Source organism: Kitasatospora sp. NE20-6, assembly GCF_045862635.1.
Window position 1 is genome coordinate 1 of sequence record NZ_BPRL01000033.1, and the last position, 97,312, is coordinate 97,312.

The following is a 97,312-nucleotide window of genomic DNA, read 5'->3' on the forward strand; positions in this document are numbered from 1 at the left end:
ACACGACGCTTGCGGGGGGTGGGGCGGGGCGGGGGGGGTGGGGGGGTGGCGGGGGGGGGGGGGGCGGGGGGGGCCCCCCCCCGACCGTCGGTGAGGGCGCGGAGCTACTGGCCGAGGACCTGGGCGCCGTCCCGGGCCGCGACCGCGAGGGCCTCGTCGAGCGCCCCGGTGTGGCGTCCGCCGGCGCTGGCGACGGGGCCCTTGCCGCCGGCTCCGCCGCCGACGGTGCGGGCGGCCGGGAGGAGGAGTTGGCTGGCCTGGGTGCCGGTGGCGTGGAGGGTGCGGGTGATGGCGGCGGCGAGGAGGGCCTTGCTGTCGTGTTCGGTGCCGAGGACGACGACGGCGCGGTCGGTGCCCAGGAGGTCGGCGGTGTGGGTGGCCAGGGTGCGGAGTTCCTCGGGGCCGAGGCCGGTCACCTTCTCGGTGATGATCCGGCCACCGGTGACGGTGCGGGCGGACGCGGCGAGTTGCTGGGCGCGGGTGCGGAGTTCGGTGTCGCGGAGGCGGCCGAGTTCCTGCTGGGCGGTGGCGAGGGCGTCGAGGCGCTTGCGCAGGGCGTCGGGGGCGTCCTTGGGGCGGGTGCCCAGGAGGGTTGCGAGTTCGTCGAGGAGGCGGCGTTCGGTGTCGTAGTAGGTGAGGGCGTCGCGGCCGGTGAGGGCTTCGATGCGGCGGAGGTTGGAGCCGATGGAGGCTTCGCCGAGGATGCGGACGGGGCCGGCGTTGGAGCCGTGGCCGACGTGGGTGCCGCCGCACAGTTCGCGGGAGAAGTCGCCGATGTCGACGATGCGGACGTGGTCGCCGTACTTCTCGCCGAACAGGGCGGTCGCTCCGGCGGCTTCGGCTTCCGAGCGGGTGGCGTGCCAGACGCGGACGTCGGGGTCGTCGAGGAGGTGGTCGTTGACGAGGGCTTCGAGGGCGGCGAGCTGGGTGGGGTCGAGGGCGGAGAAGTGGGAGAAGTCGAAGCGGAGCCGTCCGGCGTCGACGAGGGAGCCGTGTTGGCGGGCGTGGTCGCCGAGGGTGCGGCGGAGCATGGCGTGCAGGACGTGGGTGGCGGAGTGGGAGCGCGCCACGGCGTCCCGGCGCGGGCCGTCGACGAGGGCCTCGGCGGTCTGGCCGCTGCGGAGTTCGCCGTCAAGGACGCGCACGGTGTGGACGTGGAAGCCCTCCAGGCCGAGCTTGGTGTCCAGGACCTGTAGGACAGTGCCGTCGGCGGTGCGGACGGTGCCGGTGTCGCCGACCTGGCCGCCGGACTCCGCGTAGAAGGGGCTGCGGTCGAGCACGACCTCGACCGTCCGGCCCTGCTCGGCGCCGGAGGCGAGGGTGCCGTCGGCGATCACGCCGAGGACGGTGGCCTCGGCGGTGAGGCGGTCGTAGCCGACGAAGTCGGTGCGGCCGTGGCGGGCGGACAGTTCGCGGTAGGTGTCCTGGTGGCGCAGGGCCTCGGCGGTCTTCGCCTTGCCGCCGGACTTGGCGCGCTGCTGCTGCTCGGTGAGCAGGGTGGCGAAGCGGTCCTCGTCGACGCTCAGGCCGGCGTCGCGGGCGGCCTCGACGGTCAGCTCGACGGGGAAGCCGTAGGTGTCGTGCAGTTCGAAGGCGGTCTCCCCGGTGAGGGAGGTGGAGCCCGCGGTGCGGGTGCGGGTGATGGCGGCGTCCAACAGCCGGGTGCCCTGGGTGAGGGTGCGGGTGAAGGACTCCTCCTCGGCGGCGACGACCTGTTCGATCAGCGCGGACTGGGCGCGCAGTTCGGGCCAGACGTCGCCGAGGTTGCCGATGACGCTCGCGGTGGTGGCGGGCAGGACCGGGCCGTCGATGCCGAGCAGTCGGGCGTGGCGGATGGCGCGGCGAATCAGGCGGCGCAGGACGTAGCCGCGGCCGTCGTTGGCGGGCAGCACGCCGTCGGCGATGAGGAAGGCGATCGAGCGGGCGTGTTCGGTGACGACCTGGAAGGAGGTCTTCTGCTCGCCGGTGCCGGGGTAGTCGCGGCCGGCGAGTTCCTGGACGGTGGTGAGGGTGGGCAGGAGCAGGTCGGTGGTGCAGACGTTCTCGACGCCCTGGAGGATCGCGGCGAGGCGGTCGAGGCCGAGGCCGGTGTCGATGCTCTGCTGGGCGAGTTCGCCGAGGATCGGGAAGTTACCCTTCTTGTCGCCTTCGCCGCGCTGGTACTGCATGAAGACGAGGTTCCAGATCTCCATGTAGCGCTCGCCGTCGACGGCGGGGCCGCCTTCGCGGCCGAAGGCCGGTCCGCGGTCGTAGTTGACCTCGGAGCAGGGCCCGCACGGTCCGGGGACGCCCATCGACCAGTAGTTGTCCTCCATGCCCAGGCGCTGGATGCGGTCGGCGGGCACGCCGATCCTGCGCCAGAGCTGTTCGGCCTCGTCGTCGTCCTCGTAGACGGTGATCCAGAGCCGGTCCTTCTCCAAGTTGTATTCCTGGGTGAGGAGTTCCCAGGCGAAGGCGATGGCGTCGGCCTTGAAGTAGTCGCCGAAGGAGAAGTTGCCCATCATCTCGAAGAACGTAGCGTGCCGGTTGGTGCGGCCGACGTTGTCGATGTCGGAGGTGCGGGCGCACTTCTGGATGGTGGTGGCGCGCGGGTACTCCGGGGTGACTTCGCCCAGGAAGTAGGGCTTGAACTGGTTCATGCCGGCGTTGGCCAGCAGCAGCGTCGGGTCGGAGGGGATGAGCGGGCTGGACGGGACCTGGCGGTGGCCGCGGGAGGTGAAGAAGTCCAGGAAGGTGGAGCGGATCTGCGTCGAGCGCATGGCGGTATGGCCCTCACGGGGAGTCGTGGGAGAGGTGGGGGGTGTTCACACGCCGAGCCGGGCCGAGAACGAGGACTGAGTGGTTCTCAGTTCTCCAGCTCGGCGCAGATAGCTCGCGCCCCCACGGTGTAGACCATGACTCCAGACCATCGCTCTGAGGTGGCGCAGCCGCGACCGGACGCAACGGTCCGCTGCGACTGCGCCACCAACAGTAGCGGGTCCGGCGTCAAAATCGCTTGGCGTAGTCGTTCGACTGCCGGTCGCCCGTCAGGAGGAGCAGCGCGGAGGCGAGTCCGCCGGGCTGGTGGATCACCACCTCGGCGCCCGCCCTGGCCAGGGCCTCGGGCTCGGTGTAGCCCCAGCCGACACCGACGGCCCGGACGCCCGCGGCCCGGGCGGCACGGACGTCGACCACCGTGTCACCCACGAACACGGCCCCTGGCGGGTCAGCGCCGAGCCGGTCGAGCGCGAGCAGCAACCCGTCGGGCGCGGGCTTGGGCAGGGCGTCCTCGAAGCAGACGACCGTGTCCAGCAGAGCCAGCACGTGGGGCAGCAGCAGCCAGTCGACCCGGCGGCGGCTGCGCAGGGTGACGAGCCCGGTGGCCACACCGGCTGCGCGCAGCTCGGCGAGTGTCCCGACACTGAACGGGAAGGGCTCGGCGCGCAGGCCCGCAGTGGCGGTCGCCGCGTCCCAGGCTTCCTCGTGGAGCGGCCCGTCGAGGCCGAGGGCCGCCAGCACCTGGTCGCGCGGGGCGAGGTGCGCACCGAGGGGCAGGTCGGCGATGGTGACCCGCCGTCCGAGCACCGTCATCGCGTACCCGGCCAGCGTGGCGAGGTGGGCGTCTCGGCTGTCCAGCAGCACGCCGTCGAGGTCGAAGAGGACGACGGGGCTCACGCGGCACCGCTGGAGTGCCGCACCGGCAACTCCGCCTCCGTGAGCAGCGGGTGGAGGGTGACCCGGTGTTCGGCCAGCACCGCCCGGCCGCCGAGCGGGCGCTCCAGCACGCACATCGCGTCGGTGACCGGCGATCCGGCCATCCGCAGCGTCCTTGCCATGGTGAGGAGTTGGCTGCCGGAGCGGACGACGTCGTCGACCAGGACGGTGCGCAGGCCGGTGATGTCGGCGCCCTCGATCTGCCGGTGCGAGCCGTAGAGCTTGGGCAGGCGGCGCACGAAGACGGCGGGCAGGCCGGTGGCGGCCGACAGGGCGACGACCAGCGGGATGCCACCCAGCTCGATGCCGGCCAGGGCCTGGGCGCCGGTGGGTACGAGGTGCGCCAGCGCCCTGGCGGTGTCGCGCAGCAGCGCCGGGTCGGAGGCGAGGCGGAACTCGTCGAAGTAGGTGCTCAGGTGGGTGCCGTCGGAGAGCTTGAAGGGGGCGCTCACGCAGGCGGTCTCGGCGAGCCGGGCGGCGAGGCCGGCCTCGGTGTGACGGGTGGTCATGCTCCTCCGATCGGGCTGGTGTCGAGCGTGCCGAGCAGGGCCCGGAAGTCCTCGGCCGTCTCGGCGGTGTGCAGGAAGCCGAGCGGCCGGGTGGGCGTCTCGAAGAGCCACTTCTCGCCGCGCAGGAAGGCGAGCAGGCGCAGGGCAGCCGCTCCGGCGAGGCAGACCGGCACCGGGCGGACGGTGGTGGCGTAGTAGAGCGCGGCGGTCAGCTCGTGCAGGGTGCCGACGCCGCCGCCCATCGCGACGACCAGGTCGGCGCTGTCCAGGTAGTGGTTGAGCCGGGCACCGAGGTCGGGCAGGTGGACGGACATGGTGGCGTGCGGGTTGAACGCGCCCCACTCGTCGTGCTTGCCGATCAGGGTGACCGCGGTGACGGCGGTTCCTCGGGACGCGGCCCCGCGGGCGGCGGCCTCCATCAGGCCGTTGTAGCCGCCGTGCAGCAGCTGGTACCCGGCGCCGCCGAGAGTCCGGCCGATCGCCTCGGCCAGGAGCTCCTCCTCGGCCGAGGCGGGGAGGACGCCGCCGAAGAACACGGCGGTCAGACCCTCGCGGGCCCGAACAGTGGCCGGGCCCGCGAGGTGGAGTGCGTTCACGCCAGCTCCTGGTAAGTGCGGTACGCGGCGACGGCGTCGTGCAGTCCGTCGAGGGCCTGCGGGCAGGCACGCTCCACCAGCCCCAGCACGCGCTCGACCGCCGAGTCGACGTCGGCCGCCAGCGGAATCGCCGGGCCGCTGATCGCCGCGTCCAAGTCACCCAGGCAGGCCCGGCCGATCGGGGTCGCGGCGATCTCCTCACGCAGCTGGTACCAGCCCCAGAACCTGGACGCCGGGGCGAGGGCGGCCTTGACCAGGTCCTTCGTCGCGGTGTGCAGCCGGTGCCACTCGGCGTACGCGACGAACCGCTGGCCGCGCTTGATCCGCTTGTGCAGGAGCACGGCCAGGACCAGGTGCTCGATCAGCAGCTCGCCGCAGGTGCGCGGCCGGGCGAGGAACGCGTGCACGTAGCTGTCGGCCACGGCAATGTCCTGCACGGGTGCCGGCTCGGGCTCGCGGTCGAGGATGACGGCCGTGCTGACCGTCTCCCGCAGGCGCGGGACACGGGAGGCGGGCACGAGGTACAGGTCGATCTGGTGGAGGCGGCCCTCGTCCGGGACGAGGAAGACCGTTCCCACCCCGCCGAGGTCGGCGACGATCGTGTCCCGCCAACCGGGCAGCAGGGCGCCCGCTTCGACGGACATCAGCACGTCCAGCGTCTCGGCGAAGGAAGGCAGTTGGCCGTCACGGACGCCGACCACGAAGTCGACGTCCGAGAGCCGGTCGGCGGTGCCCTGCGCCAGGGAGCCGCGCACCATCAGGTGGGTGACGGCCGGGGAGGCGGCCAGGGTGTCGGAGAGCTTCGACAGCAGCGGCAGTTGCGCGGGCCGGTTGGCCTGGGTGATCTCGGCCAGTTGCAGGGTGGGCATGTGCTTCTCCTTCCGGAGCTTCGGTGGCGTCGGCGGCGGGTCAGGCGGACAGGGCGAGGAGGCGGGACTTGGCGGCCGTCCAACGGGCCGCGGCCTCCAAGTCGCCGAGGGAGGTGTGCAGTTCGGCGATCAGGTCGTAGGCCGCGCCCTCGGGCAGCGCGTAGGCGTAGAAGAGCCGCAGCAGCATCCGCTCGGCCGCCTCGGTGTAGCCCAGCCGGGCCATGGTGCGGGCGGTCTCCAGACGCTCGGCCAGGGCCGTCCGACTGGCGGCGGGCAGCGCTTCGGCGACAGCCGGGTGGAGCGAGGGGCGTCGGGCCAGCCGCTGGTACGCCTCGTCCGCGTAGACGTCGGCGATCAGGTGGATCCGGTCCGGGCCGAGCAGGTTGCACACCCCGTGCGGGTAGGTCGGGGTGAGCCGCCAGATCCGGCCGCCGGCCATGTGCACCTTGGTGCCTCCGGTCACCAGGAAGGCGGAGCTGTTGGTGTGCAGCGGGATGTGCAGCCGGTGCCGCTCGACCTCATCGAGCTCGTCGTAGTCGCGGTGCTCCCAGAGGAAGGCGTTGCCCTCCAGCCGGGCGAGCCGCACCCACATGTAGTTCAGCCCGAGGTCGGCGAGGTACGCGGCGGTGGCGGGCATCCGCTCCAGCAGCTCGGTCGGTCGGGCTGCGCAGTCGCCGATCTTGACGTCGGCGGCGTCACCGGAGGCGTTCATCAGCGAGGTGGTCCACCAGCCCCCGGACTGGTAGGCGCCGTACTCCGCCTTCCAAGGGGCCTGGGCGGTCAGGGCTTCGTGGCGCATCCGCTCCCACTGGGCGGCGTCCACGGACGCCAGCTGGGCGATCTGCCCGGCCAGCGCGGTCAATGTGCTCTCCATCGGTCCCTCCCGTTTCCGGCCTTCCGATCGGCGGGCCGGTGCGCACGTGGTGCTGGATGGACGGCTCGGACGGCGCTGTCGCTCACGGCCGTCGGCCTCACGCTTCGCTTCCACTCGTTCACGGACGGCGAAGTGGCGTTCAGCATGGTCTGGCGGCTGCGGCACCGATACGACCTGACCGCCGTCATCGGGGCGTCGTCTTCCTCACCATCGGGGAGGCGCGTGCGACGCATGCGACATGACTGCCGTCATGGCCGCCGCCATCTGCACCGTGCGCCGTCCCAAGGGGGTGTCCTGACGGTCGGCCGTGGCTATGGTCGAAGCAGGCGAACGGGGACCGGAGGAATCCGCGGTGGCTGAAAATCCCACGCTGTTAAGGGTTTTGACGCTGGAACGGCACTGGCAGGTCTACGCGACCTTCCGCCGTCAGTTCGAGGCCGCCGCAGTCCGCCTGGCCGAGGCCGAAGCGGACCCCCGCCTGGTGGGGCTGTCGGTCTCCAAGCGGCAGTTCGAACGCTGGTACGGGGGCAGGGTGAAGACCCGCCCCTACCCGGACCAGTGCCGGGTCTTGGAAGCCATGTTCGACGTCGGGGTCGACCAACTGATCGCCCCGGCTCCCGTCGGCCCGCCGCCTCGCACGGCGTCCCCGCTCGTCGTTCCGCCCCCACGGGTGGTCCCTGCCCTCCTCCTCTCCGAGCGGGCGGCGACCCCGCCCGCTGGAGGACCGTTCAGCAGCGAGTCCCGCCTCGACGCGGGCACCACGGAATTGGAAAGGCAGGTCGCGATGGCGGCTCGTCGTGCGCTTCGCTTCAGCGCGATGGCGGAAGGAAGCAGTGTCGGCCCGGAGACCCTGGGCCAGATCCAGGACGAGGTACGGCGGCTCACCGTCGCGTACCCCAGGCTCGCGCTGCCGACCCTGCTCGGTGACCTGGTCGAGGTCCAGGACCTGACCTTCCGGCTCCTGGAGCACGGCCGGGTCAAGCCGCTGCAGGCCCGCGAGCTGTATCTGCTCGCCGGCATCACCTCCGGCATGCTCGCCAAGGCCAGCCACGACCTCGGCAACCCGAGCGCCGCCATGATGCAGGCCCGCACCGCCTTCGTCTGCGCCGACAACGCCGACCACCACGCCATGCGCGCCTGGGTCCGCTCGCTGCAGTCGTTGATCTCCTACTGGGCGGGTCGCCCGGCCGAAGCCGCCGACTACGCCGACCTCGGGCAGACCGCCACCGGCAACGTCCGCGGCACCACCGGGGTCTGGCTCGCCTGCCTCTCTGCTCGCGCCCACGCCCTCCTCGGCAACGGCGAGGCCACCCGCGCCGCCATCCAACGCGCCGAGGACGCCCGGGCCGCCGCCGAGCCCGACGACCTGGACGGCTTCGGCGGCATCATGACCTTCCCCGTCCCCCGGCAGCTCTACTACGTCGCCGAAGCCACCGTGCACCTCGGCGAGGACCCCGCGCTCGGTGAGAGCCGCGCCGAGGCGGCCGTCGCCGCCTACCGCACCGCCGCTGAGGACGAGTGGGCCTTCGGCGACGAGGCCGGCGCCCAGACCGACCTCGCGCTCGCCCGCATCGCCCGAGGCGAGATCGAAGGCGCCATCGAGGCCGTCCGCCCGGTGCTCGACCTCCCCATCGAGCAGCGGAACTTCGGCATCACCAGCAGCGCCCAGCGCGTCCACGCCGCACTGCCGTTCGATGCCCACCGGGGCGGGGGCGCTGCGGCCGGCCTGCGGGAAGAGATCGAGGCGTTCACCGCGACGCCGACATCGGTCCTCGTCCGGTGAGCCCGCGGATAGGCTCCGCGGTCATGACCTCAGTCCACGTGACCGGCCCCCGCCTGACGCTGCGCGAGATCGAATCCGGCGACACCGACGACCTCCTGGCCATCTACGGCGACCCCGAGGCCACCCGGCACCTCAGCTTCGAACCCCGCACCCGCGACCAGGTGCAGGCGATCGTCGACCGCTCGATCGACTCGGCGAAGGCCGAACCGCGCACCGAGTACGGCCTCGCCGTCACCCGACACGGCGACCACCGCCTGATCGGTTACGCCCGGCTGGCGACGGAGCCCCAGCAGGCCGCCACCATCGGCTTCGCCCTCCACCCGGCCGAGTGGGGCCAGGGCCACGGCACCGAGACCGTCCACCTGCTGTCCGCCCTCGGCTTCAACCTCCTCGGCCTGCACCGGATCTGGGCCGCACGCTCCCCCCTGAACGATGCGTCCGCCCGGACCCTCCTGCGGGCAGGTATGACCGAGGACGGCCGCATTCGCGACCACGTCTTCGTCAACGGAGCCTGGCGTGACTCGATCACCTACTCGATCCTGGAGCACGAGTGGGTACCGCTCGACGGGCTGGAGGCCGGCGAGATCGCCGAACCTGACACGACCACAGCCCAGTTCCCCGACCGCACGGTCGGCAGCGATGGTTCAGGGGAGGAGTGAGGCCGTGTTGGCCGAACTGTCGGCGCCGCGCCTGGTGGTGCCCGGCATCGCCGAGTTCGCGCGCGGCGGGCTGCCCGAGCCACCGTCGACCGACGACGGCAACCACTGGGTCGACGGCTTCTGCTGGCTCTACTGCGACCAGCAGTGGACCAGAGTCCTGTGGATCGGCCCGGCCAGCGTCGCCGGCGCCCAGGCGGCCATGTACGGCTGCGAACCGTGCATCCGGGAACTCCAAGAGCGGGTGTGGCGCTCGATCCTCCTCAACGACGAACCGGCCGGTCCCGCACCGGCCGTCGCTCAAGGCGGGAGACCAGCGGTCAGTGGCCGCCCCGGCCGCCACCGCCGTACCGGTTGGTCGTTCTCGGGCAGGTGACCGCGCCGCTGACCGGTCCGGAAACCAAGGCCGTCGGGGCCAGCGCTGGAGTGCGCTGGCCCCGACGGATGCTGGAGATCAGTTCCACGTTGTCCCGGCGAGCAGGCCGTCGAAGCCCAGTGCCGTCATGGCGTCGTCGTAGTTCTCCCACTCGTGTTCGGGTTCGGTGAAGTGCAGGTCGAAGTAGGCGTGGGTGAGGTCGGGTTCCCCCCACTCGTGGGCGCAGCGGCAGCGGACGAAGACCTGATGGAGGACGTTGAGCAGGAGCCAGTCGCGGCGGGCGTGGCAGTGGGCGCAGGTGATGGGGATGCCGCGGGCGTCGAGTTCGCCGGGGTGGGAGACGGCTCGGACGGCGGGGCGGTGGTCGGGGCTGGGGTTGGTCAAGTGGTGCCCTTCGGCCGGTGACGGGTTCAGCGACACCACACGACGTCACGGCGGCCGGTGGTGTTCCCGGCCGCCGCAGATGACATCAAACCGACATCACAGCAGGTGAGTTGGGTCGGCTTCGGGTGGGTCAGGCGGCCTGTTCCACCGCGCAGGACTCGGCTTCGCCCGCGATGAGGCGGGTGACGAGCGCGCGGTGGTCGGAGGCGAGGCCGTCGAGGACCTGGAGGGTGTGGAGGCTGTCGGGCTCGCGCGAGTTCCCGGAGGGCGTCCCATCGTTCGGCGATGGCGGTCAGGTGCTCCTGGTCGCGGCGGACGGCTGCCTGCCGCTGGCCGAGTTCGCGGGTGGCGGCGTCGAGGGCGAGTTCGCCTTCGGTGACCCGGGCGGCCAGGTCGGGTGCGTGGGTGCGGAGGTGGTCGAACGCGGCCTGGGCGGCGGCGGCCTGGGCCTTGTGCTCGCGCGCGATGCCGGCGGCAGCGTCGAGGGAGAGCTTGCCAGCGCGGACCTGTTCGGCGAGGTCGGGCGCGCTCTGGAGGACGGTGTTGGCGAGGGAGAGGCGGGAGCGGCTGACGTCGTGGAGCTTGGCGTGGGTGCGCAGGGAGTGTCCCGAGCGTGAAAGGACCATCGCCTGGATCATGGCGCGCTGACCCGCGCTGATGTGCCGGCGGCGGACGTTGGACAGCCAGATGTACTCGGCCTGGTCGGTGCCCTCGTAGGTGGTGAAGCGGGGTTCGACGCCGGCGCGTTCGCAGGCGGCGAGGCGGTTGCGGCCGTCGAGGAGGACACCGTCGGGGTCGCGGACGATCGGTTCGAGCAGTCCGTGGGCCTTGATGTCCTCGGCGAGGTCGTGCAGCTCGTCCTCGGCGAGCATCGGGAACATGTCGGCGAGCGGGTGGATCTTCAGGGGTGGCTCCTTGCGGGGTGGGCTCAGCGGGTCCGGCGCGGCGGGGTGCCGGCCGGTGCGGTGGGCGGTGCGGTCGGTTCGGTGGACGGGGTGGCTCGCAGGCCGAGGGCAGTGGCGGCGGGGGAGCGGCGGCGGGCTGCTTCGGCGGCGGGGTTGGGCGCCGGGTTGCGGCTGGTGTGCTGGATGCGGCCGAGGAGGACCTTGGCGGGCAGGCGAGCGGTGGTGAGTTCGCGGCGGGCGGCGGCCTCCTGGAGGAGCTGTCGGGGCTGGTGGCCGAGGGCCTGGGCGTCGGCGAGGACGGTGGCCAGGGCGGGCCAGTTCGGGTCGGTGAGGACGCGGGTCGCGTGGTCGGGAACGGCGGAGCGGACGTCTCCCGTGAGGGCGCTGGTGATCTCCGGTCCGGGGCGGCGGTGGGCGAGGGCGGCCAGTTGTTCGGCGGCGGCCTGGTCGTAGGCGCTCTGGAGGTGCTGGACGGTCTGCCAAGCAGCCTGTGCCTGCTGGGCGTGGCCGCGGGCCTGGTGCCAGCGGTCGGCGAGCACCGCCGCCCACACCAGGGCCGCGATCATGACGGCGAGGGCGTTACCGTCGGGCCCGTCGCCCGCGCGGAGGATGTCGCGGGCGGCTCGGCGCAGGTCGGCAGCGCCCTGGTGGTCGGCGCGGACCTGGGAGCGTTGGGCGCGGGCGAACGTCCGGGTGGCAGCTCGCAGTTCGGCCCGCAGCTCCTGCGGGGCGGTCTGGGTGGTGGCGTTGATGATGTCGCCCAGCGCGGTGATCTGCGCCTGCCCGAGCGCACCGTCCCCTTCGCCACCGGCGGTGCTTTCCTCGGCGAGGTGCTGGTGGACGCGGTCCAGGGCGTCGGTGGTGCGCTGCCAACTGCTGCTGGGCCGGTTGCGGCGGGCGGTAGGGTGCTCCTCCGGCGCGGAGGCGGCGAGGCGGGCACGGAGCTTGGGCAACGACAGGTCGGGGGCGATCTTCCCGCCCGGGACGTAGATCTGCTCGCCCTCGGCGTTGGTGTCGCCGGGGCGGCCGACCGCGTAGCCCTGGAGGTCGCCGGACGGCAGGCGGCGGATCTTGACCTCGACGCCGTCGGCCTCCAGGTAGGCGAAGAGTTCCTCCATGCTGGCGGCGTGGGGGATGGCGTCGCGGATGCGGTCCTGGAGCCAGTCGCGGCTGGTCTGCTGCCAGCCGAGGCGGTCGGCCTTGTGCATCTCGGCCTGGGTGGGGCGGCGCTCGCCGGTCCGGTCGCCGGGCTGGACCTGGTGGAGGCCGAGTTCCTGCTCGATCTTCCGGGCCTCGGCCTGGGCGCGTTTGGCGCTGCCGTGGAGCTTGGGGCGGCGGCCGTCCTCGCGGACGGTGGTGGCGAGGATGTGGATGTGGTCGTCGGCGTGCCGGACGGCGATCCAGCGGCAGCCGTGCGGGTCGCCGTCGGGGGCGATACCGGCGGCGTGGACGGTGCGGCGGGCGATCTCGCCCCATTCGGCGTCGGAGAGGTAGCGGTCGCCGGGGGCGGCGCGGACGGGGCAGTGCCAGACGTGGCCGGTGACCTTCTTGCCGAAGCCGCTGTTGCGCAGGTTCACCGGCTCGTCGAGGATCCGGGCGAGCTGGGTGAGGGTGGCACCCGGGTCCCGGCCGGGATCGCGCAGGCCGAGCGGGCTGAAGGATCCGACGATGTGCGGGTCGGTGTGCTCGTCGTGGCGGCCGGGCCCGTAGAGGTAGGCGAGCAGACCGCGGGTGTTGCTGCCGGGGGCCTTGATGGAGGGGATCACGCTGCTGTGCCTCCTTCGGGGACGGTGTGGTGGGCGGTGGGGATGAGCAGGGCTTCGGCGATGTCGAGGAGCAGGTGCTCCAGGCGGATCAGGCGCTCGCGGCTGTCGGGTTCTAGGCGGTCGTCGCGGTGGAGCACGTGGACCATCTGGTTGATGTTGTTGCCGATGGCGTTGACCTCCCGCAGGAGTTCGGCCCGGAACTCTTGCAGCGCGAGGCGGTCGGTGTGCAGGGGCAGGTCGATGGTGAAGTCACCCCGGATGAACGCGAGCGCGATGTCTCCGAGGTATCCGGAGATCGTGCCGCCGTAGCCGTGGCGGTGGGCGGCGTCGAGGAGCTCGGCGTACTCCTCTTCGGCGAAGCTGACCGGCCCGACCCGCCTCTCGCGACGACTTCCGGTGGGCTTCCGGATCTCGCGGGCGGGCATCGGCTGAGCGCCTTCGGGGGCGTTCAGTTTCGGGACGTCGAGGGCGGCGGTGTTCGTGTGCAGGAACGCGTCTCGCGTCGCGCGCACGCTCGCGTCGGCGGCGAGCGTCGGTGCGGTGCGCTGATCGGCGGGGGCGAGGACGTCGAGCTGCAGCGCGTTGAGCTTGTCCGGGTCCGGGCCGCCCTCGGCCTGGGCCTCCCAGCCTGGCGCGCCCTCGCGCCGGGCCTCCTCCGCCACCCCCGGGGCGGAGGCACCCAGTCCCGCGCGAAGTGTCGGAGACTGGGTACAACTGGCTCCGCCAGGAGCCGAGTTGCCGAACACGGGAAGCAGACGGCCGATCAGCCTACCGCCCTTGGAGCCCTCCTTGGGTATGGCGCGGGCCGTGATGTGGCGGTCGTTCGAGTTGGGCACGGGGGCCTCCGGATTTTCTGTCGGGACACGCGTGCGGCGGGCAGCGGTGCGTGCGGGATGCGGATGGTTGTCGGGCGGGGGATCCGGTTCGGCAGTGCCGGGTTATCCGGTGCGGAAGGCGGGGGCGGGACTTCCGGTACCCCGCACCGGCGACATGCGGGGCACCGGAAGTCACCGGCCGGGGAGGGGAGGAAGAGGGGTACCCGCCCGGCACCGTCCGACGGGCGGGCGGTAGGGACAGTCAGGCCGCCTGCGAGTCGGCCAGCTCGTCCTTGAGACGCTGAGTCAGCTGTGCGAGGCGCTCGTGGGAGATCGGGATGCCCTCCTCGCGCAGGATCTTCTTGACCAGGGCTTGGGTGATGCCGAGCTTCTCGACGGCCGGGCGGACGATCTCGACCAGCTCGTCCATCGAGGCGGCGGGCCTGCGGCCGGTGCGCTTGGTCCCGACCACTGGCGCTCGCCCGTCGGGCCGGAGGTCCTCGGGGTTGGCCGCCGACTCGTCGCGGGACGGGTCGTGCCGCTCCGGCGCGGTCGTCGGAGCGGGTTCGACGACCAGGGGCACCACGGTGGGTTCGGCACCCTCGGGTAGCGGCAGCTCGTCGAGGGGCGGGTCGTGCCGCTCCGGCGCGGTGGTCGGAGCGGGTTCGACGACCGGGGGCACCACGGTGGGTTCGGCGCCCTCGGGTAGCGGCAGCTCGTCGAGGGCGGGTACCGGCTTCGTGGTGGCCCCGGCCGTGATGGTGCCGTGGGTGAGGAGGGTGCCGCCGAGGAAGGCGAGGGCGGGCCATCCGGCGACCAGGATCCGCAGCCAGGCCGGGACGCGGTCGAGGTCTAGGAGCCCGGCTGTGGCGACGTTCGCGCCGAGGGAGGCGGTCAGGGCGATGGCGAACCAGGTCCAGGCGGTGCCGGCCGGGCGGTCGGTGGTGCGCAGGGTCCGCATCCGGTTCCAGGCGGCGACGAGCAGCAGGTCGACCGAGACGGGGTAGGCCCAGGCTTTCCAGCCGTGCTGTCCGGCGGCGTCGGCGATGTCGTGGAGGTGGGCGAAGGACAGGGCGCCCGCGATGGCGGCCTGGACGAGGACGGCGTCCGGGCGGAACGTGCGGCGTGGGCGGGTGACGGGCATGCGGAAGGTGGTCCTCGCAGGTGGGGTGGGTGGTGTGCGGAAGTGCCGTCTTTGCCGTCTTGCCGTCTCGGTGTCCCTCCCCGAGGCCGCTGGCGGGTGCGGCTTCGGGAAGAGTGTTCAGTTTCGGGACGGTCGCGTCATCCGTCTCGGGACGCGCATCCGTCCCGGTCTGACGGTCTTTGACCTGCGGTTTTACGGCAGGGACGGTTGGGACGGCACAAGACGGATGTGGTTGCCGTCCCGGGCGGGCCCGCCGCTCGCACCTGTGGCTGGGGCGTCGGCGGGCGGGGACGTCTGCCGTCCCGGCAGGGGCTTGATCCGTCTTGGCACGGAGAGCGGTGCCGTCTTGGCGTGGTGTTCCGTCTCGGTGGTAGGTGCGGTGACCTGCGCTGTTACGGCTGGGACGGCAGGGACAGCAACACGGGGGGTGGGTCAGCCTCTGCTGACCGTGCCGCTGGCCGTGCTCGTGGCGGTGCTGCTGCCGGTGGCGGGGTGCACGGTGGGGCAGTAGCGGCGCCAGGCGTCGAGGAACTTGTTGCGCAGGTAGCCCTTGCGCTGGGTTCCGTCGGGCATGCGGACGTTGCCGGAGGAGATGCCGAACTCGCGCAGCATCGCGCCCAGGCCCCGCGGGGTCAGTCCGCCCCGGCCGGTCTCGGCCCAGGGGGCTTCGGGGTCGCCGTTGAGGGTGAACAGCAGTTGGTCGGTGGCGATGCTCTCCGGCTCCCCGGCGGCGTGGAAGACGCGGCGGATGTCGGCGAGGATCCGCGCGCCGCCAGGGTTGTCCTCCTCGGTCTGCACCTCGGCGTCGACCATCCGCCGGCACGCTTGGCGGGCGAGACGCGGCCAGGAGCCTCCGGCGAGGTCGGCGACGATCACCAAGGGCTCCCAGGTGTCGGCCGCGCGGTCCTCGACCGGCATGCGCGGCTCCCAGTTCAGGGCGCGGTCGGCGAGCGGCGTGCTCCAGCGGGCGAGCCGGTCGCGGACGGCGTGGAGGGAGGGGCTGTCGCGCTTGGTGCGGTACGGCGCGACGGACTCGCCCTCGGCGCGGCGGCGCATCCGGACCACGATCGAGCGGTCCATGATCGTGTCGGGCAGGTCGCCGATCCCGGCGATGGCGGCCATGGCGAAGGTGTGGAACTTGCGCGGGGTGTGGTCGTTGCCGACCACCCGCAGCACGTAGCGGTCGCGCTGGTGCCCGGCGTTCAGCAGGCCGCGCATCTCCTCGTTCTTCTCCGCCATCTTCGGGCTGCCGAAGATGGTGTCCGCCTCGTCGACCAGCAGGGTCGGCGGCTCCTCGGTGATTGAGCGGAACACCGCCGCCGGGGTCGAGTTCACCGTCAGCACCGGCTGGTGGACGGTCTCGGTCAGCACGTCCAGCCGCCGCGACTTGCCGCAGCGCTTCGCCGGGCCGACCACCGCCAGGCGCGGGGCGTGCTGCCACGAGCCCTGCAGGTGGGTTGCCGCCACCCACAGCGTCACGGCGTCCAGGGCCTGCTCGGACGGCAGGATCACGAAGTTGGCGATCAGGCCCTTCAGCTGCCCGAGCACCTCGGGGCCCTCGCCGGCCTCGGCGTCCGGCATCGCGTCGACCCAGTCCACGGCGGCGGGCACGACGCTCTCCGCCTCGGCGGAGTCCCGTCCACAGCCTGTGGACGGAGTAGCGCGAGGGTAGTCGTGGTGGGCCCCGGGCCCGCCGGGCTTGGCGACCGGCGGCCAACCGGGCATGGAGGGGGCTGTGGGAGGGAGGTGGGAGGCAGTACTCTCGGTCATGGCGATTCCTCACTCGGCGGCTTCGGGGGGCAACCCGATCCGCCGTAGGTCGACTGTCCTGGGATGGGCGGTGGCGAGGTTTCCGATCAGCCCCCGGTGTTCGTAGCGCCGGGGGCTTCGCGTTTTCTGCAGGAGCGCGCGGGCCGCTCTCGGCCTGTTCAACCTCCCTTCGGTTGGGTTCTTCATGCTGACACCGACAGCATAGGCATGTCCGGACGCCCCCATTCAAGCGATTCAGGCATATTTTTCTCAACCTATTAGGGCATGCATGCTGGTTGGCGTCGAATGTGAAGATTTTGTGTTGACTCTATTCAATCGCTTGGAGGTTGGATGGATGATGCTGCTACGTTCTATAGGTCAGCTCGCGTCGTCGACCTCAAGCGAAGGGAGGTTGGTATGGTCAACCTCATGGTGCATCGCTTCACGCCCCTGGAGGGCGAGGCCCTGGTGGCCCACAACCTGAAGGTTCTGCGCAAGGCCGCCCGCCTCTCCCAGGAGGACGTGGCCGAGCGCATGACCCGGCTCGGCTTCAAGTTCCACCAGACCCAGATCGCCAAGATCGAGAACGGCACCCGCCCGCTCCGCTTCGACGAGGTGATCGGCCTGGCCAAGGCGCTCAGCGTCCCGGTGGGCAACTTCATGACCGAGGCCGTCGCCGGGCCCGACGAGCCGGACTACGAACTCCAGGAGGCCAGCTTCCGCGTCCAGGCCGCCGAGCAGGAGTGGAGAACCGCCCGCGACCTGGAGCAGGCAGCCAAGGCCCGGCTGGAAGAGGCCGAGCGCGAGTACGACGAGATCGCCGAGCGCCTCGCGGCCCAAGGTGTCGACGTCGGCTCCGCCAGAGCCGAGACCGAGTGGTACCCGGCTCCCAACTCGCCCTGGGATCCGCTCCGCAAGCCTCCCGGCGCCGACCAGTAGCCCTCGCAGCCAGCACCCCGTCGTGACGCGCCGGCCTCGCGGGCCCATCGTCGCCCGGAGGCGGCCGGAAACCTAAAAAGGCCAGGCGAGTCCGCCTGGCCAAGATCGTTTTAGGTTCCCGGCCGGGACCGCCGTAGTGTGCCGGTCCCGCCCACCGACCCCGTCCCTCCTCACCGCCCGTCCTCCGGCGCTACGAACGCCGAAGGACGCCGCGAAGCCCAACCCCGACCACCGCCCATCCCACCAGTCGCCACGACGGCGCGTTGCCCCGCGCCGTTGGGAGGAACCTCCATGCCCGAAACGCCCCTGTCCCTGGCGCGCCTCGCCGGCGCGCTCGACCTCACCGAGCAGCAGCTCGTCGGCCTCGTCCTGTCCTGCGCCACGGAAGCGCCCGACCCCACCCTCGTCGCGCTCACGGTCGAGGAAGCCGCTCGCCGACTCGGCGTCGGCCGGACGACGGTGTACGCCCTCGTCGCCTCCGGCGAGGTCCCGTCCGTCACCATCGGCCGTCTCCGCCGCGTGCCCGCCGAGGCGCTCAAGGAGTACATGGCCGCCCGCACCCGGGCCGCCGCTTCGCCCGTCACCCTCGCGGCCTGAGAGGGGGAACCGATGGCGAACACCCGCAAGCCCAACGGCGACTCCTCGATCTACGAGGGCAACGACGGCCGCTGGCACGGCCGCGTCACCGTCGGCGTCAAGGACGACGGCACGCCTGACCGCCGCCACGTCAGCGCCAAGACCCGCGCCGAGGTCACCACCAAGGTCCGGAAGCTGGAAAAGCTCCGCGACGACGGCACCGTGCCCAAGGCCGGCCAGAAGTGGACCGTCGGCAAGTGGCTGACTCACTGGATCAAGGAGATCGTCCCCGGCACCGTCAGCGAGAACACCTACAACGGCTACGAGGTCGCCGTCCGTGTCCACCTCGTCCCGGGCGTCGGCGCCCACCGCCTGGAGAAGCGCGAACCCGAGCACCTGGAGCGCTTCTACAAGCGGATGCAGGCCAACGGCAGCGCAGCCGGTACCGCGCACCAGGCCCACCGCACCGTCCGCGTCGCGCTCGCCGAAGCCGTTCGGCGCGGCCACCTGACCCGCAACGTCGCCACCGTCGCCAAGGCCCCGAAGCTCGAAGAGGAGGAGATCGAGCCCTACGAGGTCGAGGAGGTCCAGGCGCTCCTGGATACGGCCCGCCAGCGCCGGAACTCCGCCCGCTGGATCTTCGCCCTCGCGCTCGGCCTGCGCCAGGGCGAGGTGCTCGGACTCCAGTGGAAGGACGTCGACTTCGACCGCGGCATCGCCTGGGTCCGACGAGGCCGCCTCCGGCCCAAGTACGCGCACGGCTGCGGCGACCGCTGCGGGCGCAAGCCCGGCTTCTGCCCGAAGAAGGTGGCCGTCCGCCGCGAGACCAAGGACACCAAGTCCTGTGCCGGCCGCCGCCCGGTCCCGCTGCCCGAACCGCTCGCCGTCGTCCTCCGCCACCAACAGGAGGAGCAGGACCGCGAGCGCGCCCTCGCCCGCGACCTCTGGGCGGAGAAGGGCTACGTCTTCACCGACGAGACCGGCCAGCCCCTCAACCCCAGCACCGATTACCACCACTGGAAGCGCCTGCTGCGCGAGGCCGGCATCCGCGACGGCCGCCTCCACGACGCCCGCCACACCGCCTCGACCGTCCTCCTCCTGCTCGGCGTGCCCGAGCGGATCGTCATGGCGATCATGGGCTGGTCCTCGGCCTCGATGGCCAAGCGCTACCAGCACGTCACCGACCCGATGCTGCACGACGTCGGCCAGAAGATCGGTGGTCTGCTCTGGGGCGGAGCGGTCGGCGAACTCGACGAGGAGGTCATCGCTTAACGGCGGTGCCTCGTTCGGGATCGATCTCTGGGCAGCGCAGCCGCGTATGCGCTGGCTCGTGTGCCAACGGGTGCTGCTACGGCAGTGTCGACGGGATCTCCGCCGACGCTGCCGTAGCAGGCCGCCGAACTCTGGGGGGCGAAGGCAACCCAACGAGCGCAGCGAATCGGGCCCGAATCAACCTGATTCACATCTCGGCGGCGGCGTACTGCACTACCTTTCGGCCATGGAAACCTCGGACTGGATCTCCATCGGTGCCGCAGTAATCGCGGTTGCGACTGCTTACTTCGCAAACAGGCGCACCAAAGAGGCCAACGGCACGGCCGCCCAGGCCTTGGTCGTTGCGAGGGATGCCCGTGCAGACACGGCGAAGTCCCGCCTGACCGCGAACGCCCCAAAGGTCCGTGTTTCGCCTGGGCAGGTCGAGTGGCCGCCCCTTCGACGTGTAACGGTGACTGCTGACAGCCCCGGCCTGCCGTACCCCGGCGATACGACCTTCCACACCCCTCGCGACAACGACGAGCAAATCGGCCTGCGCTTCCAGGTGGAACTTCGTAACGAAGGTGCCACTGCTGAGGTCGGGATCAACGGTTCGGTCTCGCCGAACGACTCTCACTTCCTTGAAGTGCGCCAGAACGGTCGGATCACACTTCAGGCTGGCACGACAGAGGTAATCACGTTCGAGGAGTACCGACCGCTTACCGACTGGATCACCGTCTTCAAGCAGCGAGCCACTGGCCAACCCGGCACTGTCGACCTGATCGCATGGTTTGGGTGCGACGATGGCCACGACGAAGGAGTGATCGTCTCCACAGCCGTGCGAGTGACCTGTATCGGCCTGGCGCCTGTTCAGAACGTCGACAGCGCATGGAACATCCCTGGGCATGGCGCGGCGGTGGGCGTTCCGTGGCCTCCCACTCGTGTCTTTGTCGAGCCGTCGAAGACCACGTACTGGGCATCTAAGTTGCGCAACGAACCAGCTGACTTCGTTGCCCAGAGCTGATTGGTTGAGCGATCTGGGGCCACGCGCTGCTGCCGCGCGGCAACCCATTGGGGAACGCTGGCTACAGGCCCAACCGCTCAGTCAGCGAGCTGCAACCTGACGGTGCGGAAGAAGCGCGACAGGCACCAAAGGCAGCCGGGGCGGCCGCCAGCGTAGATGGGTAGGCGGCACTGATCGAACAACAGGCGTACGCCCTCCGCGTCATTGCGGGTAGCGCGGAGGGCGGGCGTTCAGCGAGGCCCAATCCGCGACTGAGACCAAAACTGAGACCAGGGAACGACGAAGGCCCCGACCGCTGAGCGGTCGGGGCCTTCGTTATGGCTGGTCAGCCACGGCGGAGGATACGAGATTCGAACTCGTGAGGGGTTGCCCCCAACACGCTTTCCAAGCGGGCGGATGTCGCCCGACCCGAAAACCCCCTGTGGGGCAAGCCCCGGTACGCTGGGGCGGTGCTGCTCCCCGCCGTCCCGCGCACCCGCCTGCGTTCCGTCGACCGGCAGGCTGTCGACACGCCGTTCGGCCCGCTGACCTTCACCACGACCATCGGGAACACCGGCCTTCCCCTGCTGTCCGATGAGCTGTTCGAACTCCCGGGCGGCCGTACGCTCGCCCGCTGGAGCCGTCCCGCGGCCCGCGTCGAACTGCTGCTGACCCCGTACGATCCCCGGCTCGACCCCGGGCACTGGGGGCCGTTGACCGCATGCCGCGCGGCGGTCTGGCGGATCGACGCCCTCGCGCCGCTCGGCCGTGTGCAGTTCTCCGCAGGGCTGCCGGAACGGCTTCCGGAGGGTGCGGACGGAGGGTATGACGGGGGACAGGCACTGGCCGCGATCACGGTGGAGGACGAGAGGACCCGCCTCACCGTCGGCGGCCATGACGAGGAAGCGATCTGCCGGGCGGCCGACACGGGCGAGGTGCCCCGGCGATGGGCGGCGCTGACCGACCAGGTGCACAACCACTCGTTCAGCGCGTGGGGCGTGGACTTCGGCCACAACGGCATGTCCTGGACGCTGCCCCCGCTGGAGACGGGCGACCACTGCGAACTCCCGGTGGTGGCCGCCTGGGCCCCGAGCACGGACGAGACCGCGAACACCTGGTACGCCGTCATGTCATCGCCGACGGTGCTGCTGCGGCAGGTCACTGCCGGGCCGGCAACGCGGGCCGACGCTCCGGAGGAGAGCTGATCACGGTCCGAGCCGGAGTCGGATCGACGCGACGGTCACGGTGCCGTGGAAGACGCGGGTGCTTCCTGTGTCGGGGCACGAACCCCGTCTCGGCCGGGTTGCGCTCGACGGCTGTTCCGACAGGTGCGAACCCTGCCGTTCCCGTGCCGGAGTGTCTGCCCTCGGCTGCCTGCCATCAACCCGGCCGTCGCCCTCGACCTGCTCACCGTCTGTGGCGCACCCTGGGGGCAACGCGAGACGTGACCCGGCAGCCGCCACGTGCCCCCGCTCCGGCGGGCGAGGCGGCCGCGAAGGGCCTGCGAAAGGCCCGCAGGGCGTCCCGGACCGGCCGGCGGACGGCGGTCAGCCCTCCATCGAGCGACGGGTCTGGGGGCCGTAGACCCCGGCCGGGTCGCCGGTCAGGCCGCGGTCGTGCTGGAACTGCGTGACGCCGCGGACGGTGGCCGCGTCGAAGACCGCGGTGCGCGAGACGTACGTGAAGCCCTGGCCGAAGAGCAGCTGCTGGAGGCGGGCCACTGCCGGCCCGCTGTCGCCCTGCCGCAGGACGCCGTCGGCCGGGGCCGTCGCCGTGGTGGTGGAGCTGGTCACCGGTGCCGTGCTCGCGGCCGCGTCCGTCGCGCCCGGGGTGCTTCCGGTCGGTGCCGGGCTCGCGGTCGTCGCGCCGGGGGAGACGGCGGCCGCGGGGGTGGCCGACGTCCGGGACGCGGTGGCCGGTGCGGTGCCCGCGGCTGCGGGGAGCGGCCCGTCGGTGGCCGCGGACGCCCCCGGTGCGGCCGGCTGCGTCTGCGGGCCGGGGCCGTCCTCGCCGGGGACGAGCAGCAGCGCCAGGCCGGCGCAGACGGCTGCGCCGGCGAGCAGGGCCGGCAGGAGGCGCCGACGGCCCGGGCGCTGCGCGCGGACCGGGTCCGCCGCGGGCGGGAGGTCGGTGAAGAGGTCGGCGGCGCCGGTCGGCGGGCCCGCCTCCGGCGACGGCTCGGCGGGGGCCTGCGGTGCGTAGGGCCGGACGAGATCGTCGTGCGGGTGCAATGGCGTTCCTCGTGGTGCGGGCGGGCTGGGGCACATCATGCCCTGCGCCGTTCCCGGGGCCGCGCCGGGGTGGGTGCCGTATGTGCCCGGCGCCCGCGGCCCGGCCCGGCGGACCGCCAACCCGCCGGAGAGCAGGCCGAGTCGGCGCCGACAGCGCGTCGGAGGCGCGTCGGAGGCGCGGGCCGTGCCCTGCGTCCGTTCGGTCGCTCTCTGTGCAAGGATGCATCCGCACCGTGACGATGCCGGTACGAACGGATTCCGCCGCGGTGCCTGTCCCCACCCCTGCGCGCCCCGCGCGCAGCCGAACGAAGGCTCTCACCATGGCTCAGAAGGCCGAGATCCACGTCAGCCGCAGTCTGACCGAAGGACTCACGGAGGCGTCCCCCTCCCAGCTCGCCGAACTCGCCGCAACCCTGCCCCAGCACGTCTGGTTCGCCTCCGCCGCGCCGGCCGCCGAGGACGGCGACGCCCCGGAGCCCACCTTCACGTGGCCCCTGCACGGCGCCTACTCCCACAAGGGCAAGGTCGCCACGGGCACGGCCCACGTCCACCTCGCACCCGGCCACCGGAACCTCGAACGGCCGCTGATCCTCGCCGACGGCTTCGACTACGGCCCGAGCAACCTGCCCGGGCTCTGGAAGCACTTCGACGCGGCGGAGGGCGGGCACTTCCTCACCCGGCTCGGCGAGGCGGGCATCGACGTCATCCTGCTCGGGTTCGAGGAGCGCCACACCTACATCCAGGCCAACGCCGGCGTCGCCACCGCCTGCATCCACCGCGCCATCGCCGAACAGGTCGGCAACGCCCCGCTCGCCGTCGGCGGCGTCAGCATGGGCGGCATGATCACCCGGTACGCGCTGGCCCGCATGGAGGCCGAGGAGGTGGACCACCGGACCGGCATCTACTTCTCGTGGGACACCCCCCACAACGGCGCCTGGATCCCGCTGATCCTCCAGCAGATGGCGTACTTCTTCGAGGACTTCACCCCGGCCGAGCCGGACCGCCCCAAGCAGGCCGAGCTCATCCGCAGCGAGGCCGCCCAGCAGCTCCTGTGGGCCTGGGTGGAGAACTCGAAGTACGAGGGGCCGGTGGCCACCGCCAGTCAGCTGCGCACCGACTTCCTGGCGGAACTTGCCGGGTACGGCTCGTTCCCGGCGCGGCCGCTCAAGCTGGGCGTCGCCAACGGCCACGGCGAGGGCGTGGGGCTGAAGCTGACGCCCGGCGAGATCGCCTTCGACTGGAAGGACCGGTACAACACCGCCAGCGCCACCGCCCGCGTCCAGCCCGACAAGGGGGTGAAGCAGCCCATCGGCGGCATGCACATCGCGCTGACGGTCCGCCGCAGCTCCACCACGGCGGTCCCGGCCCTGGACGGCGCTCCCGGCGGCACCCTGCCCTCCTTCGGGCTGGTGGCGAAGGCCCTCGGCATCGAGGTGGACGAGCGGTTCACCAACACCTGTTTCGTGCCCGGCGTCAGCGCCGTCGCCCTCGACTTCGACCCGGCCGTGTGGGACGTCGACCTGGAGACCGACCTGACCTCCGTCGACCCGGGCCGCGTCGCCCTGGACGACTTCCTCTGCGACACCGAGAACTCCCCGCACAGCGCGCCCCGGCGCGCGCTGACGGACTGGCTGTTCGACCACGTCACCCGCTGAACACGGGCCCGCGGCACCGCCGTTCCGGAGGCGGTGCCGCGGGCGACGTCGGCAGGGTCAGGCCCACTCGCGCCGCCCGAGGGCGTACGCCACGGCCCCGTACACCACGGCGGGTATGCCGTAGTCGGCGAGGGTGCGCGCGGTGGAGCCGTCGGGGGAGAAGAGGCCGCGGGACCAGCCCGAGAGCCAGTCGGCGGCGTCGTGGAACCAGTCCGCGATCGGGTTGCCGGGGTTCGCCCCCGACAGGTCCAGGACGATCCAGACGGCCAGAATCAGTGTGGCGACACCCGCGGCGATGCGCAGGACGTGAACGAGTGCTCTCATGGCCGTCGTCTTGCACGATCCGCCGCCGCCAAACGTGGCGGACGGCGCCCTGTTCGAGCGCCCCGCGGCCCGCAGACCGTCCGTCGGCGTCCACCCCCCATGGGGCGGGCGGCCCCTGCGCATCTGCAGCCTGACATCTCACCGCCTCGCGCCCGCCGGTACAGTTGCGCCCGGCCGCAACTGGCGAGGGTGGACAACCACCGGGGAGCGGCCCTGTTCCGATGCGAGCGTCGACCGCCTGGGCGCCTCCGTCAGCGATGTCGCGCTGAGGAGGACACACGGTGGAACTGCGTTACGGGATGAACCCGCACCAGGCAGCGGCGCCCACCGCGCCGGTGAACCCCGACAGGCGGCCGGTCCGGGTCCTGCACGGACAACCGTCGTTCATCAACATGCTCGACGCGCTCAACGGCTGGCAGCTCGTGCGCGAGGCGAGCCGGTCGCTGGGTCGGCCGGCAGCCGCTTCCTTCAAACACGTCTCGCCCGCCGGCGCGGCTGTGTCCGGACCCGTCGACGAGGTCACCGCGGAGCTCTACGGAGTCGATGGCGACAGCGTCGGCACCCTGACCAGCGCCTACCTGCGCGCCCGCGACGCTGACCCGAAGTCCTCCTACGGCGACTTCGCCGCACTGTCCCACCCGGTCGACACCGAGCTCGCCGAGCTGCTGACGAGCGTGGTCTGCGACGGCGTCATCGCCCCCGGCTACGCGCCGGGCACCGTCGAGAGACTCGGCAGGAAGAAGAACGGTCGCTTCCTGGTCATGGAGGCGGACGAGACGTTCGCACCCCCGACGTACGAGGCGCGGGACGTCTTCGGCCTGCGCCTGACCCAGGACCGCGATCAGCTGCCGCTCACCGCCGCCCTGCTCGACCGCGTCGTGGGCGGTGCCCTGCCGGCGACCGCCGTGGACGACCTCCTGCTGGGGATGGCGGTCCTGCGCTACACCCAGTCCAACTCGGTCTGCTACGTGCGGGGCGGGACGACCCTAGGAATCGGGGCGGGTCAGCAGTCCCGCGTCGACTGCACCCGCCTTGCCGGGGCCAAGGTCGACACCTGGTGGCTGCGGCGCCACCCGGCAGTCCGCGCTCTCACCTTCAGGCCGGGCATCCGCCGCCAGGACCGGATCAACTGGCAGATCCGCTTCATCGAGGGCGATCTCACGCCGGACGAGAGCCGGCGCCTGGCGCAGGTGCTGTCCGTACCTGCTGATCAGCTGGACCCCGATCAGCGTGCGCAGTGGAGGCGACGCCTGGCCAGCCTCGCCTTCGTCTCCGACGGAGCACTGCCGTTCCGTGACAACGTCGACCACGCCCACCGCCACGGCGTCGGCTACATCGCCGAGCCGGGCGGATCGATCAGGTCCGACGAGGTCGAGGACGCCTGCCGTGAGCACGGGATCACGCTCGCGCGCACCGGCCTCAGGCTCTTCCACCACTGACCGTGTCAGGGGTCACGCGGACCCGGTGTGCGGCGTCCGGGAGGGACCGGCCGCGTTCCCGTGCGGGATAGGGTGAGCCGGTTGTTCGGCCGGAGGGGGAGAGATGGTCCGGATCCGTCGTGCAGTCCTGGGAGTTGCGGTGGGCGGGCTGCTGACAGGGCTGACGGGTTGTACGGTCGCCGAGGGGGCGGTCAGCGGCGTCACGGTCACCGAGGACGGCCGCCCGATCGGCATGGTGATGGTCTGTCACCGCCGCATCGACGGGGCCACGCTGTACACCCACGATGACGCGAGCGGCACCAGCGGCCGCATCATGGGCCGCTGGAAGCACGACGGGCCGCTGACCGGGTACGCCCCGCTGCCGCTCGACGGCGGCGACGGCTGGACGCCCGAGCAGCCGCTGCAGCCCCTGGAAGCGGGCCGCACCTACACGCTCTACGGGTGGACCGAGGACAATTCCTCGTCGGCGAGCCACGTCTCGTTCACCCTCGCCGACCTGGCCGCCCTCACTCCCGGGCGGGTGCGGTACTTCGTGGGCGCCGAGTACGGCGGGGACGCCGACGGCTTGACGACGACCTCGCTGGAGGAGTTCCAGGCCCACGCCTGCGACAACGTCGGCTCCTGACCCCGGTGCGCACCCGGCGTACTCCCGTGCGCCTGCCGAAAGCCGGGCACCGCGACGGGAGGACGTGGCAGGGTGGGCGCGGCGGCAGGCGCCGTCGAGGCAGGCCGGGGGAGGGGACGCCGTGGTGCGAAGAGGCGAGCTGAGACGCAGGCCGGGCCCGCGGTCCGGCCACCGGGTGCCGTCCGGCATCCCGGAGGACGGGCCGGCCCGCGGGATCGGCGACCACCGCGTCCTCCTGTCACGCCCGCACATCGACAGCCGGCTGGTGGTGGCCTGCGAGACCTGCGGGGTGTCGATCCCGTACCGGGTGCTCGGCCGGACGGCGACCCGGGTGTGGCGCTGCGTCTGGCTCGCGCTGGCGCTCGCGGGCACGGTGGTGGCGGTGTACGGCCTCGGCCGGGCGTTCGTCGTCGGCGGCCAGGTGCTGGAGGAGGGCGCGCCCAACCCGCTGGACAGGCTGCTGCCGTCGGTCGTGGGCGCGGTGGTGGTCGGCGTGTTCGGGTGGGTGCGGTGGCGGCGCGAGGACGGTGTGCGGCAGCGCCGCCGTCCGAAGGGGCACCGCGGGCACCGGCTGAGGCGCATCTGACACGGCGCCGTCCCCCGCGGCGCCGTCCCCCCGCGGTGTCGTTCCCGCGATGTGGTCCCCCGCGGTGGGGTCCTCGGCGCGGCCGGTCGCACCGGGCGGCGCGGAGCCGTAGCCTCGGGGGCCTGGACCGTCCACCGCGGGAAGGCGGGTGTGGTGATGGCACCGGCGTCGCCGGCCGACGTGACCGGCACCCCTCCCGGCCGCGGGTAGGCGCCGCGGTGACCGCCGGGCAGCCCTCGGGGCACATCCGGTACGGCGTGTCCGCGGAGTTCTACGACCTGCTGCAGGCGGAGGACGACCGCCGGGCCGCCGAGCGCCGCTTCACCGCGGCGGCCCGCGCCGCGAGGACGGGGGTGCTCGACGCGGGTGCCGGCACGGGCATCGTGACCGAGACGCTGGTGAAGGCCGCCGCTGCTCCGGTGCACGCCGTCGAGCCGTCGCCCGCCATGCGGATCGCCCTGCTCGCCCGGCTGGCCCGCCTCGGCGCCGACGAGCGGGCCCGCGTCACGCTGTACCCGGAGACCGTGGGTGCCTGCGGCCTGCGGGAGGCCGTCGACCTCGCCGTTGCCTCGAACCTGGTGGCCACCCTGCCGCCCGCGGAACGCCGGGCGACCTGGCGGGCCCTGGCCGCCGCACTCGTGCCGGGCGGCCTGCTCCTCTTCGACCCGCCGCCCGTCGGCGTGCCGGACGGCGAGGAGAGCCGCGAACTCCCGCCCGCCAGGCTCGGCACCGACGTGTACGCCGCCCGGCTGACCCGCACCCCGGACCGCGGGACCGTCGCCGTCCGGTACGACTACCGGGTGGAGCGCGGCGGCGTGGTGGTGCGCGAGGAGCACGAGACCTTCCGGCTCTGGCCCGTGGAGCCCGCCGTCCTCGCCGAGGAGCTGGCCGAGGCCGGTCTCCGGCCCGCCGACACGCCACACCCCGACCTCACCGCCGCCCGGCGGCCGCCCCACGGGTGACCGGCGGGCCGGGGGCCTGTATCGGCGCGTCCACGCGCAGGCCGGAGGGGGTGCCGTGCGGACACGGCACCCCCTCCGGCTCTGTTCCCGCTCCGCCGTGCAGCCGTCGTGGACGGCGGTGGCTCAGCCGTGCCGCATGTCGTCCGGGTCGGCCGGGCGCGGCGCGGTCCGCGGGTCGTCCAGCGGCGCGGTGCCGTACCGTCCGCCGTCCTGCCGACCGGTGCCGTACTGCTCACCGCCGTACGGCTCGCTGCTGCCGTACGGGTCGGGCGGCGGGGCTCCCTCGCCGGTCATCCGGGACTGCGGGGTCTCCCGCGGCGGCGCGTCGGGGAGGCCGCCGGCCGCGGGGCTGTCGGCCGTCCGGTCGCCGGGGGCGATCCGGCCGCGCCAGCCTTTGCTCTCGGCGCCGCCGCGCTCCTCGATGAAGCCCTTGAAGCGCTTGAGGTCGCCCTTGATCTGCCGGTCGAGCACGCCGAGCACGTCGCCGGTGCGTTCGGCCATGCCGTGCGGTTCGAAGTCCATGGCGAGGCTGACCCGGGTGTGGCCGTCGTCCAGCCGCCGGAAGGTGACGACGCCCATCTGGCGGACGTCGCCGCCGACCGTGCGCCAGGAGATCCGCTCGTCGGGCAGCTGGTCGACGATCTCGGTGTCGAACTCGCGCCGGGCGCCGGCGACCTTGGTGCGCCAGTGGCAGTGCCGGTCGTCGGTCTGGCGGACCTCCTCCACGCCCTCCATGAAGCGCGGGAACTCCTCGAACTGGGTCCACTGGTCGTAGACGCTGTGCAGGGGCACGTCGACGTCGATGGATTCCTTCACCATGCTCATGGTGACCTCCTTCGCGTTCCGGGACCGGACGTTCCGGGCCGCCACGCGCCTGCCCGCCCCCACGGGCCTCAATCCCCGGGACCGCCCGGAGGACGCGCCGCCGCCCCCGGCGGGAGGGGGATCCTCCCGCCGGGGGCGGCGCAGGGTGGTGCGGGCCGGGCGTTACGCGGGCTGCTCGGCGGTGTGCAGGGCGCTCACCTCCGCGGCGGTCAGCGCCTTGTCGTACGCGTGGACCTGGTCGATCGAGCCGTTCCAGAAGTCCACGTTGCCACCGCTCCACTTGGCGCGGCCGAGGCTGAGCGGGCCGGTGGAGACGTCGGCGGACGTGGCGGGCACAGTGGCCGCGAGGGTGCCGTCGACGTACAGGGCGATGGTGCCGGCCGCCGCGTCGTGCACGCCGACCAGGTGGTACCAGTGACCGAGCTGCGGGGTGATCGGCAGCCGGGCCCGGACACCGCCGGGGACGCTGAAGGCGAACGCGCCCTGGCCGTACTGCAGGTAGAACGGGTTCTCGGTGCGGCGGCCGTCCTGGCTGACCACGGTGGCGTAGTTGCCGGGCAGGGCGTCCAGGGTGGCCCAGGCGGAGATCGAGTAGTTGCCGGTCGTGTCGACCACGGGGCCGGCGGTCTGGGCGTACTGCGACTGGCCGTTGAACTTCAGGGCGCTGCCGCTGACGCCGGGGGCCCAGGTGGTGCCGTCGGTCAGGGTCAGCGAGGCCTTGTTGGGGCCCTGGTCGGCGGCGGTGGTGCCGGTGCCCTCGTCGAGGGACCAGGAGCCGCCGCCCTTGAGCTCGGAGCGGGCGCCGGCCGCGGCACCGGCCGCGATGACCTTGAGGTTGATGGCGCGGACCTGGGCCGGGTCGACCTTGATCTGCCGGCGGTCGTACGTCCAGAGGCCGTTGAGCTCGTTCTCCAGGTCGGTGACCTGGGTGTAGACCGAGCCGGAGAGCTCAGCGCCGGCGGCGGCGAGGTAGAACGTCTCGGTGTTGTCGACGTACTTCTTGGTGAGGGCGGCCTTGTCGTTCACGCCGCTGTAGATGACGGTCGGGGCGCCGGGCCACATGTGGCCGGGGGCACGGAGGGTGAAGCCGCCGTGCTCGCCGTCCATGGCGGCGCGCTTGCTGTCCGGGAACGCCGGGTCGTTGTTGCCGTAGTCGTGGTGGTCGATGATGTCGCCCTTGCCGGAGTCACCCTTGGAGGCGCAGCAGTTGACGCCGCTGTGGGCGTTGACGATGCGGGACGGGTCGGCGGCCTTGACGGCGTCGGTGAGCTTGCCGGTCTCCTCGCGGTTCCACTCGCCCCAGCCCTCGTTGAAGACGATCCAGCCGATGAGGGAGGGGGAGTTGTGGAGGAGCTTCATCTCCGCCATGCCCTCGGCGACGAACTCCTGCTGGCCGGCGGTGGTGCGGAAGTCGCCGGAGACGAAGTCCTGCCAGACGAGCAGGCCCATCTTGTCGGCCTGGTAGTACCAGCGCGGCGACTCGACCTTGATGTGCTTGCGGACGGCGTTGAAGCCGAGGTCCTTCTGCGCCTTCAGGTCGAAGGTGATGGCCGCGTCGGTGGGCTGGGTGTAGAGGCCGTCCGGCCAGAAGCCCTGGTCGAGCTCGGCGAGGGAGAAGATCGGCTTGCCGTTGAGGACGATCTTCTGGTAGCCGCCGACGTCCTGGATGGCGATCTTCCGCATGCCGAAGTAGCTCTTGACCGTGTCGGTCTGCTGGCCGCTGGTCAGCGTGACCTTGAGGTCGTAGAGGTACGGGTCGTCGGGCGTCCACAGGTGCTGGTTGCTCACCGGCAGGTGCAGCAGGGTGTTGGCGGGGCCGCTGATCGAGCCGACCACGTTGCCCGCGGTGTCCTTGGCGACGGCCTTGACGAGCGTGCCGGCCGGGGCACCGGGGGAGTTGACGGTGACGGAGAGCGTGCCGGAGTCGATGTCGGGCGTGGTGGTGACGGTGTCGATGGAGGTGGCCGCGACGGGCTCCATCCAGACGGTCTGCCAGATGCCGGACGACTGGGTGTAGACGATGCCGCCGGGGTTGGCCGACTGCTTGCCGAGCGGCTGGTCCGCGCCGGCGGTGTCGGTGACCGCGACGACGATCTCCTGCGGGCCGGTGCCCTTGAGGGCGTCGGTGATGTCGGCGGAGAAGCCGGTGTAGCCGCCGGTGTGCTCGGCGACCTTCGTGCCGTTGACCCAGACCGTGGCCTTGTTGTCGACGGCGCCGAAGTTGAGCTTGAGGTGCTGGCCGGAGCCGATCTTCCATCCCTTGGGGACGGTGACCGTCTTCCGGTAGAACATGTGGTCCTCGTGCCGCTCCAGGCCGGAGAGCATCGACTCGACCGGGTACGGCACGATGATCTTCTCGCCGAGGTCCTTGCCGAAGACGGGCTGCTCGCCCGCGGCGGCACCGGCGAACTGCCAGGGGCCGTTGAGGTTCAGCCAGTCGTCGCGGACCTGCTGCGGCCGGGGGTACTCGGGCAGCGGGTGGTTCTTGTCGACCTTGTCGGTCCACGGGGTGGTGAGGCGGTGGGCGGAGGCGTTGGCCGCCGTCCGGATGATCTGCGGCACGCTCTCGCCGCCGGAGGTGAGGCCGCCCGCGCCGTCGTACGAGACGCGGACCTGCTGGCCCTTCTGGATGGGCTCGGAGAGCTTGACGATCAGGGAGTTCTTGTCTCCGGCGGCGTTCGCGACCGACTTGACCGGCATCGGGGTGGTGTCGGCCTCGATGCGCAGGTGGTCGGCGATGCCCTTGGCGTTGCCGACCTTGCCCTCGAAGGTGGCCTGCACCTTGAGTCCGTCCTCGGCGACGGCCAGCGCGACGGGGTAGACGCTGAAGCCGGCGGGCGGGGTGAAGGCGCTCTCCGGCACGATCTGCTTGGGCAGCGCGGGGCTCGACCAGCGCAGGTACATGTTGGCGCCGCCGATGTCCTGGAACATCTCCAGCTTCAGGTCGTGCTTGACGCCCGCGGTGAGGTGGACGGCGGCGCTGGTCTGCTCGCGGTCCCAGTCCGGCACCCAGTGGTCGATGACCGCGACACCGTCGACGAAGAGGCGGAAGCCGTTGTCGCCGACGGCGTAGAAGGTGTAGTCGCCGTCGGCGGGGGCCTCGATCTGGCCGGTCCAGCGGGCGGTGGTGTTCTCCTGCCGGCCCGTCATCGCCTCGAAGGTGGAGGCCAGGCCCGGCATGTTGATCTGCGGGTCGAGCGCCGTGCCGCCGAGCTCGGCGAAGTCGCGGGCGCCGGGCGCCGACATCCGGTAGTACTCGCCCTTCAGGCCGTGCACCTGGATGTGGGGGTCGGCGGCGGCGAAGGTGGTCGCGGTGTCGGCGGGGGCGGCGGCCGAGGTACCGGGGACCATGGCGACCACGGGCAGCGAGAGCGTCGCTGCCAGCAGCAGCGCCCACGTCCTGCCTTGGTGTCGGGTGGCTGGCTGTCGCGTCATGCGGTGGCTCCTCACACGGGGGAGTAGAGGGTGGTGGGGCACTCCACGGGCGGTGACCCGCTCGCCCGGGGACGTGGTGGGGTGTCGCGCGGGGCGACGGTGGTGGCGCGCCGGCGGGAGGGAGGCCGGGGCGGCCGCGGCACGGTGGTGCCGGGGGAGGGACGTGCGGGCGCCGGGCCGCCGGGAGGCGGGCACGCCGGGGCCCTGGCCGTCCGGACGAACGGGCCGTCCGGACGAACGGTCGGGGCTGGGGGTCGGGACGGTGGCCGGGCGGCTGCGGGCAGGCCTGCGCGGCGTCGTCCGGTGGAGCCGGTGGCGGGTCGGCGGGTGGGCCGGCCGTGCGGCGGCGGACGGGGTTCACGGGCCGGGTGGCGACCCGTTGCACAACGTTGGAAAAGCGGGACAGCGAGAATGACAGCACGACCTTGCGGCCGTGTCCACCCCTCGACGGGCGGTTCCGGTCGCGGAATCGGCCGTCAGTGGCCGGACGGCCCCTCTGCGGCCAGCCGCCGCGCGGTGCGCGGCGGCTGACGAAGTTTCCGCTTCCGGGCCCGGCGGAGCGGAACGGGCCGCTCCGCCGGCCGGGTGCGGGGCGGCGCCGTACGCGCCCCGGGCGGGCCGCGGCCGGGCCGGCAGGCGACCGGCCGGGGCTCCGACCTGCGGCTTGTCCGGCCGGGGGTGACGCAGGGCGGGGAGGGCGGGGGCGGCGACAGCCCGGCCGGGGGACCGGCGGCCACCGCTCCGTCAACCCTCCGCACCTCCGGCCGCGTTGACGCGGGGCCGTCACGACGGACCGGTCGGGGAATGAAACGGAAATGCGTCCGCAACACTCTTGCCCGACGGATCGGGCGGCCTATATAACGTTGTAAACAGCGACGCCGAGAGGCCCTGCGGACCTCTTACCGCTCTCTCCTGCACCGGATTTCCCAGCCCCGTGCGCAGGCGTCCGGCGGACCCGGCAGCCGCCGTCCCCACCCCGCACCCCCCGCCCCACCGCGTCGTCGGCCCACCCGTCCGGCGCGGTGCGTTCCCCCTCGCCAAGGAGTGTCCCTGTCATGACCAGCACGCGCAGATCCCGCACGCTCGCCGCCGCCTCGCTGCTCGCCGCCGCCGCCCTCGTCGTGTCCGGATGCGCCAAGTCCGAGACCCCGTCCACCGGCTCGGGCGACGGACAGGCCGCGCAGGTCGCGGAGAGCCCGGCCGGCTCGGCCACCGCCGCCACCGGCGCGGGCTGCACCCTGACCAGCACCGGCACCCCGAAGATCGACCTGAAGGACGCGATCGTCGGCTTCTCGCAGTCCGAGAAGGAGGCCAACCCGTTCCGCATCGCCGAGACCCAGTCCATCAAGGACGAGGCCGCGAAGCTGGGCGTGAAGAAGCTGCTCACCACCAACGCGCAGTCGCAGCTGTCCAAGCAGATCAGCGACATCCAGGACATGCTCAACCAGGGCGCGCAGCTGCTCATCGTCGCCCCGCTCAACTCCGACGGCCTGCAGCCCGCCCTCGACGCGGCCGCCGCCAAGCACGTGCCGGTCATCACCGTCGACCGCAAGGTCAACGCCACCGCCTGCAAGGACTACCTGACCTTCATCGGCTCGAACTTCGTCGAGCAGGGCAAGCGCGCGGCCGACGCGATGATCGCCGCGACCGGCGGCACCGGCAAGGTCGCCATCCTGCTCGGCGCGTCCGGCAACAACGTCACCACCGACCGCACCAACGGCTTCGTCGACCAGCTCAAGGCCAAGGCACCCGGCCTGGAGATCGTCGCGCAGCAGACCGGCGAGTTCGCCCGCGACAAGGGCCAGCAGGTCATGGAGCAGCTCATCCAGTCCAAGCCCGAGATCACCGCCGTCTACGCGGAGAACGACGAGATGGGCCTCGGCGCCGTCACCGCGCTCAAGAGCGCGGGCAAGAAGCCCGGCAAGGACGTCAAGGTCATCTCCATCGACGGCACCCGCAACGCCGTCCAGGCGCTCGCCGCCGGCGAGTACAACGGCGTCATCGAGTCCAACCCGCGCTTCGGCCCGCTCGCCTTCGCGACCCTGCAGAAGTTCCTCGCTGGCGAGTCGATCGCGGACAGCGTCATCATCACCGACCGCGCCTACGACTCCGCCAACGCCGCCGCCTCCGTCGCCGGCGCCTACTGACCCGCGCCCCCACCCTCCGGGCCCGCCGCGACCTCCCCGACGCGCGGCGGGCCCGGAGACCACCCTCCATCGACCCTCGGAAGGCCAGAACCATGGCACCCCCCGAAGCGGCGGCCACCAGGCCCGCCGGCACCGCCCTCCCCACGGCGACGCCCGTGCTGGAGGCCCGCGGCGTGAGCAAGCGATTCCCCGGCGTGGTGGCCCTCGACGACGTCTCCTTCACGCTGCGCCCCGGCGAGGCCCACGCGCTCGTGGGGGAGAACGGGGCGGGCAAGTCCACCCTGATCAAGGTGCTCACCGGCGTGCACCGCCCGGACGACGGCGAACTCCTGCTCTCCGGAAACCCGGTGAGCTTCGCCCGGCCGTCCGAAGCCCAGCAGGCCGGCATCTCCACCATCTACCAGGAGGTCAACCTCGTCCCGCTCATGAGCGTGGCGCGGAACATCTTCCTCGGCCGCGAACCCGTCAAGCGCCTCGGCCTCATCGACTTCCCGCGGATGCACCGCGAGGCCGCCGAACTCCTCGCCGGGTTCGGCATCGACGTCGACCCGCGCCGCCCCCTGCACACCCTCGGCATCGGCACCCAGCAGATGGTGGCCCTCGCCCGCGCCGTCTCCGTCGACGCGCAGGTCGTCGTCATGGACGAACCGACCTCCTCGCTGGAACCGCGCGAGGTGGAGACGCTCTTCCGCGTCGTCGGCGAACTCCGCGCCCGCGGCATCGCCATCCTCTACGTCAGCCACCGCATGGACGAGCTCTACCGCCTGTGCGAGCGCGTCACCGTGCTCCGTGACGGCCGGCACATCCACACCGGCGACCTCGCCGACCTCGACCGCATGCAGCTGGTCTCCATGATGCTCGGCCGCGACATCACCGAGGTCCGCCGCCACGGCGTCACCGGCTTCGGCGACGAAGGGCACGACGTCGCCCGCGAACCCGTCCTCACCGCCGACGGCCTCACCCGCCGCCACCAGCTGGACGACATCTCCCTCGTGCTCCGCCCCGGCGAGGTGCTCGGCCTCGGCGGCCTCCTCGGCTCCGGCCGCAGCGAGACCGCCAAGGCCATCGCCGGAGCCCTCCCGCTCGACGGCGGCACCGTCTCCGTCGGCGGCCGCACCCTGCGCCGCCCCAGCTCCGCGGGCGCCATCCGGGCAGGCATCAGCATGCTCCCCGAGGACCGCAAGGCCGAGGGCATCATCCCCGGCCTGTCGGTACGGGAGAACATCGTGCTGGCCGCCATGCCGCGGCTGTCCCGCGCCGGGATCGTCTCCCGCGCCCGGCAGGACAAGGTCGTCAAGATCTTCATGGAACGCCTGCGGATCAAGGCCTCCAGTCCCGAGCAGAAGGTCTCCGAACTCTCCGGCGGCAACCAGCAGAAGGTGCTCCTCGCCCGCTGGCTCTGCCTCGAACCCGCGGTGCTGCTCCTCGACGAGCCGACCCGCGGCATCGACGTCGGCGCCAAGGCCGAGGTGCAGGCCCTCATCGACGAACTCGCCCAGGAGGGACTGGCCGTCCTGCTGATCTCCTCCGACATCGAGGAACTCGTCGAAGGCGCCGACCGCATCGTCGTGCTGCGCAGCGGCGCCGTCGCCGGCGAACTCACCGGCGAGCAGGTGGGGGAGAGCGAACTCCTCGCCGTCCTCGCCGACCACGGCGCGCCCTCCGCCGGACCGGCCCCCGCCGCACCCGACCAGCCCCGCCCGGCGAGCGCCGGCAAGGAGGACCCCCGATGACCCAGGCGACCGCCGCCCCCGCGCGCGGCCTGACCCGGCTGCCCAGCTCCGCGTGGTTCCAGGAGTACGGCGTCTACGCGGCGCTCGCGGCCCTGGTGGTGTTCAACGCGCTGTTCACCGACCGCTTCCTCACCACCGACAACCTCCGCACCCAGCTCGTGCAGGTCGCCCCCGTGGTGATCGTCGCCCTCGGCATGGCGCTGGTCATCGGCACCGAGGGCGTCGACCTCTCCGTCGGCTCCACCATGGCGCTGGCCTCCGCCCTGCTGCCGCTCTACCTCGGCTACGGCCTGGTGCCGGCCCTGCTGATCGCCCTGCTCGCCGGGGCCGTGGTCGGCGCGATCAACGGCACCCTGGTGTCCGTCGTCGGCCTGCAGCCCATCGTGGCCACCCTCGCCCTGTTCGTCGGCGGCCGCGGCCTGGCCCTCGTCATCGCCGACGGGCAGCTCAAGCAGATCGTCAACCCCGACCTGCTGGCGCTCGGCACCAACAGCGTCCTCGGCATCCCGCTGGTCGTCGTCGTCGCGGGCGTCCTCGCCCTCGCCGTCGCGTTCCTGGTGCAGCGCACCACCTTCGGACGCCAGGTCGTCGCCGTCGGCGGCAACCGGGCCGCTGCCGCCCTCTCCGGACTCCCCGTCAAGCGCCTCCTCATCGGCGTGTACGTGCTGTGCGGCGTGTTCGCCGCACTCGCCGGCGTGCTCGCCACCGCGCGGCTCACCGCCAGCGACCCGTCCTCGCTCGGCACCCTGATGGAACTGTCCGCGATCACCGCCGTCGTCGTCGGCGGCACCCCGCTGACCGGCGGCTCCGTCCGCGTGCTCGGCACCGTCGCCGGCGCGCTGCTCATGCAGCTGCTGCGCGCCACCCTCGTCAAGCACGACCTGCCCGACTCCACCGCCCAGATCGCCCAGGCGGCCATCATCCTCGCCGCCGTCTACGTCGCCCGGGAGCGCCGATCCCGATGAACACCACCCCCGCACTCGGCCTGCCCGAGCCCGCCGCCGGCCTGTCCGCACCCCCGGCCCCGCCCGCCGACCCGAGCGGCGCGGCCGCCGGGCCGACCGGACGCGAGCGCCTCCTGTCGCTCCTGCAGCGGCAGGGCGTGCTGGCGGTGCTGCTGCTGGTCGTCGTCGTCTCGTCCTTCGTCTACCCGACGTTCGGCACCCTGGACAACGCCCGCGGCGTGACCGTCCAGGCGTCCTTCCTCGCGATCGTCGCCCTCGGCATGACCCTGGTGATCATCACCGGCGGCATCGACCTCTCCGTGGGCTCGGTCTTCGCCCTCGGCGGCGTGCTCGCCGCCTGGGCCTCGCAGTGGGGCATCGTGCCCGCGCTGCTGCTGCCGATCGCCGTCTGCGGCGCCATCGGCGCCGTCAACGGCCTGCTCGTCGCCCGGGCCGGCATGGCACCGTTCATCGTCACCCTCGCCTCGCTGCTCGCCGCCCGCGGCCTGCTGCTCGCCCTCACCCAGGAGGGCGCCACCACCTACCTGGTGCCGCGCGGCTCGGCCTTCGCCGAACTCGGCCAGGGCACCGTCTGGGGCTTCGGGTACCCGCTGCTCATCGCCCTCGCCCTGTTCGGCCTCGGCGGTGTGCTGCTGCAGCGCACCTCCTTCGGGCAGACGCTGTTCGCCGTCGGCGGCAGCGCCGACGCGGCCACCCTCATGGGCCTGCCGGTCGCCCGCGCGAAGGTCACGGTCTACCTGCTCAGCGGCCTGCTGGCCGGTCTCGCCGGTGCGCTGAGCGCGGCCCGGCTCTCCTCCGGCGTCACCATCGTCGGTGTCGGCATGGAGCTCGACGCGATCTCCGCGGTCGTCATCGGCGGCACGCTCCTGGTCGGCGGCGCCGGCTCGGTCAGCGGCACCCTGTGGGGCGTCCTGCTGCTCGCCGTCATCCAGAACCTCATCAACCAGATCGGCTCGCTGAACTCCTCCTACCAGTCGGTGGTCAGCGGCGGCTTCCTCATCGTGGTCGTGGTCGCCCAGCGCTACCTCGCCCGCGGCCGCAGAACGACCTGAGCGGCACCCGGCCGCCCCGGCGGCCCGGTGGTGCCCGGAACCGTACACCGAGTCCCGGGCACCACCGGGGCCCGGTCCCCGTCAACGAAGGAGTGCCGTGGGCGTCAGCCTCAAGGACGTCGCGCAGCGGGCGGGCGTCTCCGTCAAGACCGTCTCCAACGTGGTCAACCACTATCCGCACGTCACCCCGCAGATGCGGGCCAAGGTGCAGAAGGCCATCGACGAGCTCGGCTACCGCCCCAACCTGACCGCCCGCCACCTGCGCAAGGGCCGCACCGGCATCATCGCGCTGGCCGTGCCCGAGCTCGGCAACCCGTACTTCGCCGAACTCGCCGGCGCCGTCATCGACGCCGCCGCCCGGCACGACTACACGGTGCTGGTCGACCACACCGCGGGCCGCCGCGAGCGCGAGATCCACGTCAGCGGCGGCTTCAGCTCCCACGTGATCGACGGGCTCATCCTCAGCCCCATCCACCTGGAGACCGAGGACCTCACCGGCCGCGACGAGACCGTGCCGCTGGTGCTGCTCGGCGAGCGCGAGTACGAGGCACCGTACGACCACATCGCCATCGACAACATCGCCGCCGCCCGGGAGGCCGTCCGCCACCTGCTCTCCCTCGGACACCGGCGGATCGCCTTCCTCGGCTCCCGCACCGGCCACGAGCGCCAGCCCGCCCACATGCGGATGCGCGGCTGGCACGAGGAACTGCAGGCGGCCGGCATCGTCCCCGACGAGTCGCTGGTCGTCGTCACCGACGGCTACGGCCGGGCCGACGGCGCCGTCGCCATGGCCGCCCTCCTCGACCGCGGCGAACGCCCCGACGCGGTGTTCGCCTACAACGACCTCATCGCCATCGGCGCGATGCGCACCCTCACCGAACGCGGCCTGCGCATCCCCGAGGACGTCGCGGTCGCCGGCTTCGACGACATCGAGGACGGCCGGTTCGCCGCCGTCCCCCTCACCACCATCTCGCCCGACAAGCTCGCCATCGCCCGCCTCGCCGTCGACCGGCTCGTCGCCCGGCTCACCGGGCAGCCACCCGCCGAACCGCGGCGCGAACGGCCCGGCTACCGCCTCGTCGTCCGCGGCTCCACCGGAGGCCCCGCGGACTGACGCACCGCCACCGGATGCTCCACCGGGCCGCTCCGCCGGCCCGCCCCCGACCACCTGTCGCGTCCGGCCCGGCCCGCCGGGCCACGCCCGCCCCCCGAGGGAACGACCATGCCCCGACCCACCGTCCGCCGCCGGCCGTTCGGCACCGCCCCCGGCGGCACCGCCGTCGACGCCTGGCGGCTCGACCCCGGCACCGGTGTGCACGCCGAGATCCTCACCTACGGCGGCATCCTGCACCGGCTCGTCGTCCCCGACACCGCCGGTGACGGCGCGACCGTCGTCCTGTCCCTCCCCACCGTCGAGCAGTACGCCGAGAAGAGCCCCTACTTCGGCGCCCTCGTCGGCCGCTACGCCAACCGCATCGCCCGCGGCCGCTTCACCCTCGACGGCAGCGCGCACCACATCCCCGTCAACGACCGCGGCCACGCCCTGCACGGCGGCCCGGACGGCTTCGACGCCCGGGTCTGGCACGCCGAACCGGCCGGCGACGGCGACACGGCCGCCCTCCGGCTCACCCTCCGCAGCCCGCACGGCGACATGGGCTTCCCCGGCACCCTCGACGTCACCGCCATCTACACCCTCACCGCGGACGGCACCCTCGCCCTCGACTGGACCGCCACCACCGACCGGCCCACCGTCGTCAACCTCACCAACCACGCCTACTTCACCCTCGCCGACGGCCCCGACGTGCTCGGTCACACCCTGCAGGTCGACGCGCCCGCCTACCTGCCCGTCGACGCCGACGGCATCCCCACCGGCCCGCCCGTACCCGTGGCCGGCACCGCCTTCGACCTCACCGCCCCGCAGCGGATCGGCGACGCCCTCGACCGCCCGGACGCCCAGCTGCGGACCGCCGGCGGCTTCGACCACTGCTTCGTCCTGCGCACCCCCGGCGAGACCGCGGACGAGACCCCCGGCGAGACCGCCGGACTCCGCCGGGCCGCCCGCCTCACCGCCCCGCACGGCACCCGCACCCTGGAGGTGTGGACCACCGAACCCGGCGTCCAGGTCTACACCGGCAACCAGCTCGACGGCTCCCTCACCGGCCCCGACGGCCGCCCCTACGGCCGGCACGCCGCGATCTGCCTGGAGACCCAGCACCACCCCGACGCCCCCAACCACCCCGACTACCCCAGCACCGTGCTGCGGCCCGGCGAGACCCTCACCAGCCGCACCGAGTACCGCTTCCCGCACCTTGCCTGACAGATCGGCACGTGGCGCCCCGCCTGCGTCTCCGCAGCCTCCCTCCGGTGGGGGGAGCCGCACCCCCGCCGGAGGCGTCCGCGCCCGGGCGGCGTCCCGGCCGGACGGAACGGACGACACCGTCACCGTCACCGGGAGGGAAACGGCCCCGGCGAACCCCGGCAGGGCCGAACCGGGCTGCTTTCCCGACCCGACACCCGTACACCATCGGTGTACCGACGGTGTACGATCGGGGTATGGCCGACGCGACGATCAAGGTTTCCCCTGACACCCGTGACCGCCTGGCCGCCCTCGCGGCGGCTCACGGCACCACGATCGGCGCTCAGGTGGCCCTGCTCGTGGAGCAGCAGCCCACCGCGGAGCAGATCGCCGAGCGTGTCGCCGAGGGCCGCCGGCTGCTGCGGGAGCACTTCGGGATGACCCTCCCCGACACGGAGCTGGACCAGGGCCCGGACATGCTCCAGCGGGTGTACGACATCGCCGCGGCGGACGCACGCGCCAAGGTCACCCCCCGGCGCAGCGCGTGATCATCCTGGATTCCAGCGCCCTGGCCGCGCTGGCCGCCGGCCACTCGCGCCTGCACCGGATCGTGGACTCCGCGTTGCGCAGCCCGTTCCGGCATCTGCTGGTCCCGGTGCTGTGCCTGGTCGAGGCCGAGATCAAGGACGAGGGTGCCGCGCAGGCGGTCCTGGCGCTGCCCGCGCTGGAGTTCGAGCCCCTGGACGCGAGCACGGCCGTGGTGGTGGCGGCCATGGTCCGCGACGGGTACGGCGGCCAGGATCTGGCCCACGCCATCACGACGAGCCTGCCCACCCCGGTGCGTCCGCTGCAGCACCTGATCCTGACGGCCCGTGCGGAGCTGTATCCGCCCGGGGTCGCCACGGTCGACATCGACGACCCCCGCCTGGAGCCGTAGGTGCCGCAGGCGGAGTGTTCGGGGACGGGCTGAACACTGTTTCCGTCGGGCCGCCACCGACCCTGCCGTACCGGATCGGCCTGCGCTGTCGGTGTGTCAGACGACCTCTTCCGCAAGCCGGTTGTCTGCAAGGAGGCATGGTGTCGCGGTGCGCCGATCGGGCAGACTATACGGGTTGCCCCCGACCCGAGGAGACGCTGCATGGGCCGTGCACCGGGATTCCCGCCGGCGCCCTCCGACGGTGCGGCGGCCTGGGGCGCACTCGGCCCTCCGGTCGCGTCCGCCGGGCAGCCGACACTGGACCGGGAACCCCGCGCCTCCCGGCTGCTGGTGCCGGCGTTCCTCGTGTACGGCCTCTTCATGGTCGGCGTGCTGAGCGGTCAGCCGCTGCTGATCATCCTCTCCCTCCTCTCCACCGTGGTGCTGGTCGTGCTGCTCGGGTTCGCCCTCCGCACCCCCGCCAGGCGCAAGGGCCTGACCGACCAGCTCCTCGTGGTGCACACCGGCGGACTCGTCCACAGCAGCGGCGGCCGCACCCAGGACGCGCTGCTGTGGGACGACGTCACCGAGATCCGGGTCCTCAGCGGGGGCGGGCTCGGCTCCTTCGTGCAGACCTGCCACCTCACCCTGGGCAACGGGCAGCGGACCATCCTCTCCTCGCAGCGCATCGAAGGCCTCTTCTCCCTCCTCGACCGCATCGAGGAGGGTGTCGCCCGGGCGCAACTGCCCGCCGCCCTCGCCTCGATCGAGGCCGGAACCCCCGTGCGGTTCGGTGCACTGCGCCTCGACGCGGACGGCCTGGCCGCCGGCACCGACCGGCTGCCCTGGGCCGAGGTCCGGATCGCCGGCCACGCGACCGACGGCGTCATCCTGATCGAACGGAGTGCGGGCGGCACCTGGCGCCGACAGCAGGCCGCGCAGTTCCCGAACCTGAGGCTGTTCCGCCTGCTGACCGAGAGGTACACCCCCCGGTCCTGAGACGCCGGCGGGACCGGAGCCCGTCGCGATCGAGGGTGCAGGGGGCCGAATCCGCCGGCGCGTTCGTCTCCGGCGTCTCAGCCTTCCCCGTCGCGTTCCCCGTCGCCCCCGCGTCGACGGAGCACCCGCCCGGCAATCCCGCTCGAGAGATTGCCCGTCACCGATCTGGCCCGGACGAAGGTCTCGATACCGATGCGCCTGGCGGCGTCGACGCCCTCCGCTCCCGTCTCGAGCACCTTGTCCCTCGCCTCCGCGGCCGCCTCCGCCCACCGTCGGGCGTCCAACGACTGTTGACCGCGCTCGATGCCCAGCCGTCCGTGGAAGTCGACGACGGCGATCGCGACGTGATTGCCCGACTGCACCACGGCCGGGGACATGGTCGGGTGCAGCAGCACCTTCGTGTTGGCCGTGCCGACAGCCGCACCCACGCGGGCCATCAGCCGCCCGGTGCTCCGTGAGATGAGCTCCATCCGGTTCTGCCGGGCGGTCCGGAGTGCGAGGCGATGCCGGTCCAGCTCGTCCGGCGACGTGTCCAGCACGCGGTCGAGTTCGAGCACGGAGACCGCGTCGTGCAGCTGGAAGCAACGAGCCAGAACGGCGAGCCACTCCCGGACCGTGACCTCGGCGTCCCTGGACGCCCTGGCGAGATCACCGATCGTCGTCCTGTGCTCGATCTTCTCGGTGAGCACGTCGAGTTGACGCAGCGCGTAGGCCTGGGTCCGCGCGATCGTCATCGACGTGGCCTGCACCTTCGACCACGTGACCTCGGAGACCCGACCCACCTGCTCCCGGACGGTCAGGGCCTCCTCGATGACGAAGCCCGCTCCGATCATGTCCGCCAGCACCGCGTCCTTCTGGGCGCGGAGCACGTCGTCGACCTTCTCGTCGATCGAGGCGAGATAGTCGGTGATCTCGTCCATGGTCTGCTGCATCGCAAGCTGCGCCATGAGCCCCGCGGCACCGGCCAGGAACGCCGGGTTGGCCAGGGACGATCCGGGCTTCGCCAGTTCGAGGAGTCCCTTGATCCTGCCGTTCTCCGTCAACACGGCACGGCTGGCACCCGCATGCGAGCCTTTCATCAGCCCGTACTTCTTGAGGGCCTGCGCTGACTGCTCGGTCAGCTTCACCCAGCGACCCGAGGCGGCTGCGATGTCGGAACCCGCCTGTGCGGCTCCGGCCACGGCGCCGAGGGTGGACCTGAGCCTCGGCAGTCCGAGGTCCTTCGACGGCAGTCTTTCGGAGACGAGGAAGCGTTCGACAGCCGCCGGGTCTCCGATGACAGCCAGGCCGTCGCCGTCGCTGATCAGCTGAAGGTCGTCATCCATCGTCGGCTCCTGAAGGGGCTCTTCGCCGTTGAGGGCGTGGGCGGGGTGCGCGTCGGCGGCCGGGTGGGGCCGAGGTCCTCCGGCGGTGGAAGTCCTCGTACTGCCCGTCCGCAGGACCCGAGGTGCCTGACGCTACCTTCGCCTGCCCCGACCTGACTACGCGTTCCGTCGCTTCCTGCCCATCGGCGCCGCACGGCGGGCGCGCCGTGTGACCGTCGACGTCGCGGGCCGCACCCCGTGGACGGGACCGGTGCCCGGCACTCAGGTGGAGTTCGTGCCCCCGGCGACGAGATGCCCCGCACCCACGGGCTCGTCGGCCGCAGCGAGGTCGTCGAGCAGGCCGTCCAGCCACACCTCGACGTCCACCGCGTGCAGCCCCTCCGGCGCGGACGGCCCGGAGGCCGCCGTCGGCGCGGCACCGCGCACGGCCCGGCGGCGCAGCGCCACGGCCCGCTGTTCGAACGCCTCCGCCACCGCCTCCGCCGGGGCCTCCACCGACCGCGGCACCGAGCCCGGTCCGAGCCGTGCGAGCAGCGGCTCGGTGCCGCGCACCGCGTGCTGCCCGGCCAGCAGCACCGCCTGCCAGTCGGGCCCCTCACCGGCCCGGTCGTGCCGCTCCGACCGGTACTGCGCGTACGTCGCCTCGGCGAGGACGGCGCTGCGCCGTGCGCGCCGCAGTGCGCCGGTGGCGGGGCCGCCGGTGGTGAGCACGGCGACCGTCTCGCGGAGCGCGTCGGCGCAGTCGGCGAGGAGTTCGGCGGCGCGCCGCCGCAGCTCGCCGCCGCCTCCGCGGGGCCAGGCGCAGGCGCCGGCGAGGACGCCCACGCACGCCCCGGTGACCACGTCGAGCACCCGGGCCTCGGCGAGCTGCCAGCTCGCGGGTGCGAGCTGGCCGAAGACGGTCGCCACCACCACGGTGAAGGTGCCCTGCGCCCAGGCCGGGCCGAGCAGCGGCCCGACCGTGAAGGCGACCAGCATGACGGCGGGCAGCACGGCCGCGTACACCTCCGGGCGCTGCCCGGCCGTGACGAGCAGGACGGCCGCGACCACGGCGCCGAGGGCCGTCCCGGTCAGGGCGGGCCGCAGCGTGGTCCGGGTGTCGGCGGCGCTCGTCCGCATGAGGGTGAGGGTCGCCAGCATCACCCAGAAGCCGTGCGTGAGGTCGAGGGCCCCTGCCGCGAGCCGGGCGGCGGCGAGCGCGAGGGCGGTGCGCACCGCGTTCTGCAGGAAGACCGACCGCGGCGTCAGGTTGGCGCGGAACCTCGCCCACCACAGCCGGGGCGCCGACCGGTACGCGTACCAGAACGGGCCGGGCCGCAGGCCGGGCGGCGTCGCGTCGGGCGGCAGCGGGGCCCGGCGGGTGACCCGCACGGCGAGGACGAGGAAGCGGGCGCCCTCCGCGGTGTCCAGCGCGAGGGCGCCCGGGGCTGCGCCGGTGGGGCTGTCCCCGGCGGTGGTGCGGTGCCGCTCGAAGGCGGTGATGCCGTGCTCGATCCGCTGCGTCTCCGGCACCGGGCCGCCGGGCCGCAGCCCCGCTGCGGCGTCCCGGAGGGCCGTGGCGGCCTCCCGCAGCGGACCGGCGGCGGCCGGGCACGGCCCGTGCGCCGCCGCCCTGCCGAGCTGCCGGAGCCTGGCATGGGTGTACCGCAGGGCGGTGGCGCCGTGGCCGAGCGCACGGTCGACGGCGCCCGCGGAGGCGGGCCGCTCCATCACGGGGATCCGGGAGAGGCGCAGCTCGTCGAGGAGGGCCGGACAAGGATCAGCGGGCGCGTCCCGGAGTGGACCGGCGGTGCCGTCCGCGCAGGCGGTGGCGGTGCGGTCGGCGAGGCCGGCGACCGCCTCCGCGGCCCGGGCCAGCCGGTCCCGGTAGTCGACGGGCGGGCCGGTCGGCCGGAGCAGCAGCTCGGCGGCGGCCAGCAGCACGACACCGACGGTGAGCCCGGCCAGCCGGTGCGGCAGCGATCCGGGATCGTACGGCGGGAAGCACGGCAGGATGTAGAACAGCTGCAGGCCGTTGGCGAGCCCCACCAGGCGCGGGCCGCCGACGGAGGCGTACGAGACGGTGAAGCCGACGGCCAGCATGCCGAGGGCGGCGGCCCAGGAGTGCACCGCCAGCAGCGTGCCGAGCACCACCAGCACGTACGCGGCGGGGAGGGCGGCCAGCAGGGTGCGGGCCCGCTGCCGGGCCCCGCCGCCCAGCCGGGCGAGGACGCCCAGCGACACCGGGCCGAACACCGCGTAGATCGCGGCCACCGGCTGGTGCAGCCCGTACCGGCAGAGGTAGAAGCCGCCGCAGGCGGCGGCGGTGACCCGGACGGCGTTCCAGGTCGTCCGCAGCTCCGGGTCGCGGGCGCGCAGCCACCGCCCCGGCCCGGTCCGGCCGCGTGCCGGCGTCGTCCTCGCCATGGGTCCTCGATCTGCCGCTCGGTGCCCCTGCCCCACCCGACACGCCCAGGCTATCGGCAGGTCAGGGCCTCAGCTGGACGGCCGCGGTGAGGGTGTAGCCGACCAGCGCCCCGAAGAAGGCGACGGCGGTGACGTGCCGGGCGGTGAAGGGCAGGCCGGCCAGGGCCGGGTACAGCAGGACGGCCGCGCCGGCGCAGATGTCGGCCGCGTAGAGGCCGACCGGGGGAAGGACGTGCGTGGTGCGGGCCGCCCAGCCGGTGGCCACCAGGAAGCCCGTGAGCAGGACGAAGCCGGAGAGCAGGCCGGAGCCGATCGTCGACAGCACGGTGTGCGGCTCGGGGGCCGGCTCCCCCTCCGGCACGGCGGGGCGCAGCCGGTGGGCGACGGCGAGTCCGGCGACGGCGACGGTCAGCGCGGCGAGGGCGCCGAGCAGGGCGAGCGGGTTCACGTGCGGCTCCGCGGGTGCTGGACGGGATGGAGCAGGGCCGCCAGGGCGGCCGGTGCGAGGACGACGATCAGCAGCACGACCGACCACACCACCGGGTCGATCCCCGGTGCGGGCGCGGCGGCCGGCGGCGCGGGGGCGGGGGACGCGACGGCCGTGGTCGCGAAGGTCGACGGCGCGGGGGCGGGCGGCGAGAGGGCGGGCGGCGGTGCCTGGGCCGCCGGTGGCGGCGGCGAGGTGCGGACGGCGGCCGGCGCGGCCGTGTGCGGACGCGGGTGCTGCTGCGGCCGGGGGTGGGCCGCCGGGGCGGCGTGGTGCACGGCCGGTGTCGCGGACGCGCTCGGGCCCGGGGTCACCGTGGGCGTGGGGCTCGGCGTGGGGCTGGGCGTGGGCGTCGCGGTCGGGGTCTCCGTCGGCGTCGGGCACGGCGGGGACGGTGGTGGAGGCGGAGGCGGGGGCGGTGGTGGGCAGGGCGGCGGGGGTGGGCAGTCGTCGTCGTCCACCCGGCCGATTGTGGGCGCGCTCCCCGTACGGCGGGGGCGGATCCGGGGCGTGATCACACGCACGGGTGACATGCGCGCGCCCCCGCAGCCGGAACGGGCTGCAGGGGCGCGCGCGGGTGTGGTCCCGGTCCGGTGGTCAGGCCGGGGGCGTCCAGACGTACGGCGTGGTCGTGGTGATCGCGGTCAGGCCGAGGCGCTGCAGGATGGGGCTGCTGTCGTCGGAGGCGTCGACGTGCAGGTAGCGGTGGCCGTGCTCCAGGGCGAGCCGGGCGCGGTGCGCCACCAGGGTGCGGTAGACGCCCCGGCCGCGCCATGCGGGGAGCGTCGAACCGCCCCGCAGCCCGGCGAACTCGCGGTCGCGGTCGAGCATCAGCCACGCGGCCGACACGACCTCCCCGTCGGCCTCGGCGACGAGCACGGCCACCTCGTCGGGGCGGGCGGTCAACAGGCCGAGCAGGTGGTCGGCGAGGAACCCCATGTCCTCGCCCCACACGGCGGTCTCCATGGCGGCGATCCGCGGCAGGTCGGCCGGGTCGGCGGTGCGGCGGACCGCCACCCCGGCGGGCGGCGCCGCGTCGGCGGCGAGGTCGGCGGCCGCGCCGACGAGCACCGTCTCGCGCGGCTCGGCGGCGAAGCCCGCGGCGAGCAGCCGGTCGGGCAGGTCGGCCGGCAGGTCGTGGCCGCGGGTCTTCCATTCGAAGGCCTGGCCGTGCGCGGCGAAGTGCGCCGTCTGGCGGGCGATCAGGGCGTCGAGGCCGGCGCCGCGCACCCCGACGTCGCGCGGGGTGCTCACGAACCCGCGGTGGCCGCCGGTCAGGCGCACCACGCAGCCGTCGTGGTCCTGCACGGTGTCGGGCCCCGAGGAGAAGCCCCGCATCTGGTCGTCGTACGCCGCGAGCAGGCGGCTTCTGAGATCGTCGTCGGTCATCGTCCCGAGCCTAGGGACGGCGTCAAGGCGGTTTTCCCGGCCGCAGGACGGCAGGACGGCGGGACGGCGGGACGGCGGGCCGACAGGGTGCGGGCTCAGGCGGCCGGGGGCGGGCCGGCCGGTCCGGCCTCCTCGGGGGGCAGGCCGTCGGTCCGTCCCAGTTCCGGTTCCAGGCCCTCGCCCACCGGCGGCACCCGGCGTCCGGTGTCCAGCCGCCAGGCCTCGAAGGCCCAGGCGGTGGCGGCCACCAGCGCCAGGCCCAGCAGCCAGCCGCCCAGCACGTCGCTCACCCAGTGCACGCCCAGCGCGACCCGGGTGAACCCCACCCCGGCGACCGACACGGCGGCCACCGCCCAGGCCAACGGCTTCACCACGCGGGGCATCACCGGCAGGAGGACGAGCAGCAGGATCGCGCAGGAGCTCGCGGCCGTCATCGCGTGGCCGGACGGGAAGGAGTAGCCGGCGGCGTGCGCGACCGGCTCCGGCAGGTTCGGCCGCACCCGGGCGACGGCCACCTTCACCAGCAGCCCGATCACCCCGGCCGCCACCGCCGTCGCCGCCGCCCACACGGCCAGCCGCCACGCCCGGCGGACGAGGAGCCAGCCGACGGTGGCCGCGACGAGGAGGCGCATCGTCCAGGGATCCCAGACCAGGTCGCTGAGGACCCGCAGCAGCCGCAGCAGCGCGGGGTGTCCGAGCACGGCGGTGTGCAGCTGCAGGGCGGTGCGCCGGTCGAGGTCGCCCAGCGGTTCCCAGTGCGCCTCGACCAGGGCCAGCAGGACGCCGGCGGGCACCGCCGCCACGGTGAAGGCGAGGACCGAGGCGGCCAGCCGTACGCCGAACCGGCGGTCGGCGGGCCAGGACCGCCAGCGGGCCGCGGCGCTGCGGGTGCGTGCGAGGCGGGCGGGGGCGGGGCGGGGCGCGCGGGAGGGAGGAGTCATCGGCATTCCGGATACCCCGATCCGGCTTCCTCAGGCACCCGGATCCGGCCGGACGGGTGCCTGCCGTCCGGTGCGGTCCGCCTCCAGCTGGGCGGCGAAGGAGATCCCGAGCAGCAGCGCGAGGGCGGTCAGGTACGCCCACACGAGGAGCGAGAAGAACACGCTCAGCGGCCCGTACACCGCGTCGAAGGAACCGCTGAGCCGCAGGTACGCGCCCAGCAGCAGGGTGAGCCCCACCCACAGCACCAGGTGCACGGCGGCGCCGAACGCCAGCCAGCTGTAGCCGGGCTGCCTGCGACGCGGCGCACGCCGGAAGATCACGCAGGACGCCAGCAGCGCCGCCAGGAGCCCGACCGGCCACCGCAGCACCGCCCAGACGGCGGCGACACCGTCGCCCAGGCCGTAGACCTCGGTGACCGAGGCGGCGATCTCGCGCCCGGCCAGCAGCACGACGAAGCCCAGGCCGAGCGGCAGCCCTGCGATCAGGGCCATCAGCAGGCCGCGACCGTACTTGCGGTGGAAGGGCCGGTCGCGCTCGATGCCGTAGATGCGGTTCGCGCCGCGCTCGATCTGGCACATCGCGGTGGCGAGGTTGGCGAGCGAGAACACCGCGCCGAACCAGAGGGCCAGTGTGCCGCCGTCGCCGGCCCGCTCACGGCTCCGCCGCAGCAGCTCGTGCACGAGGTCGGAGCTGGGGCCCGTGGCGAGCCGGCCGAGGGTGAGCTCGGTGACCTCGCCGATCTGCTGCGTGTGCAGCGACGACGACAGCCCGACCACGGCGATCACGAACGGCACGATCGCCAGCACGGTCTGGAAGGCGAGCGCCCGGGCATGGCTGAACCCGTCGGCGTAGCGGAACCGGACGAAGGCGTCCACGAGCAGCTGCCGTCGGCCGCGGCCGCGCAGTGTCTCGACGGCCTCGTCGGCGGAGAGCTCCTCGCCGGACGGGCCTCGGCGGCCGACCCGGGTGGCGGTACCCATCAGCTGCTCCTCTCGGTGGGCACGGCGACCGGCGGCCCGGTCCGGCCCGTCGGATGTGCCGGGGCGTCCGGGGCGTCCGGGGCGGCGGATCGCCGGGTGGGTCGCCGGACGGGTCGCCGGGCGGGCTGCGGCGCGTGCACGAGCAGGGCGGCCGGTTCGACGGTCAGCGTGAGGGTGCGTCCGGGGGCCACCGGCTCGCCGTCGAGTTCCCGCGGGCGGTCGGCGTCGAGGTGCAGGGCGATGCGGCGGGCCCGGAAGTGCTCGAACGGCGCGCCGGTGCGGGGGGAGCCGTCGTGCGGCGCCCGGTGGCGGCCCGTCGCCAGCTGCGCGACGGCCGCGAGCCAGCCGCCCGGCCCGCGCGGGTGCAGCAGGACGAGGTCGAGCAGCCCGTCGTCGGGTTCGGCGTCGGGCAGCAGGCGCACCCCGCCCTGGAGCGCGCCCACGTTGCCGATCAGGGCCATGTCGGCGTGGCGGTGCAGCGGCGGCCGGTCGTCGAGGGTCACGGTGACCGCCATCCGCCGGTCGCCGAGGTGCCGGGCCACGGGCAGCAGGTAGGCGGGCCAGCCGAGCCGGCGCTTCGCGGTGCGGCCGGTGTCCGCCATGATCGCCGCGTCGAGGCCGATCCCGGCCATCGCGCTGACGCGGGTGGTGTCGAGTCCGTCGCCCTCGGTGCGCGCGAGGTCGATCCGGCGGGTTCCGGCGGCGAGGGCGGTGTCGAGGGCCCGGCCGGGGCGTGACGGCAGCCGCAGGTTGCGGGCGAGGAGGTTGCCGGTGCCGCAGGGCACCACGGCGAGGGCCGTCGCGGAGCCGGCGAGCGCGCCCGCGCAGGCCGTCACCGTGCCGTCGCCGCCGCAGGCGACGACCAGCGGGACGCCCTCCGCCACGGCCCGGGCGGCCGCCCCGCGACCGGGGTCCTCGGCGGTGGTGGCGATGATCCGGGGCCGGGGGTGGCCGTGCCGGGCGAGGACGCGGCAGATCTCGTCGAGGGTCCGGCGGTCGACGAGCTGCGGCTGGTGGACGACGACGGCGCTGGGCCGTCCGTCCGGCGCCTCCACCGGGTCGCCGACGGGCCCGGTCGCACCGGAGGCCGGTACGGCGGAGGCGGATCCGGCAGCGGTGGCAGCCTGCTCCTCACGGCCGTCGAGGAACGCCCGCCACATGATCCACAGGACGCCCGCGCCGTTCAGCAGGCCCGTCAGCACGTCACCCGGGTGGTGCATGCCCCGGTACAGCCGGCTCGCCCCGACCAGCAGCGGCACGAGTCCGGCCAGCACGCACAGCGGCACCCGCCACCGGCCCGTGACGCACAGGGCCGCCAGCACCGCGAGACCGCCGTACAGCGCCATGGCCGCGCCGGTGTGCCCGGAGGGGAAGCTCGACGTGGGCGGCGAGGCGTCGAGCCGCACCACGTCGGGCCTGGCGCGCTCCACGCAGACCGTCGCCAGCAGGAAGACCAGGGCCTGCGCGGAGACCGCACAGGCGAGGAACGAGGCCTCCCGCCACCGCCGCAGCCGACTCCCGAGCAGGAGCACCGCCACGGTCAGGATCGTCACCGCCACCACGGCCCCGGTACTTCCCATCAGGGAGAACCAGGCACTCGCGCGGGTCGCCGCGGGCGTGCGCAGCTCCGCGAGCCGGCCGGTGAGGCCGTCCGCGGCAGGATCCCACCAGCCGTGCGGCGGATGGGTGATCAGCAGGCCCACCAGGACCACCAGGACCGCCTGCGCCAGCAGCGGCAGCGCTATCCGTCGGCAGGCGGTGACCGCCCGTGTCGTCGTCATGCGCCCCGTGTGCCCCGCCGCGGCCGTGCCATCCGTCCCCGGGCAGGGGTGTTTGCCCCGGCACGCCCCGGGCAGGCGCCCCGCGTCACCTACCGCCCGACCAGGCAGGGAGAACACCATGGCCGAATTCCTGACGGACGTCCACGCGCTCCGCGACCGGGCCCGCTCGGAGATGATGGACGGTCCGGTCACCGCCGCGTACGGCGCCGACCTCCCGCGCGTGATCGAGATGCTCAACACCGCGCTCGCCACCGAGATCGTCTGCACCCTGCGCTACCGCCAGCACCACTACATGGCGAAGGGCCTCAACTCCGAGCCCGTCGCGCAGGAGTTCCTGGAGCACTCGAACGAGGAGCAGGGCCACGCCGACCTGCTGGCCGCCCGCATCGCGCAGCTCGGCGGCACGCCCGACATGGACCCGGCGCGCGTCGTCGGCCGCTCGCACGCCGAGTACGTACCCGCCGCCGACCTGAAGCAGATGATCCAGGAGAACCTCGTCGCCGAACGGATCGCGGTCGCCACCTACACCGAGATGATCACCTGGCTCGGCGACGGCGACCCGACCACCAAGCGCATCCTGGAGACCGTCCTCGCCGCCGAGGAGGAGCACGCCGACGACATGCTCAGCTTCCTGGAGAACTGACCCCGCACAGGCCGCGGGCCCCGCCACCCCGACGGGGTCGCGGGGCCCGCGCGCGTCGCGTCAGGGGCGGCTCTTCGGGGCGTTCTCCGCGGTTCGCCCCGGGTCGGACTCCGCCACCGGGGCGAGGATCTCGTCCATCGCCTTGAGCAGCCCGGCGTCGAGCGTCACACCGGCGGCCTTCACGTTCTCCGCGACCTGCTCCGGCCGCGACGCGCCGATGATCGCCGCGGACACGTTGGCGTTCTGCAGCACCCACGCGACCGCCAGCTGCGCCAGGCTCAGCCCGGCCTGCTCGGCGAGCGGGCGCAGCAGCTGCACCCGCTCCAGCACCTCGGGCCGCATCCAGCGCGCCACGAAGTTCGCGCCGCCCTTGGAGTCGGTCGCCCGCGACCCCGCCGGCGGCTCGGCCCCCGGCAGGTACTTCCCGGTCAGCACACCCTGCGCGATGGGCGACCACACGATCTGGCCGATGCCGAGCTCCTCGCAGGCCGGCACGACCTCGGACTCGATCACCCGCCACAGCGCGCTGTACTGCGGCTGGCTGGAGACGAACGGCACCCGCAGCTCGCGGGCCAGCGCGTGACCGGCCCGGATCTGCTCCGCCGTCCACTCCGAGACGCCGATGTACAGCGCCTTCCCCGCCCGGACGACGTCGGCGAACGCCACCATCGTCTCCTCCAGCGGGGTGCTGGTGTCGTACCGGTGAGCCTGGTAGACGTCCACGTAGTCGGTCTGCAGCCGGCGCAGCGAGCCGTCGATCGACTCCATCACGTGCTTGCGGCCCAGGCCGCGGTCGTTGCGGCCGGGGCCGGTCGGCCAGTAGACCTTGGTGAGGATCTCCAGGCCCTCGCGGCGCTCGCCCTTCAGCGCCCGGCCGAGCACCGACTCGGCCCGGGTCTCCGCGTAGACGTCCGCGGTGTCGAAGGTGGTGATGCCCGCGTCGAGGGCGGCGCGGATGCAGGCCGCGGCCGCGTCCTCCTCCACCTGCGAGCCGTGCGTCAGCCAGTTGCCGTAGGCGATCTCGCTGACGATCAGGCCGCTGCGGCCGAGATGGCGGAACTCCATGACGCATCCTCTCCGTGCACGGGCCGGGCACTGCCGGCCGCCCGTGCGGGTGGTGGGGTGCCGGCCGGTGCCGGCACGTGACCGATCATGCCTCCCGGCGCGCCTCCCGGCGGAGAAAACGCCGTGCGCACGGGCGGCACGGCCGCTTACAGTCGGGCGGATGAGCACCCGCACCTTCCGTATCACCGTCCGCGGCGTCTTCGACGGCCTCACCGCCGAGCAGCGCGCGGCCCTCCTCGCCGACGCCGACGCGCACGACGTGCTGCGCGCCGCGTTCACCACCGGGGGACACCTCAGCTACGACATCGCCGCCCGCACCGCGTTCACCTTCCGCTTCGCCGACACCGGGGAGACGGACGAGGACCTCCTGACGGCCGCCGCCCGGGCCGAGGCCGCCGCCGAGGCGTGGCTGACCGGCCGCGGGTACGGCTTCAAGAACCTCCGCTCGCAGGCCGAGGACCTCTCGCAGGCACCCCTCGGCAAGCGGCAGCGGCGCGGGGCGGCCGGCGCGGCCTGACCGGTCTCCTCGACGGCAGTTCCCGACAACCGTCCGGTGCCCCGCACCGCGGGCCCCTGCCCGTTCTCCTCCGGCCCGCAGCGGCCCGCGTCGATTCTTTCCGGTTGCCGGGGTTTGCCGCCGCAGGGACGGGTGAGACGCACCGTCAGGCAGGGGCCGAGGCCGACCCGACGGTATCCCCCCACCGGCCGGTGCCGCCGCCCCTGCCAGGGGTTCCGCCCGGCCGCCGTGTCTTCCTCCGGCGGCCGGGGGGCACCCCACGGCCCTGCTTCCCTCACGGACGGGCGGCGCGCGCACCCTCCGTCCCCGTGTCGCCGGCATCGGCATTGGCATCGGCATCCGCGCCGGCGCGGAGCACGGCCCGCCGGGAGGCGACGGTGACGGCCACCGAGGCCGCCGCGGCGAGCGTCATCGCGGTGCCCGGTGTCAGGCACTGCGCCAGACCGCCGGCCGCCGCCGCCCCGATGCCCTGCCAGGTCAGCCGGCCGGCCGACTCCACGCCCTGGACCTGACCTCGCACCGGCGCGGGGGTCAGTGCGAGCAGCCGCTCCTGCAGCGGCAGGGTGGCGGCGAACCCCGCCCCGGCGAGGAACACCGCGGCTACCGCGACCGGCAGCGGCGGCCGGAGCACGAACAGCAGGAACGGGCCGGCGAGCAGCAGCCTCAGGGCGAACGCCGACCGGCGCCGCCGCTCCGCGGTCAGCAGCCGCCCGACCGCGAGGTCGCCGAGGAGCATGCCCGCCGCGGACGCGGCCAGGAGGACACCGGCACGGTCGGGCGCGTACGGGACGAACAGCGCCTCGCAGCCGACGACCAGGCCGTTGGGCACCCAGAGGTTCAGCAGCAGGGCCCGGCGGCCCGGATCGGCGAGCAGGGTGCGGTTCACCGTCCACGTCTGTCGCAGGCCCGGGCGGCGGGTGAGCCGGATCGAGTGTTCCCGGACGGTCGCCGCCACCACGGCCGAGCCGAGTCCCGCCGCGGCGGCAGCGACGAGGAAGACCCCGTGCGGACCCAGGCGGTGCAGCAGCACGGCGCCCACCGCGTAGCCGAGGACGGCGGTGCCGCCGGCCGTGATGTTCAGCAGGGAACGGGCCACCGCGTGGGTGGCGTCCGGAACGACCTCGGCGAGCAGCCCCATCCGCGTGCCGGTCGCCAGGGACTGGAAGAACCCCGGCACCAGCAGCAGGGCGAACCGGGCGGCCAGCGGCAGCCCGGGGACGGCCTGCACGGCGGCGCCCGCGAACGCCAGGCACTGGAGCGCGACGAGGGTCCGGCGCGGACGGCGGCCGTCCGCCACCGACATCACCGTCAGCGCGCCGAGCACCATGGCGAACGAGCCGCCGTACATGCTGACGGCCGTCAGGAAGGCGGAGCCGGTGCGGTCGTCGACCAGGGTGCCGAGCGCGAAGCCCGACAGGGTGCTCGCGACGACGCTGAGGGCGAAGCCCGCGTAGAGGCCGGCGAACTCGCCGTTGCGGAGCAGGGCGCGGTAGCCGGGAACCGCCGGACGGCCGGACGCGGGCACCAGGATGGCGGGCGCCGGGACGGCGGGCGCGGAGTCGGGTGCGGAGGTGGACGGGACCGGAGGGTGCAGGGGCTGGGAGGGCATGAAAAAAGCCTCCGTGCGCTGATGGCGCGCCGAAGGCCGACACCGTCATTCTACCAGCAGGTGCGGGCCGGCGGGGCCCGGGGGTGGATCCCGGCGATGGGCCGGATGCCTGACGGGGCGTCCGGTCGTCCGTGGGCGCGCATGGTAACGCCCGCGCTGGGCATGGGTTCGGACGATCACGCTGCACACACGAACAAGGAGGAACGATGACGACCGATCAGACGACCGCCACGGTGGCCGACGATCTGCGGGCCCGCACGAGCGCCTTCGTCAACCACCACGTCGACCTCTGGGTGGCCGTGGAGGAACCCGACACGCTGGTGCTCGCGGGCAACGACCCGGCCGCGGTCTTCCGCGCGGCCTCGGACTGGCTCGCCGACGACCCCGCGTACACCGTCCTCGACGTGCGGTGGGACCGGCAGGCCGCCGAGCCCGTCCACGCCCTGCGCCTGGTGCTGCGGCGCGGCACCCGCGCCGTCGTCCCGGCCCCCGACACGCCGAGGGACTGACCGGACGTCAGCGGCGGGCCGTGTGCCGGGAGGCAGGCGGGGCAGACGGCGGCCATGACCGTACCCGCACCGCCGTCCCGGCCGCCGCAGCCGCCGCAGCAGCCCTGGCCGCTGCAGCCCGTCCGTCCGCCGCGGCCCGCCGCGGGCCTGCGCCGCCCCGGGGGCCGCGGGCCGTGGTGGCGGGCCGCCGTCGCCGTGGTCTGCCTGGCGGTCGCCGCGTCCGCCGCCGTGCTGCTGACCCGGCCCGACTCCCGCGCCCACCGGGCCGGGTCCGGCGGCCCGGCCGGGCCGCCGCCCGCCGTCTCCGGGGCACACCCCGGGCCGGTCCTCCTGGACGGCGTGTCGGGCCGCCTGGAGATCGCCGCCGGCCCCGGCCCCGGCGCCGAGGCCACCGCCACGTACGTGCCGGAGGGCCGGGACACCTTCGGGCACGTCGAGTTCGGCCCCGCCCGGCCCGACGGCGCCCTCCCGGTGCGGTGCGCCACCGACGACGGCGGCCCGGTCGGCCCCTGCCACGGTCTGCTGCAGCTGTCGCTGCCGGCCGGCACCCCTCTGACGGTCCGCCAGTCCTCCGGGGAGATCTCGCTGTCCGGACTCGACGGCGACCTCGATCTCTCCCTCGCGTCCGTCCGCTTCACCGCCGTCGGCCTGCACCCGGAGCGGGCCGCCCTCGCCGTCCGCTCCGGCAGCGCCGACCTCGCCTTCACCGCCCCGCCCCGGACGCTCTCCCTCGACTCGGTGTCCGCCTCCGTGGCCCTGCGCCTGCCCGCCGCGGCCGCCGGCGACGCCTACGCCTTCACCTCCGACGCGGTCTCCGCGGACGTCAGGATCGCCCTGCCCGACCGCCCCGGCGCCGCCCACCAGGTGCGGCTGCGCACGGAATCGGCCTCGGTGGCCGTCCTCCCGGCCGGCTGACCCCGGCTGACCCCCGTGGGGGCCTGCGGGCGGGCCGGGTCGGTGGGCCGGGTCAGGACGCCAGACCCGGGAGGACCTCGGCGCGCGGGAGGGCGGCCACCGCCCGGCCGGGGAGGATGAGCTTGCCGCGCCGCCGTCCGCTGCCGACCAGCACGTGCGGCGCCGCGGCCACCGCCGCGTCGACCAGCAGCGGCCAGGCGGCCGGGAGGCCGACGGGGGTGATGCCGCCGTACTCCATGGCGGTCTCCTCGACAGCGGTGTCCATCGGGGCGAAGGACGCCTTGCGCGCGCCCAGGTGCGTCCGCACCGTCCGGTTGACGTCCAGCCGGGTGTGGGCCAGCACGAGGCCCGCGGCGAGGGTCACCTCGCCACCGCGCTTGGCGGCCACCACCACGCAGTTCGCCGACACCTCCGGCTGCACGCCGTAGGCCTCGCAGAACACCGCCGTGTCGGCCTTGTCGGGATCGGTGTCGACGTACAGCACGGACTCCGCCGCCGCGCGGTCGTCCCAGTTCTTGAGGGCGTCCGCCACCGGGGGCGCGAGCAGCTCGCAGACCTCCAGCGCCCGGTGGACGGACGGGAAACTGCCGAACGGTGCATGCACGTGATCGCTCATGGCACGGACTGTAGCGAAACCCGCCCCGCGTCCCCGCCGCACCGCTGCCGGCGCAGGACGGGCCCGGCCCGCGGGCACCCGGCCGGGCCCGGACCTGCCGGAACCGGACCTGCCGGGCCCGGGGAGGTCCTAGACCGGGGCCGGTGCGGGGCGGCGGGCGGTCCTGCGCCGGACCTCGGCGGAGCGGTGCCAGATCCGCTCGCGGACGGTCTGCGGAAGGTCCAGGCCGCCGTCCTCGGCCAGCACCTCCCGGCGGGCCACCACCGCACTGGAGACCATCGCCCGGTACTGCCGGAACATCTGCACCTCACCGGACCCCACGCAGTCCTCGCCGAGGAAGGTGTGGTCCGACCCGTACGGTCCGTGCTCGCCCAGCCGCGCGGAGGACACCGCCCAGTCGCGCAGTTCCCAGGGTGACGCCGAGGCCATGACGAGGCCGCCCCGGCGGGCGACCTCGCTCCGGAAGTCACCGCCGTGCAGGTACTCGTCCCGCACCGTCCCCCGCCAGCCGTCGTGGTCCGCGAGGGCCTGGTCCAGCCCGAAGGTCCGCCAGCGCACGGTTCCGTCCGGTGGCGTGCGCAGGGGCAGGGACCGCCTCAGCGCGCGGGCGGCCCCCTCGTCCAGCGGCGTCAGGTGCCGGGGCACGAGCACGACCGGGTCGCTCACCTCGCCCTCGAACGGCGTCGGGTCGAGGAACGGCCGGTCGATCACGATCAGCGTGCCGGGCCGTCGTGCGTACGACAGGCCCCACAGCAGCCGGGCCAGCAGCCGGGCGCCGTGCCGGTCGGACAGGATGTGCCAGGTCTGGTGGTAGTGGTTGGTGGCGAAGCCCGCCGCGGTACCGGGCCGCAGCCCCAGGACGGTGTACTCCCGGCCGTCCAGCCGCATCACCCGGCGGTGCAGCTTCAGCCCGTCCTGCGCCGCCGATGCCGCGGCCGGACGCTGCCGTGCCGCACTCGTGGTTCCGATGGTCCCCGTGCCTCCTGGTGGCCGACTCGTTCGATCGGCCACCAGGCATCGTCGCCGTCGGCAGGACGTTCGTCACCTGGATTTCGGCGGGGACGCGCCGCCACGGCAACGCCACGGCCCTGTGACGGCCCCGCGGTCAGTGCCGGCGGCGGGTCAGGGCCAGCACGACGGCCGTGCCGAGCATGATGCCGCCCGCCGCGGCGAGCACCGGCCCGCCGTACCGGGCGACCTCCAGGGCCATCTCGCGGGCCGAGCTCTCCGAGTGCTCCCCGACGGCGGCACCGGCCGTGTCGGCGAAGCCCGCGGCGTGCTCCTTCACCCGGGATCCGCCGGCCCGCACGCTGTGCGCGGCACTGCCGACCCGGTCCTCGACGGCGTGCCGGGCGTGGTCGGCGGTGTGGCTGACGCGTTCCTTCGCGTGGTCGGTGGTGCGGCCGACGCGCTCCTTGGCCTGGTCGGCCGTGTGGCCGACGCGTTCCTTCGCGTGGTCGGTGGTGCGGCCGAACCGTTCCCTGGCCTGGTCGGCCGTACGGCTGACGCGTTCCTTGGCCTGGTCGGCGGCGTCGCGCACCCGGGCGCCGACGTCGGCCTTGGCCGCGAGCTGCTCGACGGTGTCGGCGAGCCTGTCGCGGGTGTCCGCGATCTGCGAGGTCAGATCCGCCACGGTGGGGGCCGCCCCGCCGGTGCTGTGCTTGGAGGTCATCGGTGTGCACGCTCCTTGATCACGTCGATGTCGGTCCTGGTGGTCGCGATCGCCTGCTCGGGCACGGGGGATCCCGCCTTCCTCAGCTGTCCCCGGCCGACCAGGGCGAGGATGCCGGCGATCAGCATCAGCGCGCCGCCCACGACCAGGGCGGCCGCCCACAGCGGCATGACCAGGGCCAGACCGGCGACGGCGGCCGCGACGAAGGCCTGGAGGCCGATGATCGCGAGCAGCCCGGCGCCGCTGAAGAGTCCGCCGCCGAGGCCGGCCCGCTTGCCCTTCTCGGTGAGTTCCGCCTTGGCGAGCTGCACCTCCTGCCGCACCAGCCGCGAGGCCAGTTCGGTCGCCTCGTGCACCAGCTCGTTCACCGGCCGGGATCCGCCGGTGCCCGGGCCGCCACCGGTGGTGGTGCCCGGGCCGGTGCCGCCGACCGTGCCTCTCGGCGGGGTCGCCGTCGCCGGCCGGCCGCCGTTCACACTCGTCTTCACGTCGCCGCTTCCCTTCGTCCGGTTCTGCGGGCACCCCCTCCCCGCGCCTGACCGGCCCGGCCCCCCACCAAACCCCGTTTCGCGCGCCGGTTCCGCGGACGTGCGGGCCGCCACCCCGGCGCACCCCGCACCCCGGACCCTGGACCCCGGCGGCGACGGCGAGGGCCTAGGGTCGGACCAGCCGTGCCGTACGGCCCGCGGCCGCGGCTGGGGCCGAGCCGGGGCCGCCCACGAAGGAGGACGCGTTCCGTGCCGACCGCACCCGTGCCGACCGCACCCGTGATCCGTGCCGACGTGCCGGGGTCCTTCGCCTGGGGCGTCTTCCACGAGCGCCATCCGGTGCTCGTCCGGCAGGTGCTCGACGCGCTGCCGTACGGCCCCGCCGAGCGGGCGGCGGTGGAGCGGCTGCTCGCCGAGAGCACGGAGGGCGTCCTGGAGCCGCCGGCGGCCGACCTGCACGACCACGCGGAGTGGCTGGCGTGGGGGAGCGGGCTGTGGGGCCGGCCGTGGGGCGAGGCGCCGTTCCTGTGGGCGGAGAGCTGGTTCTACCGCCGGCTGCTCGACGCCACCGGCTGGTTCCGGCCGGGCACGTGGCGGGGCGTCGACCCGTTCGCGCCGTTCAAGGACGCGGAGCTGGCCGGCGCGGCCGTCGACGGGGAGCTGGCCGCACTGGACGACCTGGCGGCGCTGCCCGACGAGGCCCGCGCGGAGACGCTCCTCGCCTCGGCGCTCTGGGGGAACCGCGCCGACCTGAGCTTCCGCATGACCGCAGGGCCGTCCGGTGCCACCGGCGGCCTGCTCGCCGACGACGGGCCGCTGCTGTGGTCCGCCCTGCGGCGGGCCGACGGCGGACGCGTCTGCCTGCTCGCCGACAACGCCGGTCCCGAGCTGCTGCCCGATCTGGCGCTGATCGACCACCTCCTGGGTGCCGGATGGGCCTCCGGGGTGCTGCTCCTCGTGAAGCCGCAGCCGTACTTCGTCTCCGACGCGACCACCGCCGACGTGGTGGCGGCGCTCGGACGGCTGCGCAGCGCCCCGGGCGCGGAGGCGCAGGCCGTCGGCGCCCGGCTGTGGCAGGCGATGACGGACGGCCGGCTGGAGGTCCGCACCCACCCGTTCCTCTGCGCGCCGCTGCCGTTCGACGCGATGCCGGACGACCTGCGGGCGGACCTCTCCGGCGTGGCGATGACGATCGTCAAGGGCGACCTCAACTACCGGCGCCTGGTCGGCGACCGGTGGTGGCCGCCGACCACGGCCTTCGCCGACGCGGCCGGCGGCTTCCCGTCCCCGGTCGCCGCGCTGCGCACGCTCAAGTCGGACGTCGCCGTCGGCCTGGACGCGGCGGTGGTGGCCCGCCTGGACGCCGACGGGGAGGCGTGGCGCACCGTCGGCCGTCACGCCGTCGTCCAGGTCCGCGCCCACTGACACCGCCCACTGACGCAGCCCGGTACGCCCGGACGCGGCCCTCCGGGGCGTACCGGGCGACGTGCGGTGTGCGGCGTACGGCGTGCGACGTGCGGCGTTAAGAAGATGTCAGGACGAAAGCCGCGAAAAGGGTGGAAGGGGCGGCGCGGCCACCGTCGCACATACGCTCGTAGCCGGTGAACACGTGTCCGGCGGGGTCGGGCGCGACGGCTCGATCGAGACTGGTGCACATGGGGCGCGGCAGGCTGCGGATCCACCTCGGCGCAGCGCCCGGGGTGGGCAAGACGTACGCCATGCTCGGCGAGGCCCACCGGCGGGCGGAGCGCGGCACCGACGTCGTCGTCGCCCTGGTGGAGGACCACGGCCGCCCGCGCACCGCAGAACTGCTCGACGGCCTGGAGACGGTGCCGCGCAGGCGGCTGGAGCACCGCGGCGCGACCTTCACCGAGATGGACGTCGACGCCGTGCTCGCCCGGCACCCCGGCCTGGCCCTCGTCGACGAACTCGCCCACACCAACGTGCCGGGTTCGAGGAACGCCAAACGCTGGGAGGACGTCGAGGAACTGCTCGCCGCGGGCATCGACGTGCTCTCCACCGTCAACATCCAGCACCTCGCGTCGCTCGGCGACGTCGTCGAGACCATCACGGGTGTGCGGCAGCGGGAGACCGTGCCCGACGAGGTGGTGCGCCGGGCCCACCAGGTCGAACTCGTCGACATGACACCGGAGGCCCTGCGACGCCGGCTCGCCCACGGCAACGTCTACCCGCCCGACCGCGTCGACGCCGCCCTCTCCCACTACTTCCGCCCCGGCAACCTCGCCGCGCTGCGCGAGCTCGCCCTCCTGTGGACGGCCGACCGCGCCGAGGAGTACCTCAGGCACTACCGCACCGAGCACGCCATCCACGCCACCTGGCCCACCCGGGAGCGCATCGTCGTGGGCCTCACCGGCGGGCCCGAGGGCCGCACGCTCATCCGGCGCGCGGCCAGGATCGCCGCCCGCGGGGCCGGCGGCGAACTGCTCGCCGTCCACGTCGTCCGCCCCGACGCCGCGCCCGCCGCACCGCTGCCCGAACTCACCGAGCAGCGCAGGCTCGTGGAGGACCTCGGCGGCACCTACCACCCGGTGCTCGGCGACACCGTGCCCACCGCGATCCTCGACTTCGCCCGCGGTGCCGACGCGACGCAGATCGTCCTCGGCACCAGCCGCCGCAAGGCCTGGCGCTACCTCCTCGACCCCGGGGTCGGCGCGACGGTCGCCCGCGAGTGCGGCGACATCGACGTGCACGTCGTCACCCACGAGCACGCCGCCGCGGGCCGCCCCGCCCTGCCCGGGCGGCTGCCCGTCCGGCTCGGCCGGGTGCGCACCCTGGCGGGCTGGCTGCTCGGCTGCGGCGGCGCGGTGCTGCTCACCCTGCTGCTGGTCGGCACCGGCGCCGGTCCCGGACTGCCCACCGCCATGCTGCTCTTCCTCAGCCTGACGGTCGGCGCCGCCCTGCTCGGCGGGGTCTTCCCGGCGATCGCCTCCGCGCTCGCCGCCTCCCTGCTGCTCAACTACTACTTCGCCCCGCCCACCCACACCTTCACCATCTCCGACCCGGAGAACATCCTGGGGCTGGCGGTCTTCGTCGGCGTCGGCATCTCCGTCGCCTCCGTCGTCGACCTCGCGGCCCGCCGCGCCCAGCTCGCCGCCCGCAGCCGGGCCGAGGCCGAGGTGCTCGCCTTCCTCGCCGGCGGGGCCGAGCAGGAGAAGGACACCGTCGCGGCCCTGCTCGCCCGGGTGCGCGACACCTTCCAGACGGAGTCCGCCGCACTGCTCGAACGCACCGGCGACCACGGCTCCTGGCACTGCCTCGCCGCAGCCGGCCCGCACCCGGCGGCATCCCCCGAGGAGGCCTCGGTCGACGTGCCCGCGGGGGAGCACTTCACCCTCGTCCTCACCGGCCGGATGCTGCCCGCCGAGGACCGCCGCATCCTCGCGGCCTTCGCCGCCCAGGCCGCCGCCCGCCTGGAACACCGCCGCCTCACCGAGGAGGCCGCGGACGCCCGCCGCCTCGCCGACGCCAACCGCATCCGCACCGCCCTGCTCGCCGCGGTCTCCCACGACCTGCGCACCCCGCTCGCCGGCATCAAGGCCGCCGTCAGCTCGCTGCGCTCCGACGAGGTCGCATGGGCCCCCGAGGACGAGGCCGAACTCCTCGCCGGCATCGAGGACGGCGCCGACCGGCTCAACCACCTCGTCAACAACCTGCTCGACATGAGCAGGCTGCAGACCGGCAGCGTCACCCCGCTCACCCGCGACGTCGACCTCGACGAGGTCGTGCCGCTCGCGCTCGCCGCCGTGCCGGCCGACGCCGTGTGCCTGGACGTGCCGGAGGACCTGCCGCTCGTACCGGCCGACGCGGGCCTGCTGGAGCGCGTCGTCGCCAACCTGGTCGAGAACGCCGTCAAGTACACCCCGACCGGCATCCCCGTCACCGTCCGCGCCGACGTGCTCGACCTCCCCGGTGCCGGACGCCTCGAACTACGGGTGGTCGACCGCGGCCCCGGCGTCCCGGAGGACGCCAGGGAACGGATCTTCCAGCCGTTCCAGCGCCACGGCGACGCGCCCCGCGGCAACGGCGTCGGCCTCGGCCTGGCGGTCGCCCGCGGCTTCACCGAGGCGATGGGCGGCGAACTCACCGCCGAGGACACCCCCGGCGGCGGCCTCACCATGGTCGTGACCCTCCCCCTGACCCCGCCCGGCTCCGAAGGACCCGGCCCCGCACCGCACCGACAGAAGGGTGGTCCCCCCTCGTGACCCGCGTCCTCGTGGTCGACGACGAACCCCAGCTCGTCCGCGCCCTGGTGATCAACCTCAAGGCGCGCAAGTACGAGGTGGACGCGGCCCACGACGGCGCCGGGGCGCTCGCCGCGGCCGCCGCGCACCCGCCGGACGTCGTCGTCCTCGACCTCGGCCTGCCCGACATGGACGGCACCGACGTCATCCGCGGCCTGCGCGGCTGGACCCGCGTGCCCATCATCGTGCTCTCCGCCCGGCACGCGTCCGGCGAGAAGGTCGACGCCCTCGACGCCGGGGCCGACGACTACGTCACCAAGCCGTTCGGCATGGACGAACTCCTCGCCAGGCTGCGCGCCGCCGTCCGCCGCGCCGAGCCGCTCCCCGCGGACGCCGTCGACGCCGTGCTCACCACCGCGTCGTTCACCGTCGACCTGGCCGCCAAGAAGGTCCACCGCCAGGGCACCGACATCCGGCTCACCCCCACCGAATGGCACCTCCTGGAGGTCCTCGTCCGCAACGCCGGACGCCTCGTCGGGCAGAAGCAGCTGCTCCAGGAGGTCTGGGGGCCCGCCTACCGCACCGAGACCAACTACCTGCGCGTCTACATGGCCCAGCTGCGCCGCAAGCTGGAGGACGATCCCTCGCACCCCCGCCACTTCCTCACCGAGGCCGGGATGGGCTACCGCTTCGAGCCGTGACGGAGGCCGTGACCAGGGCCGCGGCGGAGGCCGTGACCGCAGCCGTGGCGGGGGCCGTCGGTGCGGCTCCGCGGCGGGCGGTCCGGGGCGGCGTGGTACCGCGGTACCACCCGATCGGCGTGGGTCGCGCCCCCGGTACCACGGTGTGCGGCCGGTACCGGCCCTAGCGTGGGCGGTGGGCCGGCCGGACGGCCGGGTGGCGAGCGCAAGGGAGCACCGATGATCGAGGCGCAGCAGCTGACGAAGCGGTACGGCGAGAAGACGGCCGTCGACGGTCTGGACTTCACCGTCCGGCCGGGTTCGGTGACCGGCTTCCTCGGGCCGAACGGCGCGGGCAAGTCCACCACGATGCGGATGATCGTCGGCCTGGACGCCCCGACCACCGGCTCGGTCACCGTCAACGGACGGCGGTACGCCGAGCACACCTCCCCGCTGCAGGAGGTGGGCGCGCTGCTGGAGGCCCGGTCGATCCACCCCGGCCGGTCGGCCTTCGACCACCTGATGGCGCAGGCCCACACGCACGGGATCCCGCGCCGCCGGGTCGACGAGGTGATCGGACTGACCGGCCTGCAGAGCGTCGCGAAGAAGCGCGCCGGGGCGTTCTCGCTCGGCATGGGGCAGCGGCTGGGCATCGCCGCGGCGCTGCTGGGCGACCCGGCCACGGTGATGCTCGACGAGCCCGTCAACGGGCTCGACCCCGAGGGCGTCCTGTGGATCCGCAACCTGCTCACCACGCTCGCCGCCGAGGGCCGTACGGTCTTCGTCTCCTCGCACCTGATGAGCGAGGTGGCCCTGGTCGCCGACCACCTGATCGTCGTGGGCCGCGGCCGCCTGCTGGCCGACACCACGGTCTCCGAGCTCGTCCGCCGGGCCGGCGGCGACACGGTGAAGGTGGCGAGCGCCGACCCGGCCCGGCTGCGGGAGGTGCTGTCCGCGCCCGGCGTGGAGATCACCGGCCGGGCCGGCTCGGAGGAGCTGGAGGTGGCAGGACTGTCCGCCCGCGAGATCGGGCTGGCGGCCGCCGCGCACGGCATCGCCCTGTTCGAGCTGACGGCACGGGCGGTGTCCCTGGAGGAGGCGTTCATGGAGCTGACCAGGGACGCCGTCGAGTACCACGGCACCACCGGCACCACCGGCACCATCGGAACCGGAACCGACACCCCCGGGAGGGTGGCATGAGCACGATCGCCCCGATCCACACCGCCGACCCCGCGGCGGCGGCCGGCCCCCGGCCGGTCTACCGGGTCACCGGCCGGCGCGTGCTGCGCGCCGAGTGGGCCAAGCTGTGGTCGCTGCGCTCCACCTGGATCACGCTGGGCCTGGCCCTGCTGTTCGTGGTGGCGTTCGGCATCATCGCCTCCGCGCACTACAAGTCGCGGATCACCGCGGGCGAGCGCCTCGACCGCGACTTCGCCGACGCCACCGCCGTGCAGCTGTCGCTGTTCGGCACGAACTTCGGGCAGCTGGCCCTCGGCGTCCTCGGCGTGCTGGTGACGGCCGGCGAGTACTCGACCGGCATGATCCGCTCCACCCTGGCGGCCGTGCCACGCCGCCTGCCGGTGCTCTGGTCGAAGGCCGCCGTCTACGGCGTGGTCGCCCTGCTCGTCGGGACGGTCGGCGCGTTCGCCGCCTTCCTCGTCGGCAGCGGCATCGTCTCCGGCACGCCCGCCGCGCTGACGCTCTCCGACCCGGGCGTCGTCCGCAGCCTGCTCGGCGCCGGGCTCTACCTCGGCCTGGTGGGCGTGATCGGCGCCGCCCTCGGCGCGCTGCTGCGCTCGGTGGCGGGCGGCATCTCGGTGCTGGTCGCCGTGCTGATGCTGATCCCCGGCCTGATCGGCCTGCTGCCGAGTTCCTGGCAGGACGACATCAGCCCGTACCTGCCCAGCGCCGCGGGCCAGTCGGCGTTCGCCCTGCACCACTCGGCGGGCACCCTGACACCGGCGGCAGGCCTGGCGGTCCTCCTCGGCTGGACGGCGCTGGCCCTGGCCGGTGCCGCCTGGCGGCTGGTGCGCACCGACGCCTGACCGGTGTCCGGCCGGTGCCCGACAGACGCGTGACAGACGCGTGACCGCCGCCCCGGCCGGGACCGCTCCCCGCCCCGGCCGATGTCCTGCCCCGGTCGATGCCCTGCCGACGTCCTGCCCGGGAGGGCGCAACCGTGCGACGCCCGGCGGCCGGACGACCCTCGTGGTCGGCCCGCCGCCGGCGTCCGCCCATCATGGACGGGTGACCCCTGTGCCTACCGACCTGCCCGCCGGCCCCGCGGTGGCCCTCCCCGCGCTCTCCCCGCCGGGGCTGGAGGCGTTCTCCGCCCACCCCGTGATCGTCCGGCTGGTGGCGGTGGGGCGGCGGCTCCGCCGCCTCGACCGGGAGCGCCCGTGGGTCCTGGACGCCCTCGTCGTGGCCGCCGTGTTCGCGATGTTCTGCCTGCCGGACCTGGTGCACGACGGGGCGGGCCGCCACGAGGTGAAGTTCCGGTTCACCCGGCTGCCCGTGGCCGGCACGCTGGCGTTCCAGCTCGCCCTGGTGCTGCCGCTGTGGTGGCGCCGCCGGGCGCCCACCGGGGCGTTCGCGGTGATCGCCGCCGTCTTCGCGCTCCAGTGGGCCCTGCTCGTGATGGTCCGCGCGGACATCGCCCTGCTGATCGCCCTCTACGGCCTCGCCCTGCACGGCCGGCTCCGGCACCTGCCGTGGGCGTGCGCGGTGATGGCCGGGGCGCTGGGGCTCGTCGCCCTGCGGGTGTCGAGCGTGGTGACCGTCGGCGACGCCCTCTTCTTCCTCCTCAGCGCGGCGACCGCGTCGGTCGCCCTGGGGCTGGCACTGCGGATCCGGCACGCCCACATGGCGGCCCTGCGCGAGCGCGCCGTGCAACTGGAGGTCGAACGCGACCAGCGCGCCGCGCTCGCCGCCGCGGACGAGCGGGCCCGGGTGGCACGGGAGATGCACGACATCATCGGCCACAACCTGTCGGTGATCATCGGCCTGGCGGACGGCGGCGCGTACGCGGCCGAGGCCGACCCCGGGCGCGGCCGGGAGGCCCTGCGCCTGATCGCCGGCACCGGCCGCGAGGCGCTGGGGGAGATCCGCCGGATGCTCGGCGTGCTGCGGGCCGACCGCGAGGACGGCGCCGTGCTCCGGCCGCAGCCCGGCGTCGCGGACCTCGACGACCTCTGCGAACGCATCCGGGCCGCCGGCCCGACCGTCACCTACCGCACGAGCGGCCCGCTCGACAGCCTCGACCTGGGCGCCCAGCTCACGGTCTACCGGATCGCCCAGGAAGCACTGACCAACACCCTCCAGCACGCCGGCAGCACGACCTCCGCGCAGGTCCGGGTCACCGTCGACGGCCCGACGGTCGGCATCCGCGTCGACGACCGCGGACCCGCCGCCGACCCGCAGGTCACCGGCCCGCCCCGTGGCGCCGCACCGCCGCCCGGCGGCGGCCACGGCCTCGTCGGCATGCGGGAGCGCGCCGCCCTCTACGGCGGCACGGTCGCCGCCGGGCCGCGACCCGGCGGCGGCTGGACCGTCGAAGCCCGCCTGACCCTCGACCCGCCCGCCCACCCCGGAGGCAGCACCCCGTGACCACCGTCCTCATCGTGGACGACCAGCCGCTCCAGCGGCTCGGCTTCCGCATGCTGCTCGAAAGCTCGCCCGGCACGGCCGTGGCGGGCGAGGCCGCGCACGGCGCGGAAGCGGTGCGCCGCGCAGCCGAGCTGCGCCCGGACGTCGTGCTGATGGACGTGCGGATGCCGGGGATGGACGGCATCGAGGCCACCCGGAGGATCGTCGCCGACGGCGGGCGCTCCCGGGTCCTGGTGCTGACCACCTTCGACATGGACGAGTACGCCCACGCCGCGCTGCGCGCCGGGGCCAGCGGATTCCTGCTGAAGGACGCCCTGCCGGAGGAACTGCTGGCCGGGATCCGGGCGGTCGCCTCCGGCGACGCGGTGATCGCCCCCGGGCTCACCCGCCGGCTGCTGGACGCCTACGCCCACCACCTGCCGGTCCGCGTGGCCGGCACCGAGAGCGACGACCCGCGCTACCGGGCGCTCACGGAACGCGAACGCGAGATCCTCGTGACCATGGCCAGGGGCTGGACGAACGGCGAGATCGCCGAGCGGCTGGTGCTCGCGGAGTCGACGGTGAAGACCCACGTCAGCCGGGTGCTGGCGAAGATCGGCGCCCGGGACCGCGTCCAGGCGGTGATCTTCGCGTACGACCTCGGGCTGACGCGCGCCGGCGGCGCGACCTGAGCTCCGCGGGTACGGCCTGAGCTCCGGCGGCGCGACCTCGGCTCCGGCGGTACGGCCTCAGCTCGGCGGCGGGGGAGGTCTGGCGGGCCCGGCCGCGCAGCGGGGTGCGCGGAACCACCGGGCAGCCGTGACCGTCTACATCTCTGTAGTCTGTCGACAGTGATGTAGACGGTCCAGGGTGCGGCGTGCGCACCTCCAGAGAGAGGCGCTCCCGCCGATGCCCCGGACCACCGGTGGACGGGCGACCCCGCCGAAGGCCGGGCCGCCCACGGACATCCCGGCCGCGCCCGGCCCTGCGCCTGCCCCTGTTCCGCTCCGCCGCGCTGCCGGTGCCGCCCGTGCCGCCGTTCCGGCGGTGGTCCTGCTGCTGTTCGCCGTCGTGACGGCGGTGGCCGTCGCGCACGGCGGTGCACCCCTGGCCGCGGAACGCTCCGCGCACGCCTGGATGCTCGCCCACCGGCCGGACGCGGCGGTACGTGCCGTCGGTACCCTCACCCGGCTGGGCACCGGGCTGCCGCCCTACCTGGCGGCGGCCGCCGCCGGAACGCTCGCCGCGCGGGCCGCCCGCACCACCGGGTACCGCCTCGCGGCCCTGTGCGCGCCCGCCGCCGTGCTCGCCGCCGGCCAGCTGCTGCGCACCGGGCTGATGCTCGCGCTCGCCCGCCCCCGTCCCCCGGTGGCCGACTGGGCAGGCCCGCCGCCCGGCGCGCACGCCTACCCCTCCGGGCACGCCTTCACCGCGGCGGTCGCCGCGGGCCTCCTTGCGCAGGCGATCGGCCGTACGGCGCCGCGCTCACGGGCGGCACCCGTCCGCGCCGTGCTGCTCCTCGTGGCGGCGGCCGTCGGCGTGAGCCGTGCCTACCTCGGCGTGCACTGGCCGCTCGACGTCGTGGGCGGCTGGCTCCTCGCGGCGGCCTGGCTGGGCCTGTGGCTGCCGCTGCTCGGGCGGCTCAGCGGCCCCGCACCACCGACCGGGCCTGCTCCACGTACTCGTGCAGCTCGTACGCCGAACCGACGCTGAGCATCACCGAGAACGCGACCACGGCCAGCAGTCCGGCTGCCGCGACCCGCAGTGCCCGGCCGCGCGGCACCCGCGGCGCGGGGCCCAGCAGCGCCCGGACCCGGCGCGGCACCGGCCCGGTGGCTGCCGCGAGCAGCAGCCCCTCCCGCCGGCCGGTGTCCGAGGCGGCCAGCGCCGCCCGGGCCACGGCGGCAGCGGCCAGCCGGCGGTCGCCGACCGCCGCGGCGGCGTCCTCGTCCGCCCAGCGTTCCAGGTGGAAGGCCAGCGGAGCCCGCAGCCCGCGCAGCGCCGGGTGCGCGGCGCTCGCGATCCGGGTCGCCCGTGAGAGGAGGTGGTGGCGCCCGGCGAGGTGGGCCCGCTCGTGGGCGAGCAGGACGTCCCGCTCGCGCCGCCCGAGCGCCTGCAGCATCGGCGCGGTCACGACGACCCGGCCGGGGCGTCCCCGGTGGCCGGGGAGCGCGTAGGCGTCCGCCGCGGCGTCGGGGAGCACCGTCAGGTCGCCGCCCACCGGGTGCGCGTCCACTGCCTCCCAGGTCCGGCGCAGCAGTGCCTGCTGACCGCGCCAGCGGCGGGCCGCCAGCCGGGCCGCGACGGCCAGCGCGGTGCCCGCGGCGAGGGCTGCGGGCACGGCCGCCGGAGACGTCGACACGAGCCAGGGCAGCGACATCCGGCCGGCGGCGGCCATCTGCGGCAGGTGGAGCAGCCCGCCGCCCACCAGGACGGCCAGAGCCAGTGCGGTCGCGCCCGCGAGTGCCACCGCGGCGCCGGCCAGCACGAGCCCCGCGGCCTTCGGCGGCAGCAGGTCGGCCAGCCGCCGGGCGGCCGCCACGGCAGGCCACGGACCGACGAGCGCGAGCACGACGAGGAGGTTCACCGCGCGTCGCCGTCCGGGTCCTGCGGGGCGAGCAGCAGCCGGCGCAGCACCTCCTCGTCGTCCTCGGACAGGGTCGAGACGAACCGCTCCAGCACGAGGTCGCGGTGCGGTTCGCTGCGCAGCTCGCGGTGCATCCGGCCGGCCGCGAGCCCGGGGGCGTCGTGCACGGGCGCGTACACGAACCCGCGGCCGACGCGGTGCCGGGCCAGGGTGCCCCGCTCGTGGAGGCGGGTGAGGATCGTCGTCACGGTGGTCCTGGCCAGGTCGCCGTCGAGGGCGTCGTTGACCTGGCCGACGGTGAGCGGTTCCCGGGCGGCCCACAGCACGGCGAGCACATCGGCGACGAGCTCGCCCTGCGGGCGCCTGGAGTCCTTCGCGTCGGTCATCTCTCCCCGTTCCGCCGTGGCCCCGCCGGGCGGGGCGGAGGTGTCGCTCCGGCCCGGCGGCAGCGGCAGCGGCCTCTCCGGGACGGCCGGTCCGCCACCTGGTCCGCCACCCTGGCGACTACGCAAGTGTAGACGGACGGCCCCGGCGGACCGTCGCTCCCCGGCGGCTCGCCGGCCACGGCCGGCGACACGAAAACCCCGGGGGCCCGCCGCGTGAGCAGCGGACCCCCGGGGCCCGGCCGAAGCCGGCCGCCGACCCCCTCGCGAGGGCGGCGCGGTGCCACGGTCAGCCGGTGAACGCCTCGATCAGCGACCACAGCGCGAGGACGGCCATGCACCCCGCACCGATGCGCTGCACGAGGCGCAGCGGGACGCGCTTCGCGATGAACCGGCCCACGACGAGGGCCAGCGCCGAGACGGACATCAGCGCGGCGGCGGAACCGATCGCGGTGGACAGCACGCCGTTGGTCGCGGCGAGGTTCGCGGTGGTGATCTGCGTGAGGTCGCCCCACTCGCTGATGAAGACGGCCATGAACGCGGTCGTCCAGACCGGCCAGAAGCCGGTGACGGTCTTCCCGGCGCCGTCGTCCCCGTCGTCGTCCCCGCTGCGCAGGAGGACGAACGCGCCGAAGGCGAAGAGCGCCGCGGAGACCAGCTTGACGAGCATGCCGGGCAGCAGCCCGATCAGGCTGCCGGCGCCGACGGCGATCGCCACGTGCACGATGAAGGCGGCGGAGGTGCCGAGCCACACGTACAGCGGCCGCATGCGGGTGCCCATGGCGAGCGATGCGAACATCGTCTTGTCGGGGAGTTCGGCGAGGAAGATCAGCCCGAAGGCGGTGACGATCGCCAGGGGGTCGAGGGACATCCGGGAGGCTTTCTGCTGGGGCCGGGCCCGGGACCTTGCGCGGAACACCCTCGACGGGCTGCGGGAGGACTCTCGGCCCGGCACGACGAAGTCGGCACCCGCAGGATGCGGGCACCGGTCATGCCTTGGCCGAAGGTCTCGTCCACCGCGCCGACCCGGAGGCCTGTGCGGCCCGGCGGCCGGGCCGCCCGCTGGTGTGCGGACGTCCAGTATGTCGACCTGCCGGTGTTTCGGGACTACTCCCCTTCGCAGCTCCAGTGTACCGGCCCCGGATGCGGACCCTGAGCGGGGGCCACCGCACCGCCGGGCCCGAACCGGCCGACCCGCCGGGCCCGAACCGGCCGACCCGCCGGGCTCGTACACCGGCCCGCACCGCCGGGCTCGTACGCCGGGCGGAGCGGTCAGGGGCGGTCAGGGGAGGTCGCGGTCAGGGGAGGTCGGGAGTGGTCAGGAACGCGGGCGGCGGGGCTGGTTGGTGCGCTCCGCGGCCTTCTCCTTGATGCGCACGGCCTCCTTGCGGACCTCCGCCTGGGTGGCGCGCTCACGCTGCAGCCACTCGGGGCCCTCCTCCTTGAGCGCGTCGATCTGCTCGGTGGTGAGGGCGTCGGAGACCCCGCCGCGCGCGAGGCCGGCGATGGAGATGCCGAGCTTCGCCGCGACCACCGGGCGGGGGTGCGGGCCGGTGCGGCGCAGCTCCTGCAGCCACTCCGGCGGGTCGGACTGCAGCGTGTTCAGCTCGGTGCGCGAGACGACACCCTCCTGGAACTCGGCGGGCGTGGCTTCGAGGTACACGCCGAGCTTCTTCGCCGCGGTCGCGGGCTTCATCGTCTGGGGTGTCTTGTGCGACGTCATGGGCCCAAGGGTATCGAGCGTGTGCACCACCTCCGACCACGACCGGTAACCTGGCGGGGTGACAGGCTCGGAAGCATCCCCTTCGTTCCGGCTGGCGTATGTCCCGGGAGTGACGCCCACGAAGTGGGTGCGGATCTGGAACGAGCGGCTGCCCGACGTCCCCCTCACCCTCGTCCCGGTGCCCGCCGCCGAGGCGTCCGGAGCGCTGCGCGGCGCCGACGCCGACGCGGGGCTCGTCCGGCTGCCCGTCGACGGCGCGGACCTCAGCGCGATCCCGCTCTACACCGAGACGACCGTGGTCGTGGTCCCGAAGGACCACCTCCTGACCGCCGTCGACGAGGTGTCCGAGGACGACCTCGCCGACGAGATCGTGCTGCACCCGCTCGACGACACCCTCGCCTGGGAGAGCCTGCCGGGCCGGCCCGCGATCGAGCGCCCCGCCACCACCGGGGACGCCGTCGAACTCGTCGCCGCCGGCATCGGCGTGCTCGTCGTCCCGCAGTCGCTCGCCCGCCTGCACCACCGCAGGGACCTCACCTACCGGCCGATGCCGGGCGCCCCCGAGTCGCGCGTCGCACTGTCGTGGCCGCAGGACGCCACCACCGATCTGGTGGAGCAGTTCATCGGGATCGTCCGCGGGCGCACCGTGAACAGCTCGCGCACCCCCGCCGCGGCGCAGGCGCCGGAGCAGTCCGACGGCCGGCGCAAGCCCGCCGCAGGCAAGTCTGCCGCAGGCAAGTCCGCCGGGGGCAAGGCGGCCTCCGGCAAGGCGGCCGGCGGGAAGGCGGCCGGCGGGAAGGCGGTCGGCGGGAAGTCCGGCTCCGGCCGGTCGGCCGCAGGGAAGTCGGCCGGCGGCAGGACGGCCGGTCGGCCCGCCCGCAGCGGCTCCGGCGGGTCGGGCGCACCCAAGGGCACCAAGCGGGGCAAGCCCCGCCGCTCGTCCTGACCGCCCGACCTGGCTGACCGCGTTACTGGTGCGTCCGGCGCTGCCGGTGTGTTCGGTATGTCCGGTGCTGCCGGTCGCGGGGCCCGGCCCCGTTCAGCTGCTCCGCCGGCCCGGCGGCTCCTGGGCGAGCAGCCGGAGCGCGAGGGCGGCGGCCCGTCGGACCTCCGGATCGCAGTCGTCCCGCGTGAGCTCCTCCAACCGTTCGCGCGCGGCACGGGCCCCGCACCGGCCGAGCGCGTGGGCGGCCCGGGCGCGTACGTCCCGGTCCGGGTGGGCCAGTGCGCGGAGCAGCACCGGCGCCGCCACGGGATCGCCCACCAGCCCGAGCGAGCGGGCGGCCTCCGCTCTCGTCCGGCTGTCCGGGTCGCTGAGGAGTTCGGTGAGAACGGCGACCGCGTAGGCCGACTCGCAGTCGGCCCGGCCGTGGAACCAGGCCAGCGACTGCCGGATCCGCAGGGCCGTCCCGCGGTCCCAGGGCACATGTGCGGCCAGCGCCTCGACGGCCGGCGGGCCTGCCGCGAGCAGGGCGCGCGTCGCGCTGTGGTGCAGCCGCCGGTCGTCCGCGGACCGCAGGAAGACATCGACCAGTGCCGGGACGCCGTCGGCGAGGGCGGGCGCCGCGTCGAGGTGGACGGTGCCGTCCGGTCGTCGCGGGAGCGGGGTCGTCGCCGGAGGACCCGGCTGCGGCTCCCGCAGTGGTTCCTGCGGCGGCTCCCGCAGAGGACCGGCTGGGGCAGAGGCCTCCGCGGGCCGGGGCCGGGGTGGGACGGGACGGGCTGTTGAGCGGGCCGTATCCGTCTGCTCGTATTCCACGGCGCGATTCAAGTGGCGGGCCCCGCCCGGGCGCAAGCGACTGTGCGCCCGCGCCGTCTCCGGCCGGTGACGTGTCCCGTCGGCCGGCCCCGTCCGGACGGCCCGTGGCAGACGGTCGACGATATGCAGTTGACGTGCGGGGCGCCGATGCGGCCTCATCGGAGCGGACCGGGCGGTGAGTTGGCCCGGCGGTGAGCGGGCCGGGCGATGAGGAGCACTGTGATCACCCAGGGCGTGACGGTCACCGCGCGATGCGCGGAGTGCGACGGTGTGCTGATGCTCGACATCGGGCAGTTCGTCGAACGCGGCCGGCTGTGCTGGGGCACCGAGGGGTACTGCCTGTCCTGTCCCGTCGCCTGGTGCGACCAGGACAGCGGCGACGTGACGCCGGAGGAGATCCGTCGAGCCCTCCTGACGCAACACGGACCAGCCCGCCTCCGGTTGACGGACCCGGAGGCACGCATGGTGCCCGTGCTCCGGGCTCTGCGGGAGGTGTACGGCCTGTCGCTGCCCCGAGCGCGCGTCCTGGCGAACGAGCTGAGGGCGACCGGCCTCGTGGGCACGTTCGTCGAGATGGAACTCCTCGCCTCCCGGCTCCGACACCTCGCCGTCGGAGTGACGGTCGACATGGAGTCCCCGACGGAATGAAAACGAAAACCGTTCTGTTGATGCCCGTGTACGACGAACGACACGACAGAAACAGAAGGAGTCACCGTGGCCCGCAGCGACCTGCGTCCGATCGTGAAGCTCCGTTCCACCGCGGGGACCGGCTACACCTACGCCACCCGCAAGAACCGCCGCCAGGACCCCGACCGGCTCGTGCTGCGCAAGTACGACCCGGCCCTCCGGCGGCACGTCGAATTCCGCGAGGAGCGCTGAACCCGGCAACCGTCCCCGTCCCCGCCCCCTCCGACGACCCGAGGAGCACCCCATGAAGACCGGCATCCACCCCGCGTACCGCCCTGTCGTCTTCCGCGACAAGGCGAGCGGCTACGCCTTCCTGACCCGTTCGACGGCCGCGGGCCGCGACGCGGGCGGGGCCGCCCGGACCGTGCTGTGGGAGGACGGTCGCACCTACCCCGTCGTCGACGTCGAGGTCTCGTCGGCCGGACACCCCTTCTACACCGGTGAGGCCCGCGTGCTGGACACCGCCGGCCGGGTCGAACGGTTCCGTCGCCGGTACGGCCTCGCGGGCGAGCCCGCCCGTACGGCAGCGCCGAACGGCACCTGACCGCCGCCCGGCAGCCCTGAACAGCCGGAACCGGTACGCCGTAGCTGGTGCACCGCCCGGCGGCGATCCCCTCGGGGACCGCCGCCGGGCGGTCGCCTGCGCGGGCTGTGCTGCGCGGGCTGTGCTGTGCGGGCTGTGCTGTGCTGAGCGGCGGGACGGTTCGGCGGCGACCGGTCATCGGCCCGCGGCTCGGACGGCGCGGAGGCGTTGCGCCACCACCCGTCCGTCGCGGGGCCGGTCGGCGGGCTCCTTGGCCAGCAGGTCGCCGACCAGGGCGGACAGGTCCTGCGGGACGTCGTCCCGGTGGCTGCGGACCGACGGAGGGCGTTCCTCCAGGTGCCGCCGCCGGAGCTCCGTGAACGTGCCGCTGAACGGCGGCGTGCCCGTGAGCAGGGTGTAGAGGGTGCAGCCCAGCGCGTACAGGTCGGTGCGGGCGTCGGTCCGCCGGTCGGCGAACTGCTCCGGCGCCATGAAACGCGGTGTGCCCATCCGGCCGAAGTGGTCGGCGAGCCCCGCCGTCGAGCCGGCCATCTGGGCGGTGCCGAAGTCGCAGATCTTCACCCCGCCGTCCTCGGTGACGATGATGTTGGCGGGCTTGACGTCCCGGTGCACGATGCCGGCCTCGTGGGCCGCCGCCAGGCTCTCGGCGATCCGGATGCCGTAGTCGATCACCATCCGGACCTCCAGGCCCAGCGGGTGGCGTCCGGTGACGGTCTGGAGATCGCTGCCGGGCAGCAGCTCCATGACGAGGTACAGGCATCCGTCGTGGTCGCCGACGTCGAACACCGTCGCGATCGACGGGTGCCGGTGCTCGTTCAGCCAGGTGATGATCCGGCCCTCCCTGCGGAGGCGGGCCGCCAGATCCTCCCTCGACGCGTCGGGCACGACTTTCACCGCGACCGGCCGGTCGAGGTCCAGATCCCGCCCACCCCAGACGTGCCCCATCCCGCCCTGGCCCAGCATTGCTTCCAGCCGGTAGCGCCCGGCCAGAACCTGCCCCTGCCGCACGACGTTCCCCTTCGGATCGCGCCCCGACCCTGCCGTCCCGGCATTGCACCACACGCCCGGCCCCGCCCGGGGGCAGTACGGAACATCGGTGACGGATCGACACCGACCGCCCTGACCTGCGTTGATGACGTACTGTCAAGGGTGGTGGGTGGTGGCTGGTGGACGGATCCGGTGTGGTGGGCAGGCCCGGGCCCCAGCCGGGCGGTTGCGCCGGGCCGCCGCCCAGGCCGCCGTTCGCGTCGGAGCCCAGGTCGGCGCCCGGGTCGGCGCTGGGTCAGCCGGTCTCGGCCTGCCTGCCGTTTCCCGGGCGGACCAGGCCGCTCTCGTAGGCGATCACCACGACCTGGGCGCGGTCGCGGGCACCGAGCTTGGCCATCGCCCGGTTCACGTGGGTCTTCGCCGTCAGCGGGGTGACGAACAGCCGCTCGGCGATGTCGTCGTTGGAGAGCCCGGCGGCGACCAGGGCGACGACCTCCTGTTCGCGGGCGGTGAGCACGTCGAGGCGGGGGAGGGCGCTGCGGTCCCGCGGCGCCGGCTGGGCGAGGAAGCGGCCGATCAGGGCCTTGGTCGCCGCCGGTGAGAGCAGGGCGTCGCCCGCGGCGACCACCCGGATCGCCTCCAGGAGCTCCTCCGGGTTGATGCCCTTGCCGAGGAAGCCGCTCGCCCCGGCCCGTAGCGCCTCGGCGACGTACTCGTCGCTCTCGAAGGTGGTCAGCACCAGCACCTTGACCCCGGCGAGGTCGTCGTCCTCGGTGATCAGCCGGGTGGCGGCCAGGCCGTCCAGCTCGGGCATCCGGATGTCCATCAGGACGAGGTCGGCGCGGGCGCTGCGGGCCAGTTCGACGGCCTCCCGGCCGGTGCCGGCCTCGGCGACCACCTCCAGGTCGGGTGCGGAGTCGATGAGCAGCCGGAAGGTGCCCCGCAGCAGGGCCTGGTCGTCGGCGAGCAGGACGCGGATCGTCATGGGCGGCAGACCTTCCGGCCGGTGTCGGTGGGCAGGGGGAGTTCGGCGTCGATGCGGAAGCCTCCGCCGGGGCGGTGACCGGCGGCGAGGGTGCCGCCGACCGCACGGGCGCGTTCGTGCATCCCGATCATGCCGTGCCCGGTACCGGTGCCGACACCTGCGCCACCGCCACCGGTACCAGCACCGGTACCGGGTACGGCGCCAGGGCCGGCGGGCCTGCCCGGACGGCCGTGCGTACCGTGGGCTGGGTTGCGCCCGTCGTCCTCGACCGTGAGCCGCAGCGTCTCGGTGCCGAAGCCGAGGCGGACGTGCGCGGTGACGGCGCCCGCGTGCTTGTGGGTGTTGGTGAGGGCCTCCTGGATGATCCGGTAGGCCGTCAGGTCGGTGATCTGCGGAAGGTCCACGGGGGTGCCGGTGCGCTCCAGCACCACCGACAGGCCGGAGTGGCGGAAGGAGTCGAGCAGGTCGTCGAGGCCGGCCAGCCCGGGGGCGGGTTCGCGCGGCGCGGCCTGGTCGCCGCTGTACCGGAGCAGGCCGACGGTCGCGCGCAGCTCGTCCAGCGCGGCCCGGCTCGTGTCGCGGATCCGTTCCAGGGCCTGGTAGGCGTGTTCGGGGTCGGTGCGCATCAGGTGGTGGGCGACACCGGCCTGGGCGTTGACGAGGGTGATGTGGTGGGCGACGACGTCGTGCAGCTCGCGGGCGATCCGCATCCGTTCCTCGGTGACCCGACGGCGGGCCTCCTCCTCCCGGGTGCGCTCGGCCCGCTCCGCGCGTTCCACCACGGAGGCCAGCAGCTCGCGGCGGCTGCGGACGGCGTCGCCGATGGCGACCGACAGGAACGTCCAGGCGATCAGGCCGAGGTTCTGCGGGAGGTCCTCGACGCCGGGGCTGGTGATCAGCGAGGCGGCGGTGAGGGCGCCGGCCGCCCAGATGCCCGTCCGCCAGGCGGTCCGCCGGTCGGTGCGGCTCGCCACCGCGTACAGGGCGACGCCGACCGCCGCCGGTGGCGGACCGGCCACCGGGATCACGGTGAACTCGACCACCCCGATCAGCACCGTCACCGCCACGACGCCCACCGGCCACCGCTGGAGGACGAGGAGCGGCACGCAGGACACCGCGAGCAGCACCAGGTACAGCGTGATCGAGGCGTCCTGGTGGTAGGCCGTGGCGGCGGTGACCGGCGCGATCAGCACGAAGCACCCCAGCGCCAGGGCCAAGCCGTTCATCAGCGGCCGCGCGTGGAGCCACCCTCTGATCCTGTCGGCCATCTGCACTCCTTCACCGTACGCAGTCGGGGCCCGGAGCGGCGGTGTGCCGGTCCGGGCCCCGACGTGCAGCGGGGACGTCGGGACGTGGTCAGCGGGTGACGGCCGGTATCGGCTCGTGCTCCGGGTCGGGGACGGGCGCCGGGTCGGGTTCACCCTCCACCGACACGTGGGGCAGCAGCCGGTCGAGCCAGCGGGGCAGCCACCAGTTGGCCCGGCCGAAGCGGTGCATCAGCGCGGGGACGAGCACCATGCGCAGCACGAGGACGTCGAGCAGGACGGCCAGTGCCAGGCCCATGCCGAACTCCGCGATCATGCGCTGCCCGGCGAAGACGAAGGCGGCGAAGACGCACGCCATGATGACCGCGGCCGCGGTGATGACCTGCCCGGTCTCGCCGTGGCCGACGCGGACGGCCCGCCGGTTGTCCCGGGTGTGGGTCCACTCCTCGTGCATCCGGCTGATCAGGAAGACCTGGTAGTCCATCGAGAGGCCGAACAGGATCGCGATGATCATCACCGGGGCGAAGGCCTCCACCGGGCCGGCCGCACCGACACCGAGCGCCTCGGACCCCCAGCCCCACTGGAAGACCGCGACGATCGCACCGAACGCCACGCCCATGGTGAGCAGGTTCATCGCCACACCGATCAGCGGCACCAGCACGCTGCGGAAGGCGACCATCATCAGCAGGCAGCCCAGCCCCACGATGATGCCGATGAACAGCGGCAGCTTGCCGATCAGGACGTCCGCGAAGTCGGCCGCGGTCGCCGTCGCACCGCCGACGTACACCTTGAGGCCGGTTCCCGCCTCGGCCTGCGGGATCACCCGGTCCCGCAGGTCGGTGATCAGCTCGGAGGTCTCCGCGGACTGCGGGGAGGTGGTCGGCACCACGCGGACGGTCGCGATCTGCCGGCCGTCCTGCATCGGGGCCGCCGCCACCTGGGCCACCCCGTCCACGCCCTTCAGCTCGGCGACGAGGCCGTCCAGGGCCGCGCGCTCCTGCGGTCCGGGTGCTTCGGCGACCAGCAGCAGCGGGCCGTTCGAACCGGGACCGAAGCCGTCGGCCATCAGGTCGTACGCCTGTCGGCTGGTGGTGGACTGCGGGTTGTTGCCGGCGTCGGAGGTGCCGAGGCGCAGCGAGAACACCGGCAGCGACACCGCGACCATCACGAGCAGGGCCACCACCGCCTTGCCGATCGGCCGGGCCTGCACCCGCAGTGCCCAGCGGGCCCAGAAGCCGGAGGTCGGCAGCGCGGACGGCCCCTCCTCGGCCAGCCGACGGCGCTGGGCCCGGCTCAGCACGCGCAGCTTCAGCATGCCGAGCATGGCCGGCAGCAGGGTGATCGCGGCGAGGACGGTCATCGCGACGGTGAGCGCGGCGGAGATCGCCATGCCGTTGAGGAAGCCGATGCCGAGGATCAGCATGCCCAGCAGCGCGATCACCACGGTCAGGCCGGCGAACAGCACCGCCCGGCCGGAGGTGTTCAGCGCCTTGACCACCGACTCCTGCACGCTCAGGCCCGCCATCAGGCCCTTGCGGTGCCGGTTGACGATGAACAGCGCGTAGTCGATGCCGACGCCCAGCCCCACCAGGACGCCCAGCGTCGGTGCGACCGAGGCGACGCTCATGCCGTGGCTCAGCAGCCCGGTGCCGATGACACCGGTGCCCACCCCGGCCACCGCCGTGAGGATCGGCAGCGCGGCCGCCCAGAGCGAACGGAACACCAGCGTCATCACGACCAGGGCGGCCACGATGCCGATGAGCTCGCTGGTGGCGCCCATCTCGCTCTCGGTGTTCTGGATCGCCTGCCCGCCCAGCTGGACGTCCAGGCCGTCCGTCCGGGCGTCCTCCGCGAGCTCGATCACGCGGTCGACGTCGGCCACCGGGACGTCCCGGGCGTCCTTGGTGAAGGTGACCTGGGCGTACGCGGTCGACCCGTCCGCGCTGACCTGCTGGGCGCCCTGCGGGTCGTACGGGCCGACGACGGAGGCGACGGACGGGCTGCCGGCGATCGCCTCCAGCGCCTTCGTCATCCGCTCCTCGGTCGCCGGGTCCTTCACCGACCCGTGGTCCGTGTGCCAGACGACCGTGTCGGTGTCGCCCGCGGCGGCGGGCATGTCGGCCCTGAGGAGGTCCAGGGCCTTGCTCGACTCGGTGGCCGGCATCGACATGCTGTCGCTGTACTTGGTGCCCACGGCGCCCGAGGCTGCGCCCAGGCCCACGAGCAGGCCCACCCACAGGAGGACGGTGACGAGCCGGTGCCGGTGGCACCAGCGGGCAAGCGCGGACATCGGGACTCCAGGTTCTCGGGCCCGCTGCCGGGCCGGCCGCATGCACGTCCGACGGCCGCGGCGCGCGCCGCCGGGACGGGCGGTGCGGGCCGGGCGCGGTACGACGGGCACGGTCGAATGCCGGGGCCGGGTGCTGACGGTGTTGTTCCGTCCCGGCCCGTGAGGACCGCGGGCCCTTTCCCCGGTGTACTCAACCCTGCCGTCCGGCAGGTCCGTTGTCGTCAGCCGTCCGCAGACACTCGGTGTACCGCACCCGCAGTAGGCAGTCGGTGCCGGATACCGCGGGTGCGGGTGCGGGTGCGGGTGCACAAGCGGGGCCCCGACCCGCTGCGGGGCGGACCGCGATCCATGATCGAATGTGCACCCGGTCGAAGACCGACCGGACACGGAACACACCGGGCACGGAAAACAGGGGAGAACCGCATGATCGAGCTGCCGGACCGGCCGATGACCTGGGTGGCGACCGGGGACAGCATCACCCAGGCCGTCCTGCACACGTACGGCGCGCGAGGGTGGGTCGAGCACGTCCACGAGCGCGTCCGCTGGCAGCTCGACCGGCTGACCGACATCGTCGTGAACACCGGCGTGTCGGCCTGGCGCGCCGTCGACGTCCTCGGCTCGTACGACCACCTGGTGGGCCGGTTCGCCCCCGACGTGCTGTCCGTCTCGCTCGGCACCAACGACGCCCGCGCCGGCCTGGCCGGGCTCCCCGAGTTCCACGACGCCATGCGCGCGATCGTCGACCGGACGGCCGGCGCCCGGATCGTGCTGCACACCCCCGTCCTGACCAGCCTGGCCGGCCGACCGGCCCGGCCGGAACTGCCCGCCTACTGCGAGGCCGTCCGCGAGATCGCCCGCGACACCGGCGCCCTGCTGGTCGACCACGAGGCCCACTGGCGCGCCCGCTTCGGCGACGCCGACCCGATCTCCTGGCTGGACGACCCCGCCCACCCCAACGCCGTCGGCCACCTGCAGATGGCCAACCACACGCTGCGCACCCTGGGACTGGGGGAGATGACCGACCTGTCGACCTGACCCGGCCCTGGTGCGGGTCCGGTCATCGGGGTAGCTCCTGGTCAAGGAAGCAGCACCTGATGAGCGACGTGACCGTCCGGGTCGAGGCGGTCGAAGTCGAGGCGGTCGATGAGGCCCGGCCGACCGTGGTGCCGGTGGACCTGCCGGTCGACCGGGCACCTGGTCGACCGGGCCCGCGCAAGCGGCCTGCGGCCGACCGGCGAGGGCGGGCTGCTGCAGCAGCCCGCCAAGCGGGTCCTGGGGTCCGCGCCGGAGGGCGGGATCACCGACCACCCCGGATACGAGAAGCACGACCCCCGGCCGGTGCGGGCAGCGGGAATTCCCGCAACGGCGTGCGGGCCGGAACCGCGCTGACCGATGTCGGGCCGGTGGAGACCGAGGTGGCCCGGGCGCCGGGGCCGGAAGGATGGCTTCGACCCGCAGGTCGTCAAGAAGCGCCAGCGGCGGCCGACGGACGTGGACGAGATGGTGCTGTCTCTCCCGGCACGGGGTCTGCCACATGGTGACAAGGGATGATTCGGCCACGGAAAAAGTGATGATCCGTCGCTTTTGGCGGGCTCGGGGGATTTGCGTCCCGAAAGCTGACCGTCGAGACGGGTGGCCGCCCCGGTGCATCGACGTGGACGAAGCATGTAATTCCCGTCATGCGGCCGGAAACGATTCTGACGGTCATTCAGGACATTGCCGGGCAAGCCGTTGAAACAACTTGACCTAATCTCCACCAAGCCTGCAATGTTCCCGACCGAGCGCCCATCCGCAGTGGGGGGCCGCTGGGAGGGAGACCCGCACCCGCGATGTTCGACACCACCTCACCGAGACCCCGCACAGGGCGAGTTCGGTCCGATCGGGGCGCACTCGGCCGGGCCGCCGTGGCCGCAGCGACCGCCCTGGTCCTGACCGCACTGTCCGCGCCCTCCGTCTGGGCCGCCGACGCCACCCCAACCCCCGGGGGCGACAGCGCGACCTCGGCCCCGCAGGCCGGCGAGTCCGAGAACACCAAGGCGATCCGGACGGCCCTCCAGCAGGCCAAGGGCACCGGCAAGCCGGTCCGGATCGACGCGCTGACCACCGAGACCACCGAGACCTTCGCCGACACCGACGGCCGCAGCATGTACGCGGACGCCCGCGCACAGGACGTCCGGACCAGGCGGAGCGGCTCCTGGCAGACCCTCGACGCGACGCTGAAGGCCAACGCCGACGGCACCGTCACCCCTGCGGTCACCGGCTCCGACCTGGTGCTCTCCGGCGGCGGCAGCGGCCCGCTGGCCACCATCACCAGCGCCGACGGCACCTCGATGTCGATCACCGCTCCGTTCCCGCTGCCCAGGCCGACCCTCGACGGATCCACCGCGGTCTACTCCTCCGTCCTGCCGGACGTCGACCTGCGGGTGACGGCCCGCCCCGACGGCGGCTGGCGCGACGTGATCGTCGTCAAGACCGCCGCGGCCGCCGCCGACCCCCGGCTGAAGGCCCTGCACTTCCCGCTGCGCACCACCGGCGTGCAGGCCGACGCCGACGCCGCGGGCAACGTCTCGTTCAAGGACGGCCAGGGCCGCACGCGGTTCCACGCGCCCACCCCGTTCCAGTGGGACTCCGGCACGGCCCCCGCCCCGGCGCCGCTGCTGAAGTCCGGTGCTGCCGCGCCCAAGTCGCTGTTCGCCGCGCCCGGCGCCGAGCAGGCCCAGGACGCCGCCGACGCCTCCGGCCCCGATCGGCCCGGCAGGGGCGCCGCGGTCGCCCCGATCGGCATCGTCGTCAGCTCTGCCGAACTGGTGCTGACCCCCGATCAGAACACCTTCGGCAAGGGCACGGGCCCCTGGTACCTCGACCCCGAGACCAGTGTCGACAACGGCCGCCAGGTCAACGCGCAGGTCCAGGAGAACCATGCCGACACCGCCAACGTGAACACGCTCAGCAGCCTGGGCGTCGGCTACTGCGGCTACTCGGACTGCACCGGCTACGGCCGCTACCGGTCGTACTACCAGCTCTCCACCCCGAGCGGCCTGTTCGCGGACGGCAACCACGGCACCGCGACCGTCAACCGCGCCACCCTGCTGATCGACGTCAACGGCGCGTCCTCCCCGGGCACCCGGTCGACCATCAACCTCTACAGCGCGCCGGCCTTCCAGGGCACCACCACCTGGAACAACCAGCCGTGCGGCACCAACGGCAAGATGACCGGCTGCACCTGGGCCGCCAACTCCGACATCACCGGCACCGGCCAGCTCAGCTACGACGTGACCTGGTGGATGCAGAAGATCGTCAACGAGAAGATCCCGAACTGGACCGTCGGGTTCGCCGCCGAGGACGAGTACGACAAGCTGCTGCGCCACCACCTCGGCGCCAACCCGCACATCGTCACGTACTACGACATCGCGCCGACCGTCTGGTACCCGCGCACCACGCCCACCCCGGGCTACACCAACGACCCGGCGTTCGGCACCGTCCACAACGACTGCCAGACCCCGGGCGGCGGCGCCTGGTACGCCCCCGGCTGGGTGGGCGCCAACCAGAACATCTACCTCAGCTCCAACGCCTGGTCCCCGATCGGCGCCGGTGTCACCGGAAACTTCCACGTCTGGGACGACAACGACGGCAACTGGAGCCTCTGGCCCACCAACGGCGGCGCCGGTTCCTACGGCACCGCCACCGTCTCCATCGGCGGGCTCACCGACGGCCACCAGTACGGCTGGACATCCTCGGCCTCCGACGGCTCGCTGAACTCCGGTGACACCCCGTGGTGCTACTTCCGGGTCGACAAGACCCCGCCGCAGGTGTCCGTGGCCTCCACCGACTTCCCCGCCAGCGGCACCCTGAACGCCGTCCCGGTGAAGAAGGTCCGCCAGCCCGGTACGTTCGCCATCGCCGCGAGCGACCCGGCGCCCGCCAACGGCCTCAACGCCTCCGGCGTGGCCTGCGTCCGCTGGAGCACCGACTCGACCGCCGTCACCGGCTGGTCCTGCAGCGACCCCAACGGGCCGGGCGGCGGCATCGTCAAGAGCGGCTCGGGCACCTTCACCTTCACGCCGACGCTCTGGGGCACCAACACCCTGTTCGTCCAGGCGATGGACGTGGCGGGCAACTACAGCCAGCCCATGCCCTACACCTTCTACGCCCCCTGGGATCCGAGCATCGGCACCGGGACCCCCGGCGACCTCACCGGTGACGGCCGCGGAGACATCCTTCTGCCCGACGACCTCGGCAACCTGCGGGTGATGACCCTCGACAACGACGTGGCCACCGCCCAGGCCGCCCCGCTCGGCCTCGCGCCCGGCAGCACCACCTGGAAGAGCGACCCCACCGCCGGCGTGACCGTCCGCACCACGCACCTCGGCTCGCTGCGCGAGATGCCCAGCGCGGTCGACGACACCATCGTCTGGACCAGCGCGTCCTCCGGCGGAACGGCACTGTCCAAGAACCTCTACCTGTACGAGAACAACGGCGACGGCACCTTCAAGGCCCCGGGACTGCTGCCCAAGCCGAAGGCGTGGGTCGGCCTCGACGGCACTGCGCTCGCCACGGCACCGGACGGCTGGAACACCAACTGGACCGGCCTGACCCAGCTGCTGGCGCTCGGTTCGCTGAACGCGCCCGTCAGCCCCGGTGACACGATGACCGCCGTCAACCAGACCTCGGTGATCACCGTCGAGGGCGGGAACCTCTGGCTCTACCGCGCCCAGCCCACCAACAAAATCGGCGCGCCCGCCCTCAAGGTGTCCTCCGCCAACTGGGACAACTACGAGCTGATCAACCCCGGCACCGCCGCCGGCACCGCCCAGCCCACCCTGTGGACCCGCGACAAGTCCGACGGCACCATCCGCGCCTACGACATCACGCTCAACGCCGCCGGCCTGCTCGACTTCGGCAACCTGGTCGACCCGCTCACCAACGCCCGGACGGTCGGCGCCCAGAAGTTCACCACCGACGCCTACCCGCAGATCGGTTCCAGCGGCGATGCCAACAAGGACGGCCGGTCCGACCTCTGGACCCTCGACGCCGCCAAGCACCTGAAGGTCTGGCCCGGCACGGTCACCGCCGGCTCCACCGCGGTCACCGGCTTCGAGGGAACCCCGGTCGACCAGGGCGACACCCGGCGCGCCCTCGGCCGGTTCAAGCTCGACAGTGCCGCCGTCACCGACGTGTACGGCACGTACCCGATGACGGCCAGCCCGACGGTGACCTTCCCGACCGAGACGGTCAACGGCAAGAGCACGACCGTCGCGCACTTCGCGGGGCAGAACCCGAACGGCACCAGCTCCGGCGCGGTCATCGACTACTCGTCCGCCCAGACCAACCGGTTCACGGTCGACACCTCCAAGTCCTTCACCGTCAGCATCTGGGCCAAGCCCAGCACCGGTGACGGCACCAAGCAGAACCCGGTGCTCTCCACCAAGGGCAGCGTCTCCAGCGGCTTCATCCTCTGGCCCGACCAGGACGCCAACTGGCGCTTCGGTCTCGCCAACAGCGACAACTCCTCCTGGAACTACGACCTCACGTCCTCGGCCGGCACCAACGCCGCCCGCTTCCAGCAGGACCGCTGGGACCGGCTCACCGCCAGCTACAACTCAGGCACCGGCGTCATGACCCTGTACGTGAACGGCGCGCTCGCCGGATCGGCGGTCCGCACCAGCCACTTCGGCTACAACGCCCCGCTGATCCTCGGCAGCTACCAGGACAAGAGCGCCTACGCCGGCTCGTTCAACGGCAGTGCCAGCGACGCGGTGGTCTACGACTACTCGACCGACCCGGGCTCCACCACCGGCCGGATCGCCGTGGACCTGCCGGTCGGCGTCGGGTCGAACAAGTGCCTCGACGTCAACTTCGGGGCGGACGCCAACGGCACCGCGGTCCAGATCTGGGACTGCAACAACAGCACCGCCCAGGCCGCCACCGCACAGCCGAACGGCACCATCAAGGTGCTCAGCCGCTGCATCGACGTGACCGGCGCCGCCACCGGCAACGGCACCAGGATCCAGCTCTGGGCCTGCGACGGGAACCCCGCCCAGCAGTGGGTCTTCCGCGCCGACGGGTCGATCTTCAACCCGATGTCGAGCCGCTGCCTCGACATCCCCGGCGGCAACATCGCCAATGGGACGCAACTGCAGATCTACGACTGCAACCAGAGCTACCCCCAGCGCTGGCGGGGCACGGGCGCCGTCGCCTGACAACCGCACCGCCCCGGCCGGGGGCGGCAGGCAGGCCCCCGGCCTTCTCCTTCCGCCGCCTCGGCGAGCCGCCCGGAATTCACCGGGCGGATCTCGCCGAGGCGGTTTTCGGGCTCATTTCTTTTTGCGTTTCCTCTTTCGGGCGGAGACCTTTCCGTGGTCGATAACGGGATGGTGAAGTTGTCCATCGAGGGGTGGTGCGCAGGCAAATCCATTCTCTATTTTCGGTGTGATCGGCGCGCATGTCCTGACGCCGCCCCGCTCCATGGCGGGGCGTCAGTTGTGCGCCGGAACAGTCGATTTGGGGAGATTCGCATGGGGGTCAAGCGCATGCAGCCCCTGCTCCGGGAACGGTCGAGGGGCCGTTTCCGGGCAGTGGGGATGCTGACGCTGGTGGCCGTTACAGGGTCACTGATCGGCGCACCACCGGTGTTCGCCGAGAAGGCGCCGAAGATATGGGTGCCGCCGAACACGCCGCTCCAGCAGGAGAAATCGGTGGACGGCCGCCCGGAGGGCAAGCCCTCCGCGCCGGGCGGCGGCGGAGTGCCGCAGGAGTGGAAGCCGTCCACCCCGGCCGCGGTCAAGTCCGGCACGGTGACCGTCCCGGTCGAAGAGGTGTCGAAGGAGCAGCTGGCGGCCCGCCGGCTCACCGGCGGAGCCGCCCCGGCATCCGGCGGCGCCGCACAGGTCCAGGCCGGCGAGCTACCGGTGTTCCTGACCGACCTCGGCGCCGGGAAGGACACGGCGGCCGGCACGCCCGCCGTCAGGGTCGACGTCCTCGACCGCGGCAAGGCCGGGGCGACCGGCTCGACCGGCCCGGTGGTCAGGCTCGAAGGGGCCGGCGGATCCGCGAAGGCCGGCCACCGGTTCCAGGTCTCCCTGGACGTCAAGGCGCTGACCGGCAACGCGATGTGGTCCGACCGCGCCCGGCTGGTGCAGCTGCCCGAGTGCGCCCTCACCACGCCCGACAAGGCCGAGTGCCGCAGCAGCACCCCCGTCCGGTCCACCGTGAACCCGCTCACGGGCCGGCTGACCGCCGACGTACAGCTGCCCGAGGCGCCCGCCGCGGGCACCACCCGGGCGGCCCTCGACGGCACCGGCGGCGGCATCGTGCGGGCCGGGTTCACCGGGCAGGCCGCGTCCGCGTCCTCCGGCGCGATGGTGCTGTCCGCGCAGGCCGCCCCGTCCGGCTCCTCTGGCTCGTTCGCGGCGACGCCGATCAGCCCGTCCGCGTCCTGGAGCGCCGGCTCCAGCTCCGGCAACTTCAGCTACTCGTACACCTTCGACATGCCGACCGCGGTCGGCGGAGCCGCCCCCGGCGTGATGCTGGGCTACGACTCCTCGTCGGTCGACGGCCGGACGGCGGCCAACAACTCGCAGTCCGGCTGGGTCGGTGACGGCTGGGACTACTCGGCCGGCTCGATCTCCCGCTCCTACAAGCCGTGCGCCAAGTCCGGCATCGACATGTCCGGCGACGAGTGCTGGGCCGGGCAGTCGCTCCAGCTCAACCTGGCCGGCCACGCCGGCGCGGTGGTCAAGGACGACACCACCGGCGAGCTGCGCCTGCAGGGCGACGACGGCACCCGGATCACCCCGCTGACCGGCCTGAACAACGGCGCCTGGAACGGTGAGGGCTTCAAGGTCACCACCACCGACGGCACCCAGTACTGGTTCGGCGCCAACCACCTGCCCGGCGGCGACGGCACCGACCCGGCCACCAACTCGGTGAACACCGTGCCGGTGTACCACCCGCACGCCGGAGACCCCTGCTACAGCGCCTCCACCGGCCTGGCGTCCTGGTGCCAGATGGGCTGGCAGTGGAACCTCGACCACATCGTCGACCTCCACGGCAACCTGATCACGTACAAGTACGCCAAGGAGTCCAACAACTACGCGCGCGGCGGCGGCCAGAACAACGGCACCGGCACCCGCACCGCGTACGACCGGTACTCCACCGTCTCGGAGATCCAGTACGGCCTGCGCCTGGCCGACCGGATCGCCTCCAAGGGTGCCGGCAACCCCGCCGCGAAGATCGTCTTCACCACCTCGGAGCGCTGCTTCGCGTCCGGCTCGATCACCTGCACCGACGCCCAGCGCATCACGGCCAACCAGTCCTCCTGGCCGGACACACCGCTCGACCAGGCATGTGCCTCGACCGGTACCTGCACCAACTACGGCCCGACGTTCTGGACATCCAAGCGGCTCACCGGTGTGCAGACCGCCGTCTACGTGGGCGGCGCCGCCCGCGTCGTCGACTCCTGGGCGCTCAACCAGGTGTTCTCCGACCCGGGTGACGGCACCGCGCCGACCCTGTGGCTGAACTCCGTCCAGCGCACCGGCAAGAACGGCCAGGCCGACAGCACGCTGCCCGCCGTCTCCTTCAAGGCCATGCAGATGGCCAACCGGGTCGACGGACTGGTCCCGCCCGTCCCGCAGTTCAACCGCCCCCGGATGAAGGAGATCACCACCGAGACCGGCGGCCGGATCACCGTCGGCTACAAGCCGGTCGAGTGCTCCCGCACCGGCAACACCATGCCGGCCTCCGAGTCCGGCAACACCATGGCCTGCATGCCGGTCAAGTGGGTGCCGCCCGGCTCGCCGGCCAACACCGCACCGGTGAACGACTGGTTCCACAAGTACCTGGTCTCCTCGATCAGCGAGGAGTCGCTGGTCACCTCCGCCACCGTCGCCAAGTACACCCAGTACAGCTACGGCGGCGGCGCGGCCTGGCACCGCAACGACTCCGAGTTCGCCGACGACGACACCCGCACCTGGGACAACTTCCGCGGCTACCAGACCGTCACCACCACGACCGGCAACGGCTCCGACGGCCCCAGGACCAAGTCCACGACCACCTTCCTGCGCGGCATGGGCGGGCAGGTCCCCGACAGCTGGGGCGGCAGCATCACCGACGCCGAGGAACTGGCCGGATTCGTCCGCGAGACCCAGAACTTCGAGTCGGACGCGGCCGGCGCCAAGGTCGTCGGCGGCGAGCTGACCACCCCGTGGATGTCGAAGATCACCTCGACCCACACCCAGCCCGGCAACCTGCCCAAGGTGACGGCCCGTTACCTCAACACCGCCAAGGTGCAGACCCGTTCGCTGCTCTCCGACGGCAGCTGGCGGACCACCGAGCGCAACGCCGCCTACGACGAGGACCACGTCGGGCGCATCCTGAGCACGGACATCCTCGGCGACACCTCGACCAACGGTTCGCAGCGCCAGTGCACCGCGGTCACCTACGCCTCCGGCAGCAACCCGGCGCTGGTCGAACTCCCGTCCCGGATCCTCACCCTGGCCGGCCCCTGCGGGCAGACGCCCACCGCGGCCAACACCATCGCCGACGCGCTGACCCTCTACGACGGCCAGCCGCTCGGCACCATCGGCGACAAGGCCGACCAGACCGAGACCCGCGTCCTGGAGTCCTACGGCCCGGGCAACACCCCGACCTACCGGGTGACCGCCAGGGCCCAGTTCGACGGCTACGGCCGCCAGGTCTCGACGACCGACCCCAACCGCACCGACAGCACCCACCAGAACGGCGCCACCACCACCACGGCGTACACCCCCGCCACCGGCGAGCTGCCCTCGAAGGTCGAGGTCACCAACCCGCTCGGCTGGAAGTCCACCACGACCGTCGACCCGGCCCGCGGTCTGCCCACCAGGATCACCGACGAGAACGGGCGCACCACCCAGGAGGCGTACGACGCCCTCGGCCGCCTCACCGCGGTCTGGCTGCCCGGCCGCGACCCGGCGGACACCGACGGTTACGACGCCCCCAACCGGAAGTTCACGTACGCGCTGAACGGCACGGCGTCCCCGTCTGTCGTCACCAGCGAGAGCATCCGCGAGGACGGCACCTACGGCAAGAGCCTGCAGATCTACGACGGCCTCGGCCGCGTCCGCCAGTCGCAGTCGATCCCCGTCTACGGGCAGGTCGGCCGCCTCATCTCCGAGGCGACCTTCGACTCCCACGGCTGGCAGATCAAGGCCACCCCGTCGTACTACAACGCGGACTCCGGCCCGGTCGCGACGGTCTTCCTCCCGCAGGACTCCCAGGTCCCGACGCAGACCTGGAACGAGTACGACGGCCTCGGCCGCGTCACCGCCGCCAAGTTCGTCTCCTACGGCCAGGAGCAGTGGCGCAGCACGACGTCCTACCCGGGCGCCGAACGCACCGAGAACATCCCGCCCACCGGCGGCTACGCCACCGCGTCCATCACCGACGCCACCGGCGCCGTCGTCGAGGCACGGCAGTACAAGTCCGCCACCCCGACCGGCGCCTACGACGCGACGACCTTCGGGTACGACATCTCCGGCCGCCCGAGCTGGCGCCAGGACAGCAGCAACCCGGCACACCGGTGGACCTACACCTATGACCAGCTCGGCCAGGCGACCAGCACCACGACCCCGGACACCGGTACGTCGACGATGGTCTACGACAAGGCCGGACACGCCGTCACCACCACCGACGCGCGCGGCAGTTCGACCAGCGCCGTCTACGATCTGCTGGGCCGCCAGGTCGCGCAGTACGACGGCACCGCCACCACGGATGCCAGCAAGAAGATCGCCTCGTGGACCTACGACGCGCAGGTCCTGGGCAAACCCGACACGTCGACCACCTACGCCGACGCGCCGAACGGCGGCGGGCGGGTCGCCTACGTCAGCAGGGTCACCGGCTACGACCTCAACTACCGGCCGACCGGGACGTCGATGACGATCCCGTCGATCACCGGCGAGACCGAACTGGCCGGCACCTACACCCTGTCCATGGGCTATTCCGACGTCCTGGGCATGATGGAGAGCACCGGGCTGCCGGCCGTCGCCGGCCTGAAGGCCGAGACCGTCGGCTTCTCCTTCGACATCGACGGCAACTTCAAGACCTCCAGCGGCCTGGACTACTACGTCCAGGACATGAAGTACGACGTCTTCGGCCGGGCCACCCGCACCACGGTCGGCAAGTCCGGCAAGCAGGTCGTCTCGACCCAGCAGTACGACCCGGGCAGCGGCAAGACCGTGCAGTCCACCCTGGACAAGCAGACCGCGACCACCACCCACGTCGACCTCACCGACTACACCTACAACCCGATGGGGTCGATGACCTCGGTGAAGACCGTCCAGGACGGTTCCGACACCGACCTGCAGTGCTTCACCTACGACTACCTCGGCCGCCTCACCGCGGCATGGACCGACAAGGGCACCACCACCACCGCCCCGGCACCGTCGGTGTCCGGCATCGGCGGCTGCACCAACGCCGTCGAACCCACCGCACTCACCGCCTCCGCCCGGATCGGCGGACCGGCCCCGTACTGGCAGTCCTACTCGTACGACCTGACCGGCAACCGCACCAAGCTGGTCCGGCACGACACCACCGGCGCGGTCGTCAACGACAAGCAGACCGACCAGACCTTCGCCACCGGCCCCAACACCGTCAGCACCGATCCCGCCACCGGAGGCGGCACCGGCGGACCGCACGCGCTGCTCACCTCGACCACGAGCGCGGGCGGCACCAGCAAGATCGCCACATCGACCTACGACGCGACGGGTAACACCACCTCCGTCACCGACACCGCCGGTACCAAGACCCTGACCTGGAACAACCAGGGCAAGCTCGCCAAGGTGCACGACACGGGGGCTTCCGGCGACACCAGCTACGTCTACAGCCCGGACGGGAGCCAGCTGGTCCGCCGCAGCGGCGGCAAGACCACGCTCCGGCTCGGCACCGACGAGGTCGTCCTCGACACGGCCACCCACAAGCTGTCCGCCACCCGCTACTACACCGCTCCCGGCGGACTGACCGTCGCCCGCAGCACCGTCGACACCGGCGGCACCACGCTCAACTACCAGGCATCCGACCCGCACGGCACCGACGGCGTGCAGATGGACGCCGCCAACCTGACCGTGGTCCGACGTCCCACCGACCCCTTCGGAAACGCCCGCGGCACCCAGCCGGGCGCCGGAACCTGGGCCGGTGACAGGGGCTTCGTCGGCGGCACCATCGAGGGCACCGGATTCACCAACCTGGGGGCCCGCCAGTACGACCCGGCCACCGGACGCTTCCTCTCCGTCGACCCGCTGTTCGACGCCGCCGATCCGCAGTCCTGGAACGGCTACGCCTACGCGAACAACAACCCGGTCGACGGGTCCGACCCGGCCGGCACCTGCCTGGTCATGGACGACGGCACCTGCCGCGGCGTCAACCCCCCTGTGCCCCCGAGCAGCGGTGGCGGCGGTGGCGGTGGTGGCGGTGGCGGTGGCGGCGGTGGCGGATCCGGCAACGGCAGCGCCACCACCAGCCCGGCCAGCAAGGCCGCGCAGGACGCCTCCAACGAGGCGCTCCGTCAGAAGCAGGCCGCCGACGAGGCGCTCGCCAAGGCGAAGCAGGCACGCGAGGAGCTGATCAGCAAGATCGTCGACGTGGTCGGCGACCTGATCGGATTCAACGACGCCCGCGACTGCTTCACCAAGGGCGACGTGATGGGCTGTGTCAACACCGCCCTCAACTTCGTGCCCTGGGCCAAGGTCTTCAAGGCCGTCAAGGTCGGCATCAAGGCGTTCAAGCTGTGGCGTGAGGGCGAGAAGGCCTACAGCGCGATCCGCAGTGCCGAACGCGTCGCCAAGGGCGCCGAAGAAGGCCTGTCCGTGGCCCGCAAGGCCGAGCACGAAGCGGCCGAGGCCGAACAGGCGGCCGCCAAGGCGGCCGAGGACGCGAAGGCGAAACCCGACAGCGCCTCCAGTACACCCGACTGCGTCCACAGCTTCCTGCCGGGCACCGAAGTCCAACTGGCCGACGGCAGCACCAAGGCCATCGACCAGCTGAAGGCGGGCGACGCGGTCACCGCCACCGACCCGCAGAGCGGGGTCACCCGCGCGGAGCCGGTGGTGGCCACCATCACCACCCCGGACGACCGGGACTTCACCGACCTGACGCTGCGGACCGAACGGAAGGACGCGACGAGCGGGCAGGAGTCCGCCGGCCTCACCACCACCTGGCACCACCCGCTGTGGAACATCACCGCGAAGCGCTGGACCGAGGCCCACGACCTCACCCCCGGCGACCAGGTCCAGGCCCTCGACGGCAGCACCGTCACGGTCACGGACGTCCGCAACTACCACCGGGACGCAGTCACCCACGACCTCACCGTGGCGGACCTGCACACCTACTACGTCAAGGCAGGTGGAACCTCACTCCTCGTCCACAACTGCGAGACGAAGGAATGGGAGCCCGGCCGGAGCGGAGACCACCCCGACGGCCCCAGCGACTCGTCCAAGCAGCCCCGTCTCTCGCCGAGCGCCAACGCCAAGAAGGTCGGCGCGAACAGCGAGCTGGCCGAGGGTAGCTACACGTTCGTCGTCCGCAAGGACGGCTCGCTCCACGCCATGCACGACAGAGACTTGTCCCGCGTCGGGAAAAAGGGGGGAGGCCACACCTCGCTCGCGGGCAACCAGGCCGTTCACCTGGCCGGAATTTTCGATGTGGATGCCGAAGGAGCAATCTCGTTCATACAGAACGCCTCCGGCCACTACAGGAACACGAGTCTGCCAGGCTTCTGCAGTATGAAATCCATTGCCATGGAGGCGTTCGCCAAACACGGCATACCCTTCGATCCCAAGTTCTGGGTCGAATGGACCGGACCGAAGAAGTGAAATCCGGGGTGCCCTTTCGGGGGCACCCCGGCCCTTTTCCTCAATCGCCTTCCCGGACCGGCGGACGAACGAGTGCGACGTCCTGGCCGAACCCCACCACCACGCCCCCGTCGGCGGTGGCCGCGAGGCAGACTGCGGCACCGGGCAGCAGGAGCGGACGGGCGGACGGCCTGCCGGTGCTCAGGTCGATCAGGGTGAGGGTGCGGTCGGCGCGGGCCACGTACAGCTCGGGCCAGCGGATGCCCGCGACGGCGGTGACGGCGGCCGGGCCGTCTAGTTCCGGGCCCGCAGGTCGGCCGGTGCGGTCCCAGGTACGGAGTACGGTGGCGCCCTCGGCCGTGTACTCGGAGTGGACGGTGACGAGCCGGCCGTCGAGGAGTGCCAGCAGGGGGTGGTCCTCGGTTCCCGGCACGATCTCCGACGTGGGCGACGGGTCGTCCAGATCGAACAGTCGGGCCGGTTCGTCGTAGGACGACAGCGCGGCGGTCACGTGCCCGTCGACCGTGCTGACCACGAATCCGGTGGTGCCCGTCTCGGTGTCCACGGGAATCGCGGCGAGGACTGCCCCGTCCGGGGGGTTCAGGAACGTGATGTCCCCGTACCCGTGGACGACCAGCGCGTCGCCGGTGCGCAGACGCCGGTGGACGGCCCAGCGGACGATGTCGCTGTCGGTGCGGTCCGGTGCGCCGGAAGGGCCGCCCGCGGCCAGGTCCCAGCGGTACAGGTGCGGATCCGGGTCGTGCCGGGAGCCGGAGCCGGTGGCGGCGTGCGGACGGCCGTTGTCGGTCCAGGCGGCCAGGGACCTGGTCACCACGACCTCGGTGGCGAGGGGCACGGTCAGCAGGGTGCCGTCGGCGGCGCGGCGGGCCACCAGGGTTCCGCCTTCGTCGACGCTGACCACCACACCGTCCGGCTCGGTGACGGTGACGCCCGCCAGCCGCTGACGGTGGCCGGGCTTGCGGTCCACGGGGACGGCCGGATCCCAGAGCGCGACCACGCCGTCCTGCTCGGAGGAGGTCAGCAGGAGGTCGCACCCCTCCCGGCGGACGGCCTCAACGGCGGCCCGTGCGACGGGTCCGGCGAGGGGCGGTCCGAGCGGCCGCATGGTCCGTGCGTCCCAGAGGTGGACGTTCCACCTGGTGGACACGGCGAGGGCCGGTCCCGTCACGGTCGGATTGCTCCGCGGTCCCAGCCCCGGCCTGGACTGCATCAGCCGGTCCGGGACGGGGTACATGTGTGCCGTGAGCAGTTCGTGCTGACCTGTCGTCAGGTCGATGGTGGCGTGGGCGTCCTGCTCGTCGCGGACGGTCAGCAGCTCCCGACCGTCCGACCGCCACAGGGTGGCGCACCGGATCGGGCGTAGCCCCGCAGGGACGGGGAGCTGCCGCACCTGGTTGTCGTCCGGGTTCCACAGCAGGACTCCTTCGTCCGAGAGCAGCACGACCGCGCTCCCGTCCGCGAGGGCGCCGGGGCTGATCCCGATGACGGGCGGCAGGTGCGGAAGGCGGAGCCGCGCGCCGGTCGTGAGGTCCCAGAGTCCGAGGCGGCCCCAACCGGTTTCGACCAGCAGCCGGGTGTCAGGCCCGCTGCCGAGGACCGCCAGGCTGTCCGGGCTGCCGCCGACATCGATCGTCCGGCGGTGCGCGAGGTCGGCGAGGGCCCAGATCCGCACCGTGTCGTCATCGTGGCCGGAGACGAGCAGCGGTTCCGTGGCGTCGGGGGCGAAGGCCAGGAGGCGGACGGGTACCTCGCACTCCACGGTGCGGACCCGGCCCGACCGGACGTCCCGGACCTCCAGCCGGTGCCTTCGGAGCTTCGGGTCTGCCGGTGGCCGTTCGTCGGCCCTGACGGCGGTGGCCAGTTGGGGCCGGCCGTCGACCTCGCCCCAGGCGCTGGCCACGACCGGTCCGACCCGCACCTGCCAGATCAGCCGGGGGTCCAGGTCGACATCGGTCGCCCAGTCGACCCGCCACAGGTCGCCGTCCGGGTCGTCGACGGCCCGGCCCCGGCGGACGGTGTCGAAGAGGGCGGACTGTCGTCGGTCGAAATCGTCCGGCTCAGGGCGTCCGGCTTCCGGTCCGTCAGCTGCGACCTGGTCCATCGGCGTTCCCCTTCTTCGTACCTCGTGGCGCTCGGGACGAGATGCCGTGCGGGTGCGACCCGGATGGATCGGGCCAGGAGCATCAGCTGATCGTAGTGCCACCAGATCGGCAACGCCGTTGCCTTTGGCGTCGCGGGTGACTCTGTTGCGTATTTCGGCCGGGGCTATGCGGTGAGTTGGTAGGCGAGGCGGGACAGTCGGCTTGTCCGGGGCTTGCGGGGTTGATCGGGTTGTCGGCTGGTCCAGTGGGCGTCGGGTCGGATGA

80 protein-coding genes, 1 tRNA gene, 2 pseudogenes and 1 riboswitch are annotated in these 97,312 nt (G+C 73.5%); of the genes and pseudogenes, 42 read left to right on the top strand and 41 right to left on the bottom strand.

Annotated elements, in window-relative coordinates; all coding sequences use genetic code 11:
* Positions 1-104: 104 nt before the first annotated feature.
* The 6 genes from alaS to SNE206_RS22140 form a co-directional block, all read right to left on the bottom strand.
* The gene (alaS, locus tag SNE206_RS22115) at positions 105-2,759 is read right to left on the bottom strand and encodes an alanine--tRNA ligase (RefSeq protein WP_407915203.1); all 2,655 of its coding nucleotides are present in this window, start codon (positions 2,757-2,759) and stop codon (positions 105-107) included.
* 226 nt (positions 2,760-2,985) lie between these two features.
* Positions 2,986-3,654 carry an HAD family hydrolase gene (locus tag SNE206_RS22120; RefSeq protein WP_407915204.1) on the bottom strand — a complete coding sequence of 223 codons (669 nt, stop codon included), beginning with the start codon at positions 3,652-3,654 and terminating at the stop codon, positions 2,986-2,988.
* Positions 3,651-4,202 carry an orotate phosphoribosyltransferase gene (locus tag SNE206_RS22125; RefSeq protein WP_407915205.1) on the bottom strand — a complete coding sequence of 184 codons (552 nt, stop codon included), beginning with the start codon at positions 4,200-4,202 and terminating at the stop codon, positions 3,651-3,653. Before SNE206_RS22125 ends, SNE206_RS22120 begins: the two co-directional genes overlap by 4 nt.
* Positions 4,199-4,798, bottom strand: a complete 600-nt coding sequence (locus tag SNE206_RS22130; protein WP_407915206.1) for an LOG family protein — start codon at positions 4,796-4,798, stop codon at positions 4,199-4,201. Before SNE206_RS22130 ends, SNE206_RS22125 begins: the two co-directional genes overlap by 4 nt.
* On the bottom strand, positions 4,795-5,667 hold the full coding sequence (locus SNE206_RS22135; RefSeq protein WP_407915207.1) for a hypothetical protein: 873 nt from the start codon (positions 5,665-5,667) through the stop codon (positions 4,795-4,797). Before SNE206_RS22135 ends, SNE206_RS22130 begins: the two co-directional genes overlap by 4 nt.
* A 40-nt stretch (positions 5,668-5,707) precedes the next feature.
* Positions 5,708-6,541, bottom strand: coding sequence for an aspartyl/asparaginyl beta-hydroxylase domain-containing protein (locus SNE206_RS22140; RefSeq protein WP_407915208.1), 834 nt, complete (start codon positions 6,539-6,541; stop codon positions 5,708-5,710).
* Between the two features lie 352 nt (positions 6,542-6,893).
* Here SNE206_RS22140 and SNE206_RS22145 point away from each other — a divergent pair, with 352 nt between their 5' ends.
* The 3 genes from SNE206_RS22145 to SNE206_RS22155 are packed head-to-tail and all read left to right on the top strand — an operon-like array spanning position 6,894 to position 9,356.
* A complete protein-coding gene (locus SNE206_RS22145; RefSeq protein WP_407915209.1) occupies positions 6,894-8,324 on the top strand; it encodes a hypothetical protein in 1,431 nt (476 codons plus the stop codon).
* Positions 8,325-8,347: 23 nt separating this feature from the next.
* A complete protein-coding gene (locus tag SNE206_RS22150; RefSeq protein ID WP_407915210.1) occupies positions 8,348-8,983 on the top strand; it encodes a GNAT family N-acetyltransferase in 636 nt (211 codons plus the stop codon).
* A 4-nt stretch (positions 8,984-8,987) separates the two neighbouring features.
* Positions 8,988-9,356 (top strand): hypothetical protein, encoded by a 369-nt coding sequence (locus tag SNE206_RS22155; protein ID WP_407915211.1) that lies wholly within the window; start codon positions 8,988-8,990, stop codon positions 9,354-9,356.
* Between the two features lie 78 nt (positions 9,357-9,434).
* Here the strand turns inward: SNE206_RS22155 and SNE206_RS22160 are convergent, their stop codons facing one another.
* The 6 genes from SNE206_RS22160 to SNE206_RS22185 all read right to left on the bottom strand — a co-directional run bounded on the left by SNE206_RS22160 (position 9,435) and on the right by SNE206_RS22185 (position 16,140).
* Positions 9,435-9,740, bottom strand: coding sequence for a hypothetical protein (locus tag SNE206_RS22160; RefSeq protein WP_407915212.1), 306 nt, complete (start codon positions 9,738-9,740; stop codon positions 9,435-9,437).
* Positions 9,741-9,766: 26 nt separating this feature from the next.
* The gene (locus SNE206_RS22165; RefSeq protein WP_407915213.1) at positions 9,767-10,621 is read right to left on the bottom strand and encodes a ParB/RepB/Spo0J family partition protein; all 855 of its coding nucleotides are present in this window, start codon (positions 10,619-10,621) and stop codon (positions 9,767-9,769) included.
* A gap of 47 nt (positions 10,622-10,668) precedes the next feature.
* Positions 10,669-12,411, bottom strand: a complete 1,743-nt coding sequence (locus tag SNE206_RS22170) for a relaxase/mobilization nuclease domain-containing protein (protein WP_407915214.1) — start codon at positions 12,409-12,411, stop codon at positions 10,669-10,671.
* A complete protein-coding gene (gene mobC, locus SNE206_RS22175) occupies positions 12,408-13,247 on the bottom strand; it encodes a plasmid mobilization relaxosome protein MobC (RefSeq protein ID WP_407915215.1) in 840 nt (279 codons plus the stop codon). Before mobC ends, SNE206_RS22170 begins: the two co-directional genes overlap by 4 nt.
* Positions 13,248-13,488: 241 nt before the next feature.
* Positions 13,489-14,370: a DUF2637 domain-containing protein gene (locus SNE206_RS22180; protein WP_407915216.1), complete on the bottom strand. Its 882-nt coding sequence runs from the start codon at positions 14,368-14,370 to the stop codon at positions 13,489-13,491.
* A gap of 432 nt (positions 14,371-14,802) precedes the next feature.
* Positions 14,803-16,140 (bottom strand): DUF3631 domain-containing protein, encoded by a 1,338-nt coding sequence (locus tag SNE206_RS22185; RefSeq protein ID WP_407915217.1) that lies wholly within the window; start codon positions 16,138-16,140, stop codon positions 14,803-14,805.
* A gap of 408 nt (positions 16,141-16,548) precedes the next feature.
* Between SNE206_RS22185 and SNE206_RS22190 the strand changes: the two genes are divergently transcribed.
* From SNE206_RS22190 to SNE206_RS22205, 4 genes are all read left to right on the top strand, one after another.
* Positions 16,549-17,058: a helix-turn-helix domain-containing protein gene (locus SNE206_RS22190; RefSeq protein WP_407915218.1), complete on the top strand. Its 510-nt coding sequence runs from the start codon at positions 16,549-16,551 to the stop codon at positions 17,056-17,058.
* A 291-nt stretch (positions 17,059-17,349) separates the two neighbouring features.
* Positions 17,350-17,655: a helix-turn-helix domain-containing protein gene (locus SNE206_RS22195; RefSeq protein ID WP_407915219.1), complete on the top strand. Its 306-nt coding sequence runs from the start codon at positions 17,350-17,352 to the stop codon at positions 17,653-17,655.
* Between the two features lie 12 nt (positions 17,656-17,667).
* Positions 17,668-18,906 carry a tyrosine-type recombinase/integrase gene (locus SNE206_RS22200; RefSeq protein ID WP_407915220.1) on the top strand — a complete coding sequence of 413 codons (1,239 nt, stop codon included), beginning with the start codon at positions 17,668-17,670 and terminating at the stop codon, positions 18,904-18,906.
* A 226-nt stretch (positions 18,907-19,132) separates the two neighbouring features.
* The gene (locus tag SNE206_RS22205) at positions 19,133-19,909 is read left to right on the top strand and encodes a hypothetical protein (RefSeq protein ID WP_407915221.1); all 777 of its coding nucleotides are present in this window, start codon (positions 19,133-19,135) and stop codon (positions 19,907-19,909) included.
* A 335-nt stretch (positions 19,910-20,244) separates the two neighbouring features.
* Here the strand turns inward: SNE206_RS22205 and SNE206_RS22210 are convergent.
* A tRNA-Ser gene (locus SNE206_RS22210) sits at positions 20,245-20,329 on the bottom strand.
* 29 nt (positions 20,330-20,358) lie between these two features.
* Here SNE206_RS22210 and SNE206_RS22215 point away from each other — a divergent pair.
* The gene (locus SNE206_RS22215) at positions 20,359-21,093 is read left to right on the top strand and encodes a hypothetical protein (RefSeq protein ID WP_407915222.1); all 735 of its coding nucleotides are present in this window, start codon (positions 20,359-20,361) and stop codon (positions 21,091-21,093) included.
* A gap of 342 nt (positions 21,094-21,435) precedes the next feature.
* Here SNE206_RS22215 and SNE206_RS22220 read toward each other — a convergent pair whose 3' ends face one another.
* The gene (locus SNE206_RS22220) at positions 21,436-22,119 is read right to left on the bottom strand and encodes a peptidoglycan-binding protein (protein WP_407915223.1); all 684 of its coding nucleotides are present in this window, start codon (positions 22,117-22,119) and stop codon (positions 21,436-21,438) included.
* A gap of 320 nt (positions 22,120-22,439) precedes the next feature.
* Between SNE206_RS22220 and SNE206_RS22225 the strand changes: the two genes are divergently transcribed.
* Positions 22,440-23,774, top strand: coding sequence for a hypothetical protein (locus SNE206_RS22225; protein WP_407915224.1), 1,335 nt, complete (start codon positions 22,440-22,442; stop codon positions 23,772-23,774).
* A 57-nt stretch (positions 23,775-23,831) separates the two neighbouring features.
* Here SNE206_RS22225 and SNE206_RS22230 read toward each other — a convergent pair whose 3' ends face one another.
* Positions 23,832-24,098, bottom strand: a complete 267-nt coding sequence (locus tag SNE206_RS22230) for a hypothetical protein (RefSeq protein ID WP_407915225.1) — start codon at positions 24,096-24,098, stop codon at positions 23,832-23,834.
* Between the two features lie 166 nt (positions 24,099-24,264).
* Positions 24,265-24,349: riboswitch (ZMP/ZTP riboswitch) on the top strand.
* A gap of 30 nt (positions 24,350-24,379) precedes the next feature.
* On the opposite strand from SNE206_RS22230, the gene SNE206_RS22235 reads away from it, so the two are divergent.
* From SNE206_RS22235 to SNE206_RS22250, 4 genes are all read left to right on the top strand, one after another.
* Positions 24,380-25,537, top strand: a complete 1,158-nt coding sequence (locus SNE206_RS22235; protein ID WP_407915226.1) for a phosphoribosylaminoimidazolecarboxamide formyltransferase — start codon at positions 24,380-24,382, stop codon at positions 25,535-25,537.
* Positions 25,538-25,676: 139 nt separating this feature from the next.
* The gene (locus SNE206_RS22240; RefSeq protein WP_407915227.1) at positions 25,677-26,162 is read left to right on the top strand and encodes a hypothetical protein; all 486 of its coding nucleotides are present in this window, start codon (positions 25,677-25,679) and stop codon (positions 26,160-26,162) included.
* A gap of 121 nt (positions 26,163-26,283) precedes the next feature.
* Positions 26,284-26,748, top strand: a complete 465-nt coding sequence (locus SNE206_RS22245) for a hypothetical protein (protein ID WP_407915228.1) — start codon at positions 26,284-26,286, stop codon at positions 26,746-26,748.
* A gap of 218 nt (positions 26,749-26,966) precedes the next feature.
* On the top strand, positions 26,967-27,710 hold the full coding sequence (locus SNE206_RS22250) for a class I SAM-dependent methyltransferase (RefSeq protein WP_407915229.1): 744 nt from the start codon (positions 26,967-26,969) through the stop codon (positions 27,708-27,710).
* A gap of 363 nt (positions 27,711-28,073) precedes the next feature.
* Here the strand turns inward: SNE206_RS22250 and SNE206_RS22255 are convergent.
* Both SNE206_RS22255 and SNE206_RS22260 read right to left on the bottom strand, forming a co-directional pair.
* Positions 28,074-28,535 (bottom strand): annotated as a pseudogene (locus SNE206_RS22255) (SRPBCC family protein); the annotation flags it as partial.
* 162 nt (positions 28,536-28,697) lie between these two features.
* Positions 28,698-31,970 (bottom strand): LamG-like jellyroll fold domain-containing protein, encoded by a 3,273-nt coding sequence (locus SNE206_RS22260; protein ID WP_407915230.1) that lies wholly within the window; start codon positions 31,968-31,970, stop codon positions 28,698-28,700.
* Between the two features lie 1,055 nt (positions 31,971-33,025).
* On the opposite strand from SNE206_RS22260, the gene SNE206_RS22265 reads away from it, so the two are divergent.
* From SNE206_RS22265 to SNE206_RS22305, 9 genes are all read left to right on the top strand, one after another.
* The gene (locus SNE206_RS22265) at positions 33,026-34,117 is read left to right on the top strand and encodes an ABC transporter substrate-binding protein (RefSeq protein WP_407915231.1); all 1,092 of its coding nucleotides are present in this window, start codon (positions 33,026-33,028) and stop codon (positions 34,115-34,117) included.
* Positions 34,118-34,209: 92 nt separating this feature from the next.
* Positions 34,210-35,850, top strand: coding sequence for a sugar ABC transporter ATP-binding protein (locus SNE206_RS22270; RefSeq protein WP_407915232.1), 1,641 nt, complete (start codon positions 34,210-34,212; stop codon positions 35,848-35,850).
* Positions 35,847-36,815 carry an ABC transporter permease gene (locus SNE206_RS22275; protein ID WP_407915233.1) on the top strand — a complete coding sequence of 323 codons (969 nt, stop codon included), beginning with the start codon at positions 35,847-35,849 and terminating at the stop codon, positions 36,813-36,815. The genes SNE206_RS22270 and SNE206_RS22275 overlap by 4 nt, the downstream gene beginning before the upstream one ends.
* Positions 36,812-37,867: an ABC transporter permease gene (locus SNE206_RS22280; protein WP_407915234.1), complete on the top strand. Its 1,056-nt coding sequence runs from the start codon at positions 36,812-36,814 to the stop codon at positions 37,865-37,867. Before SNE206_RS22275 ends, SNE206_RS22280 begins: the two co-directional genes overlap by 4 nt.
* Before the next feature lie 97 nt (positions 37,868-37,964).
* Positions 37,965-38,981, top strand: coding sequence for a LacI family DNA-binding transcriptional regulator (locus SNE206_RS22285; RefSeq protein WP_407915235.1), 1,017 nt, complete (start codon positions 37,965-37,967; stop codon positions 38,979-38,981).
* Positions 38,982-39,089: 108 nt separating this feature from the next.
* On the top strand, positions 39,090-40,184 hold the full coding sequence (locus SNE206_RS22290; protein WP_407915236.1) for an aldose epimerase family protein: 1,095 nt from the start codon (positions 39,090-39,092) through the stop codon (positions 40,182-40,184).
* Between the two features lie 236 nt (positions 40,185-40,420).
* Entirely contained in the window at positions 40,421-40,711 is a 291-nt protein-coding gene (locus SNE206_RS22295; RefSeq protein ID WP_407915237.1) for a hypothetical protein, read from the top strand.
* A complete protein-coding gene (locus SNE206_RS22300; RefSeq protein ID WP_407915238.1) occupies positions 40,708-41,100 on the top strand; it encodes a hypothetical protein in 393 nt (130 codons plus the stop codon). Before SNE206_RS22295 ends, SNE206_RS22300 begins: the two co-directional genes overlap by 4 nt.
* Before the next feature lie 201 nt (positions 41,101-41,301).
* A complete protein-coding gene (locus SNE206_RS22305) occupies positions 41,302-42,078 on the top strand; it encodes a DUF6585 family protein (protein WP_407915239.1) in 777 nt (258 codons plus the stop codon).
* A 77-nt stretch (positions 42,079-42,155) separates the two neighbouring features.
* Here the strand turns inward: SNE206_RS22305 and SNE206_RS22310 are convergent, their stop codons facing one another.
* The 8 genes from SNE206_RS22310 to SNE206_RS22345 all read right to left on the bottom strand — a co-directional run bounded on the left by SNE206_RS22310 (position 42,156) and on the right by SNE206_RS22345 (position 51,388).
* Positions 42,156-43,403: a hypothetical protein gene (locus SNE206_RS22310; RefSeq protein WP_407915240.1), complete on the bottom strand. Its 1,248-nt coding sequence runs from the start codon at positions 43,401-43,403 to the stop codon at positions 42,156-42,158.
* A 261-nt stretch (positions 43,404-43,664) separates the two neighbouring features.
* Complete coding sequence (locus tag SNE206_RS22315; RefSeq protein WP_407915241.1) at positions 43,665-45,809, bottom strand: FUSC family protein; 2,145 nt, start codon at positions 45,807-45,809, stop codon at positions 43,665-43,667.
* A gap of 61 nt (positions 45,810-45,870) precedes the next feature.
* Complete coding sequence (locus SNE206_RS22320) at positions 45,871-46,257, bottom strand: hypothetical protein (protein ID WP_407915242.1); 387 nt, start codon at positions 46,255-46,257, stop codon at positions 45,871-45,873.
* On the bottom strand, positions 46,254-46,574 hold the full coding sequence (locus SNE206_RS22325) for a hypothetical protein (RefSeq protein WP_407915243.1): 321 nt from the start codon (positions 46,572-46,574) through the stop codon (positions 46,254-46,256). Before SNE206_RS22325 ends, SNE206_RS22320 begins: the two co-directional genes overlap by 4 nt.
* 319 nt (positions 46,575-46,893) lie before the next feature.
* Positions 46,894-47,685, bottom strand: a complete 792-nt coding sequence (locus tag SNE206_RS22330) for a GNAT family N-acetyltransferase (RefSeq protein ID WP_407915244.1) — start codon at positions 47,683-47,685, stop codon at positions 46,894-46,896.
* A 95-nt stretch (positions 47,686-47,780) separates the two neighbouring features.
* Positions 47,781-48,626, bottom strand: a complete 846-nt coding sequence (locus SNE206_RS22335) for a phosphatase PAP2 family protein (RefSeq protein WP_407915245.1) — start codon at positions 48,624-48,626, stop codon at positions 47,781-47,783.
* 30 nt (positions 48,627-48,656) lie between these two features.
* A complete protein-coding gene (locus SNE206_RS22340) occupies positions 48,657-49,607 on the bottom strand; it encodes a YihY/virulence factor BrkB family protein (protein WP_407915246.1) in 951 nt (316 codons plus the stop codon).
* Positions 49,607-51,388: a diacylglycerol kinase family protein gene (locus SNE206_RS22345; protein WP_407915247.1), complete on the bottom strand. Its 1,782-nt coding sequence runs from the start codon at positions 51,386-51,388 to the stop codon at positions 49,607-49,609. Before SNE206_RS22345 ends, SNE206_RS22340 begins: the two co-directional genes overlap by 1 nt.
* 118 nt (positions 51,389-51,506) lie before the next feature.
* Between SNE206_RS22345 and SNE206_RS22350 the strand changes: the two genes are divergently transcribed.
* Positions 51,507-52,031, top strand: a complete 525-nt coding sequence (locus SNE206_RS22350) for a bacterioferritin (protein ID WP_407915248.1) — start codon at positions 51,507-51,509, stop codon at positions 52,029-52,031.
* A gap of 60 nt (positions 52,032-52,091) precedes the next feature.
* Here SNE206_RS22350 and SNE206_RS22355 read toward each other — a convergent pair whose 3' ends face one another.
* On the bottom strand, positions 52,092-53,096 hold the full coding sequence (locus SNE206_RS22355) for an aldo/keto reductase family protein (protein WP_407915249.1): 1,005 nt from the start codon (positions 53,094-53,096) through the stop codon (positions 52,092-52,094).
* 160 nt (positions 53,097-53,256) lie between these two features.
* Between SNE206_RS22355 and SNE206_RS22360 the strand changes: the two genes are divergently transcribed.
* Positions 53,257-53,613: a DUF6204 family protein gene (locus SNE206_RS22360; RefSeq protein ID WP_407915250.1), complete on the top strand. Its 357-nt coding sequence runs from the start codon at positions 53,257-53,259 to the stop codon at positions 53,611-53,613.
* 274 nt (positions 53,614-53,887) lie between these two features.
* Here the strand turns inward: SNE206_RS22360 and SNE206_RS22365 are convergent, their stop codons facing one another.
* A complete protein-coding gene (locus tag SNE206_RS22365; RefSeq protein ID WP_407915251.1) occupies positions 53,888-55,222 on the bottom strand; it encodes an MFS transporter in 1,335 nt (444 codons plus the stop codon).
* Between the two features lie 206 nt (positions 55,223-55,428).
* On the opposite strand from SNE206_RS22365, the gene SNE206_RS22370 reads away from it, so the two are divergent.
* Positions 55,429-55,731: a hypothetical protein gene (locus SNE206_RS22370; RefSeq protein ID WP_407915252.1), complete on the top strand. Its 303-nt coding sequence runs from the start codon at positions 55,429-55,431 to the stop codon at positions 55,729-55,731.
* A gap of 54 nt (positions 55,732-55,785) precedes the next feature.
* Complete coding sequence (locus tag SNE206_RS22375; protein WP_407915253.1) at positions 55,786-56,646, top strand: hypothetical protein; 861 nt, start codon at positions 55,786-55,788, stop codon at positions 56,644-56,646.
* Between the two features lie 52 nt (positions 56,647-56,698).
* Here the strand turns inward: SNE206_RS22375 and SNE206_RS22380 are convergent, their stop codons facing one another.
* The 4 genes from SNE206_RS22380 to SNE206_RS22395 form a co-directional block, all read right to left on the bottom strand.
* Positions 56,699-57,262, bottom strand: a complete 564-nt coding sequence (locus tag SNE206_RS22380) for a YbaK/EbsC family protein (RefSeq protein WP_407915254.1) — start codon at positions 57,260-57,262, stop codon at positions 56,699-56,701.
* A gap of 129 nt (positions 57,263-57,391) precedes the next feature.
* Complete coding sequence (locus tag SNE206_RS22385; protein WP_407915255.1) at positions 57,392-58,150, bottom strand: hypothetical protein; 759 nt, start codon at positions 58,148-58,150, stop codon at positions 57,392-57,394.
* Positions 58,151-58,367: 217 nt separating this feature from the next.
* Positions 58,368-58,934, bottom strand: coding sequence for a DUF3618 domain-containing protein (locus SNE206_RS22390; RefSeq protein ID WP_407915256.1), 567 nt, complete (start codon positions 58,932-58,934; stop codon positions 58,368-58,370).
* Positions 58,931-59,302 carry a phage holin family protein gene (locus SNE206_RS22395; RefSeq protein WP_407915281.1) on the bottom strand — a complete coding sequence of 124 codons (372 nt, stop codon included), beginning with the start codon at positions 59,300-59,302 and terminating at the stop codon, positions 58,931-58,933. Before SNE206_RS22395 ends, SNE206_RS22390 begins: the two co-directional genes overlap by 4 nt.
* A 369-nt stretch (positions 59,303-59,671) precedes the next feature.
* Here SNE206_RS22395 and SNE206_RS22400 point away from each other — a divergent pair, with 369 nt between their 5' ends.
* The 8 genes from SNE206_RS22400 (at position 59,672) to SNE206_RS22435 (ending at position 69,602) form a co-directional block, all read left to right on the top strand.
* Positions 59,672-60,847: a damage-control phosphatase ARMT1 family protein gene (locus SNE206_RS22400; RefSeq protein WP_407915257.1), complete on the top strand. Its 1,176-nt coding sequence runs from the start codon at positions 59,672-59,674 to the stop codon at positions 60,845-60,847.
* 230 nt (positions 60,848-61,077) lie between these two features.
* Positions 61,078-63,645 (top strand): ATP-binding protein, encoded by a 2,568-nt coding sequence (locus SNE206_RS22405; RefSeq protein WP_407915258.1) that lies wholly within the window; start codon positions 61,078-61,080, stop codon positions 63,643-63,645.
* Entirely contained in the window at positions 63,642-64,325 is a 684-nt protein-coding gene (locus SNE206_RS22410) for a response regulator (protein WP_407915259.1), read from the top strand. The genes SNE206_RS22405 and SNE206_RS22410 overlap by 4 nt, the downstream gene beginning before the upstream one ends.
* Before the next feature lie 219 nt (positions 64,326-64,544).
* On the top strand, positions 64,545-65,504 hold the full coding sequence (locus SNE206_RS22415) for an ATP-binding cassette domain-containing protein (RefSeq protein ID WP_407915260.1): 960 nt from the start codon (positions 64,545-64,547) through the stop codon (positions 65,502-65,504).
* Positions 65,501-66,349 carry an ABC transporter permease gene (locus tag SNE206_RS22420; RefSeq protein ID WP_407915261.1) on the top strand — a complete coding sequence of 283 codons (849 nt, stop codon included), beginning with the start codon at positions 65,501-65,503 and terminating at the stop codon, positions 66,347-66,349. The genes SNE206_RS22415 and SNE206_RS22420 overlap by 4 nt, the downstream gene beginning before the upstream one ends.
* A 271-nt stretch (positions 66,350-66,620) precedes the next feature.
* Positions 66,621-67,910: a sensor histidine kinase gene (locus tag SNE206_RS22425; protein WP_407915282.1), complete on the top strand. Its 1,290-nt coding sequence runs from the start codon at positions 66,621-66,623 to the stop codon at positions 67,908-67,910.
* Positions 67,907-68,581 (top strand): response regulator, encoded by a 675-nt coding sequence (locus tag SNE206_RS22430; protein WP_407915262.1) that lies wholly within the window; start codon positions 67,907-67,909, stop codon positions 68,579-68,581. Before SNE206_RS22425 ends, SNE206_RS22430 begins: the two co-directional genes overlap by 4 nt.
* 355 nt (positions 68,582-68,936) lie before the next feature.
* A complete protein-coding gene (locus tag SNE206_RS22435; RefSeq protein ID WP_407915263.1) occupies positions 68,937-69,602 on the top strand; it encodes a phosphatase PAP2 family protein in 666 nt (221 codons plus the stop codon).
* Here the strand turns inward: SNE206_RS22435 and SNE206_RS22440 are convergent.
* From SNE206_RS22440 to SNE206_RS22455, 4 genes are all read right to left on the bottom strand, one after another.
* Complete coding sequence (locus SNE206_RS22440; RefSeq protein ID WP_407915264.1) at positions 69,532-70,476, bottom strand: M48 family metalloprotease; 945 nt, start codon at positions 70,474-70,476, stop codon at positions 69,532-69,534. The two genes, SNE206_RS22435 and SNE206_RS22440, sit on opposite strands and share 71 nt — an antisense overlap.
* Positions 70,473-70,862, bottom strand: a complete 390-nt coding sequence (locus SNE206_RS22445) for a BlaI/MecI/CopY family transcriptional regulator (protein WP_407915265.1) — start codon at positions 70,860-70,862, stop codon at positions 70,473-70,475. The genes SNE206_RS22440 and SNE206_RS22445 overlap by 4 nt, the downstream gene beginning before the upstream one ends.
* 286 nt (positions 70,863-71,148) lie before the next feature.
* On the bottom strand, positions 71,149-71,730 hold the full coding sequence (locus tag SNE206_RS22450) for a TMEM165/GDT1 family protein (RefSeq protein ID WP_407915266.1): 582 nt from the start codon (positions 71,728-71,730) through the stop codon (positions 71,149-71,151).
* Between the two features lie 447 nt (positions 71,731-72,177).
* Positions 72,178-72,582 carry a DUF5997 family protein gene (locus tag SNE206_RS22455; protein ID WP_407915267.1) on the bottom strand — a complete coding sequence of 135 codons (405 nt, stop codon included), beginning with the start codon at positions 72,580-72,582 and terminating at the stop codon, positions 72,178-72,180.
* Between the two features lie 58 nt (positions 72,583-72,640).
* On the opposite strand from SNE206_RS22455, the gene SNE206_RS22460 reads away from it, so the two are divergent.
* Positions 72,641-73,528, top strand: coding sequence for a LysR family substrate-binding domain-containing protein (locus SNE206_RS22460; RefSeq protein WP_407915268.1), 888 nt, complete (start codon positions 72,641-72,643; stop codon positions 73,526-73,528).
* Positions 73,529-73,621: 93 nt separating this feature from the next.
* On the opposite strand, the gene SNE206_RS22465 is transcribed toward SNE206_RS22460, so the two are convergent.
* Positions 73,622-74,341 carry a HEAT repeat domain-containing protein gene (locus SNE206_RS22465; RefSeq protein ID WP_407915269.1) on the bottom strand — a complete coding sequence of 240 codons (720 nt, stop codon included), beginning with the start codon at positions 74,339-74,341 and terminating at the stop codon, positions 73,622-73,624.
* Between the two features lie 207 nt (positions 74,342-74,548).
* Between SNE206_RS22465 and SNE206_RS22470 the strand changes: the two genes are divergently transcribed.
* The 3 genes from SNE206_RS22470 to SNE206_RS22480 all read left to right on the top strand — a co-directional run bounded on the left by SNE206_RS22470 (position 74,549) and on the right by SNE206_RS22480 (position 75,572).
* Positions 74,549-74,989, top strand: a complete 441-nt coding sequence (locus SNE206_RS22470) for a hypothetical protein (protein WP_407915270.1) — start codon at positions 74,549-74,551, stop codon at positions 74,987-74,989.
* 66 nt (positions 74,990-75,055) lie between these two features.
* Positions 75,056-75,220, top strand: a complete 165-nt coding sequence (gene rpmG, locus SNE206_RS22475) for a 50S ribosomal protein L33 (RefSeq protein ID WP_407915271.1) — start codon at positions 75,056-75,058, stop codon at positions 75,218-75,220.
* 52 nt (positions 75,221-75,272) lie between these two features.
* Positions 75,273-75,572, top strand: a complete 300-nt coding sequence (locus tag SNE206_RS22480; protein ID WP_407915272.1) for a type B 50S ribosomal protein L31 — start codon at positions 75,273-75,275, stop codon at positions 75,570-75,572.
* Between the two features lie 174 nt (positions 75,573-75,746).
* On the opposite strand, the gene SNE206_RS22485 is transcribed toward SNE206_RS22480, so the two are convergent.
* The 4 genes from SNE206_RS22485 to SNE206_RS22500 all read right to left on the bottom strand — a co-directional run bounded on the left by SNE206_RS22485 (position 75,747) and on the right by SNE206_RS22500 (position 81,099).
* Positions 75,747-76,580: a serine/threonine-protein kinase gene (locus SNE206_RS22485; RefSeq protein ID WP_407915273.1), complete on the bottom strand. Its 834-nt coding sequence runs from the start codon at positions 76,578-76,580 to the stop codon at positions 75,747-75,749.
* A gap of 274 nt (positions 76,581-76,854) precedes the next feature.
* Complete coding sequence (locus tag SNE206_RS22490; RefSeq protein ID WP_407915274.1) at positions 76,855-77,544, bottom strand: response regulator; 690 nt, start codon at positions 77,542-77,544, stop codon at positions 76,855-76,857.
* Positions 77,541-78,812: a sensor histidine kinase gene (locus SNE206_RS22495; RefSeq protein ID WP_407915275.1), complete on the bottom strand. Its 1,272-nt coding sequence runs from the start codon at positions 78,810-78,812 to the stop codon at positions 77,541-77,543. The genes SNE206_RS22490 and SNE206_RS22495 overlap by 4 nt, the downstream gene beginning before the upstream one ends.
* A gap of 88 nt (positions 78,813-78,900) precedes the next feature.
* The gene (locus SNE206_RS22500) at positions 78,901-81,099 is read right to left on the bottom strand and encodes an MMPL family transporter (protein ID WP_407915276.1); all 2,199 of its coding nucleotides are present in this window, start codon (positions 81,097-81,099) and stop codon (positions 78,901-78,903) included.
* A 423-nt stretch (positions 81,100-81,522) separates the two neighbouring features.
* Here SNE206_RS22500 and SNE206_RS22505 point away from each other — a divergent pair, with 423 nt between their 5' ends.
* The 4 genes and pseudogenes from SNE206_RS22505 to SNE206_RS22520 all read left to right on the top strand — a co-directional run bounded on the left by SNE206_RS22505 (position 81,523) and on the right by SNE206_RS22520 (position 94,946).
* Complete coding sequence (locus SNE206_RS22505) at positions 81,523-82,134, top strand: SGNH/GDSL hydrolase family protein (protein ID WP_407915277.1); 612 nt, start codon at positions 81,523-81,525, stop codon at positions 82,132-82,134.
* Positions 82,135-82,242: 108 nt separating this feature from the next.
* Positions 82,243-82,641 (top strand): annotated as a pseudogene (locus SNE206_RS22510) (transposase); the annotation flags it as partial.
* Between the two features lie 362 nt (positions 82,642-83,003).
* Positions 83,004-87,299: a ricin-type beta-trefoil lectin domain protein gene (locus SNE206_RS22515; RefSeq protein ID WP_407915278.1), complete on the top strand. Its 4,296-nt coding sequence runs from the start codon at positions 83,004-83,006 to the stop codon at positions 87,297-87,299.
* Between the two features lie 315 nt (positions 87,300-87,614).
* On the top strand, positions 87,615-94,946 hold the full coding sequence (locus SNE206_RS22520) for a polymorphic toxin-type HINT domain-containing protein (RefSeq protein WP_407915279.1): 7,332 nt from the start codon (positions 87,615-87,617) through the stop codon (positions 94,944-94,946).
* 40 nt (positions 94,947-94,986) lie between these two features.
* On the opposite strand, the gene SNE206_RS22525 is transcribed toward SNE206_RS22520, so the two are convergent.
* Positions 94,987-97,047, bottom strand: a complete 2,061-nt coding sequence (locus SNE206_RS22525) for a hypothetical protein (protein ID WP_407915280.1) — start codon at positions 97,045-97,047, stop codon at positions 94,987-94,989.
* Positions 97,048-97,312 lie beyond the last annotated feature (265 nt).

Bases quoted from the DNA above. Each gene is read 5' to 3' on its own strand.
- SNE206_RS22335 (WP_407915245.1), bottom strand. From the start codon at position 48,626: ATGACTCCTCCCTCCCGCGCGCCCCGCCCCGCCCCCGCCCGCCTCGCA.
- SNE206_RS22415 (WP_407915260.1), top strand. From the start codon at position 64,545: ATGATCGAGGCGCAGCAGCTGACGAAGCGGTACGGCGAGAAGACGGCC.
- SNE206_RS22200 (WP_407915220.1), top strand. From the start codon at position 17,668: ATGGCGAACACCCGCAAGCCCAACGGCGACTCCTCGATCTACGAGGGC.
- SNE206_RS22205 (WP_407915221.1), top strand. From the start codon at position 19,133: ATGGAAACCTCGGACTGGATCTCCATCGGTGCCGCAGTAATCGCGGTT.
- SNE206_RS22370 (WP_407915252.1), top strand. From the start codon at position 55,429: ATGACGACCGATCAGACGACCGCCACGGTGGCCGACGATCTGCGGGCC.
- SNE206_RS22385 (WP_407915255.1), bottom strand. From the start codon at position 58,150: ATGCGGCTGGACGGCCGGGAGTACACCGTCCTGGGGCTGCGGCCCGGT.
- SNE206_RS22295 (WP_407915237.1), top strand. From the start codon at position 40,421: ATGGCCGACGCGACGATCAAGGTTTCCCCTGACACCCGTGACCGCCTG.
- SNE206_RS22495 (WP_407915275.1), bottom strand. From the start codon at position 78,812: ATGGCCGACAGGATCAGAGGGTGGCTCCACGCGCGGCCGCTGATGAAC.
- SNE206_RS22355 (WP_407915249.1), bottom strand. From the start codon at position 53,096: ATGGAGTTCCGCCATCTCGGCCGCAGCGGCCTGATCGTCAGCGAGATC.
- SNE206_RS22445 (WP_407915265.1), bottom strand. From the start codon at position 70,862: ATGACCGACGCGAAGGACTCCAGGCGCCCGCAGGGCGAGCTCGTCGCC.
- SNE206_RS22525 (WP_407915280.1), bottom strand. From the start codon at position 97,047: ATGGACCAGGTCGCAGCTGACGGACCGGAAGCCGGACGCCCTGAGCCG.
- SNE206_RS22500 (WP_407915276.1), bottom strand. From the start codon at position 81,099: ATGTCCGCGCTTGCCCGCTGGTGCCACCGGCACCGGCTCGTCACCGTC.
- SNE206_RS22275 (WP_407915233.1), top strand. From the start codon at position 35,847: ATGACCCAGGCGACCGCCGCCCCCGCGCGCGGCCTGACCCGGCTGCCC.
- SNE206_RS22480 (WP_407915272.1), top strand. From the start codon at position 75,273: ATGAAGACCGGCATCCACCCCGCGTACCGCCCTGTCGTCTTCCGCGAC.
- SNE206_RS22420 (WP_407915261.1), top strand. From the start codon at position 65,501: ATGAGCACGATCGCCCCGATCCACACCGCCGACCCCGCGGCGGCGGCC.
- SNE206_RS22230 (WP_407915225.1), bottom strand. From the start codon at position 24,098: ATGAGAGCACTCGTTCACGTCCTGCGCATCGCCGCGGGTGTCGCCACA.
- SNE206_RS22365 (WP_407915251.1), bottom strand. From the start codon at position 55,222: ATGCCCTCCCAGCCCCTGCACCCTCCGGTCCCGTCCACCTCCGCACCC.
- SNE206_RS22470 (WP_407915270.1), top strand. From the start codon at position 74,549: ATGAGGAGCACTGTGATCACCCAGGGCGTGACGGTCACCGCGCGATGC.
- SNE206_RS22520 (WP_407915279.1), top strand. From the start codon at position 87,615: ATGGGGGTCAAGCGCATGCAGCCCCTGCTCCGGGAACGGTCGAGGGGC.
- SNE206_RS22375 (WP_407915253.1), top strand. From the start codon at position 55,786: ATGACCGTACCCGCACCGCCGTCCCGGCCGCCGCAGCCGCCGCAGCAG.
- SNE206_RS22330 (WP_407915244.1), bottom strand. From the start codon at position 47,685: ATGACCGACGACGATCTCAGAAGCCGCCTGCTCGCGGCGTACGACGAC.
- SNE206_RS22345 (WP_407915247.1), bottom strand. From the start codon at position 51,388: ATGACGACGACACGGGCGGTCACCGCCTGCCGACGGATAGCGCTGCCG.
- SNE206_RS22405 (WP_407915258.1), top strand. From the start codon at position 61,078: ATGGGGCGCGGCAGGCTGCGGATCCACCTCGGCGCAGCGCCCGGGGTG.
- SNE206_RS22340 (WP_407915246.1), bottom strand. From the start codon at position 49,607: ATGGGTACCGCCACCCGGGTCGGCCGCCGAGGCCCGTCCGGCGAGGAG.
- SNE206_RS22505 (WP_407915277.1), top strand. From the start codon at position 81,523: ATGATCGAGCTGCCGGACCGGCCGATGACCTGGGTGGCGACCGGGGAC.
- SNE206_RS22360 (WP_407915250.1), top strand. From the start codon at position 53,257: ATGAGCACCCGCACCTTCCGTATCACCGTCCGCGGCGTCTTCGACGGC.
- SNE206_RS22305 (WP_407915239.1), top strand. From the start codon at position 41,302: ATGGGCCGTGCACCGGGATTCCCGCCGGCGCCCTCCGACGGTGCGGCG.
- SNE206_RS22265 (WP_407915231.1), top strand. From the start codon at position 33,026: ATGACCAGCACGCGCAGATCCCGCACGCTCGCCGCCGCCTCGCTGCTC.
- SNE206_RS22225 (WP_407915224.1), top strand. From the start codon at position 22,440: ATGGCTCAGAAGGCCGAGATCCACGTCAGCCGCAGTCTGACCGAAGGA.
- SNE206_RS22140 (WP_407915208.1), bottom strand. From the start codon at position 6,541: ATGGAGAGCACATTGACCGCGCTGGCCGGGCAGATCGCCCAGCTGGCG.
- SNE206_RS22125 (WP_407915205.1), bottom strand. From the start codon at position 4,202: ATGACCACCCGTCACACCGAGGCCGGCCTCGCCGCCCGGCTCGCCGAG.
- SNE206_RS22180 (WP_407915216.1), bottom strand. From the start codon at position 14,370: ATGCCCGTCACCCGCCCACGCCGCACGTTCCGCCCGGACGCCGTCCTC.
- SNE206_RS22165 (WP_407915213.1), bottom strand. From the start codon at position 10,621: ATGTTCCCGATGCTCGCCGAGGACGAGCTGCACGACCTCGCCGAGGAC.
- SNE206_RS22350 (WP_407915248.1), top strand. From the start codon at position 51,507: ATGGCCGAATTCCTGACGGACGTCCACGCGCTCCGCGACCGGGCCCGC.
- SNE206_RS22280 (WP_407915234.1), top strand. From the start codon at position 36,812: ATGAACACCACCCCCGCACTCGGCCTGCCCGAGCCCGCCGCCGGCCTG.
- SNE206_RS22185 (WP_407915217.1), bottom strand. From the start codon at position 16,140: ATGACCGAGAGTACTGCCTCCCACCTCCCTCCCACAGCCCCCTCCATG.
- SNE206_RS22380 (WP_407915254.1), bottom strand. From the start codon at position 57,262: ATGAGCGATCACGTGCATGCACCGTTCGGCAGTTTCCCGTCCGTCCAC.
- SNE206_RS22190 (WP_407915218.1), top strand. From the start codon at position 16,549: ATGGTGCATCGCTTCACGCCCCTGGAGGGCGAGGCCCTGGTGGCCCAC.
- SNE206_RS22195 (WP_407915219.1), top strand. From the start codon at position 17,350: ATGCCCGAAACGCCCCTGTCCCTGGCGCGCCTCGCCGGCGCGCTCGAC.
- SNE206_RS22390 (WP_407915256.1), bottom strand. From the start codon at position 58,934: ATGACCTCCAAGCACAGCACCGGCGGGGCGGCCCCCACCGTGGCGGAT.
- SNE206_RS22260 (WP_407915230.1), bottom strand. From the start codon at position 31,970: ATGACGCGACAGCCAGCCACCCGACACCAAGGCAGGACGTGGGCGCTG.
- SNE206_RS22455 (WP_407915267.1), bottom strand. From the start codon at position 72,582: ATGACGTCGCACAAGACACCCCAGACGATGAAGCCCGCGACCGCGGCG.
- alaS (WP_407915203.1), bottom strand. From the start codon at position 2,759: ATGCGCTCGACGCAGATCCGCTCCACCTTCCTGGACTTCTTCACCTCC.
- SNE206_RS22270 (WP_407915232.1), top strand. From the start codon at position 34,210: ATGGCACCCCCCGAAGCGGCGGCCACCAGGCCCGCCGGCACCGCCCTC.
- SNE206_RS22310 (WP_407915240.1), bottom strand. From the start codon at position 43,403: ATGGATGACGACCTTCAGCTGATCAGCGACGGCGACGGCCTGGCTGTC.
- SNE206_RS22315 (WP_407915241.1), bottom strand. From the start codon at position 45,809: ATGGCGAGGACGACGCCGGCACGCGGCCGGACCGGGCCGGGGCGGTGG.
- SNE206_RS22450 (WP_407915266.1), bottom strand. From the start codon at position 71,730: ATGTCCCTCGACCCCCTGGCGATCGTCACCGCCTTCGGGCTGATCTTC.
- SNE206_RS22150 (WP_407915210.1), top strand. From the start codon at position 8,348: ATGACCTCAGTCCACGTGACCGGCCCCCGCCTGACGCTGCGCGAGATC.
- SNE206_RS22135 (WP_407915207.1), bottom strand. From the start codon at position 5,667: ATGCCCACCCTGCAACTGGCCGAGATCACCCAGGCCAACCGGCCCGCG.
- SNE206_RS22490 (WP_407915274.1), bottom strand. From the start codon at position 77,544: ATGACGATCCGCGTCCTGCTCGCCGACGACCAGGCCCTGCTGCGGGGC.
- SNE206_RS22290 (WP_407915236.1), top strand. From the start codon at position 39,090: ATGCCCCGACCCACCGTCCGCCGCCGGCCGTTCGGCACCGCCCCCGGC.